Raw genomic sequence first — 108213 nt, 5'->3', positions numbered from 1 at the left:
TCAGAGTAGAGCAGAGATTTGGCCACGGCTTCTTTGACGATATTGGCAGCATTGGCGCTAATCACAGTGGCAGCCCGCACCCGCAGTTCGCCAGTTGCGAAGTAAGCTTTCAGCTTCTCCATGGCGGCGGTGTCGAGGTATTTGCCTTGTACGTCAGAGGCGTTGATGACAGCGGTAATCGCGTCTTGCATAGTTCTTTTTCCTCAAAAACTGATTTGGATGATGGATCAATGAAGGATGCTAAGGCGACCTACTGCATGGCGCCAATCACGTAGTCAAAGTAAGAACCGGCTTCAGCGGCATCTTCCGCAGACAGCAGCGAGGAAGCAACGTTCTTCATAGCACGAATCCCTTCGGCCACGGCTGGAATGGGGGTGCCAAGGGAGTTGTACATTTCACGCACACCCACCAAACCAATTTCTTCGATGGGGGTGACATCACCGGCAACAATACCGTAGGTCACAAGCCGCAGGTAGTAGTCGAGGTCACGCAGACAGGTGGCGGTCATTTCTTCGCCGTAGGCATTGCCACCGGGGGAGACCACATCAGGCCGTTTTTGGAAGAGTTGATCGCCCGCTTGCTTGACAATCCGCTCGCGGTTTTCAGTCAGGGTTTGGGCAATGCGCAGACGACGCTCGCCGGTGCTGACAAAGCTTTTAATGCGATCCAGTTCACCGGGGCTGAGGTAACGGGCCTCGGCATCTGCATTCACGATCGATTTCGTGACGACGCTCATTGAGTTCCTCCAAAGTTGGAATTGTAAAACAAGGGTCTTGATAATGTGGCATCTGCCATTGGAACGTTACGACTTACCGACCTTCTGAAGGGAGGATAGGTACGGCGATTCACCCAAGGGGCTGACGTAACCTTCCGCAAACATTCTCAGGCATCGGGGGGACATCTCTCACATCATCGCAATCCTTTTTAACATTCTTAACATTTTTTCAGAAATCTGCTAAGGGGCTATTCCAGCCATTCGATAATGCGGGTGCCAAGGTCGAGGGGAATATTCACGGCCTTGCCGAGGCGGGGTTTCTCACGGGTCGTCTCAATAAAGGTGCAGACTTGCTGGGCACAGCCCCAGTCATTCAGGTGCTGGGCGATCGCCCCGAGGTGGGCGGCATAGTCTTCGGGCGTATCGGGATAGGAGGCCTGCTCGAGGTAGCGCCACATCACCTGTAAAAACACGCGATCGCCCACTCGGCGAAACTGCAGGTCAAAGGAGCGCCCCCATTTGCGCAGGAGCAAAGCATGGAGTTCATCACCAGTGAGGGGCGTCAGCATTGGCAAGAATTTCAGCCCTTGCGGTTGGGACGGCTCGGACAGTGTGATAATAGTTAACAAACGTAATTATTTTACGGCTGTCCGTTTCGATTCCTTAGTAAATAAGCGTAAACCATGGCTCAAGTTTCTGGAATGTCTGATGTGCCCGATATGGGGCGGCGACAGTTTATGAACCTACTGACGTTTGGTACCATCACGGGTACAGCGTTGGGTGCTCTTTATCCTGTCGTCAAGTACTTCATTCCGCCCTCAAGTGGCGGCACAGGTGGTGGCGTGGTTGCCAAGGATGCCTTGGGCAACGATATTAAAGTTTCTGAGTACCTAACGAAGCACCTGCCGGGCGATCGCTCCCTTGCCCAAGGAATTAAAGGGGATCCCACCTACGTGATTGTTACTGAGGATCACCAAATTGCCAATTACGGCTTGAATGCCGTCTGCACCCACCTCGGCTGTGTGGTGCCTTGGAACGTCAGTGAAAACAAGTTCATTTGCCCCTGCCATGGCTCTCAGTACGACAGCACGGGTAAGGTGGTGCGTGGTCCTGCCCCCCTCTCCTTGGCACTGGTGAAGGCCACAGTGACTGAAGATGACAAACTGGTATTTACCCCTTGGACGGAAACCGATTTCCGCACAGGCAAAGAACCTTGGTGGACGTAAAAAGAAATTAGGGAGTGGTATGAAACGCTTTTTCAAACCTTTAACGCTGGCGATCGCCCTTGCCGCCAGCATGTTTCTCTGGGCACCACAAGCGCAGGCCTATCCCTTTTATGCGCAGCAGGGCTATGACAGTCCCCGTGAGGCCACTGGGCGGATTGTTTGTGCCAACTGTCACCTCGCCGCCAAGCCCACCCAAGTCGAAGTGCCCCAAGCCGTTACCCCCGATTCCGTTTTTGAAGCCGTGGTGAAAATTCCCTACGACACCAGTGTGCAACAGGTGCTGGGGGATGGCTCTAAAGGGGGTCTGAATGTCGGTGCAGTACTGATGCTGCCCGAGGGCTTCAAAATTGCTCCCCCGGATCGCATTCCTGAGGAGCTAAAAGCCAAAACCAGCGGCATTTACTACCAACCCTACAGTGAGGATAAGCAAAACATTATTCTAGTGGGTCCTCTACCGGGCGAGCAGTACCAAGAAATTGTTTTCCCCGTTCTAGCCCCCAACCCTGCCACGGATAAATCGATCCACTTTGGTAAATACGCCGTTCACGCCGGGGGCAACCGCGGTCGCGGTCAAGTCTATCCCAACGGTGAAAAGAGTAACAACAACGTCTTTACTGCACCGATCGCGGGCACGATTACCAGTATTACCGCTAACCCCGATGGCAGTACTGCGGTGGTGATTACCCCCGAAAGTGGCGAAGCTGTCACGGAAACCATTCCCGCTGGCCCTGATCTCATCGTCAGTGAAGGCCAAACAGTGGCGGCGGGTGAAGCCCTCACCAACAATCCCAATGTGGGCGGTTTTGGTCAAAAGGATACGGAAATTGTCCTGCAGGATCCCAACCGCATTAAATGGCTGTTGGTCTTTTTTGCCGCCATTACCCTGTCGCAGATTCTGCTTGTGCTGAAGAAGAAACAAGTGGAGAAAGTGCAAGCCGCTGAGATGAGTTTCTAAGGGAGGAATATCCTGAGCGCTCGTGCAACACCTCCATGACACGATTGTGGCGATCGCCACGGCGATTGTGCCCCAGCAAGGGAGTATCGGCATTGTCCGCCTCTCTGGAGCCAAGGCTGTTGCGATCGCCCAGTCTTTATTTGAAGCCCCCGGCAAGCAGCGCTGGGAGTCCCACCGCATTCTCTACGGCTATGTGCGTGATCCCCAAAGTGGAGAACGGGTAGATGAGGCGCTTCTCCTTTTAATGCTCGCTCCCCGCTCCTACACCCGTGAAGATGTGGTGGAATTTCACTGTCATGGCGGTCTCATCCCTGTCCAGCGGGTGCTGCAGCTCTGTGTCGCCGCAGGGGCACGCCTCGCAGATCCGGGGGAATTTACCCTGCGCGCCTTTCTCAATGGTCGCCTTGATCTCACCCAAGCCGAAAGTGTGGCTGAACTAGTGGCTGCTCAATCCACAGCTGCGGCCCAAATGGCCCTCGCGGGTCTGACGGGGAAACTTGCCCGCCCCCTCAAGCACATTCGTCAGACCTGTTTATCTCTCTTGGCGGAAATTGAAGCGCGACTCGATTTTACCGACGAGCTACCCCCCCTTGACCCCGCAGCCATTGCTGAGGAAATTCGGCAGTTGCAACACCAAGTAGAGGCGTTTTTGGCCACGGCAGAACGGGGGGCACTGATTCGCACGGGGTTAAAGGTGGCCATTGTGGGTCGCCCGAATGTGGGTAAGTCGAGTCTGCTCAATGCTTGGAGCCGCAGCGATCGCGCCATTGTTACGGATTTACCCGGCACCACCCGCGATATTGTGGAGTCTCAATTAGTTGTTGGTGGCATTCCCATTCAGGTGCTGGATACCGCAGGCATTCGCGAAACCCATGATCTAGTGGAACGCATGGGCGTGGAGCGATCGCGCCAAGCTGCCGCCAGTGCCGATCTGATTCTCCTTGTCATTGATGCGAGCCAAGGCTGGACAGCCGCTGATCAGGACATCTACAACCAACTCGATCTCCAACAACGGCGGCAACAAGCGCCTCAGTCAGTCCTTGTCGTCTTGAATAAGGCTGATCTCCTCAACGAAACCGCAGATGTTAATGAGATTCCCTTGCCCATTGCCCCCATTCCCACCGTGCTGCTCTCGGCCCTCAGCCAAAGGGGAATTGAGCATCTGGAGAACGCTATTCTCAACCTTGTTCAAGGCAAAGGGGTGACTGCCGCCAACCTAGACTTTGCCATCAACCAACGCCAAGCCGCCCTCCTAGAGCAGGTTCACCAATCCCTGAATCATGTCCTTGCTGCCATTGATGCCCAACTGCCCCTTGATTTTTGGACGATTGACCTGCATGCGGCTGCCCGCGTCCTTGGCACCCTCACGGGGGAGGAGGTCACCGAATCCATGCTAGAACAAATCTTTAGCCGCTTTTGCATTGGAAAATAGCCCATGCTTTGGAGTGCCAGTTACCGGCCGTTATTTGCTTATATCCTTCCCTATCGGCGACGGTTGCTGGTCGCTTTCCTGTGTACCCTTGGCTACGTCTCCACCATGCCGGCGATCGCCTACCTGATTGGCCAAGCAGCAAAGCTCATTGGGGCAGGGGATTTGCTAGGTCTAATTCAATGGTGTGCCGCCTCCTCGCTGCTGTTTGTCGGTCGTAGTTTTTGCCAATTTGGTCAAGATGTCCTAATGTCCGATATTTCCCTACGGATTGTCTATGACATTCGGGTGCGGCTTTACCGTCATCTCCATCGTTTGGGGGTGGACTATTTTGAAAAAGCAGCGACCGGCGATCTCACCTACCGCCTCACTGAGGATGTGGATCGCATTGGTGTCATGGTCAACAATAGTTTTCATCGCCTCATCCCCTCAACTTTAACAACGGTTGCCGTCATTGGCTATATGTTCTACCTCAACTGGCAACTGACATTGGGGACGATGATCATTGCGCCGCTAATGACGTTTCTGATCGCTTGGTTTGGCAACTGTTTGTTGCGACAGTCGCGCCTGAGTCAAGCTCGCACTGCCGATTTGGCCTCCCACCTCACGGAAGTGTTTGCAGGGATTCGCTTGATCAAAGCCTTTGCTGCCGAGGACTATGCCGTAAAGCAGTTTGAACAGCAGGCCGATATTAATCGCCGCGATCGCTACCGTGCAGAACGCATTAAGTCAATGCAATACCCTGTGGTGGGGTTTCTCGAAGCCCTCAGCATTATGCTGCTGTTTATCCTAGGGGCGTGGCAAATCAATGCCGGTCATCTCACGGGGCCGCAGTTCCTCAGCTTTGTCGCCGCAGTGGCGCTACTGATAGACCCAATTAATATGATTTCCGCTGATTACAACGAACTGAAAATGGCGCAGGCCTCGGTGGAGCGTAGCTTTGGCCTGTTGGCTCTCGAACCCACAATCAAAGAAATAAGCCATGCACAGCCCTTACCCCCCATTTCTGGCAAAGTGCAATACGTAAATGTGTGCTTTGGCTATGATCCAGAGCGTCCGGTGCTCAGGGACTTTAATCTCTTGGCAGAGCCGGGCGAAGTGATTGCCCTTGTGGGATATTCAGGAGCAGGTAAATCAACCATTGTTAACCTCTTGCCCCGTTTTTATGACCCCCAAGCGGGAAAGGTCTTGATTGACGGCATTGATATTAAAACCGTGACCCTCAAAAGCTTGCGGCGGCAAATTGGCGTTGTTCCTCAAGAAACGATTCTTTTTTCAGGCACCATTGCCCAAAATATTGCCTTTGGTTATGCTGAACCTGACTGGGAGCGTCTAATTGCGGCAGCCAAGATTGCCAATGCCCACGACTTTATTACGCAGTTTCCCGATGGCTATCGGACATGGGTGGGGGAAAGGGGAATCAATCTCTCCGGCGGGCAACGGCAACGGCTGGCGATCGCCCGTGCAGTTTATGCTGATCCGCGTATCTTGATCTTGGATGAAGCCACCTCTGCTTTGGACTCTGAATCGGAAGCCCTTGTGCAAAGCGCTCTGGAGAAGGCAATGAAAGGGCGAACTGTCTTTATCATTGCCCACCGTTTGGCCACGGTTCGTCGCGCCGATCGCATTCTGGTTCTAGAACAGGGCCGCATCATTGAAAGTGGCACTCACCAGGAATTACTTGCCCAGTCCGCCCGCTATGCCCAGTTCTATGCACAACAGTATTGCCAAGAGACCGATCCCTAGACTCGCCCGCCCAGCAGCAGTCTGGGATGTCGGCGCCGTTCTTCAATGGGATCGGTAGCCCGTATGGTACGCTTAATTACGCTAAGTTTCGCAGAGGAAAGTCAGGACGAGTGCGCCCAAAGGTTCTTGCTGGTAACTGGAAAATGCACAAAACCCAACAGGAGGCAGTGGCCTTCCTACAGGACTTTCTAGGACAGTTGGTGGATACCCCCAGCGATCGCGAGATCGCGCTCTGTGTTCCCTACACCTGCTTAAGTGTATTGTCCAAGAGTCTGCACGGCACGCGGGTGAAACTGGGAGCGCAAAACGTTCACTGGGCAGATCAAGGGGCGTTTACGGGCGAAATTTCGCCGCCGATGTTGGTGGAGCTAGGGGTGCGCTATGTGATTATTGGCCACAGTGAGCGACGGCAGTATTTTGGGGAAACCGATGCCACGGTTAACCAGCGCCTTAAGGCCGCTCAACGCCACGGCCTGACACCGATTCTCTGTGTCGGTGAAACCAAAGCCCAACGGGATGCGGGCGAAACGGAAAATCACATCTTTCAGCAGTTGGCGCTGGACTTGGTGGATGTGGATCAAAGCAATTTGGTGATTGCCTACGAACCCATTTGGGCAATTGGGACTGGCGACACCTGTGAGGAAACAGAGGCTAACCGCATTATTGGTCTCATTCGCAGCCAGCTGCAAAACCCCAATGTCCCCATCCAGTACGGTGGCTCGGTCAATGCCAATAATATTGATGCAATTATGGCGCAACCAGAAATTGATGGGGTCTTAGTCGGGGGCGCTAGTTTGCAGCCGCAGAGTTTTGGGCGCATTGTCAATTACAAGCCCCTTTGAGTGCCCCACTGCCTGTCAGTCAGTGCCCTAAATCACACCTAATCCCAGCGCTAGAGCACTGCCCAGCGGCTAGTAAAACTGAAAGATGTCACTGTGCAGCCCTGTTCCCCAAGAGGCCATGGGCAAAAGGTCCCTGAACCAGGGCGGGTTGTTCAGCAAAGAGGCAGGGCTTTGGATTTATTACAACTGTTATCGTTTGCTGGGCGATTTCTGCATTTTCTTTCTAGGATCGAAGTGAGGCAGAGGAATGCCAAAAGGAGGCCGACGATGCGCCAACCACTCTTCAGTGCTTTGACAGTTTTAGCTGCTTTTGTTGGTCTCAGCAGTGCTGCTGTGGCACAGCCCATGGCGATCGCCACCCTCACACCCCCTGAACTTCAAGAACTGCAACGCCTTGTGCCCCGCAGTGCCGAGGACTACTACAACGTGGGGTTAATGCACCAAGGTACGGGTGATCTGGCTGCTGCCATTAATGCCTTTAGCCAAGCAATCAGACTCAACCCCAGTGCTGACTACTACTTTGCTCGCGGCCTAGCCTACTATGACCAAGGGGATCTGCAGCGGGCGATCGCGGACTTTACCACTGCAGTGCGCAACGACCCCCAGTTCATTGCTGCCTACTACAACCGGGGCATGGCCTATCTTGCTCTGCAAAACTACACAGCGGCGATTGCAGACTTTGATGCTGCCCTAGCGCGGGATCCGCAATTTGTTGCTGCCTACTATAGCCGCGGCATGGCGCACTTTGACAGCGGCAATGTGGAATTGGCGCAACGGGACTATGAGCGTGCTCGCGCTCTCAACCCAGCGATGACCGCCCAGTACTACGATCGCGCCCCCCGTCCCCTCACGGGTGGTCCCTAGTACCTGAAGCCACCGATTACGGCGATAATAGGAGGATAATGTGCATGATAAGGATGAGCGATCGCGCCTATGCCCAGAACCCCGTCTGAATTTGCGGTTCATTTATTTCTAGAGGGCGGTCACCGTGAGGAGGTGCGCTTCCCCACCATTCAAGACTTCCAGAAGTGGTACAGCAACGAGTTAGTGGCCAAAGTCAATTCCAATGACTTTATCTCCGTTCCCATTAAGAACATTCAAGGGGAATACATGGTGGTGCGCCCCTCAAAGGTGCTGGCCATTCGGGTTGAACCCGTCTTTACTTCGAGTGTGGATCGGTTCTAACCTCTATGGCGGGTATATTCAGCGGTTGGATGCAGGGGATTGTGACCCTTGCAACCAGCGCGATCGTCACGACTTCAACGGCAACTCCCCTCATCCGCCAAAGCCATCTCCCCCCCAGCATTGCCTTGGATACGGCTCTCTGGCAATTCCCCAGTGAACGCGCGCGACTGCTGCAAGCCATTGATTACAGTTTGCGTTACCTGCGCAGCGATCAAGCCCGCCGCGACTATGCTGCCTACACCGCTCCCGGCCAACCTGGTGCCGCCCTTGGCCCCAATCTCCAGCAGCGGGTAATCCGCTCCCTCGAACGCTTTCGCCATTTAGTGCAAACCCGTCGCTCTGCGGCAGAACTGCAAGCAGCGGTGAAGCGGGAATTTGTGTTTTACCAATCTATTGGCAGCGATGGCCAAGGGCGAGTGGATTTCACGGGCTATTATGTACCCACCTACCGCGCTAGCTTAGTGCCCACCGCAGAATACCGCTATCCCCTGTTTCGTCGCCCCCCCAATTTTGAGCAGTGGCCACAACCCCACCCAACCCGCTTGGAACTGGAGGGGGCGGATGGTTTGCAGTGGCGCAATGGCCCTTTGCGGGGGCTGGAGCTGGTCTATCTGCGCGATCGCCTAGAGGCCTTTCTTGTTCATGTCCAAGGGTCTGCGGAACTGCAACTGCCCGATGGTCGCCGCTTTACCGTCGGCTATGCCGGTAAAACCAATCACCCCTACACCAGTATTGGTCAAGAACTGATTCGTGATGGCAAGATTGCCCGTGAGGAACTGACGCTACCACGCCTCATGAACTACTTTAAGGCCAACCCTGCTGAGCTAGATCGCTATTTGCCCCGCAACACCAGCTTTGTCTTTTTTGAACACACCCAAGGGCGTCCCCCCACGGGCAGCCTCTCGACCCCAGTGATTCCAGAGCGTTCGATCGCCACCGATAAGTCCTTGATGCCGCCGGGTGCCTTAGCGGTGATCAACACGAAAATTCCCCTTAAAGCCCAAGGTCAATGGCAACAAACCCCCGTCAGCCGTTTTGTCTTGGATCAGGATACCGGCAGTGCCATTCGTGGGCCGGGTCGTGTTGATATTTTCATGGGCACGGGAGATGTAGCCAAGGCGCGAGCCGGTCTCATCAATACGCCGGGGCAGTTGTACTATTTGCTCCTGCGGGAATAGCTAGGGGTGCAGCGCTACTTTAATCACTTGGCGCGCCTTCATTGCTTGGAGGACGTTTTCAATCTCCCTTAGGGGAGCTTGGCCACTAATCAGTTTCTCGAAGGGGAGCGTGCCACTGGCAATTAACTCTAGGGCTTGGCGGACAAAGGTGGGCGTGTTGTGAAACACCCCCTTGAGAGTCAATTCTTCGTAGTGCAGGCGTTCCGTATCCACCCGAATCGAGGTTTCCCGAGGGCAGCCACCAAAAAGGTTAATCGTGGCACCGGGGCGACCACAGGCAATCGCCGTTTCCCAGACTTCGGGAACCCCAGTGGCTTCAATGACAATATCGGCACCACGTCCTTCCGTCCAGTCTTTGACGACGGCGGGAATATCGCTGCACTGGTGATGATTGATGGTCTGCTCTGCCCCAAAGGTACGGGCGATCGCCAGCCGCTGATCGGAACCGCCAAAGGCGAGAACCCGTGCTCCCTGCTGTGCCAGAACCCCCATAAACATTAGGCCAATGGCACCATCTCCTAAAACCACAATTTGCGGTGGACTGGGCCACATCTCAGCCATTGCGGGGTCAAAGCCAGAGCGGGCAACACCGTGGAGAACACAGGCAAGGGGTTCAGTCAGTGCTGCCAAGGCAAAGGAGAGGGACTCTGGAATGCGCAGTAGATTCTGGCGGACAATGCTGGCGGGAATTTTTAGGTACTCGGCAAACGTGCCATTGTTGAATTCCAGATGGGGACACAGAGAAAAAGCCTGCCGCTGACAGTAAAAACACTGGCCACAGGGGGCAGAATTATTGGCTACCACGCGATCGCCCACCCGCCATCCGGTCACGCCTGCTCCTAGGGCAACAATTTCCCCGGCTGCTTCATGACCAAAGAGAATCGGTGGCGTTAGCATCCGCGCATGACCGCCGCGCCGCCATACCTTCAAATCCGTACCACAGGTGGTTGCGGCCTGAACACGAATCACCACTTCTCCGGGACCCGGCGTGGGATCGGCCACGGTTTCAATGCGCACATCTTCTTTGCCGTAGAGCACTGCTGCTTTCATTGCACGTCCCCCATCGGATTAGGCCAACCCTTGCAGGAGGCCACAGAGCAGTCCCAAGAGGGCAACCACCCCATAGAAGCTAGCGACGATTCGCAGTTCTGACCAGCCGCCCAACTCAAAGTGATGGTGCAGAGGCGCCATCCGCAGCAGCCGTTTGCCCACACCGTCGGGGCCTTTGGTTGCCTTGTAGTAGAGCACTTGGACAATCACTGAGAGGGACTCCACAAAGAAAAGACCACTGACAATCAACAGTTCCCAGAGGTGGTGACTGGCCAAGCCAATGCCCCCTAGGAGTGCCCCAAGGGCCAGTGAACCCGTATCCCCCATAAACACCCGCGCCGGATGGTGATTGTGCCAGAGGAAACCAAGACAGGCACCACTCATGACCACTGCTAGAATTTGCAAATCCGGCTGGGCAGTCAGAATCATTCCTAAAGCAAGAAGGGCGATCGCCGCCGTGCCAGCGGCAAGACCATCGAGACCATCGGTGAGATTGAGGGCATTTCCTTCTGCCATCGGCACAAAAATAGCCAAGGGAATAAAGGCAATCCCCAAAGGCCAAACCCACCCCCAAGGAGCCGTCACTACCGTTGCCGTTGGATCACTCCCCACCAGCCAAGCACAAAAAAGAGCTGCCCCAATGCCCTCAAGGAAGAGCCGCAGCCGAGCCGATAACCCTTTGTTGGATTTGCGCCGCAGAACTTGCCAGTCATCCCACCAGCCAATGACGGCATACCCCAGCACAAGAAGGGCGATCGCCCCCACCCCTGCTGATAGCTTCCCCTGCGCTACCGCCGTCCACAGGAGTGCCAGCCCTAACCCCGTCGGCACAAAAAAGATTCCCCCCATTGTCGGTGTGCCCGATTTTTGCAGATGGGATTGCGGGCCATCTTCGCGAATAATTTGCCCTGTCTTTAGTCGCCGCAGCAAAGGTACCACGGCCATGCCTAGAACCGCAACGATGGCCAAACTCACCAACCAAGGCAGTGTCAGGGTTTGCAACGGCTGTTGCCAGTGGTTTGCCGCGGTATCGTAGGCAATACTCGCAATGAGTAGGCCAATAGTGAGAAGGCCAAAAAGTCGCTGTCCTGTCAGCCAGCGGGGTTCAACGGCAGCCGTGGTTTTGGTGGAGGGCATGGGGATAGCTCTAGCACATCACTCCGATAATAGGCGGATTTGTGCCCTACTCCTCAAGCTCTAGGTCATCTTCTTCGTCGTAATCGCCCAAGGAGTCACCCACAAATTCCTCAATTTCACCCATATCATCGAGGGCGCTATCTAGGAGAGGGTCTGCCTCATTGCCATCGCGGGGAATCAAGCGGCCGCTTTGCCTTAGCCATTCCAGAATAGAGCGATCGGAACGACCGGCAGTCGTCAAGTTCTTGTGGGAAATGGGTTCTTCGTACAAGGATGGGTTATGGAGGGTCATAGGGCTAGGGTGAACAGTGTTGTGGTAGTGCAATCCCTTAGTCTAACGTTTGGCCTTAGGAATGTAAATCTTCACATTGTGGCGATCACCGAAAGTGGCACATTCTCTGGAACTTGCCTAGACTGGAGAAGTCGCTAAAGAATAGGCCTGAAACTTTGATACACGAGGGATAGCAAGAATGTCTTTACTCAAAAAATCATCCATCACTTTGACGGTTTTAAGTGCGGTGTCCCTCGGTGGGGGGGCGATCGCCGCTCCCTATCCCCCAGAAGTGGTTTCCCGATTTACCAGTGAATGTACGACTGCTCTGCAACAAGAGGTGCCGCAAATGGCGCAATACGCCAATGCCTACTGTACCTGTGTGATCAATGAACTGCAATCCTCATTGACCTTGGCAGAATTTCAGGCGATCGGGGAAAATGTGCAGACGAATGTCACTCCTGAAGTGCGTCAGATGCTCACCAACACCGCACAAACCTGCCTGCAACGAGTCACCCAGTAGCTAGAGGGGGGAGAAATCCCCCCAAATATGTTCCTAGACTGCACTTAGAAACTGAGCGGCAGCGGCTTGCAAGTCTGCCACTTTATCGAGTTTTTCCCAAGGTAGGTCGAGATCATCACGCCCAAAGTGACCGTAGGCAGCCACATCTTGGTAGAAGCGACCACCGCGCTCCTGAGGCAAGTGGCGCAGGCCAAAGGTTTGGATAATGGCAGCGGGGCGCAGATCAAAGTGGGCTTTAATCAACTCCAGCAATTGCTCTGGAGCGAGTTTACCCGTGCCAAAGGTATCCACAAAGAGGCTCATGGGGCGAGCAACACCAATGGCATAGCTAATCTGTAACTCGCATTTATCGGCTAGCCCTGCGGCAACGATGTTTTTGGCAATGTAACGCGCCATGTAGGCGGCACTGCGATCCACCTTGGTGGGGTCTTTCCCGGAAAAGGCACCGCCGCCGTGACGGGCATAGCCACCGTAGGTATCCACGACGAGTTTGCGTCCCGTGAGTCCCGAATCTCCTTGGGGGCCACCAATGACAAATTTGCCCGTGGGATTGACGAGAAAGCGGGTCTTGTCATCGGGTTTGATCGCTAGATCCGCAAAGACAGGGTTGACCACTGCTTCCCATAGATCGGCTTTGATCTTTTCTTGAACGGCGGCTTCGTCGCTAATGTCACCAATGGTGGCCGTGTGTTGGGTGGAAATCAAGATCGTGTCAATGCCCACCGGCTGGCCATCTTCATAGATGACGGTGACTTGGGTTTTGCCATCGGGACGCAGGTAAGGGAGTTGACCCGTTTTGCGGACAGCCGCCAAGCGACGCGCCATGCGGTGAGCCAAGCTAATGGGCAGGGGCATATACTCAGGGGTTTCGTTGCAGGCATAGCCAAACATAATGCCCTGATCGCCCGCTCCAACACGATCTAATTCGGCATCACTCAGGTGTTCCCGTGCTTCTTGGGCAGTGTCCACCCCGCGGGCAATATCGGGGGATTGCTCATCCAGGGCAACGATAACAGCACAGCTATTGGCAGCAAAGCCGTTGTCAGCGTCGGTGTAGCCAATTTCACGGATTTTCTGCCGTGCGAGGTTGACGTAGTTGACCTGTGCTTTGGTGGTAATTTCCCCCGTAATCAGCACCAGACCCGTATTTACGACAACTTCAGCGGCAACGCGACTCTGGGGGTCTTGGGTAAGCAGTGCATCCAGAATGGCATCGGCGATTTGGTCACAAATTTTATCGGGGTGGCCTTCAGTGACGGATTCCGAACTAAATAAGTAACGCAAGGTAGCACTCCTATGGCATGGGTTGTTGAAAGAACGGCAAGAAATTGGCTTATGCTAACACGGCCTTTTGACAAAAAAACAAGGACTGGTTCCTAAATTCTAGGATTATACCTGAGGGGCGGGACACACGAGTGAACCTGAGGATTGGCTAGACTAGGAGCAGATTTCAGGCTTTTCGAGTTGTATGTCTGCTTTACGCTATGCCTACTATCCCGGTTGTGTGGCTCAGGGTGCTTGTCGGGAATTAGACCTCTCAACGCGGGCGATCGCCCCCCTGTTGAATATCGAGCTAGTGGAATTGAAGGAGGCCAGTTGTTGTGGCTCAGGCACATTTAAGGAAAATTCGTGGCTTCTAGAGGATACCGTCAATGCTCGCAACATTGCCCTAGCTGAAGAGTTGGCCTTGCCCCTGTTGACCCATTGCAGCACCTGTCAGGGGGTGATTGGCCATGTGGATGAACGCCTCAAAACCTTTCAGCGCGATCGCCCAGAGTACGTGGCAGAAATTAACCAAGTGTTGACGCAACAGGGCTGCGCTCCTTACCAAGGCACCACCGAAGTCAAGCATTTGCTCTGGGCCATTGTTGGGGATGTGGGCATTGACGAGTTGCGCAATCGCGTCCGTCGTCCCCTCAGCGGACTTCGCTGCGCCGCCTTTTATGGTTGCTATCTCCTGCGCGCCCAAGAGAGGCTTCCCTTTGATCACCCGATTCACCCCACCTCAATGGAACAGGTGTTTGAGGCATTAGGCGCCACCCCTGTAGCGTATGAGGGACGCACCCAGTGCTGTGGTTGGCCCATTTCCAGCTATGCCACAACGGCCAGTTTTGCCATGGCGGCCCAACGACTCCAAAGCGCGATCGCCAGTGGTGCCGATTGCATTGTGACGCCCTGTCCTCTGTGTCACCTGAATCTCGATGCCCGTCAACCAGAGATTGCCCAGCAGGTGGGAGTTGCCCTCAATCTGCCGATTCTCCACTTGCCGCAACTGGTGGGACTAGCCCTTGGCCTCAGTCCTGAGGAACTGGGTTTAAGAAAACATGTGGTTTCAACGCAGCCAGTGTTAGCAAAACTAGGGCTTTAGCTAATCGGCGGGAAGCCCCGCGCTCTTCCGAAGGGGAGTGTCGGGATGAGAGCCAAAGGCGCTGAGGGGGTTCGCTGCCCCCGAAGTGCCCAAGCGAGGGGAGTCTTGCTGTGCAATAAGTGTGTGCTATAATCCTTGCCCAACGGTCAGGCGGCTAAATCCAGCCTAAATAAAAGTTTTGCCGATGCGGGGAGAGCAGGGTTCCTAAACAACGTCGCGAGACATCAACTCGGCGATACTCATCAAAACAGTGAGCCTAGGGCATCGGCTCACTATAAAACGCGAAGGTCGAAAGACTGGAGAAGCCCGCCCTCTACGCGAAGCGTGAGGGTCGGGAGTATGTCACCTGATTTCCAAGATGCCTGATTCGGTGCAGATCGCTTGCAGTGGCTGATCCCACGGATCACGGGGCAATTCCTCTAAAACCGCTGCCTCAAAGACAATTCCCCAGCGACACACGTGCTGCCAATCGGGGTGGGCAAAGAGGCGATCAAAAAAACCGGCTCCATAGCCGAGACGGTACCCTTGGCGATCGCAGGCAACGGCAGGCACCAAACACAGATCAACACGGGACGGCTCAACCAGCGGAGCATCGGCAGCAGGTTGCCAAATCCCATAGCGCCCTTGCTGCAGGGTATCTGCCTTGCCATCAAAACAGTGCCACTGTAAATCCTGACCCACGACACGGGGCAACCCCCACTGTTTTGGGAGGGACCAGAGGGAGCGTAAATCGGGTTCTCGCCGATGGGGCACGTAGGTCAAGACCGTAGTTGCCTGTTGAAACTGGGGATGATTAAGCAAGTGTTGACAAATGCGCTGACTGCGGTCTTGCCACTGGCGATCGCTCAAGTGCTGCCGCCATTTAATATAGTGTTGTCGCAGTCTGGCTTTATCCATCATTGATTTTCTGGGCACCAAAGCCACAGGTTAATATAGAGGCCAAAGTGAGTGTTTAGCCTGAGGAACAATGCAACTGTCCCCCCAAGAAAAAGACAAGCTGCTGATTTTTACTGCCGCTCTTGTGGCTGAACGTCGTAAAGCACGGGGCCTCAAGCTCAATTATCCCGAAGCAGTGGCCTATATTTCTGCTGCCATTTTGGAAGGGGCGCGGGAGGGACGCACGGTTGCTGATTTAATGAGCTATGGCACAACGCTGCTCAGCCGTGACGATGTCATGGAGGGGGTGCCAGAAATGCTCACAGAGGTACAAGTCGAAGCCACATTTCCCGATGGCACCAAGCTGGTGACAGTCCACACCCCCATTCGCTGAAGGCTGAAATAGCCGCGACATGACCCCAAGGCAATGGGAAAATTTTGCGCGCCATTCAAATCCCGATAAAAATAGTCGGATATATTTGACAGGGCGATCGCCCCTTGCTAGGATGGTCATCATCTTGTCTGAGGCAGGCTGAAGACCCATGACCGCAACGTTGACCTCCGCCACTGAAACCGCCTACTTTACCCACCTCAAATGCAAAGAGTGTGGCGCAGAGTACGAACCCCAAGCCATTCACGTCTGTGAATACTGTTTTGGGCCACTTGAAGTCAAGTACGACCTGAACCGATTGGCCGCAGCGGTCAGTCGCAGCACCATTGAAGCAGGGCCAAAGTCCATTTGGCGCTACCGTCCCTTTTTGCCCGTGACCTCGGCCAATCCAATTGATGTGGGCACAGGGATGACTCCCCTTATCAAAGCCCAGCGGTTGGCACGGCGCCTCGGACTCAAGCACCTGTACATCAAAAACGATGCGGTGAATATGCCCACCCTTAGCTTCAAGGATCGGGTGGTGTCGGTGGCGTTGACGCGGGCGCGGGAATTGGGGTTTACGACAGTCTCCTGTGCCAGTACTGGCAATTTGGCAAACTCCACGGCGGCGATCGCCGCCCACGCCGGCCTAGACTGCTGCGTCTTTATTCCCGCGGATCTGGAAGCAGGAAAGATCTTGGGGACGCTCATCTATGCACCAACGGTGATGGCCGTGGAGGGCAACTACGACCAAGTGAATCGCCTGTGCTCAGAAGTGGCGAATACCCACGGGTGGGGGTTTGTCAATATCAATTTGCGCCCCTACTACTCGGAAGGGTCAAAGACACTCGGTTATGAGGTCATTGAACAGTTGGGCTGGCAGCTTCCTGACCACATTGTGGCTCCCTTAGCCTCTGGCTCCTTGTTCACGAAAATTTACAAAGGCTTCCGCGAATTTGTGGAAGTGGGTCTGGTGGCTGATAAACCCGTGCGCTGTAGCGGTGCCCAAGCAGCGGGCTGCTCTCCCATTGCCCAAGCCTATGCTGAAGGGCGCGACTTTGTGGCACCGGTGAAGCCCAACACCATTGCCAAGTCCATTGCCATTGGTAACCCCGCCGATGGTGTTTATGCCCTAGACATTGCCCGCAAGACCAATGGGGCGATCGCGGCAGCCACCGATGAAGAAATTGTCGCAGGCATTAAACTCCTAGCGGAAACGGAAGGTATTTTCACTGAAACCGCTGGCGGCACCACAATTGCCGTGCTCAAAAAGCTGGTGGAAGCAGGCACCATTGATCCGGAGGAAGTGACCGTGGTCTATATCACCGGCAATGGCCTGAAAACCCAAGAGGCGGTGCAAAACGACATTGGTCAACCCCTGACAATTGAACCCAAGTTAGCCAGCTTTGAGCGTGCCTTGGAGCGATCGCGCACCCTCGAACGGTTGGATTGGCAACCGGTATTGGTCTAGTTGGTTTTCCCGACCCTGTGTTGAAATTTACTGATAGTTTGTAGAGGTCTATGGCTGTTACAGTTTTGATTCCCACTCCCTTGCAAAAACTCACCCGCGATCAGGCGACGGTGGAGTGCCAAGCCCAATCGATTGCTGAGCTTCTGGATAAGCTAGAACAGGACTGCCCCGGCATCAAAGGGCGGCTCTGTGATGAAAATGGCCAACTGCGGCGATTTGTGAACTTCTACGTCAACAATGAGGACATTCGCTTCCTGAATGGTCTTGAAACCCCCCTCAAAGATGGGGATGAGGTGAGCATTATTCCGGCGATCGCTGGCGGCTGAGCCGGCATCCCCTCCTAGCCAAGCAAAGGGTGTTGAGGGGCTTCTACACCTCCTCTTGCAGCTAGAGAAAAGGGGGTGAGTCCTGCGGGATTTGCAGCAGCAAGGGCGGGGTGATAGCCTAGGCTGCAAGCTGGACGCCCCCAAAGGCCCTCGCACTTCTAGAGGGGAGATTTGTTAGGATCAGGGCACTGTTTGCTGCTGCTGTCCGATGTTTCAGTCTTGGTTGCAACCCATTGCTAATTCCCCAATGCTCGCTCCCGCCAAAGAGGTGGAGGATTCCCTGCTCCTGCGCCTAGGGGTCTTGGGCATGGTGATTGTTGGCTTGGTGGCAACTGATGTGGCGGCGGATACTGCCAATAGTCTTTGGGCGGTTCCCCTCTCTATTGTGGGCTTTAGTTGGAGTTGGTGGGCACGGCGGCAAAGAAATGTTGTGGCAAAGCTGGCGATCGCCATTGGGATGTTGACGGCATTGGCGATTTTTTTGGGGCGATTGGCCACCCTCAATCAAGATTCCCGCATTCTGCTGACGGAACTCTTGATTCAACTGCAAGTGCTCCATAGCTTTGACTTGCCCCGCCGTAAGGATTTGGGTTACTCGATGGTGATTGCCCTAATTTTAATTAGTGTGGCGGCCACCCTCAGTCAAACCATGACCTTTGGCCTGTTTCTCGTGCTCTTTCTGGCGATCGCCCTGCCAGTTCTTGTACTTGACTACCGTTCGCGCCTTGGTTTACTTTCTACCACCTCGCCATCCCTACGCTTGCCTTGGCGGCAATGGGTCGGCCTCTTTGCCCTGATTCTCGGCTTGGGGATGGTGGTCTTTGTACTGCTGCCGCGTTTCCCCGGCTATCAGATTCGTGCCTTGCCGGTCAGTGCAGACATTCAGGTGGAAGGGAAATTTGACCAAGCGCGGGTGATCAATCCGGGATTTGTCAGTGGCCGTGGCAGGGGAGGGGCAGGGGAGGCACTGGTCAATCAGACGTTTGCTGACACCTTTGATAGCAATTTTTACTACGGGTTTAACAGTGAAATTGATCAGACCTTTGGCCTGCCCATGGTGCCAAGGGAACTCATGCGGGTGCGATCGCAAGCCCCCGGCTTTTGGCGAGTCCTTGCCTTTGACGAATACACGGGGCGCGGTTGGCGCATTAGTCGCAACGATGAGGCAGAAGTGCTGCGGCGTTCCCCTTGGAGTTTTCGCTATCTGCTGCCGCAGCAACTTTCCCAAATGCCAACGCGGGAAGTGATTCAGACCTACACCATTGTTTCTGAGTTTAGTAACCTGATTCCGCACCTCTATGAGCCGCGCGAACTCTATTTTCCCACCCGCGAAATTGCCCGCGATCCCGATGGTGGCCTGCGGGCGCCGCTGCCTTTGCCCGAGGGGCTGACCTATTCGGTGATTTCTCAAGTGCCCGTGCGCGATCGCTCCCTGTTGCGCAGAGCGCCAAAATTAAATCACACCTTGGGCTATCAGTCCTACCTTGAAGTGCCCCCTGACCTCAAACCACGGCTGCAAAAGCTGGCCCAAGACCTCCTTGCCAAGGCCGATCGCTCGATTCCCGAACCCTACGAGCAAGCCCTCTACCTCACCCAAGCCCTGAAGCAATCCTATACCTTGAAAACCGATATTCCTGAACTAGGAAAAGATCAAGACCTAGTGGAGGCCTTTCTCTTTGAGTGGCGGGGCGGCTATCCCGATCACTTTTCCACGGCGTTGACACTGCTGTTGCGCAGTATTGGCATTCCCAGCCGTTTGGTCACCGGTTTAGGCACAGGGGAATTTAACCCCTTTACGGGCTTGTACGTGGTTCGCAACACTGACGCCTATGCCCTGACGGAAGCCTACTTTCCCAACTTGGGCTGGTTTCTCTTTGATCCCATCCCTGGCCATGATCTCTATCCTCAAACCCTAGAGGTGGATCAGACCTTTAGCGTCCTGCAGCAGTTTTGGCAGTGGGTCACCAGCTGGTTGCCGACACCCGTTACAGGATTCCTTGGTACGCTCTTTGCCACGCTCGAAACCGCTTTGCAAAAATTCTTTGATCTGTTTAGCCAAGGGTTGGGGGGCATAGTGCAAGGGATTCTGATTCTCTTTGGGGGTGTCATTGTTGTTTGGGGCTTGTGGTATGCTCTCCAGACGTGGCGATATCGTCAACGCCTACAAAAACTGCCGCCGATCGCCCGCCTCTATGTACAAATGCTCGATGGTCTTGCCCAGCAGGGATTAGCGAAGCGACCCAATCAAACCCCTTGGGAATATGCGCGATCGCTGCAAACCTGTGGCCGTCTGGATGCCATTAGTCAGCGTGCCATTGAAACCCTGACCCAAGCCTATGTGGCTTGGCGCTATGGTGGTGATCATCCCCCCTTGCCACCCCTGAAGCGCGCCCTGAGCCAACTGCGACAACAACGCTGGCGATCGCTGCAACGCACGGTAGCCGATTTGCGCCGTCGTTAATCCTTGTCCTTGGGGCCGTCATCGGCAAGGACATCATCGCTCACTAGTTCAGTCACCAGCACCTTATCCACACGGTTGCCATCCATATCCACCACCTCAAAGCGCAGGCCATCGGTTTCAATGTAATCTCCCGACTGGGGAATGCGCCCAAACAGGGTAATGATTAGCCCGCCAAGGGTGTGGTAGTTGGCTGTGTCCTCCTCAGGCAAACTTTCCCGCCGCAGCAATTCCTTGAGTTCATAGGTAGAAAGCAGCCCATCCAACAGCCAAGAGCCATCCTCCCGCTGAATGACTTGTGGTTCCTCCCCCTCATCGTGGCGCAGGGTGCCGATAATTGCTTCCGTGAGATCATTGAGGGTGACTAGCCCTTCAATGCCACCGTATTCATCTGTAATCAGGGCAATATGCTGACTCGATTGGCGAAAAAGTTCAAGGACATCAAGGGCAGGTAGGCCTTCGGGAACAAAGAGTGCTGGTTGCAAAAGCTGACGCAGGTCAATAGTTTGCTGAGTTAAGCGGGCGGCCAAAAAGTCCTTGGCGGAAATAATGCCCAAGCAGTGATCAATGGTTTCTTCGGCCACGGGAAACCGCGAGTGAGAACTGGCTAGAATATCAGCTTCGATTTCTTCAAGGGGAGATTCAATATCCAGCCAAACAATATCGGTGCGGGGGGTCATGATGGACTCGATCGGGCGATCGCCCAAATTGAAAATCCGTGCCACCATGTCCTGCTCTGCCACCTCAAAGAGACCCGCCTGTGCTCCCTGCTCAATGAGAACTTTGATTTCATCCTCAGTAACCGTTTGTTCGGCAGTGGTGGCAATACCCAATACTTGCAGGATGGCATCCGTTGAGACACTTAATAGATGCACAATCGGGGCGGCTAATTTCGTCAGCCATGTCATGGGTTTAGCAATATTGCAGGCGATCGCCTCGGGGTACGTCATGGCAATGCGCTTGGGCACCAGTTCGCCAATCACAAGGGAAAGATAAGTGATACCCGTCACCACAATCGCAATACTCAGAGGCTGGCTGTATTGACCCAACCAAGGCAAGGGGCTGAGGGCAACCTGTAACCGCTGAGCAAGGGTGGCCCCCCCCACGGCACCACTGAGAATACCAATCAGGGTAATCCCAATTTGTACAGCCGAAAGAAAATTATTCGGAGAGTTGGCTAATTTGAGGGCAGCTCTAGCCTTGCGTTTACCCCGTTTTGCTAGTTGCTCGAGGCGGACTTTGCGGGCAGAGACCACTGCGATTTCAGCACCAGCAAAAATGCCGTTGGCGATGATGAGCAGCAGCACAAGTAAGATTTCTAAGGCAGCGGCAGACATTGCAGCTATTCTTCTAGGGGGAACCCCAGATATACAGTCTGAGTCGGCATCGTCGGTCGTCAGGCTTATTCAAGAGACTGCTCCTTTACTGCCGATATTGTTTCCATGATGCTGAATAAATTGCTCCTCTGCCAGTGGTATTAACCTGTGGGGGGAATGTAATTCCGTCATTAAGCAGTTGTGGCTGTTTTGAGGCTGTGCCAACCTATTCCGAAGGGTTGTATAGCAGTCAGGATACTGGAATCTGGGAGACTCTACAAGGGGGAGGAATCTTAGAATAGACGTGATGTTTCCCCCGCTAGCCAATGCACGAGCGGCTTCAACCCTTCCTTACCCTAGGGGCGATCGCCCTTGGGCAAGTCCTACAACTGCTGCTGCTGCTCTTTGGCACCTTTGCCTTTGGCGCCCTGATTGGCAAGTTTTCTTCCCACTTTGTCACCCAAGCCCTTGCTCAAACGCTACCGATGAAATCCTTTAGCAACCCCATTAATTGCCTGCAATTGGAATGCCAAAGCTCCCCTTGTACTGCGGCAACTCATTGAGGCCAACCGCCACCATCCCCGCGATCTTGTCCTGTTGTGTGCGGAACCGATTAAACTCGACCCCGAATTCCAAGAGCGCGCCGATGTCTTTGTCGTGCAGGGGGATCCCACCCATCACGGTACCCTCGAACGGCTGAATGCTCCCAAGGCCAAGGCGATTATTCTGCTTGCCGATGCCGATATGGAGGCTGCCGATGAAAAAAATGCCCTCATTGCCCTTGCGGTGAAGCACCTAGAGAAAATCCCCGGCCAAGAGCAGGATATTCATGGGGTGGCGGAATTGGTGAATAGCGATCGCCAGCGTCACCTCAAGGAAGCTGGGGTTGATGAAGTCATCTCCAGTCAGGACTATAGTTCTGGCATCCTTGCCCAAAGTGCCCTCTTTCGCCAAATGTCGGAAGTCTATCGCCAATTGTTGACCTACTCCGACCACACCAATGAGTTTTACTTTTACTTTATTGAGCCAGTTTATTGAGCTGGGGCACAACCCTCGTCCCACAGACTTTCAGGGCCTTGACCCCAGTGATACCCTGATTGTCATGGCTTATCGCCCCATCGATGACTTGCGCGGATAAACCCGTCCTTTCCAAGCACCGCCCCGACCTTGCCAGTGGCGACGGGCAGAATCCAGTGTCATTAGCGTATAGAGGCAGGCAATCACCGGCAGTGTCAGCGCCCAAGTACCATTGAGGCCATAGAAACGCACCGTTGGCCCGTAGGCGATCGCCATCAAGCCCCAAGTGAGTCCCCCCATTACGATCAAAGGCAGCGATTGACTGATGAGACCGATACCAAGGGCAAGGGGCGCCCACAAATACACTAGGGTCATGCCAATCACGGTTCCGACGAGCAACAGGGGGGAATAAGACAACTGCGTATAGGCAGTGCGAGCCACCATTTGCCAAATACTGTTGAGACTGTTGTAGGCGCGCAAACTCACCGTTGTGGGGGTTAGCCCCAACCAGATGCGGTACCCCGCTCGCTTTACAGCGGCAGCCAAAGAACAATCATCAATTAGGGCATCACGAATACAGGCAATGCCACCAATCTTGTCCAGTGCCAGAGGATCAATCAAAATACAACCGCCGGCCGCGGCTGCCGTTGCCCGCTGCGGATCGTTAACCCAACGAAAAGGGTAGAGCTTGGCAAAGAAAAAGACAAAGGCGGGAATGAGCAGTTTTTCCCAGACACTTTGGCAGCGCAGTTTCACCATCAGGGAGACAAGGGCGCACTGTTGCTGACGGGCGTGGGCGACCAGTTGCCGCAAATTTTGGCGATCGTGGGCAATATCGGCATCCGTGAGCAGCAAGTAATCGGGATGAAATGCACGGGCAGCCTCGATGCCTTGGGACAGTGCCCAGAGCTTACCTGACCAGCCGGGGGGGAGTGGTGTACCCTCGATAACTGTCAGGCGATCGCCCTTGCCCAGTTCCAGAGCCGTTTGGCGCGCAATGTCCCCTGTGCCATCGTCACTTTGATCGTCCACCAAAATTAGGTGTAAGGTTCCAGCGTAGTCCTGTTCTAGGAGCGATCGCACACTGATACCTATCACCGCCGCCTCATTGCGGGCTGGAATGACAACCACCACCGTTGGCCAAGCCCTGAGGTCTCCCCCCTGTAGCCGCTGATCCGTGCGCCAAAACTGTCCCCAAAAGAGCAGCAAAACCAGCCAGATCACAAGGGAAAGAGCCGTTACACTTAACAGGACGAGGGTGAACACAGGGGGCATAGTTATCACAGTTCGCTATCAAGGACTTCGTCAGCCATAGGGTTGAGCTGCTGATGTTGCTGCCGTCGCGATCGGCGGCGATATTTTTTCGAATCCAAGAGGGGTTCAAGGCGCTGCTGCCCTTGGCGGTCACTTTTCGCTTTCACGCGCGGCACATCGTTAACGGAGGGTGCTGCCCTCGCCATAGCTTCTAGCTCATGCAAATACTCAAGGTAGAGGGGGTAGCGCTCCCAATCACCGCGTACACAGCAGCCCGGTTCTTGATCGTGGCGACAGTTATCAAAAAGGCACTGACCCTTGCTGAGGCGTTGGCGAATCTCTGGAAAGGCCGCCGCCAATTGCAGAGGGTCTGGGGGCAGTTCAGGCTGGTTAAAGCCCGGCGTATCGGCAATCCAGCCCCCCGCTGGCAGGGGAAACAGTTCCACATGGCGAGTGGTGTGCCGCCCTCGATGCCAGTGATCGGAGACCGCGCCCACCCGAATTGCCTCCCAAGGGAGAAGCTGGCGGATCAGGCTACTTTTGCCTACGCCCGACGGGCCACAGACGACAGTGATTTTGTGGGCCAGACGCGGTTGCAGGCACTGCCAACTGTTCCCCACAGTGAGGCAAATGACATCACAACTGTAGCCCCATTGATGCAGGCGATCGCGCCACTGCTGTTGCTCTTGCGCAGAAACTAAATCCGCTTTGGTGAAGACCACGTGAATCTCGACATTCAAGCCCTCTGCGGTCAAGAGGAAGCGGGTAATTTGATGGACATCGGCAGGGGGGTCGGCCAGAGCAAAAAGGAGCAAAACCTGATCCACATTGGCGATCGCCGGGCGTGGCAATTGATTGCGGCGGGGTAAAATCTCAGCGATCGCTCCTCGGTGTCCTTGCCAGTCGACATGGCTAATGACAACCCAATCCCCCACACACACCTGCTGCCCCATCTTCTTGAGGCGGGCACGGCGCACACACAGTAACTCCTCAATGCCATTGATGGATTCCCGCAGGCGCACGCGGTAGTAATTGGCCTGAACTGCCCGCACCAAGCCCACCAGATCACTCATGCGGGACGCTGCACCTGAAGGGCAAAATAGTCCTGCCGTGGCTCAATCGCCAAAACATCGTAGCCCGCCATCCGCAGACTATCGGGCACCTGCTCAATCGGTTCCCCCGCATCCAACCACACCTCAAGGGGCTGCTGGGGGGGTAGCTGTTGCAATCGCAGTTTGGTGCGCACAAAGTTCAAAGGACAGGGCGTTCCCCGTAGATCCAATGTTTCCATGGCAGGGCAAGTAACCAACTGCAACTATCTTCCCAAAAAGGCGACCACCTTGGCGAAGACCTGCTCTCGCTCCCCATCAAGGGGGAGCAAATGATCCGAATCCTTGAGCCAGTGCAATTCTTTGTGGGAGCTGCCCAGTTGTTCATAGATGATTTGTGCCCCTTGGGGGTCAACGACGGTGTCACCATGGCTTTGGAGAATGAGTGTCGGGGTGGTGATCCTCGGCAATTCCTCTTCCACTTGGGCAATGAGGTCGAGGGCACTGCGCACGGCTTGGAGGTTAAAAGTTTTGAAAAAACAGGCCGCTTCTGCTGCTTGACGCAGGGGGCGATCGCGAATCGGCAGGTGCCGCCGCGGCAGCCAAGGCATCCACTGGCCAAGGGACTGCACCAACCGCTCTGGGGCCACGGGCGAAAACCAAGGCCGGTAAATCCGCAAAAAGGGAGCAAGGAGCACTAACGCATCAACAGGATAGTGATAGGCAAGATGAAGGGCAAGCGTCCCCCCCGTAGAAAAGCCGATCACCGCAACCGTTGGATAGCTCTCTCGCAAAGCCTGAAAGGCACTGACGACGGCCTCATACCACTGCGACCATGTCGAGGCGGGCATTTGGGCACTGGGGCGATCGTGCCCCGGATAGAGGATGCCCTGAGCGGTCCACCCCGCTTCGTAAAGCACTTCTGCCAAGAGCTGCAGTTCATAAGCCCCGCCCCCCAAGCCATGGAGCAACAAGCAGGCGCGATCGCTGCCAAGATGACCATAGAAAAAGGGACTATTGACGAGATGAATCAATGCAGTTGCATACCAGACGTTACCAACATAGAAAAAATCTACCCCGATCGCCAGAGCAACCGAGGTAGAGGGTGCGACGTTCATCTAGGCGGCAGTTCGCCCAGAGAGCCTAAAGATGAGCCTAAAAGCGCTCATGGAACGTACGCTTAATCACATCCAACTGTTGTTCACGGGTAAGTTTGATGAAGTTCACCGCATAGCCGGACACCCGGATGGTGAGTTGTGGGTACCGTTCTGGGTGATCCATTGCATCCAACAACATTTCGCGGTTAAGTACGTTGACATTGATGTGGAAGCCCTGATCATGGATGTACCCGTCCAGCAGATTCACCAAGTTGTTGATTTGATCTTCCCGTGTCTTGCCAAGGGCACTGGGCACGATGGAGAACGTGTTGGAGATGCCATCTTGGGCATGGACATAGGGCAACTTGGCTACGGACGCTAGTGAGGCGATCGCCCCTTTGGTGTCACGACCGTGCATGGGGTTGGCCCCCGGCGCAAAAGGTTCACCGGCTTTGCGGCCATCGGGAGTATTGCCCGTTTTCTTGCCGTAGACGACATTGGAGGTAATCGTCAGAATTGACTGCGTGGGCACCGCATTGCGGTAGGTTTTGTGTTTGCGGATTTCATTCATGAAGGTTTCCACCAGCCACACTGCAAGGCTATCCACGCGATCGTCGTTGTTGCCGTACTTCGGAAAGTCCCCCTTGATCTCGTAGTCCACCGCCAACCCATCGGCATTGCGAATCACTTTCACCTCGGCGTACTTAATGGCCGAGAGGGCATCTGCCACCACCGAGAGACCCGCCACCCCACAGGCCATCGTGCGGAAGACATCGCGATCGTGGAGCGCCATCTCCAGCCGCTCGTAGCAGTACTTATCGTGCATGTAGTGGATGACGTTGAGGGTATTGACATACACCTTCGCCAACCATGCCATCACCTGCTGAAAGCGCGGCAGCACTTCTTCCCACTTCAGCGTGTCGCCCGTAATTGGCGCAAACATGGGTGCTACTTGCTGACCAGAGACTTCATCCCGCCCGCCGTTGATGGCGTAGAGCAGGGCTTTAGCTAAGTTCACCCGTGCCCCGAAGAATTGCATTTGTTTGCCGACCCGCATGGCCGAGACACAGCAGGCGATCGCGTAGTCATCGCCCCAGTAGGGACGCATCAAGTCGTCGTTTTCGTATTGGATTGAACTGGTGTCAATGGAAACTTGGGCGCAGAAGCGTTTGAAGGCCTCTGGCAAGTTTTCCGACCACAGCACTGTCAAGTTGGGTTCCGGGGCAGGCCCAAGGGTATAGAGGGTATTCAGAATGCGGAAGCTGGTTTTCGTCACCAATGGGCGGCCATCGAGACCCATACCACCAATGGATTCCGTCACCCATGTGGGATCGCCAGAAAAGAGTTCATTGTATTCCGGCGTCCGCAGGAAGCGCACCATCCGCAGTTTCATCACAAAGTGGTCAATCCACTCTTGGATGTCGGCTTCTGTGACAGTGCCACGGCGCAAGTCCCGTTCAAAGTAAATGTCAAGGAAGGTTGAGACCCGCCCCAGGGACATGGCGGCACCGTTTTGTTCTTTAACTGCCGCTAGGTAGCCAAAGTAGAGCCACTGTACTGCCTCTTTGCCATTGGCCGCAGGCCGCGAAATATCAAAGCCATAGCTGGCGGCCATTTCCTTGAGTTCCTTGAGGGCTTTGATTTGCTCAGAAAGTTCTTCCCGCAGGCGGATGGTTTCTTCGTCCATCACATCCACTTCTAGGGAGGCCTGCTGTGCCTGTTTGTCGGCAATCAAGCGATCCACGCCATAGAGAGCGACGCGGCGATAGTCACCAATAATCCGCCCCCGACCATAGGCATCCGGCAGGCCTGTAATGATCCCCGATTTACGGCAGCGGCGCATTTCCGGTGTATAGGCATCAAAGACGCCATCGTTGTGGGTTTTGCGATACTTGGTGAAGATTTCCTTGGTGCGCGGATCTAACTCATAGCCATAGGCCTTGAGGGCGGTTTCCACCACGCGAATGCCACCAAAGGGCATGATGGCTCGTTTCAGGGGCCTATCGGTTTGCAGGCCAACAATTTGCTCCAGCTCCCGATCAATGTAGCCCGGTGCGTGAGCTGTAATCGAAGAGGGAACACTGGTATCGGCATCAAGGACGCCTTTTTCTCGCTCTAGAGCCATGAGATCGCGTACTTTTGCCCAGAGTTGCTGGGTGCGATCGCTCGCCCCCACAAGGAAAGAGCCATCCCCCGTGTAGGGAGTATAGTTGCGCTGAATAAAGTCGCGGACATCAATGCGATTCACCCAATCGCCGCCTATAAATCCTTCCCATGCCACTTCGGGCAGTTCTGTGTAACGTGTGCAGTTCATAAGCGTATTCCTCAATTAAGCACGCAGCAATGCTTAGCGATCGCCTTGTCCTTCTCGCGATCGCAATTTTTACTCGCAAGAACCTACTCACTGCCAACCTGTAAAAGGATGAAAAATTTACACCTCGAAAGCTTGGATCACAAGCTAGACTCAACTATGCCTCTTGTAGGTTCAGCCGCCTCAGGCTTTTTGCGGTGCTTACACCTACACCTTCATTATACCTCCTGAGTTCTGGAGGCTGATTTCTAGAAAGTTTTTATGAAGTCTTTACAAAAATCAAAATTTTTTCTCACGAGTTTAGGTTAGTTTAGGCGGCGATCGCCTCCCTTTCTGCAGATCTCTGCAAACGCTCAATTGCTGCATCAAGTAAGGCTAAACCCGCTTCTAGAGTTTCAACCCGACACAATTCACTGCGCAGTTCGGCAGCATCGGCAAAGCCCTTGGCGTACCACGTCAAATGTTTACGGGCTTGGCGAATCCCCCGCTCCCCCTTGTATTCCCAGAGGGCAATGAGATGATCCCGCGCACACTGCAAACGTTCAACCACCGTTGGCGCAGGCCGCCGTTCCCCAGTTTTCAAAAAGTGATCAATTTCCCCTACCAAGAAGGGATAGCCCATCGTTCCCCGCGAGCACATCACCCCATCTGCGCCGGTTTGCTCCAAACAACGCACTGCCGCTTCCACTGAGAAAATATCGCCATTGGCAATCACCGGAATACTGACACGCTCCTTCACCCGCGCAATCCACTCCCAGCGGGCTGGGCCGTTAAAGCCTTGGGCACGGGTACGCCCGTGAACCGTAATCATTGCCGCGCCAGCATCTTCCATTGCCTTGGCAAAGTCAAGGATATTGATCTCCTGATCGCTCCAGCCAATCCGCGTTTTCACAGTAACCGGTACTGGTACAGCTTCTGAGACGGTGCGCACAATTGTGGCTGCCGTTTGCACATCCCGCAACAGTGAAGAACCGCCGCCGTTCTTGGTAATTTTATTCACCGGGCAGCCCATGTTGATATCTACCGTATCGGCACCTTCTGCTACCGCTTTGATTGCTGCTTCCGCGAGAAAATCAGGGCGACAGTCAAAGAGCTGAATACTAATGGGGTGCTCATTGGCATCCACTTCCATAATCCGAGGTAGCGTTTTTAAGTAATGCAGCCCGGAAGCACTCACCATCTCCGTGTACATCATTGAGTGCGGGGCATAGCGGCGCACCAATCGCCGAAACACCAAATCAGTAACGCCGGCCAAAGGGGACTGCAGGACCCGACTATTGACCGTCACAGAGCCAATCTGCAATGGCGTTGCTAAACGGGCTTTTAGCTCTGGGGACAGGGTTAACATCTCTGCACACAGGTTCAGTGGTGCCCAAGGACTTGCTCTCGATAGGCTGAATAAACTGCCTGCACATTATACCAATTCAAAAAGATGCGAGCCACTTCAAGGGCAGCTCGGGGGCGATTATTGCGGATAAGCCATTGAAGAAGAGGAGCCATTGTTTTTTCATTGAGGATTCCCCATAGGGATAAAACTGCCCAGAGGAAATAGTGAAAGGGGGTCATTTGAATCATGAGCCTGACTTCCCAAGTGGGATATTTTTTGTAGAATAAAACAGCCATTTTTCCCCTTTCGATTTCTTTTTCAATTAGCGCCGGAACCTGATCGAGAGTAAAGGGGGGATGCCAGTGGTAGCCAACGGCTTCAGGGCACTTCAGCAATCTCAAACCTAATTTCTTGAGGCGCACCCCGAGTTCTAAATCTTCCCAGCCGTAAAGCTGGAACTGAGTATCAAATAGGCCTGCTTTATCTAACCAGTGGCGGGCGATCGCTACATTCCCTGTTGCAAAATAAGCCGCTGAAAAATCAGTGACCTTATATGGCTCTGAAGTTGGTTCTTCAAAATTACAGGTATTGATCACACGACCATAGGAAAAAGCAGGAACTTCAACAGGATCAGAAATCCCTAACCGCTCTTTCTCCTTCCATAGCCGCCGCAGATGTGCTTCAATAAAGCGTTCTTTTACCACCAAATCACTGTCAATAAAGATGATCCATTCTCCTTTAGCAAATTGCAAACCTAAGTTGCGTGCCGCTGCCGGACCGCAGTGCTCCTGCTGAAAAAGTTTTAAATGTGGTAAGGAGATAGAGGTTTCCCTGAGCCATTCTGCTGTGCAGTCAGTCGAGCCATCATCCACAACAATTACCTCATATCCCTTTAGGTCAAGGTCATCTGTCCAGACCTGACTTGCGATCGCCTTAACACACTTTTGGAGAATGGGGAGCCGATTGTAGGTTGGGACAATAACACTCACAAACACTGTTAACCACCTTTTTCTACGGATTTTGCAGATTGCGCCAGAGAAAAGTTCACCTCATGGGCGTACCAGCGGAAAAAACCTGTTGCCCCTAGACGTGTTTTTGCTTCCGGATGTTCATAGGTCTTCTCCAGTTGTTGAAAAACGCTCCACACCGTCCAAGGTTGAGCCATTGATGCTCTAGCTTGCTCTGCTGACCACCCTAACTGCCGCTGTAATAATGCCTGCCAGTGGCGATGTCGAATAAAACCAGCTTGGTAAGCAATAATCGCGCGATAAACTTGGGAGCGCTGTTTAGGATGTGTGCGGTAGCGAAGAAGAGGCTCTGGAACATTACCCATCCTGCCACCTGCTGCCCATACCCGCTGCCAGAGGTCATAGTCTTCACATTCATACTGAGCAGAATACTTGAGGGAAGTCAGCATGTCTTTCCTAGCAACCACAGAAGGATGAGCAAAAGGAACACCAAACAACAACTCTACCTCGCAACCTGTGTGGGATAGTGGATAACGCCACAGACCTCGCTTCCACCCAAAAAGGGTAACAAATGTACCACAGATGTCTAGTTGATGTTGATGAATCCACTTGAATTGTTTTTCTAAGCGTTCAGGGTGAGCAATATCATCCCCATTCATGCAGGCCACATAATCTCCTTTTGCTTGGGCAAGAAGCTCATTAAGTGTCGGCACTAGCCCTTGGTGGTCACGACTCAGAAACGTCACCTTCGGGTTGCCTTGAATATGAGCGGCAATCACCTCGACAGAGCCATCCGTTGAGCCATCGTCCAAAATCAAGAGTTCAAAATCTTGATAGGTTTGCTGAAGAATTGAGTTAATAGCCGCCTCTACATATTTAGCTTGATTGCGAACTGGCATAATTACCGAGATTGCAGGTTTCATTAGACTATATCCTTAGCCAAGAGTCAGGAATAAGATCGACAGTATTGTATCTCTTAATGCTGAACCACTGCTGCGGAGCGATAACAATTTTTCCCCGGAATGGATTCAGCCAAGCCCCCCACCAACTAAAGGTACTATTAGCAATAATATGGTGACGACATAGACTCATTAGTCGCATATCATTATAGCTTTCTTGGGCAGTGTTATTTTCTATATAATAAATAGGATAAGCAACTCTTAAGTTTAATTTTGCCCATTCAATTTCGTCTGAAAAGACAAAGAATACAGGATCATCTATCAGTGAAGTCATATATTCAATAGCTCGATAGTAATAGTCAAGATCGCAAACACCATGAACTTTGTATGTCTCGGGATTTAAAACATAGTCTCCACGGCGAATGTGAAGACTAATTGAATTGCAATGGGTGATCTTCTCTGCCCATTGGGCGTTTGTTTCCGACAGGGGCTGCCTAAACTTGAAATCTTCCCGTAAAATATCAGCAATTTCGCTAAAGTATTTTTCTGATTGCCAGTAGCCAACAAGATAGGCTTTGTCGGGAATCTCCCAAATTTTGGGCCAGTAATGAAAATGGGGTTCAAAAATCAGTTGCGGACATAGAAAACGGCGGATGGCAGACTGCTGTTTGGCAAGTCCTTGCATCCCTGGCAGGGCACACCACCCCAACACTGATCGAATGTGGGCAGCAGTAGCAATTTCGCCAGCACAGTTGAAAATGCGCTTCAGCTCAAATTCCCGATGCTTTTTATAGGTTCTGTAGGCGGAAATATCCAGATACAGAGGGACTTTCTTGCGGATTGCCAGCGACCTTGCCAAAGCATACTGAAACATTTGGTTGCCTAGACCCCCGACGATTTGGGCAATGATCATATCATTATTTTCATTATTTCGACTGTTGACTATTTATGAATAGCGCTGACTTGAGCCAAAATGCTGAAAATGATGGTCTTGACAAAGTAAGCAATGGAAAACCGTTCTGCTTGAGGAGAGTGTAAAAAATCCGAAATCCGCTGCTGGTAGCCTCTATAGGTTTCCTCTGACATTGTTTTAAGAAAGTCATATAAGGATTCGTAGGAGGAAAAATCTCTGCGGTCAATAAAACAGGCCTTAGGAATGTACTCGGTAATGTCTGGTGCCCCCCAATAGATCGGCACGTTGCCGGCACAAAAGGCATCAAAGATTTTCTCTGTGACATAACCGCGAAAAATGGCATTTTCGTAAACAATGGAGAAGCGGGACCGCCTCAACACTTCAGCTTTTGTAGGTACAATCCCCTGCCAAGATGGAAACGGAGGGAATGGTCGGCGGAACCCCCGTTTTTCTAGGGCGTGAATGATCCCCCCAACCAGCGGCTGTCGGGCTGATCGATCCCAACCATAACCATACAGGGCAAAGTCCTGTGGTGCATAGCGCTCAAACCAGCGAATGGCTCTAACTCGCTCGCGGTAGAGATTTCGATGGGGTGCCCACCAAGCTAGAGCCTTGTTACTGTTAATTAAGACCACTAGCTGCGGACGCTGCCCATAACCATCTACGCCAGCGGTTATCTTTAGCGGGTGAGGCAATTGAATTCGCTGAGCCTGCTTGATAGCTAAGTCGGGATTCCAAGTAAAGACAGTTTGATAGCGACGCAATAAAAATTGCCGCCCATTGGCTGGATGGATCAACGGGTGTTCAGCAAGAATGACAAATTTTGGAGACTTGGAGCGCGCAGCTTGCACATTGAGATGGAGTTCAAAATCTGGATTGTCACGCCATTCATCGAGGCCAACAAGTTCAACGCCCTGAGCACGAAATCCGTCCCGTAGGGCAACCCAAGGCTGTGTCAATCCATCTGGGGACCCATTAGGATCAAAAAATACGGTTGTGGGAATATCAGGATAGATAAAAAGACCAGTTAATCCTTGCTTTGCCATTGAACGATTTTCTAGGTTGAAACTCAAATGCTCTTTAAGCGCCAGCTTTCCCAAACAAATTCATAATTCCACATTATCATATGGGTTTTTGTTAACTGAGAGCGCAAATTTTCACGCTTTTCTTTTGAGTTTTCGACAAAATTATGAAACTGAATCTGAAGATACTTTATCTTTTCTATCAAGCCAGAATTGATGAGCTTTCCTACTAAATTATACTCTCCTCCTTCAATGTTAATTTTCATCAAATCGACTTTTTCGATACCAAGCTCCTTGAAAACAGTTTCACAGTTCCGTAGTTGAGCCACTTCCTCTGATGTTTTTGAGTTTCTTTTATAAAAACTTGATGAGTCCTCAGCTATGTAAATTTGACAAACTTCATCGACGTCGGACAATCCATAATTCAAAATGGTAATCTTTGCATTATTAGCAAACCGTTTCTGACAAATACGATAGAAGACCGAAACTGGTTCAAAAATAAACACTCGACAATTAAATTTCTCATGAATGAGAGCGGTAAAGTCTCCTTTGTATCCCCCCACATCCAGGACAATGCTCTCTGCATCAAGTGGATAATCAAGCCGTAGAGTACTATCGCCTTTATCTCGAAACCAGCGACGAACTTCTCGCTGAAAGGAGTCACGAATTAGCCATGCATCAAGCCAATCTAGAATTTTGCTCATATTTGCCAAAATTTGATAAGCGTAGAGAAATAGGTTAAATCACAAAAGTGAGAGTTAAACTCCCAAGTGTCAGTAATCTGCTTACGAACCTACAAAAACGACTCCCATCGCTATCAACGCCCCCACTGTTGTATTGATGCCGTTAACAATCTCATTACTCAGCCAAGGATACTTTCTCTGTAGGGTTGCCCCCACTAAACTCTCCACAAGATTGGCCAAGAAAGCAGCAAAGATACAGATGGGGATGGCGATCGCCCCCATCAAGCCCACACTCCAGCCTAGCACAGCAATAACCGCTGCACCGCCAATCCCCGCCAAGGTTCCCTCAAGACTAACGGCGCCCTCTGTCCCTCGCGGCACGGGCTTTAGGGTAGTGATGAGAAAGGTGCGCTGGCCATAGGCTTTGCCCACTTCGCTGGCACAGGTGTCTGAGAGCTTGGTGCTAAAGCTAGCCACAAACCCCACTAAGAATAACTCCCGCCATTGGGGCAAAACGAGAGCAAGGAGTGCACAGACAGTGCCTGTAAAAGCGGATCCCCAGACGTTCTCTGGTCCACGGGCACCGGCGCGTTTTTCAGCAATGCCTGCGGCCTCTTTTTCGGCCATGCCGAGGCGGGTGACAGCTGATCCCACCAAGAAATAGACCATGACAATCAGATAGCCCTGCCAGCCTAAGGTGCCCCAAATCAGAACTCCCAGAAGCCATGCATGGAAAAGTCCTGCGGCCGTGAGTAATTTTTGCCGCACCAAGAGGGCGATCGCCCCAAGGAAGGTATTGAGTAAAACACCTATCCACCAAGGGTTCAGTAAAAGGATGCCATCCACAAGAACCGCACTCCGACTGTACTGGCAGCACCTTATCATACTTTTCAGGCATCATACTTTTCAGGCAGAGAGGACAAAGAATGATCACTTGGCTACTGGAGCCGCTGCAACACGCCTTTATGGTCAAGGCGCTAGGAGTCAGTACCTTGGTGGGCTGTGTGTGTGCGGTATTGTCTTGTTTCTTAACCCTGAAGAGTTGGGCACTGATGGGGGATGCTGTGTCCCATGCAGTCTTGCCTGGTGTGGTCTTGGCCTATTGGCTGGGGCTGCCCTTTGCCTTGGGGGCTTTTGTCTTTGGTCTGATGGCCGTGACCCTGATTGGTTTTATTCAGCAGCAGACACACGTGAAGGAGGATACAGTTATTGGCTTGGTGTTTACGGGCTTTTTTGCCTTGGGGTTGGTGTTGCTCTCGAAAACCGCCAGTAGTGTTGACCTGATGCATATTCTCTTTGGGAATGTCTTGGGGATTAGCGATCGCGACCTCTGGCAAACCGTGATTGTGAGCCTCATAACACTCATGGCGATCGCCTTACTGCATCGCGACTTTATCCTCCTTTGCTTTGACCCCACCCATGCTCGCACGATTGGCTTGAGTACTACCCTGCTATCCTATCTTCTTTTGGGGCTGCTCTCCCTAACCACCGTGGCCGCTCTCCAAACCGTGGGTATTATTCTGGTGGTGGCGATGCTAGTTACCCCAGGGGCAACGGCCTATTTACTGAGCGATCGCTTTGGCTGGATGGTGCTGATTGCTCTTGCAGCGGGTGGCCTCGGCAGTTTATTGGGAACCTACATCAGTTACTATCTCGATGCTTCGACCGGTGGTTGTATTGTTGTCCTGCAAACACTGATTTTTCTGTTGGCGATGATTTTTGCCCCCAAGTACGGTCTGTTGGCCAAAGCCCGCTCTCCCCTCAGTTAGGCTTAAGGATTATTTTGTGGGGTGTTGCCGATGCCTTTGCTAGAGTTCATGATATAGTTGCCCCATGTTTATCATGGGTAGAAACCGCTGCGTTATGGAGTCAGATCAACAGTGGCCTACAGAACCTGTTCCCCCTAAAGTTCCCTCCTCCATTGTTGCGGGAGAGGTAGGCATTGCATCTGGCGACAATGGCCATGGCGCACCAACTGATGTGTTAAGGAGTTATGAGAGCTTGGTAGAAACGTCGGCAGCGCGCATCAAAGTGATTGGTGTCGGTGGTGGCGGTGGCAATGCAGTCAACCGCATGATTGCCAGTAACGTGGCTGGTGTTGAGTTCTGGTGTGTGAATACCGATGCCCAAGCGCTTGCCCAATCCCAAGCCCACCGCTGCCTACAAATTGGCCAAAAACTCACCCGTGGTCTCGGCGCCGGTGGCAACCCTGCCATTGGTCAAAAAGCAGCTGAAGAATCCCGCGAAGACCTTGCTGCAGCGCTCAAGGATGCCGATTTGATCTTCATTACCTGTGGCATGGGAGGGGGTACCGGCACTGGCGCTGCCCCCATTGTGGCAGAAGTGGCTAAAGAACAGGGCGCCCTAACCGTTGCCGTTGTAACCCGTCCCTTTACCTTCGAGGGGCGGCGTCGCGCTAGTCAAGCAGATGAAGGGATTGAAGCCCTGCAAAGTCGTGTTGATACCCTAATTGTGATTCCCAATGACCGCATCCTTTCAGTGATTTCGGAGCAAACCTCGGTTCAGGATGCATTTCGAGTGGCTGATGATGTGCTGCGCCAAGGGGTGCAGGGGATTTCTGACATTATTAATCTGCCAGGGCTGATTAATGTGGATTTTGCTGACATTCGCTCCGTGATGGCCGATGCTGGCTCTGCCATGATGGGCATTGGTATTGCCTCGGGCAAGTCACGTGCCACTGAAGCTGCCCTCAGTGCAATTTCTTCGCCCCTACTGGAGGGATCGATTGAGGGTGCCAAGGGTGTCGTTTTCAATATCACGGGAGGCACAGATCTCACCCTCCATGAAGTCAATGCCGCTGCCGAGGTCATCTACAATGTGGCCGATGCCAATGCCAACATCATCTTCGGTGCTGTCATTGATCCCCAAATGCAAGGGGAAGTTCAAGTTACGGTGATTGCTACCGGATTTAGTGGGGAACCCATTAGCCGCACCCGTGCCACAGCCAAAACAACGCCCCTAGCGAATCGTCCTCTAACGACGGCATCCCCTCCGCCTGAAACTCCTGCTCCAGAACCAGTGGGGGAAACCAAGCCCAAATTGGACATTCCGGAGTTTCTCCAGCGACGGCGACCGAATCCCTAGGTGTTATAAGGTCACCATCTCTCAGAGGAGAGAGCCGGCCGTCTCAAAAACCTAATTCACGGGCGATCGCCAACAACCCCTCGCGGTAGGAAGGATAGTGCAGCTTAACCCCTAAAACTTTCTTGATTTTCTCATTGCGCACGCGCCGGGATTCGCGCCAGAAGGACTGAGCCATGGGACTTAGGTTGGCTGCCTCTAGAGGGATAGCCGGCGGGGCGGGGCGACTCAAAAGACGATAGGCCTCAAGGAAAACAGGAAGCGACTCTGAGGGTTGATCATCACTGAGGTTGTAAATTTCGCCGGGCGTCGGTTGTGCCAGCGATCGCTGGAGGGTTTGGACAATATCCGCCACATGAATCCGACAAAAGTAGTGCCCCGGTTTGTCAATGAGTTGGACATCGCCCTTGAGAATACGAGCGAGGGGATTGCGCCCCTCGCCGGGGCCATAGATGCCGGGGAGTCGAAAAATATGGGTGGGCAGACTGGAGTTGAGAAAGGCTTGCTCAATTCTAACGCGGTGTTGTGAACGCAAATTTTGGGGATTGACGGGTGTGGTTTCATCTACCCAGCCCCCTTGGCGATCGCCATAGACGCCGGTTGTTGAAAGATAGCCAAACCAGTGCAAATTCAGGTTCTCTAACTGCGGCAACAGTGCCAGCGCAACCGCATCCTCCCCTTGGCGATCGGGGGGAATACTATTGAGAACGTGGGTGACTCCCTCAAGTGCTTTTGGCTCCAAGGGGATTTGCTCCCCCTGCTGTTCCCACGCAAAGGGAAAACAGGGAACAGTGCTGAGTTCTGGCGGTGGCTCCCCCCGACGGTTGGTAATGACAACATCAATGCCTTGCGCTTGGAGCGATCGCGCCAACCACGTTCCCGTATAACCGCAACCGAGAATGAGAACCCGCATTGGCACTCTAGTCTTGGGAAGAGGCTGCCGGTGCCTCCACCAAACGCACCTTCGTGGCCAAACCCAGCAATTGCAAGAAGCGAATCGTGAGCCACGTCAGATCGAGTTCCCACCACTGCAAGCCATGGCGTGCCGAGTACTGATGGGCATGGTGGTTATTGTGCCAACCCTCACCAAAGGTTAACAGGGCAACCCACCAGCAATTCGTTGAGTGATCCGTGGTCTCAAACGTGCGATAGCCAAAGGCATGGGTGGCACTATTGACCAGCCAAGTAGTGTGATAGACCGTTACAAGGCGGACAAAAATTCCCCAAACCACAAATGGCCAGCCCCCCCAGAGGTAAAGGACAATGGCCAAGACCACCTGAATCGGCAGAAAGTACTTGTCAAGAAACTGATACACCGGATCGTCAGCAATATCTTTGGTGAAACGGGGAATCTCTGCTTCTGCTGGCACCTCCCGAAACATCCATTCAATATGGCTCCACCAAAAGCCCTTACGGGAATCGTGGTGATCATTGGGTTGATCGGAGTAGAGATGATGGTGGCGGTGCAGCCCAACCCACCAAATCGGCCCCCCTTGCATTGAAAGTGTGCCGCAAAAGACCAAGAAATACTCTAACCATTTAGGCACTTGGAAGCTGCGATGGGTAACGAGGCGGTGCCAACCAAGGGTAATACCAATGCCAGCAGTCAACCAGTGAAGCACAAGCGCCAGCAGGACTGCCTTCCAGCTAAACATGCCGGGTAAAAAAGCAAGAAGAGCACCGAGGTGAACAAAAATAATAAAGGTCGCCGTAGGCCAGGCAATGGGGGGTTTGGCAACGGTGGCTTGGGTCATGAACACATCCGTAAAACAACTGAGTCGGCTGCTGTTCTCTCTAGGCTGAGCTTGAACAACACCCGTCAGACTTTAGTATAACGAGCTGCGGTTGAGTATCTTTACTTAGAGTGTTTTTCCCAAAACCAATGATTGGGTAGCCCCCCTATAAATTCCCTCTGGTGGGGGAAGTCTCTGGGGAGAGTGTCCCCGAAAATAGCAGGCATCCTACCAAAGAGCAGGCTGATTATTTCATTTTCTGGGGTTTTGTAACGAAATGTTGCATTTTCTCAGATTAATCTCTAGGATAGAGGGTAAGGTGTGGTAGCTATAGGAATCATGAAAACGCCACGTTGGACACGACTCATTGACTTCCTACAGCGGGAGATGGCGCTGCCCACCGCTGCCATTGACTTCGGCCTCAAGCACTGCGATGAGCAGGTCAATTTGTTGCCCGTTGTTCTCTGGCAGTATGGCTTGGTGAGCCTTGAGCAGCTTGACCGCATCTTCGATTGGCTAGAAACCAGTCAATCCTAGGGGCGTTCTCAGAATTCCTTTATTTAGGCTTAATGAATCACCGTTTCCTTAGCAACAAAGTCATAGCTCTGGGAAATACCCAACTGCTGAGGCAGAGAAATGGGACTTTGCCAGCCTACGGGTTGAATGGACAACAGGGGCGAAGGACTCTTGAACGTTCCCCAGAGATGAACCTTCTTACCGAGTAGCTCAGGCGGAACGGTAATTTTGTAACTGCAACCATTGCTACCAGCGGGGGACAAAGTAGCAGTGGCACCCCCCACTGGAAAGCCGCCGGGAGGATGCAGTGTGGCATTAATCACAATCTCATTGCAGGAGATGGAAGGAGATTTATTGATCTTGCCGATAATCGTAGGGCGTACCTGTACGTTACTTGGGGGTTGCAATTGGACGGTCCGGGTGGAAGCTAGAGGTACAGCATGGCTCACAGCGGGGCTGAGGGCAACGGCGAGGCAGGTGAGAAGTAAACCTTTTTGATTCAGCATCTAGGTGTCCTTTGTGGGAGTGGAGAGAACAGTTTTGTCTAGCCCCTATGGGGTGAATACTCTTATCCTAGGTGGGCTGACTAAGAACAGCCGTGGCATTTCTCACCCGCAACCAATGATGCTCATCACCAAAGGCAAGGAGAAAAAAAGTTGAAGTTTTAGGCGGGTAGCTGCGTTCAGTAGCGATGATAGGTCTAAAATGGATGGTTGGGAACAGCGATGTACACTGAACAAATTAACCACATCAAATCCTATACGGCAAAGCTAACGGCGGCGATGCCGGATGCCATGAAAGCCTTTTATAGTCTCAGTCGTGCCTCTTCGGCACCGGGGGCGCTGGATACCAAGACCAAAGAGTTGATTGCCCTAGCCATTGGGGTCGCCAAACACTGTGACGGCTGCATTGCCTTCCATACCCGTGCTGCTTTGCATGCGGGCGCAACCCCTGAGGAGATTATGGAGACGCTAATGGTGACTGTGGCCATGGATGGCGGCCCTGCCTTGATGTATGCCACCCATGTCATGGAAGCCCTAGAGGAATTTAGTCAAGAGCAGGCTGCGTAGGAGACCTTCAAACTGCGGTCGTTTCAAGGGGCAGTGGCTCCTCAGGTTCACCGACTTCAAGGAAAATTTCCTTGGCTGGTTCATCATAGCTAAAGAGTTCGGCATAGCGTCCCCAGTCAATGGCGGTATTGAGCTGGCGATCGGCCTCTTGGGGCGTGAAGTGTCGTTCTAGAATATCGAGAACCAAACTTTCGGGAATGCGGTGGTTCTGCTTGGCCATGAGGAAAGTATGGATTTGCTGCACAAGGCGGATATGCTTGAGGAGTTGTTGACGAATAATCAGCTTGCGCTGGTCAATGTCCCCCTGAATAAAGGCATTGCCAATGGGGGTTACGCTGATGTCGCCTTCCTTGAGTTCCACCAGTTCCATCATCTGGGCGGCTTCGACAATGGGCAGAATATCGTCTAGCTCCAGTTGCAGCTCTTGGGCAATGCGGTAGAGGTCTTCTTTGCGGTGTTCGAGGAGTTCTAATAGACCGGCAATGGAGCCAATACGCACATGGGGTAGCAGCGGATAACGCGGTTCTTGACTCTTGGGCAGGGTAGCTGGCTTGGGTTCCAGTTGCTCCAATTCATCCACATGGGGATTGGTGAGGATTTTATAGATGCGATCCACGGTGGCTTGAAACTCCGGATTCTTGCGATCGCGATAGTGGGGCAACGTCACTGGAAAATCAGCCCGCACCCGGCCGGGATTGCTGCCTAACACAATAATGCGATCGGCGAGAATCACTGCCTCCTCAATGTGGTGGGTGACAATCAAAATGCTCTGGGTGGGAATCTTGTGCTCTAGCCACAGGTCGAGAAGTTCAAAACGCAGGTTCTCCGCCGTCAGCACATCCAAGGCCGAGAACGGTTCATCCATGCACAGAAGTTCGGGTTCAACCGCTAAAGCACGCGCAAAGCCCACCCGCTGCCGCATCCCTCCCGACAGTTCCTTGGGATAGGCGTTTTCAAAGCCATCCAAGCCAATAATGTCAATCATCCGCAGTGCCTTGCGGCGGCGCGATCGCGGGCCTTCCCCCAAGGCTTTTAGCCCCAACTCCACATTTTCCAAAACCGTTAGCCACGGATAGAGGGCCGAACTTTGGAAGACAATCGCTGCCCCCGGATTCAAGCCCTGCATTGGCTGCTCACGGTACAAAACCTGCCCAGAAGTAGGCGCAACCAAACCCGCAATAATGCGCATTAGGGTTGACTTACCGGATCCCGATGGCCCTAGGAGCGCAACAATTTCCCCCGTGCGCAACTCAAGATTAATATTTTCCATAATGCTAATAACCTGACCGTTGGGCTGACGGTAGGCCTTACCCACATCCAGTAAGCGGACGAGCGATTCTCCTTTGGTTTTGGCGTGCATAGTCCTGCACCCTGTGGCATTTCCACCGTTAACCTATCATGAGGATTCAAGTCTTGGGGAGCTTAGGGGACAAAAATTGTCCCCAGCGCCTGTGCTGCACCTTTGCCTATCCCCTCAACACATCATGGGTTGATTGACAGAGCTTTTCTGAAAACATCTAGATAATTGGAACGGTTTTTGCCACGAAGCTCGGCGATCGCCACGCAATTTGTAAAATTTCTCATGGCTTCGCCTATGGATTTTACTGTACACTGATCAGCGGTTTCGTTACAAAAGGTCACAATTCCGCTATGGGACTCTTTGATCGCCTTTTCCGTCGGGGCAAGCAAGCTGACGCCCAACCCGGCAAAGACTTCTTTCTCGATCCCGATGAAGCCAAGACCTACGGCAACATTGAGTACATGCGTACTGCCAAGGTGGTGAAAAAAACGTTCCCTGCAACTGGCGGTGCCAAAGAAGAAGTCGAAGTGGTGGAGTTAGTCTCCTCCATTGAAAAAGTGAATCCTGAAGAACAAAACAAGGGTAAACCCGAACCCAGCGTCAGTGATGTGGTGACGCCTCCCGTAGAAGAACAGGAACGCCGCCGCAATGATCCCAATTTAGATCTCTTTCGCGCCATGGCTAAAGATCTGCGCCGTGGCTAACGCCTAAAAACCTCTGGGGCTTGGCACTTGCACATGCCAAGGCTGCCCCCTAGGATAAGTACAGCTCTTTTTGCAACGTCTCTCACTCGCCAAGGAAACCTTCATGAACACCCTTTGGAGTAGTGCCGCGATCGCCTATCTGCACTACCTTAGCTTTATGGTGGCTTTTGCTGCCCTTGTGGTGGAGCACCTCACCCTGCGCAAGGACTTAGACCTTAAACAGGCTTGGCGATTGGTGATTACCGATGCCCTTTATGGCATTGCTGCGGTAACTGTTCTTGTCACGGGCATTTTGCGGGTTCTCTATTTTGGCAAAGGCACGGCGTATTATTTGGCCAACCCTGTCTTTCACCTCAAGGTGGGTCTATTTATCTTGGTGGGGCTATTGTCCCTGTATCCGACGATCTCCTTCTTACTGTGGATTAAACCCTTGCGAGAAGAGAGGGCACCTACCCTAGAATTGTCGACTGTGCAGCGCTTAACGTGGGTGATTCGGGCTGAATTGGCTTTTCTCAGTGCCATTCCCTTTTTCGCCGCGATGATGGCGCGAGGGATTGGATTGGATTGGATTCAACGGTAAGACCCTTCAGCAGGGGAGCGATCGCCCCTATGATAGATCTTGCTGCCACGGATAAGACGGATGAGTCATCCCACCATTGAATCCATTCTTCAGGAAAACCGGCTTTTTTATCCCCCCACTGATTTTGTGGCCAAGGCACGGATCAATTCCCCTGAGGCCTACAATGCGCTTTATGAAAAGGCCAAAGCTGATCCTGCTGCCTTTTGGGGGGAATTGGCTCAACAGGAATTAGAGTGGTTTCAACCTTGGGAGCAGGTGCTGGACTGGCAGCCTCCCAATGCCAAGTGGTTTGTTAACGGCAAAATTAACATTACCCACAACTGCTTAGATCGCCACCTCAAGACTTGGCGCAAGAATAAAGCGGCCTTGATCTGGGAAGGAGAACCCGGTGATAGCCGCATGCTAACCTATGCCCAACTGCACCGCGAAGTGTGCCAATTTGCCAACGTCCTCAAGCAACTGGGAGTGAAAAAGGGCGATCGCGTCGGTATCTATATGCCAATGATTCCCGAGGCAGCCATTGCCATGTTGGCCTGTGCGCGGATTGGCGCCCCCCACTCAGTGGTCTTTGGGGGATTCAGTGCCGAAGCTTTGCGCGATCGCCTCCTTGATGCTCAAGCCAAACTCGTTGTCACCGCCGACGGTGGCTGGCGCAAAGATGCCATTGTGCCCCTCAAAGATCAGGTGGATAGGGCCTTGGCCAATGGGGCAGTGCCCAGCGTTGAACACGTCTTGGTGGTGCAGCGCACCCAACAGCCGGTGACGATGGTGCCCGGTCGCGATCACTGGTGGCACGATCTGCAAAAGGGCGCGAGTGCTGACTGTCCTGCCGAACCCATGGACAGCGAGGATTTACTCTTTATTCTCTACACCTCTGGCTCCACTGGCAAACCCAAGGGCGTTGTCCACACCACGGCAGGTTACAACCTCTACACCCACATCACTACTCAATGGGTCTTTGACCTCCAAGATAGCGATGTCTATTGGTGTACCGCCGATGTGGGCTGGATTACCGGCCACAGCTACATTGTCTATGGGCCGCTGTCCAATGGGGCAACCACCCTCATGTATGAAGGGGCACCCCGCGCCTCCAATCCCGGTTGCTTCTGGGATGTGATTGAAAAGTATGGCGTCACGATTTTCTACACCGCTCCCACCGCTATTCGGGCTTTTATCAAAATGGGGGAACACTTGCCGCGCGCCCGCAATCTCTCTTCCCTGCGCCTGTTGGGAACGGTGGGTGAACCCATCAACCCCGAAGCATGGATGTGGTACTACCGCGTCATTGGTGGTGAGCGCTGTCCCATTGTGGATACGTGGTGGCAAACGGAAACGGGGGGGCACATGATCACCTCACTGCCGGGGGTGATTCCGATGAAGCCCGGTTCTGCCACCAAACCCTTTCCAGGCATTTTGGCCGATGTTGTGGATAGAGAAGGAAATCCCGTTGGCGTCAATGAGGGGGGCTATTTGGTGATTCGTCACCCTTGGCCGGGGATGATGCGCACGCTCTATGGCGATCCGGAGCGCTTCCGCCGCACCTATTGGGAGCATATCCCGCCTCGCGATGGCCAATACGTGTACTTTGCCGGTGATGGTGCCCGCAGGGACGAGGATGGCTACTTCTGGGTGATGGGACGGGTTGACGATGTGATCAATGTGTCTGGTCACCGCTTGGGCACAATGGAAATTGAATCGGCTCTGGTCTCCCACCCAGCAGTGGCGGAAGCGGCAGTGGTGGGCAGGCCCGATGAAGTGAAAGGTGAAGAAATCGTGGCCTTTGTCATTCTCAATGAGTCAGCTCCCCCTAGCGAAGCACTCCAGCAGGAATTAAAGCAACATGTTGTCAATGAAATTGGGGCCTTGGCGCGGCCAGCGGAGATTCGCTTTACCGATGCATTGCCCAAAACGCGGTCAGGCAAAATCATGCGGCGGCTCCTGCGTTCCCTGGCTGCTGGCCAAGAGGTAGCGGGGGACACTTCAACCCTAGAAGATCGCTCAGTGCTAGAAAAGTTGCGTCAAGGGGCTTGAGAAATCCGTTTATCCTGTTCATGTCCACAGGCATCCGCAAAAAAACGCTGATTCTCTTAGCAACGGCGGCTATTTTAGGGGGCGGCCTCTATTTATTTGAGAAACAACTGCCCAGTCCCAATAGCAGTGATACGCAGGCTCCAAAACCACTCTTTAACTTTCAAGAGACGGATGTTGCGGCATTGAAAATTATTGCCCCTGATTACAGTCTGAACCTGAAAAAGTTGACTACAGGTACTTGGGTGATTGATCGGGAAAAGCAAACCCCCGCCGAAGAGGGCACGGTTGTGTTTCTACTCAACTTATTAGCCACCGGTCAGCGCGATCGCTCCCTCGACGTACCGACTGAACGAGCCAAAGATTATGGCCTCGCTCCTCCCATGGCCACCATAGAGATCACCCTCAAAGACGGCCAGCAGCACCGTCTGCGCTTGGGCGACCCTACGTTTGACGGTCTCAAACTCTACGCAGAAATTGACCCACCAACGCAACCGCAGGAAAAAATGACGGTGACCCTCGTTCCCCTTGACCTTAAAAATGCCGTGCAGCGCCCCCTACAGGAATGGGAGCGTCAGCAAGCAGGAAACTAGAAGGCTGTGAATCCTAGCACGAGTCACCAAAAGCTCGTCAGAATATAAAAGCGTAGTGAACTATCGAGTGGACATCAGTCATGGGATTCTTCGGATTCAAAAAGCTGACCATGCCTAGCCCCAGTGAGGCTTTGCCCGGCCGGGCAGAACCCATGCCCGTACCAGAGGCGCATCTGGTGAATGGTCATCCCCTCACCCCTCCCTATCCCGAAGGCATGGAATTAGCGATGTTTGGTATGGGCTGTTTTTGGGGGGCTGAGCGCAAGTTTTGGCAGGTGCCGGGTGTCTATGTCACGGCGGTAGGCTATGCGGGCGGCTATACCCCTAACCCTACCTATCAAGAGGTGTGCACGGGCATGACAGGTCACAACGAGGTGGTGCGGGTGGTCTTTGATCCCAAACAAGTCAGCTATGAGGAATTGCTCAAGGTCTTTTGGGAAAACCATGACCCCACCCAAGGCATGCGCCAAGGCAATGATGTGGGGACGCAGTATCGTTCTGGTATTTACTACTACTCTCCTGAGCAAAAGGCTCTTGCCGAGGCCAGTCGCGATCGCTACCAAGCAGCCCTCAAAGCCGCAGGTTACGGCACCATCACCACTGAAATTCTGCCCGCGCCTGAGTTTTACTTTGCTGAACCCTACCACCAGCAATACCTCCACCGCCATGTGAACGGCTACTGTGGCCTAGGGGGCACCAAGGTTCCCTACGAACTGATGAGCACACCTTCCGCCGTCAGTAGAGATTGAGGCGATAGGGCATACGGGGGCGGTAAGCGTCGCTAAAGTTGGTTTGGCTCAGCGTGGCATTCTTTAACCGTACCCATTGCATATTCGCTTGCTCAAAGGTGGCACCGCTGAGATTGGCGCGGCGCAAATCTCCATAGCGGATATCGGCTCCCGTTAAATTGCTGTTGCTGAAATTGGCACCTTGGGCGCGACTGTGGCGTAAAACGGCACGGCTAAGGTCAGCTCCGCTCAAATCGGCCTGCTCTAAGTTGGCTCGCTCTAGATAAGCGGCGGTGAGGTTGGCATTCCTCAGATTGGCTCCCCCTAGATTGGTCAGCAGGAGGTTGGTGTTCTGTAGGTTAGCGCCCTCAAGATTGGCACTGTGCAAATTGGCTCCCGCCAAGTTATAACCGCGCAAATCCACATCCCGCAGATCACAGCCGGGACAGGCATGGGTTTGCAGGAGTTGCTGCAGGGGGGAAGGGAGGGCAAAGACCGCACCGCTAGTGAGGGCGGCACTAATTATTGCTGTTGCAATGAATGCCTGCTGGTTCACGGCCACATCCTCCTACCACGCTAGAGCGACTTTAACATAAGTACTAGGAACTTCGCTGCCGAGTGCGCCGATGGCGTTGCTGCCAATCCTTAGCACTGCGCACCGCCAACCACAAAAGGAGGAGAGCAATCAAGCCACCCTGCTTGGGTGCCTTAAGGGCAAATAAAATTAGCAGCATACAGAGAATATCCTGCCCGACAATGACCCAACGGGGCAGCTTCCCTAGGCGATAAAACCAACCCACCTGCACCAATTGCAACACAAAGGCAAACAGACCACTGAGGGTACCGATGAGCCACTGGGGTGTATCTGTTGCTGTTGCCACGGTCATGCCCAAAAGTGCACCCACCAAGGGGCTAAAGCACAGTTGCACAAGGATAATCAGGCGGTAGCCCCAGACATTACCTGCCAAGAAAATCTCAAGAAATGACCAAGCGGTTAAAACCCCCACCACCCAATAGGGAGAAAAGTGGCGTAACACAGGCACCTGTGACCAGAGTTGGTCTCCCTGCAATAAGCCAATCAACAGAAGAGGGAATGCCAGTCGTAGGCCGCCGGCCGCTGCCGCTGAAAGAATCGCTAGCACTTCTAGCATGACGGTTCTATGGGTTTCAAGATATGAGGAAGGGTTTCCCAGAGGCGATCGCACACCGTCTCAGGGGTATCGTTGGCCGTGATATTTAGCTCCAAATCCGCTTGGGCATAGAGGTGTTGCCGCGTTTCCAGCAATTCACCCAAGCGCTCCTCTAGGGTCTGCTCCTGTAAAAGGGGACGTTCCTGGTCATGGCGTAGGCGTTGACAGAGAACCGCAAGGGGCACAGAGAGCCAAACTACAATCCCATGCCGCAGATAACTCCAGTTCATCGGGTTTAGCACAATGCCACCCCCCGTGGCCACCACCAAATGATGGTAACTAGAGACCTGTGCTAAGACCTGTTGTTCCAACTCCCGAAAGGTGGATTCTCCCTCTTGGGCAAAGATCTCGCGAATGGGGCGTTGACGCAGCTCGGTAATCACTGCATCCGTATCCACAAAACCATAGCCTAGGCGCTGTGCTAAGAGCCGACCAACGGTGGTTTTACCGGCACCCATCATGCCCACAAGATAGATATTGACTCCCCCAAGGCGTTCTTGCAGTTCCATAGATAACCCTTTATCGACACCGCCAAGTCAGCACTTTAACCTAAATATGGCAGTCTTCTCACCATTCCCATGTCCCAGTCCAATCCCTACGCGACGCTACAGGTGGCCGTAACGGCGACCCAAGCCGAGATTAAAGCAGCCTATCGGCGGTTAGTAAAGCAGTATCACCCCGACTACCACCCCAGCGATCGCTCCAGTCACGAGCAAATGGCGGCCATTAACGCCGCCTATGAAATCTTGGGGGATGAGGAATGTCGGCGGGCCTATGATGCCCAGCACCGCATTCATCAAACTAGCGCCAAACCCAATATTCAACGTTCCCAAGCCGCCGATCGCGAGCTAGAGCAATGGTTGACCTTTACCTATTACCCTGTCCGTCGGATTATTGAAGCAGTCTTGCGATCGCTCCCCCACCAAATTGATGCCCTTGCTGCCGATCCCTTTGATGATGACCTGATGGATCACTTTCTTACCTACTTGCAGGACTGTCGCCGTGCCCTCACCCGCGCCCGTTATACATTCCAAGCCCAACCTAACCCCGCTGCTGTGGCCAAGGTAGCAGCCCACCTCTATTACTGTTTGAATCAACTGGTGGATGGTCTCGATGAGCTAGAGCAGTTTAGCCACAGTTACGACGATCGCTATTTGCACACTGGCCAAGAACTCTTTCGCATTGCCCGTCGCCTCTTCGCAGAGTGTCGGCTTGTCCGCTAGACTAGAGAAAATCAGCATCCCATGGCAGCAAAATTTAGTCTGCGCTATGAAACATACCCTATCGGTCTTGGTGGAAGATGAGGCGGGCGTGCTCACTCGCATTGCCGGTTTATTTGCGCGGCGTGGCTTTAATATCGAAAGCTTGGCGGTAGGCCCGGCGGAGCAAATTGGCATCTCCCGCATTACGATGGTGGTGCTCGGCGATGATGCCATCATTGAGCAACTAACCAAGCAACTCTACAAGCTGATCAATGTGCTCAAGGTGCAGGATATTACGACGATTCCCTGTGTGGAGCGGGAACTCATGCTCGTGAAGGTGAATGCCACGGCTAGTACCCGCTCTGAAATCTTGGAACTGGTGCAAATTTTCCGCGCCAAGGTGGTGGATGTTTCCGAGGATTCCTTGATCATTGAAGTGTCGGGGGATCCCGGTAAGATGGTGGCCATTGTCCAAATGCTTAATAAATTCGGGATTCGCGAAATTGCCCGCACGGGTAAAATTGCCCTTGTGCGCGAATCTGGGGTCAATACCGAATATCTGAAGTCCTTGGAGGCGCGAGTCTAGTTGGCGGGGAAGTGTCACTGGTTCTTGCTCGCGTTGGGGGCGATCGCCCTCAGTAGCTGTACGGCAATCGAGTCTTCTTCAGTAAACAACAATTCGTTGCCTTTGGGGGTGGCCCTCGCTCAAACGGGGAATGCGGCTCTCTACGGTCAAGAGGCACTGCAAGGGGTGCAAGTCGCTGGGGAGTTTTTCAACCAAACAGGCCAGATCAAGGGGCAGACCCTACAGCTGGTGATTCAGGATACGGGCAGTGATGAAGCGGGAGCAGTCAATGTCTTTCAAACCTTGATCAATCGCGATCGCGTGATTGGCATTGTCGGACCGACCCTCTCGCAACAAGCCTTTAGTGCGGATCCCATTGCTGAGCAAGCCGGTGTCCCAGTAGTGGCACCTTCCAACACCGCCCGTGGTATTCCAGAAATCGGTGCTTTCATTAGTCGTGTCTCCGCAGGGGTAGATGTGGTGGCTCCCACGGCGATTCAAGCCGCCCTTGAGATAAATCCCAACATTCGCCGCGTCGCCGTCTTCTTTGCCCAAGATGATGCCTTTAGTCGCTCAGAAACAGAGATTTTTCAAAAAGCGATTCGCGAGAATCCCAAGCTTGAGCTGGTTACTGTTCAGCAAACCCAAACCACCGATACCAATTTTCAAGCGCAGATTAATGCCACCCTCAATCTCAAACCTGATTTAATTGTCATCTCTGGTTTAGCAGCAGACGGTGGTAATCTCATCCGTCAACTGCGGGAATTGGGCTACCAGGGGCTAATTTTGGGGGGCAATGGTGTCAATACCGTCAACATTTTCCCCGTTTGTCGTCGCCTTTGTGATGGTGTTCTAGTGGCTCAAGCCTATAATCCCGAAAACCCCGATCCCATGAATGTCAAGTTTCGCAACGCCTTTGAAACAAGATATCGCCAAGCCCCTTCTCAGTTTAGTGCCCAAGCCTTTACGGCGGTTCAAGTTTTTGCCGAGGCCTTAGCGCGACTCTCCCAAGAAAAGAACCTGTCGGAGGTGCCCCTTGGAAAGATGCGTCAAGCCTTAAATGAAGAGATCCTCAAGGGCGTCTATGAAACACCCCTTGGGGAAATTCGCTTTACACCGGAGGGAGAGGTGCTGCAACGCTTCTTTTATGTCGGGCAGATTGAAATGAGTGAGGATGGCCAAAGCGGCAGGTTTAGCTTAGTGAAAAAAGTTGAACGGCCACAGGAGTAAAACCAAAGAGGAAAACTAGGGACTCACTAACTGAGCCGCTTCACGGGGTTTTTTACTCCGCCACAGGAGGCGAATCGGTGTGCCGCGAAATCCCAGTTGCTGACGAATTTGACCTTCAAGGTAGCGTCGGTAGTTGTCCTTAAAGAGCTTGGCGTCGTTGACAAATATGGCAAACGTGGGGGGCTGAGTAGCCACTTGGGTGGCGTAGTAGATTTTGCCTTGGCGGCCTTGGCGGGTTGCGGGAGGCGTATGCCAGCGCAGAGCCTCTTGAATGACCTCATTGACCACGGCTGTACTAACACGGCGCCGATGTTGCTCAACTGCCGCATCCACCGCTGCAAAAATTTTATCCAGCCGCTGGCCGGTCAGAGCGCTGACAAAAAGGGCATCAGCCCACTCAAGAAAATTTAGCCGCTGATACAGGCGATCGCGATAGGTGTTTATCGTATAGGCATCTTTTTCGGGAACCGCATCCCACTTGTTCATGATTAACACACAGGCACGTCCCTGATCAGCAATGTGCCCCGCCAAGCGTTGATCCTGTTCGGTAATCTCCTCAAGGGCATCTAGAACCAACAGCACGACATCGGAGCGGTGAATGGCCTTAAAGGCACGATGAACGCTAAACATCTCAGGCCCATAGGCCACATGGCCTCGCTTGCGAATACCGGCGGTATCAATGAAGCGGTACTGGGTGCCATTGCGTTCAATCACGGTATCTATGGCATCGCGGGTTGTCCCTGAAATGGGGCTAACAATGGCGCGATCGCTCCCAATCAAGGCATTGAGCAAACTGGACTTACCCACATTGGGGCGGCCGGCAATGGCCACCTGAATTTGTGGTGTTGCGGGTAAGGTTTCCTCCACAGGAGGCAAGTAGGTAATTAGTTGATCCAGTAACTCCCCTGTGCCACTGCCATGGATACTGGAAATTGGGTAGGGTTCCCCCAGCCCCAGTGACCAAAACTCCGCCGCCTGTGCCTGCCCCATTTGGCGCGACTCGCATTTATTTACCGCCACTAAGATTGGCAAAGGGCGCTGTCGCAACCAAGCGGCAATCTCGTAATCCAGAGCTGTTGGCCCTGCCTGGCCGTCTACGACTAGAATAGCGGCTGTGGCCTCTTGAAGGGCAATTTCGGCCTGCTGGCGAATCAGGGGCAAGAACTCACTGTCATCGTCAAAGACAAGTCCCCCTGTGTCCACGACCAGAAACTCCCGATCCTGCCAAAACACTTGGCGATAGGTGCGATCGCGGGTCACACCGGGTTCATCGTGGACAATGGCATCGCGCTCTCCCGCTAGGCGGTTGACAAAGGTGGATTTACCCACATTGGGGCGGCCAACCACAGCAACAACGGGTAGCGTCATAGGCAAGCTAGGGACGTTGTCCGTAGGAGGGTTACAGCTCAAGCGAACTACTGCGACGATACTGCCGGTAAGCAGAAAAGAAGAGTCCCGCCAAGGTCACCGGGATAAGGCCTAACACAATACCACACAACAATGGTTCAATCATGGAACAGACTGAATACAATAGAAGGGCTTTGTTTCCTTAAGATACACTATTTCATAAGCCCTGTTGATCCTGACGTGGTAGCTCTCTGCCCGCACTTTGAAACGTTGTCCTATGCCTCGCCCTTTGCTGCCCCGGTTCCTAAAGTACTTCCTGCCCACCACCGCGCTAGTCGCTGTCTTTTTTTTCCAGCTTTACAAGCTTCAGTGCAGCCACCTTTTAAGTCAAATTGAAGCGGATAAAATTGCTAAGGTTGAGCGCACTGAGCTTCTTCTCAAGCATTTTCTGCAAACAATTACCACCGATATTCAGATTGGTGCCCTCATCCTTGCCAAAAGATTGACCCCTACAGCTACACGGGCTGAGCAACAGGAGCGCAGGCAAGAAATTGCCGCTTGGCTGAAGGCTAAAGAAGTCTATGATTGCGTATTTCTGCTGGACGCCAACGGCAAACTCACGTTGAGCTTTACTTTGACAAAAGGGGGAGTCGCAATTAAAGAAGGGGCAGCAGCAAACTCACAGCCACTACGGCGCTATTGGTCGGCAATTCAACAACTGCAGTCGGGAGAGATGTTTGTCTCTCCCTTTGAATTAGAAAGTGACCCCAACTCAACGATGGTTGAGGCCCAGCCCTTTCTCTACGTGGTTACGCCCCTGACAGGCGGTGGGTTTTTGATGGTGCGCTACAATGCCATAGCTCTCTTTCGAGAATTTCAACTGGTTTGTCGCAATCCTTACTTGGGCTGTCTGTTAACGGATCGAAGGGGGCACTGGCTAGTGGGGCACTTCCCCGGCCAAGAGTGGGTTGCTACTGACTCGCAGCGTCAGGCGTTTACCGTGGCCCAACAGTACCCTCGCCTCTGGACACAGATGCAGGCTTCACCGAGGGGGACTTGGCAAGACGAGCAAGGCATATTCGTTTACAATCAAATTTTTCCCTTTGGTGACAATCAGCGCTCCCTTGATCCAGAGAAGGGCACCTCCATTCTTGGCGGCAATTATCCCCTGTGGATTGTGGCGCACCTGCCTGCGGCTGCCATTGAAAGTAAGCTGGTCGCAGGGGTTTATTTCCCCCTCTTGGCAGAATTTTTGGGGGTATGGCTCACAAGTGGCATTGGGGTGTACCTGGGCGTGCGCTACCAACAGCGGCGACAGGGCTGGCAAGAGCAATTGCAAGCCAGTGAGGGGCGCTTTAGGCAAGTCAGCGAAATGGCACCGGTGGGCATTTTCACCTTGGATCAGGCAGGAAGACCTACGTTCTTAAACCAAACCATGTTGCAGCTTTTGGGAGTCAACAGCGCCCTTGAAGCCGAGCAACACTGGATTGAGCACCTCCACCCCCAGGATCGGGAGCGCGTTGTGACCGCTTGGCAGGAGTGTCAACAAAAGCGGCAGCTTTTTCAAGCCCAGTTTCGTGTCCTGTACGGGGATGGCCAGAGCCGCTGGATCAATAGTCGCGTTGTCCCTCTTCAGGATTTGGAGGGAAAAACCTATTTTTTGGGCACTTGGGAGGATGTGTCCGCCATTGTTACCCAGCAACAACTTTTGGAGGAAGCCCGCAAAGCCGCCGAGGATGCTAGCCGTGCCAAAAGTGAGTTTTTGGCAACCATGAGCCACGAGATTCGCACCCCCATGAATGCCATTATTGGCCTGACGGGATTGCTCTTGGACACCCCTTTAACGGAGCAGCAGCGGGAATTTGTGAATACGATCCGCATCAGCGGTGATGCCCTCTTGACGATTATCAATGACATTCTTGACTTCTCCAAAATTGAGGCAGGCAAGCTGGAGTTGGAGGCTTATCCCTTTAATCTCCACAGTTGCGTGGAGGAGGTTCTAGATCTTTTGTCAGGGCGAGCGCAAGAACAGGGAATTGAGTTAGCTAGCTACATTGACCTGAGTGTGCCGCGACAGGTGATTGGGGATATGGGGCGGCTGCGGCAGGTGCTGGTGAATTTGGTGGGCAATGCCATTAAATTTACGCCCCAAGGGCAGGTGACTCTCCACCTCAAGGCCAAGCCCCTGCAAAAGCAGGATTACTCGGACTTTATACCCACTTACTATGATGTGTTTTTTGCGGTTCAGGATACCGGCATTGGCATTGCTAGCGATCGCGTGGGCCGTCTTTTTCAGCCCTTTAGTCAGGCAGACGCCTCTGTGACTCGCCGCTATGGGGGCACCGGTTTAGGACTGGCGATCTGTCAGCGGCTGGTGGAGCGCATGCAGGGACAAATCTGGCTGGAAACAAAAACGAAGGAAGGCCCACTGACGGTGGGGGGGAACCCTCCTGAGGCGTATGAGTCACTGCCTATCGGCGAAAGTGGGTCGGTGTTTTACTTTCGGGTTCGCCTGCTTTTGAATCCAAACCGCATTAGTGATGCCGCTGTTTCCCTCTTTCAAGGGCGCAGCCTTTTAATTGTGGATGACAATCCCCTGAACCGCCAAATTCTCCAACTGCAAACCCAAAGCTGGCAGCTGCGATCGCTTGTGGCCGCAAGTGGCTCCGAGGCGCTGGCGCTGTTGAGTCGGGAACCCCTGCCGGATGTGGCTATCCTTGACCTCCAAATGCCACAGATGGACGGTGTGACACTGGCAGAGCGCCTACGTCAAGCCTATCCCCAGCTGCCCCTTATCCTGCTCACTTCAGTGGGCAATGATCTGACTCCCCAGCAGCGGCAACTGTTTCACAGTCTAGTCAGTAAGCCCGTCAAACCCTCCATCCTTTTTAATGTTCTCAGTGATGTCTTTGGCCATCAGTCACAAATTATCAAGCCGCAAGCTACTGCCCCCTCGCTAGAAAAAATGAAGGAGAGGTTACCGCCCCTGCGGATTTTAGTTGCTGAGGACAATAAGGTGAATCAAATGGTGGCCCTGCGCCTGCTGGAAAAGTTGGGGTACCGCGGCGATGTAGCTGCCAATGGTCTAGAGGTGTTGGAGGCAGTCCAGCGGCAACCCTACGATGTGATTCTGATGGATATGCAAATGCCGGAGATGGATGGAGTCACGGCCACGCGAGAGGTGATTGCCCTATTTCAAGGGCTAAAGCAACCCCGCCCGCGCATTATTGCCATGACGGCCAATGCCATGGAGAGCGATCGCCAGCTTTGCTTCGAGGCTGGCATGGATGATTATGTGAGCAAGCCCGTCCGCCTTGAGGAGTTGGTGCGCGCCTTACAACGCTGCCGCCCCTTAAGTCCCTCTGTATAGCCTCTGGAGGGGAGTCAGCAGGGAGAGAGAAGCCCCTGGCGAGACATTTAGCGATACACTAGAGACAATAGACTATTGTGTTGTTTATTCCAGTCAAAACTATACATTTATCTATTTATCTATGGTCACTCCTGAGCAACTGACGAAGCGAATTCAATCCAGCTTGCCTGATGCCTTTGTGCAGGTGCAAGATTTAACCGGCGGTGGCGATCACTATGAAGCCGTAGTGGTGTCTGCTGCCTTTGAGGGGAAGCGACTGGTACAACAGCACCAATTGGTCTATGACAGTCTGAAGGATTTGATGGCGACCAATGAACTCCATGCCCTTGCCCTCAAGACCTACACACCGCAGCAATGGGCACAACGCCAGTGATCTAATGCTGCAAGCATTGACTGAGCACTTACGAGAATTCATCCAGTCTTCTCGCGCTGCCAAAACACAGTTGTAAACGCAACGGCATTGCGCCAACCAATCAAGTATTTGAGCTTGTTGGTCAAGTCCTAGATAGATTCGATAGCTGTAGGCCAAGGTCAATATATGCACACCATAGCAGATTGATATCCCTGTATCCTGAGGCTGACCTTTTAGGTACAGCGCGGGACTTATAGACCCCCGAACCCCCAATAGTTAAAATTCAATATTAATCTGTTCCTTTCTTAGCTGTGAACTGCAGAGGTAGCACCAACCATGACACCCGAACTCCACGCCAAAATTGATAACCTTGTCAAAAGCAACAAAATCATCGTCTTTATGAAGGGCAGCAAACTCATGCCCCAATGCGGCTTTTCTAACAATGCAGTGCAGATTTTGAATGCCCTCGGCGTCCCCTATGAAACGGTGGATGTGCTTGAGGATTTTGAGATTCGCCAAGGGATTAAGGAGTATTCTAACTGGCCAACGATTCCCCAAGTGTTTATCAATGGCGAGTTCATTGGTGGCTCCGATATTCTGATTGAGCTGTATCAAAGCGGCGAATTGCAACAACTGGTTGAGGTGGCCTTAGCTTCATAGCTATTTTCTCGTATTCAGTAACGCTCAAAAATAAATCCCCCAGTGCTGGGGGATTTGCATCAGTTCAACCACCTTGACCGCTTGGCCTAGAGCGTGGCGGATTAGCCAAGGTTCACTTTGACGACGCGGTTTTTCTCTTCTTCTGCTTTCGGGAGGGTCAGGTGCAGGATACCGTCCTTGTATTCGGCTTTGACATCGGTATTTTGAATCCGCACTGGCAGAGGAATGACCCGTTGGAATTTACCGTAGCGGAATTCAGTGCGTTTGATGCCGTTGCTCTCGCTTTGGCTTTCGGATTTACGTTCGCCACTGACACAGACGGCGTCCGCCGTTACTTGAATATCTAAGTCTTTAGCATCTATGCCGGGCAGTTCAATTTTTAGAAGCAAGGCATCAGGGGTTTCTTCTAGTTCGGCTGCCGGCAGAAAGCTGATATTGTTGCGGCGTTCGGTCAAGGGAATCAATTCATCAAATAGACGGTTCATTTGGCGTTGTAGCTCATCGATTTCGCGGAACGGTTCCCAACGAACGAGTGCCATACGCTTATCCTCCTCATTTTATTTTCTCTAGGTTTCAGATTGCCCACGGGATGGTTTACAGAGAGAACAGCTCCAACAACTAACTTTGTTTTTGTTTGTTTTTGTCGTCCTTGGTATTGCTTGGGCTTATTCCCTCTGCCTACCTTCACTATAGAAGATGCAAGTCTTGATACAAGTGGGGTTTAACGATCTTTCCAAGTTCTTTTTTCCGAACCTGTATTATCTTAATGGGGAAATTAAGGAAACATTAAAAATTGTTGACCAAAGGGTTATCAACCTGCACTGCTTGCAGCACCGCTTGGGCATTGGCGATCGCCAAGGTCCCCCGCAGAAACCCAATATTTGCCCCCGCACACAGATAGCTCAAGGACTTCTGCCGACAGAAGTCTTTTAAGGCCTCAACGCTACGCAGTTGCCGCGGCCAGTGGAAGGTGGTGGCGCTTTTAATCGGAGCCAGTTCTCCCCGCGGTGTAGGCAGCAGATGGCGGCCGGTAAAGAGAACACCCCCTTGGCCATACCAATAGACACAGGCGCTGCCGGGGGAGTGGCCGGGAGTCCAGAGGATTTCAAGAGTTTCACCAAGGGCAAGATGGTGGTTAAAGGAGGTGACCCGCACTTGGGGCAGAAGATAGGCCTCCTGTGCCTGAATGATTACTTCGCAGTCAAAGGTGCGCTGTATCTCCCGCACGTGGGCGATCGCCCCCCGATGGGTAAGGATAAGGCGCTGAACACCCCCCTGTTCCCTGAGCCAATTTTGGCTGCTCTCTGTCCAAGGGGGGGAATCAATAAGGGTATTCCCCTCGTTTTCTACAATGAGATAAGCAGTGCCTCCTAGCGTCTCGCGGTTTGGTGGAAACCCATAAACCATGGGCAAGACAAGGCGGGGCGGTTTCTGTTGTTGAGCCACAGGGATTGCAGTCATGACATGGATTTCCCTTATTGTATTGGGTTTGATCTTGGTCTTTATTGTCCGCCAGAGTGCTGCCCGTGTCAGTCAAACCCCTTGGTGGCTCCTGTGGCTGGTGCTGATGTTGCCAGCGTTTTTTATTGGGGGTTGGCTGCTGCTTTTAGGAAATACTCCTGTGCCGTCGGGATGGTTGGTTCTTGTTTTTGTCACCAGTTCGGTGCTCTATCTTGTGCTTTTGCGCCGAGGCCAGCGCTCCTTACCGGCGGCACCACCCACACCCCCAGCGCCAACACTGACGGAAAATGGCAAGCTCCTCAATCAGGATGAAGAAACGCAGTTGCAGAGCTGTTTCCCTTGGGGCATGTATTACCTGCAACAAATTGAGTATCGTCCGCAGGCAGTGATCTGCCGAGGGCAAATGCGGGGGGATGCCAACCAAGTCTATGAAACGGTGGAGCGTAATATCGCCCAACACTTTGGCGATCGCTTTCTGGTCATGTTTCAAATGGGTTTGAGTAATAAGCCCTTTTTTGCCTTGATTCCCCGCGATCGCCTGCCCCAGCCCCAACAGCTTTTTCGTCCCGCTCTCAGCCTTGGCCTTCTCGCCCTAACATTTCTCACCACGACGGTTGCTGGACTGGCACTTGTGGCCCCTGATTTGACAGCAGCAGAACTGCGGCTCAATCCTAGTTTGCTTTGGCAAGGGTTGCCCTACAGCGTCAGTCTGCTCTTGATTTTGGGCATCCATGAACTGGGACACTTTGCCACTGCGTGGTATTACCGCGTCAAAGCAACGCTGCCCTACTTTATTCCCCTGCCCTTTGCCATGGGTACCCTAGGCGCCTTTATCCAGATGCGATCGCCCGTTCCTCATCGCCGTGCCCTTTTTGACATTGGGATAGCAGGCCCCTTGGCGGGGTTGCTGGTGACGCTGCCAATTCTAATTTGGGGGTTACAGCAGTCGGAGGTGGTGCAATTGCCCGCCAATCTTTCGCAGCAGCCCCTCAATCCTCAGGTGTTTAGTCCGCGCATTTCTCTGCTCTTTGCCCTCATTGCCAAAGCCATTTTTGGCGCTGCCCTCAAGGCAGACAGTGCGTTGCACCTCCATCCCATGGCCGTGGCCGGAGTGCTGGGCTTGGTGGTGACGGCCTTGAACTTGATGCCAGTGGGTCAACTGGATGGGGGTCACATTGTCCATGCCATGTATGGCCATCGGGCGGGGGCAATCATTGGCCAAGTCAGCCGTTTACTGGTGCTGATGCTTTCGTTTATTCAACCGTGGCTCTTTGTCTGGGCGTTGATCCTGTTCTTTATGCCCGCCTTTGATGAACCTGCCCTCAATGATGTCAGCGAGTTGGATAACTGGCGCGATGCCCTTGGCTTGATGGCCCTAGTGTTGCTGCTGCTGATTATTTTTCCAGTACCAACCCCCCTTGGGGATCTGCTACTACCGACACACCCAATGCCATAGGGGATGACGTTGCCCCTGCTGCCGAATGCGCAGGACTTGTTTTTCGAGGCGGTGCTGCCACTTGGGTGATCTGCCCCAGAAAATGTTGCGGGTCTGCCAGTAGAGAACACTCAGGGTCAGGCCAATGCACAGCGCCAAACCGATCGCTGGCAGCCGGTTGAAGAGAATGCCATAGCGCAACGCTGCCCACGTAAAATGCTCCCGCATCAGGCCAATTTCATAGCGGAAGCCCCAGAGACTCAAGGTACCCACAGTGAGCCAAAGAAAGAGCACCACCATCCAGCGCATGAGCACAGTCAGGCGATGCAGGCGCTCCACCTGCTGCCGAAATTCTGACTCAAGGCCTTGGGGTATTCGCGATCGCTCGTTCGCAGACATCTCTCTTCTCTATCGTATCTTTTTGCAGCTTTTTCACCATCCAATGTTAGTTTGCAAGGGGGTACCTTCTCAGGACACCACTGAACAAGAGAACTCAATTTTATTTTTGTGGCACACTGTTGGGAAACAATGCCAGTGAAGAGGAGCCTCCGATGCCAAGCGTGAGTCTGCTGCGGGCAACATCCTATGACCTTGACCGTCTCAGTGCCTCCCTTGAGGAACTGCTAGCGCCCTTGGGGGGAATGGCGGCGATGGTTAAACCGGGCGATCGCGTGCTGCTGAAGCCGAATTTACTCACCGGCGCACGGCCCAAACACGAATGCGTCACTCGCCCAGAAGTGGTTTATTGCGTTGCCAAAATGGTGCAGGCGGTGGGGGGACAACCCTTCTTAGGGGATGGACCTGCCTTTGGTTCGGCACTGGGGGTGGCCCGCAACAATGGCTATTTGCCCTTTATTCAGGAATTGAATCTGCCTGTCATTGAATTCCATGGCGATCGCTATGCCACCGACAATCCGGAATTTGCCCACCTGCGCCTGAGCAAAGAGGCGATGGCCGCCGATGTGGTCATTAACCTTCCCAAGGTCAAATCCCATGTGCAACTCACCCTCACCCTTGGCGTGAAGAATCTCTTTGGCTGTGTCCCCGGCAAAATGAAGGCATGGTGGCACATGGAAGCCGGCAAGGATGGCGATCGCTTTGGCCGCATGCTGGTGGAAACCGCGCGGGCGATCGCCCCCGATTTAACCATTGCGGATGGCATTATCGGCCATGAAGGCAACGGCCCCAGTGGCGGAACGCCGCGACCCCTGAATGTTTTGGGTGCCAGTCGTGATGTCTTTGCTCTCGATCGCGCCCTTGTGGCTATCCTGAATGTGGATCCTGAACGTATTCCCACCCAACGCGCGGCCACTGCCCTCGGCTACAACTACGAGCTGAGTGAGATTGAGTTTCCCCTCGCCCGCCCTGAAGACTTGGCTGTTTCTGATTGGCAACTGCCGCCGCAGATGATGCCCATTGACTTCGGTGCGCCGCGCGTCCTCAAATCCACCTTCAAACATCTCTATATTCGCTGGATCAAGGAACCCCTAACTGCCTATAGCCAAAAGGCTTAAGTTCCCACACGGAACAGCCTTTGATAAGCTAGGGGAATACCGTTGGAGAGAAGCGTCCTTGAGCTTTGACTACGATCTCGTAATTATCGGTGCCGGTGTGGGGGGACATGGGGCTGCTCTCCATGCCGTCAGTGTCGGTCTAAAAACAGCCATTGTCGAAGCCGCCGAAATGGGGGGCACCTGCGTCAATCGCGGCTGTATTCCCTCCAAGGCACTGCTAGCGGCAGCCGGGCGCGTCCGCGAATTGCGTCAAGCCAATCATTGGCAAGCCCTTGGCATTCAACTGGGGCAAGTCAGTATAGATCGCGCTGGGGTTGCTGCCCATGCCGCCAATTTGGTGCAAAAAATCCGCAGTGATCTCACCAATAGTCTCAAGCGGCTTGGTGTGGATACGCTCATTGGTCGAGGGAAAGTGGCGGGTTCCCAAAAAGTGAGCATCACCACCCCCAGCGGAGAAAAAATTGTTACCGCCAAGGACATTATCATTGCCACGGGGTCAGTGCCTTGGGTGCCCCCCGGTATTGAAGTGGATGGCAAAACTGTCTATACCAGTGACGACGCCATTAAGCTGGATTGGTTACCCCAGTGGGTGGCCATTATTGGCAGTGGCTACATTGGCCTAGAATTTGCCGATATTTACACTGCCCTTGGCAGCGAAGTGACCATGATTGAAGCGCTGGATCAACTCATGCCCACCTTTGATCCAGATATCGCCAAACAGGCACAGCGCGTCTTGATTGCCCCTCGCGACATTGAAACCTACAGCGGTACACTTGCCCAGCGGGTAATTCCCGGTAGCCCAGTCGTCATTGAATTAGCGGATGCCAAAACCAAAGAAGTGGTGGATGTCCTAGAGGTGGATGCCTGCCTTGTGGCCACGGGGCGTATTCCCGCCACGCAAGATATTGGCCTAGAGAGTGTGGGCGTGACAACTGATAAGCGCGGCTTTATTCCCGTGGATGACTATCTGGCGGTTACCAAAGACGGTGAACCCATTCCCCATCTGTGGGCGATCGGTGACGCCACAGGGAAAATGATGCTGGCCCATGCCGCCTCGGCGCAGGGCATTGCAGTGGTGGAAACCATTGTCGGGCGGCCTCGCCAAGTGGATTATCGCAGTATTCCTGCAGCGGCCTTTACCCATCCGGAAATCAGCTTTGTCGGCTTGACGGAACCCCAAGCCCGTGAGCTAGGGGAAAAGGAAGGCTTTGAGGTGCAGGTGGTGCGCACCTACTTCAAGGGTAACTCGAAGGCATTGGCGGAAACGGAAACCGATGGCCTAGCCAAGGTGATCTTCCGTGCGGATACAGGCGAGCTACTGGGGGCGCATATCTTTGGTCTCCATGCTTCGGATTTAATTCAAGAGGCGGCCAATGCCATTCGCGATCGCCAGACGGTGAGCCACTTGGCCTTTAATGTCCATACCCATCCCACCCTCTCTGAGGTGCTTGACGAGGCCTTCAAGCGTGCCCATGAGATGGTGACCCACCGCTGAACTTGCTACGATAAAGTTTGGAGTCTTTCAGGAGTGGGTGATGACACAGGCCACACAACCTGCCAAGGGAATCGTGATGACCGAAGCTGCCCTCAAGCACGTGCTCGAACTGCGTGACAAGCACGGCAAAGACCTATGTTTGCGGGTAGGTGTGAAAGGGGGTGGCTGCTCGGGAATGTCCTACACGATGGACTTTGAAGACCCCGCCAATATCCGTCCCGATGATGAAGTTTATGACTACGATGGCTTCAAGGTGGTCTCCGATCCCAAGAGTATGCTCTATATCTATGGCTTGGTGCTTGACTACAGCGACGCTCTGATCGGTGGCGGCTTCAAGTTCATCAATCCCAATGCCACCCAAACCTGTGGTTGTGGTGCTTCGTTTTCTGCCTAAGGAGTCCTGCCCTTGACAACATCTCAGCCGGTAAGCGACGTTGAACGCCAATTTAAGGCGGCGATCGCCCGCTACAAAGAAGGGGCAACTGCCTCAGAACTCATCCCCACCTTCAAAGAGATTTGCCAGCGTGCGCAAAAAAGTAGCGCCGCTTGGACCTGCTTGGCGTGGCTCTATCTTCTCGATGACAAGCCCCAGTCCGCCCTAAAGGCGGCTCAAAAAGCGGTCAAACTGAATCCTGAAGACCCCCAAGCCCGCATTAACCTTGCAGTGGCGATGCTCGAAACAGGCCAAAAAGGGGTTCGTCCCCACATTGAACTGGCGCAAACCGTTGTTGCCGCTGTGGCGGAGCTGCGCCAAGAGGTGATGGAAAACTTTGCCGACGGTCTGAAGCGCAAGCCCGATTGGGAGAGCCTTGCCCGCGTCAAACAGTGGGTACTGGGGAGTTAACTATGGCACGGTTGCGGGAAGCGATCAATTGGCTCCTAGTGGCGGATACCTTCTTTGTCCTTGCGAGTTTTGGCTGGTTTGTGGTTGCCCTTGTGGGGCGCTCCTTGGAGATACCCCTTGGCTTTGATCTCTGGATCAGCCTCTGGGAACCCCTCTTCATGCCAGCCATTGGTGTATTGATGGCAGCCGCACTGATTAATGGTGCCCTCAGCTATGTGCAAAACCGCTGGCTGCTGCGCTCTGTGGGCAGTGACTTGCGATCGCGAGACTAATTCCTAAACTTGCTCTGCTTCCACATCTACGGTCGTAGTGAGGTTGGGCGATCGCCGGCTTTTCACCCGCTCCACCAGCAATTGTGTTAGCTCACTGGCAAGGATCACCATGACCGTGACATCATCCAACTGACCAAGGATCGGCACCAGATCCGGTGAAATATCCAAAGGACTGAGCAGATAAATCAAGCTCGCGGCAATAATCAACCAGCGATACTTGGGATGCCGCAACAGATTCCGATACCAGTTGTAGAAGCTGCTCATGGAGTATCAACCTTAAACCCTGCTCCCATTCTGGCATGGGGACTCAATCGCCCTAGGTGGGGAAAACCGTCCGCGGCTAATCTGTGACTAATCAAAGTAAAAGAGCGTCACCACCTTATGCTGTTCTTCCGCCAGTTCACAGGTTTGCAGCAGTGTGTGGCTGTCGTGGAAAGCAAAGCAAATCAGTTGCTGGCAGCGGGAAACAATTTCCTGATTGCACAGGGAGCTGGCCTCTGCGAGGGGGAGGTGATCGTTTTCGGGTTTTTCCACCAAGTGCATCACCTTATCCAGTTGTTGGCGGGACTCGCGGGGCTGACGCTCGAGACTCTGGGGCAAGATTACCGTCAGCAAATTGGGATCTGCTCGCATGGCTCCCCGAATCGCCGCCGCATTGGTTCCAACGGCACCTGAGGTCATCAAGCGGTTACCGGCCAGCACAAGGGCATAGCTCATCATTTCAATGAGATGCTGATGGGTAATCGGGACATGACGCGAGCCAAGAAGCGCAATCCGCTTGGGACCAGAGTCCTGGATTGTTGCTAATTCTTGCAAAAACTCATCAATTTGGGGAGAGTCAATACCCGGAAGATTAGTCGCCTGCGTCAAGAGAGTGTCTCATGTGCTACGGAACGACGCCATTTTAGCATTTTGCCCTTGAATTTATGTAGATCAGGTTACCAACTACCTAAGTTACCTCCCCAAGGAAGGTCCACCCCCATCATTACTGCGGCTCACGTAACCCTCATCAGGCACAGCCCAAGTGACATCCTCGCGACGCTCACCCTAGCAGGTAGAGCGCGGGCTTCCCTTCCCTGCGGTGGGGCTTTCCTGCTTCATTGGGGCTTCCAAGCAACCTTCCTCTCCAGGCAGTACCACCGATCTTCTAACAGATTTATATCTTCTGTTAAAACCGATAGATAGCATGTGACCCCCTTGATCGACGCAGGGAGTCCATGTATCGCTCCCCAAACCCCTCAAAAGTTAAAGATTATTCTTTCTGACAGATGATTAAGGCAGAAACTTATCTTAGAGCACTAGAAAAATTGACAGGGTTGGCAGATCGCCTGTGCCAATAGTTGCCGATACTCGCGATCGCTGACAACATATGCCCCAAAGCGCTCAAGATGGGGATTTTGCAGTTGGGCATCAAAGAGCAGAAAGCCGCGACGCCGCAGATGCTCCACCAGTTTCACCATCGCCACCTTCGAGCCATCGGGGATGCGATAGAACATGGACTCACCAATAAATGCGCCACCAATAACAATACCGAGAATCCCCCCTGCGAGTTCATCGCCCTGCCACGTTTCAAAACTCACCGCCCAACCCGTGGCGTAAAGCAGATGGTACACCTCCTTGAGACGGGGCGTTATCCACGTACTGGGGCGATCGGCACACCCCTCAACCAGGGCAGCAAAGTCGCGGTTAATCGCCACTTGAAAGCGATTTTGATTGAGTACCCGCCGCAAAGATTTCGGGTAGCGAAACCGCTCATCAAGGGGAATCAATGCCCGCTGGCGGCTGGTGTACCAGCTCAGGCGATCGCCCTCCCCCATGAGAAAGTAGCCTTTGGCGTAGCCGCTATTAATAAAGGTATCCCGTACCCACTCAACCTCAGAAATCTCCATGCTGATAATCTGAACAATAGACACTTCGCATTGACTCTAGTGTTGCCTATGCTACTGTCATCCTCGGCTGTCATGACAACCATTTGCCGTTACTGGCGCTGGTGTGTAGCACTGCTATTGGCACTCCTGTGGATTCTGCTGACCCCCATGGGAGCGATCGCCGAAGATTACACAAAAGAAGCCCTGATCAATATGGATTTTTCCGGGCGGGATCTGCGGGGGTCGGAATTCACAAAAGCCAACCTTTTCCACAGTAACCTCAGCCACACCAATCTGCAGGGGGTGAGCTTCTTTGGCGCCAATATGGAAACGGCTAACCTTGAAGGTGCCGATTTACGCTACGCCACATTGGACACGGCACGGCTGACCAAGGCCAATCTCACCAATGCCATCCTTGAAGGTGCCTTTGCCTTTAATACCAACTTTGACGACGCCATTATCACCGGCGCCGACTTTACGGATGTCGAACTGCGGGAAGACGCCCAACGCAAGCTCTGCAAGGTTGCCAGTGGCACCAATCCTGTGACGGGACGCAAGACGTGGGAGACGCTCCACTGTGAAGACTTTGCGTCCTAATCTGTCTTCATTGGCTCAGGGGAAGGATGATCCCCAAAGGGTACGCTTTGCGATCGCCCATGGCGGGAATTCTGATAAAGTATTACAAAAGTTAAGATTTATGACTAGAGTTTTTCATGAACGTTTTTATTGTTGGCGGTACAGGTACCTTAGGGCGGCAAATTGTGCGCCGTGCGCTCGATGAAGGGTATCATGTCTACTGTTTTGTCCGCAGTCCAGCCAAGGCAAGTTTTTTGCGGGAATGGGGCGCCACCATTCTTCAGGGAAACCTCTGTGCTGCCGACAGTATTCTTGAGGCATTGCAGTACGCCAAAGCCTCGGTGGTCATTGATGCCTCCGCCACTCGCCCCACCGATACCCTAACCATCGAAGCAGTGGATTGGCAAGGCAAAGTCAACTTGATTCAGGCTGCCCAAGCTGCTGATATTGAACACCTGATCTTTTTCTCGATTATGGGAGCACAGGACTATCCCCATGTGCCCCTGATGCAAATTAAACACTGTACTGAAGACTTCTTGCGTGAATCAGGACTAAACTACACGATCCTGCGTCCCTGTGGCTTCTTTCAGGGCTTAATTGGCCAATATGCGATCCCGATTCTCGAAAATCAATCCATTTGGGTTTTGGGAGAGTCCACCGCCATTGCCTACATGGATACCCAGGATGTGGCTAAATTTGCCGTGCGTGCCATTGACCGACCCGCCACCTACGGCAAAACCTTTGACCTCGCGGGCACCCGTGCTTGGACAGCGGATGAAATTATTAAGCTATGTGAAAATCTCTCAGGACAGGAGGCGAAAATTACCCGCCTGCCCATTGGGGTTTTACGAGCGGCACGGCAAGTCACCCAGTGGTTTCAGTGGACATGGAACATTAGCGATCGCCTAGCCTTTACGGAAGTGATTGCCAGTGGTCGTGTCTTTGATGCCCCGATGGAAGAGGTCTATCGCACCTTTGACCTTGATCCTAGCGAAACTCTCACCCTTGAAGCCTACTTGCAGGACTATTTCACCCGAATTCTGCGTAAACTCAAAGAATTGGACTACGAAAAAGCCAAACAAAAAAAATCTGGACGCAAAAAACGCAGTCCCTTTAAGTCCACCCCCTAGGAGTTGCTGTGAAGGCGGGGATCATCTACAACGAAGGCAAACCCCTCGCGGTCGAATTGGCCCATCATGTCCGCCAAATGTTAGAACTTCAGGGCTGGGAAGTACACATGGCCACGGGGATGGGTGGCATTCTTGGCTATTCTCGTCCCGATAGTCCCGTCTGCCATACCCCCATTGATCAACTGGTGCCCCCCGGCTTTGATGCTTCAATGGCCTTTGCGGTTGTGCTCGGCGGCGATGGTACCGTGCTTTCTGCCTTTCGCCAGTTGGCTCCCTGTGAGATTCCCCTGCTCACCATCAACACCGGGCACTTGGGTTTTCTTACCGAGGGCTATGTGGCTGATCTGGAACCTGCCCTTGATCAAGTCCTGCGCGGGGACTACACGATTGAAGATCGCACGATGCTCACGGTGCAAGTCCTGCGAGATCAAACCGTCATTTGGGAAGCCCTCTCCCTCAATGAAATGGTGATCCATAAAGAACCCCTCACGGGAATGTGTCATTTTGAAGTGGATGTGGGTGCCCATGCCCGTGTTGATATTGCTGCTGATGGTCTCATTCTTTCCACCCCCACCGGTTCGACCGCCTATGCCCTCTCTGCGGGCGGTCCAGTCATTACCCCTGGTGTGGCGGCTTTGCAATTGGTGCCCATTTGTCCCCACTCCTTGGCTTCCCGTGCTCTGGTCTTTGCCAACAGTGAACCCGTGTGGATCTATCCAGCGAACCCCTTCAAGCATCTGATTCTGGTAGTAGATGGCAATGCGGGCTGCTACATTCAGCCAGAGGATCAAGTCTTTGTGCAGAAAGCTCCCTACCGTGCCCGCTTCATTCGCCTGCGTGCTCCAGAATTCTTCCATGTATTGCAACAAAAATTGGGCTGGGGACTCCCCCATGTCGCCAAGCCCCGCCCTAAGAACCCTCCCAATTCCTAGGACAATACGACCTCAACCCAACAGCCAATGACCTCAGCAGCGGAACGAATTCAGCAACTGCGACATCTACTTCAGCGGGCAAGCTACGCCTACTATGTCCTTGATCAGCCCATCATGGAAGATGAGGTCTATGACCAACTCTATCGCGAACTCCAGGCACTAGAAGCCGCTCATCCTGAGTACATCACCCCCGACAGTCCCACGCAGCGGGTGGGGGAAGCTCCCGCCAGCCAGTTTGAGAGTGTCCGCCATCGCATTCCCCTCTACAGCCTTGAAAATGCCTTCACCTTTGCCGATATGGTGGCATGGCAGGAACGCTGGCAGCGCTATTGGCGTAACCTACAGCAAGGGGAACCCCTCCCCCCCACGGAATACCTCTGTGAACTGAAAATGGACGGCGTGGCCCTAGCTCTCACCTACGAGAACGGTTTACTGGTGCGGGGGGCGACGCGCGGCGATGGCCAACGCGGTGAGGACATTACTAACAATGTGCGTACAATTCGCACGATTCCCCTGCGGCTAGCTGTAGAGCATCCTCCCCCTGTGGTTGAAGTGCGGGGCGAAGCCTTTTTGCCCTTGGCGCGATTTCATCAACTCAACCAAGAACGTCAAGCCCAAGGGGAGACGCCCTTTGCCAATCCCCGCAATGCCGCAGCGGGTACCCTGCGTCAATTGGATCCCCGCATTGTTGCTCAACGCCAACTGGACTTCTTTGCCTATGCGCTGCACTTACCAGAAGGGGGCATTGTTCCCCTCGGTGAGGGTCAGGCGGCTGAACCTCAATCGCAGCGGCAAGTCCTCAATGCCCTGCAACGCCTTGGCTTTCGCGTCAATCCCCACAATGCCGACTGCCCTGATCTCGAAGCGGTGAAAGCCTACTACGACCACTGGCAAACGGCGCGTCACCAGCTTCCCTATCTCACCGATGGCATTGTGGTCAAGATCAACGATTTAACGCTGCAACAGACCCTTGGGTTTACGCAAAAATTTCCCCGCGGTTGTATTGCCTGGAAGTATGAGCCGGAGCAGGCGATTACGCAAGTGGTGGCAATTACGGTGCAGGTGGGACGCACTGGAGTGCTCACCCCCGTGGCGGAACTGGTGCCGGTGCAATTAGCGGGTACGACAGTGTCGCGGGCAACGCTACACAATGCAGACTATATTGCCCAACTGGATTTGCACATGGGCGATAAGGTGGTGATCCACAAGGCCGGCGAAATCATTCCAGAGATTGTGCGCGTCTTTCGCGAATTGCGCCCAGCCACGGCTCGCCCCTTTACCATGCCGACCACTTGCCCAGAATGTCATCAGCCGGTGGTGCGTGCCGCTAACGAAGCGGTGAGTCGCTGTGTCAATCCCCACTGTCCGGCGATCGTGCGTGGCCAGATTCTCCACTGGGCAAGTCGGGATGCTCTGGATATTCAAGGTTTAGGAGAAAAGCTGGTTCAGCAATTGGTGGCCAAGGAATTGGTGCGCACGCCAGCGGATCTCTATCGCCTTAAAGCAGACCACCTCTTGAGTCTTGAACGCATGGGTCAAAAGTCAGCAGATAAGCTGTTGCAAGCCATTGCGGACTCGAAAAACCAACCCTGGCCACAGGTGCTCTATGGTCTTGGCATCCGCCATGTGGGGGGTGTCAATGCCCAAGCACTTGCCCGTCACTTCAAGTCGGTGGAAGAACTCACCGCTGCCAGCGTTGCCGATCTGTGCGCTGTCCCAGGGATTGGGGAGGAAATTGCCCAAGCCGTTCACGAGTGGTTCCAAGACCCAGCGCACCAAGCCCTCATTGCGGATCTCAAAGCTTTGGGGCTACACCTTGCAGCAGAACTTCCCCCTGCGTCAGCGGTCAGACAATCCCTTGCGGGCAAACGCTTTGTGATTACAGGCACCCTGCCCAGTCTCAGCCGCGAAGCGGCCAAAACGCTGATCCAACAGCATGGCGGTCAAGTGAGTGAGAGTGTCAGTCGGCAAACGGATTATCTGGTGGCGGGTGAGAAACCAGGGAGTAAATTGCGGCGTGCTCAGGAATTGGGCATTCCTTGCATTAATGAAACGGAGCTTATAGAAATGTGTCGTTAAACTAAGGAGTGGCGGCAGGGTAGCGGCACAACTCTTAGAAATCCTTTACCTTAAAGGTATAGTGTAGTCGTTGCCGCTCAGGGTAAAAGCGCCAGAAAAGGAGAGTTGCCAGCCTATGGTTTCTGCTGCACAAGCTCAGTCAAAGGGGAGTCCCGATGCCACGGCTTTGGCTCAAAGCTACCGACACCGGCTACACCAAGTCCATCCAAGGCGCACGAATCACTATAGCCTGCGGGACTATCTCCAATTTGATAACCAACGCGGAGACATTACAGACTGGTACAATCAGCGGGTAACCCTCGTAACAGAAGACTTTGTCATCGGTTTAGTAGAAGGGCTGGAAGAAGAAGTGGGTCCAGCTTCTGCTCTCGTCATGTACAGAATTGGTGAAGAGTGGGGCAAGCGGGATGCAGTGGTCTTCAAGCAACACTTTGAGCAGGAGTACCAGCGCGAGCTACGCAAGAGTGCTTTGACATTTCTCCTTGAGGCGTGGTGGTGGCCCTTTACAACCTTAGGCTGGGGCAACTGGGAAGTGGATCTCACAGAGCAAAAGAATGGTTTTATGTTCATCAATATCTTTGACTCCGTGGTGGCACGCACCTTGGGGGATGTGGGTAAGCCAGTCTGCTACATCTACGCGGGTCTTTTTGCGGGTTTCTTTACGGGTTTAATTCAAAAACCCTTGGCTTGTATTGAGTTACAGTGCTATGCCATGGGGGAAACCTACTGCAAGTTTCTCGTCGGTAAACAGGATCGCATTGATGCGGCTGCCTTCTGGCAAAACGAGGGTGCCACAGCGCGGGATATTGAAAAACGCCTGCGCCAAGGGGAGTTGGTGAAACGATAAGCCACAGGTGAGTGTGTTCATTTACTTTCTAGGGAGGGTTGCCCTATGTTCCGTCAGTTGAATCACTTAACCGTTGTTGCCGATGGTCGCTATGCTCGTCCTGAGGAATTAAACTTTTTGCGGGACTATCTGGCCTCGGTAGAGACGCGCATTAGTGCTTATGAGAAAATCCGCGCTGAAGCGGAAATGATGGCGGATAACATTCAAGCCCTGCAAAAGGCAGAAAATCCCCGCTGTTTTCATTTCATCAATGGCGATCGCTCGGAAATCTGCCGTCGTGACTTGGTGGATACCATTCGCCTATGTGCCTCGGCAATGCTCTTTTCTGAGCTAGATTTGCTGCGGGATAACTTCCTGCTGTGGTATCGCACCATTGTCAAATCCTTTAACTATGAGGCATCCTCCTCCTCCACCTATGGCAAGTACCTGCCGAACATGATGCAGCAACTGCTCACCCTCGAAGAACAGCAGGTGATGCAGCCGGTTCTTGCCCTCGGCAACTCGATTTTGTCAGAATAGAGTTGTGGTAGGGTAGGACTTATGCTGCGTCAGCTAGAAAAACTCAGTCTTGAAGCCGATGGTCGCTATGCCAGCGCCAAGGAACTAGAATTTTTCAAAAATTATCTAGCGGCAGCGGAGCAGCGCATTAGTGCCTACGAAAAAATCCGCGATGCTGAAGAGAAAATCCTTGATCAGGTGGAGCAGCAACTGCGCGCCAAAAGTCCCCACATTTTCCGCAAGGGCAATCAGGATTATTCGGCGGTGTGTCGGCGCGATCGCAAGCATGTGCTACGCCTAGCGGCAGCCGCGATGTTATTTGCGGATTTGGATGCCCTGCGGGAGGGCTTCTTGCTGTGGTACCGCACGATCATTAAGGCCTTCAGGGACGAGAAGGTGGCGCAAGTGACGTACCAAGTCCTACCCCAAGCAGTCAATCAAGTGCTATCAGGCGAGGAAGCACCGTTAATGCAGCCTGTGATGGCACTGACGCAGTCCATCCTAGGGGAATAGACTAGTTCAACTGAGCAGTGTGGCAAAAATGCGCTAGCCTAGAAGCACCGATTGCATGGGGAAATTGAATTTATCCCTCCTGCGATCGCCTTTGGCGTACCACTGGTATTCGCCGCTATAGTATTACTAAGATTCATTGGGATACACAAAGGCATGACCATATCGGCGCAATTGCTGCAACGGGCAGATTTGATCGGTACACAGGTAATTACCCGTGATACTGGTCGGAAGTTAGGCGTCATTAATCAGGTTTGGGTCGATATTGACCAGCGGCAAGTGGTGGCCTTGGGGGTACGCAATACCCTCTTTACCGGCGAGCAACGCTACATTCTTCTCGACAGTATTCGCCAAATTGGCGATGTCATTCTCGTTGAGCATGATGATGATGTCACTGAGGCTCTCAATACCTACAACTACAGCACGCTGATTGATAGTGAAATAGTCACCGAAACCGGCGAAGTGCTGGGTAGGGTACGGGGCTTCAAGTTTGATCCCGAAACGGGCGACATTACAGATTTGATTTTGGCTTCCATTGGCTTGCCTTGGATTCCGGCTCAACTGATTAGCACCTACGAGTTGCCCATTGAGGAAATTGTCAGCACGGGGCCTGATCGCATTATTGTCTTTGAAGGGGCAGAAACCCGCCTGCGGCAATTAACAGTGGGTCTCTTAGAACGGGTCGGCTTGGGGGCACCCCCTTGGGAAAGCGACGAGGACGAGTACTATCAACCCATTACACCGAGCAGTAATCAATTGCCCTCTGGGACGCGATCGCCCGTCTATCCCCCCCAACGCAGCCGCAGTGATTACGAAGCCGATTGGGAAACCGCTCCCCGTCGTCGTCGCCAACCCGAGTATGTGGAGTATGAGGAGGAGGAGTATGAGTACGAAGAGCGTCCCCGCTCGCGTCAAGTCAAACCCCCTGCTCAAGCCATGCCCATAGAACTGCCGGAATCGGAACCTACGGCCGATCCTTGGGAAGAACCACAACCCATTCGCCTTGAGCAGCGGCAAAAGCAAGAGGAATACGATCACGAATAGTCTGGAATAGTTTACGATGGCCTATACCCCACTGGCCACGGTACTTCAGCAATGGCAGCAGGCTCCGGAGTGGCAGCAGCCGCAGCAGTTCTTGCGTCTCTTGGAGCATTGGCCAAAGCTGGTGGGGGCAATTGTAGCAGAGCACACTGTGCCGTTGGAACTGACAGGTCAAGGGGTTTTGCTAGTGGCCGTTGCCAGTAGTAGTTGGGCACATCATCTGATGTTCTCGCGATCGCCCCTGATGGCTAAAATTCAGCAGACCCTAGGCATTCCTCTCAGTGATATTCGCTTTTCCCATCGGGATTGGCGCTCCCAACGCTCGGCGATCGCGCCCCATGACCCTTTGCCGAAAGTGGGTGATCTGCCCAAAGTCCCTCCTGCAGCCACTCCCCAAGAGGCCTTTCAAAGATGGCAAGCCCAAGTGCGCCAGCGATCGCGGGACTATCCCCTCTGCCCCCGCTGTCAGTGCCCTACGCCAATCAAGGAGTTGGAGCGCTGGGGAGTCTGTGGGCTGTGTTCTACGCGAGCCGTCTAGATACCAGAGCCGTTGAGAAACTCTTCAATGGGGCGATCGCTGAGGCGGCAGGCTTCGCCTTGGGAGAGTTGAGGATCTCCTTGAACAAGAACAGGTACTTTTTCCTGCTGTTGCAGCGCTTGCACTTGTTTTTCTAGAAGTTCAATGCGATCCAAGAGATAGCGAATTGCTTCGGCCTCAGAGTCAGGGAGTTGACCATGTTCCAAGGGAGCAATTTTGGCGCCAGCACGATAGACAATCCGCCCGGGAATCCCCACCACCGTGCAATCTGAGGGCACATCTCGTAAGACCACAGACCCTGCGCCAATGCGGACATTGTCACCAATCGTCAGATTGCCTAACACTTTTGCGCCAGCGCCCACAACCACATTTTCACCGAGGGTGGGGTGGCGCTTTCCTGTTTCCTTGCCCGTACCGCCGAGGGTCACCCCCTGATAGATCAAGCAGTAATCCCCAACAATGGCCGTCTCACCAATGACGACTCCCATGCCGTGATCAATGAAAACGCCCTTGCCAATCGTGGCACCGGGGTGAATTTCAATTCCCGTCAGCAGGCGGGCAATGTGGGAAATAAAGCGGGGAATAAAGGGAACGCGCCGCCGCCAAAGCCAGTGGCTCAAGCGATGCAGAAGGAGGGCTTGAAAGCCGGGATAGCAAAAAATGACCTCTAACCAGTTGCGGGCAGCGGGATCCCGCTCAAAGATAATTTGGAAATCTGCTTTGAGGGTGCTGAGCACACGCGGCTCCTTGGCAGTGATGCAACCTAAACTGCAGTTTTGATCTTAGCGGATGAGACCTCAGGAAGCCACTAGGGGTGGGAGCTGGGCGCGGCGACGGCGCTGGAGGCCATATTCAAGGGCTTCGGCAACCGCTTGGTAAGAGGCTTCAATGATGTTGGCCGAGACCCCCACTGTGGTCCAGCGATCGCGCCCATTACTGGATTCCACCAGTACCCGTGTTTTCGCCGCCGTGCCGGCATGGCCATCTAAAATCCGCACCTTGTAGTCCGTCAGGTGAAACTCGGCAATCTCTGGATAGAAAGACATTAAGGCCTTACGCAGCGCCTGATCCAAGGCAGAGACGGGGCCATTGCCCTCCGCCGCCGTGAGCATCTCCTCACCATTCACTTCCACTTTGACCGTGGCCAGAGACTGGCTGCGAATCGTGGCCTCCAGTTGGCGTGAATCCGTGCGGCAAAAAACATCAAAGCCCTTGAGGGTAAAGGGTCGCTGGCGTTGTCCTAGGATCTCCTGAATCAGCAGTTCAAAGCTGGCCTCTGCCGCTTCAAATTGATAGCCTTCGCTTTCGAGATGCTTAATCCGCTCCAAAATTGTTCGACTCAGGGGATGCTGTCGATCCAACGCAAAGCCAAGTTCACTGGTTTTCGCCAAAATATTGCTGATGCCCGCCTGCTCAGAAATAATAATCCGCCGTTGATTGCCCACCAAATGCGGCTCAATATGCTCATAGGTACGAGGGTTGCGCTGCACAGCACTGACATGGATGCCCCCCTTATGGGCAAAGGCGGATAGACCCACATAGGGCGCGTGATCATCGGGGGCAAGGTTGACAATTTCACTCACATGGCGGCTGACTTCCGTTAGTGTCGCTAACTGCTCTGGGGTGACACAGTCATAGCCGAGTTTCAATTGCAGATTGGGAATCAGCGTACACAGATTGGCATTGCCGCAGCGCTCGCCATAGCCATTGATGGTTCCCTGCACCATCCGCACACCGCTTTGCACCGCTGCCAGAGCATTGGCCACTGCCGTCCCCGCATCATTGTGGGTGTGGATCCCTAGGCAATCAAGGCCGCCAAAGTGCGCCATCACCTCTTTCACTACCGCCTGAATTTGATGGGGTAAGCAACCGCCATTGGTATCGCACAAAACCAGCCATTCTGCTCCAGCCGCCAACGCCGTTTCAAGGGTTTGGAGGGCATACTCTGGATTGGCAAGGTAGCCATCAAACCAATGCTCAGCATCGTAAATCACCCGCCGTCCTTGAGATTTGAGGAACTCAATGGAGTCGGCAATCATGGCGCAGTTTTCCGCCAATGTGGTCTTCAGACCCTCTATGACATGGAGATCCCAAGATTTACCGAAGAGGGTCACCCAGCGAGTACCGGCGGCTAGGATCGGCTCAAACATTGGCTCTTCTGCGGCCTTACGGCCAGGGCGGCGCGTGGCACAAAAGGCAACAATTTCTGCCTGTTGGAGGGGTGTCTCCTGCAACTGCCAAAAAAACTGTACATCCTTGGGATTGGCCCCTGGCCACCCTCCCTCAATAAAGGGAATCCCTAGGCGATCCAGTTGGCGGGCAATCCGCAGTTTATCTTCAAGGGAGAGGGAGAGACCTTCCCGCTGGGCGCCATCGCGGAGGGTGGTATCGTATAGCCAAATTTTCACCGTGCTGACTCTCCCTTGGGACACTCGTAGTCATTGGCGTAGGCTTGCAGTAGAGAGCTGACTTGGGTAAAGACCTCTTTGCCGGAGGTTTTGCCAATGGCCGATCGCTCTGGATGAAATTGTGGCCGCGCCATGCTGTGGTTAATGGCCTCTTGCACTTGGGCACGGATTAAATCCATGAGTTCCTCTTCAGCCCGCTGGCGTTGGTACTGCGCCCCCTCTTCGGTTGTGGCATAGAGTGGGGGGAGGCGGTTGAGGGCATAAGCAGCAATATCTCCCAAATCAAGTGCGCACTCTTGCTCCGCTTCAATGGCAGCGATACGGGTAATTGCCTCGGTAAGCACCAGTTCTTCCATGACGTTAATAAATTGTTTGCGGGGGACAGCCACCACTTGCCCCGTCAACAGGGCACCCATGAGACGATCCAACGCCATGTAGTCTTCCACGGAGAGTTCTGTGGCTTTGTCGCAAATGCGTCCTACTTCTGCTTCTTGTGTTGGCGTTAGATAGCCATTGCGCAGGGCTTGTTCAACAATCTCTTGAATCCCCATAGATGTTTCCGCTGTAATTGGTGTAGGGGCACTCCCCCACTCAAACTTTAGTATATGAGAATATATGAGTTTAGTATATGCTGAGGAACTGCCAAGGATAGGGACGGTCTTGGATTGGATGTAGCCCGTATTTTAGAAAAAGGTGGCAACGATAAGATAACGACAAGAACTTTTGCAAAGAACTGCCAAATCCTATGTAGCCTTCATACCTGTATAGCCAAGTTGTAAAATTGTCGTAGGAAATAATTAAAGGTTAGCATTCGCCTACATCTTTCTCATTTCTTCTCCTTTTGCAGCCTATGGTTGTTTGGTTGTTATCTTTTTTACATACGGTAGAGCCATTACTAGTACCAATTTGTTTCTGTTTTGCTTGGCTGCTGCTGGTAATCATGGCGTGGAATGTGTGGCAATTCACAGAGGAGGGGTTGGCGATCGCCCGCCGCTTACATCAAATTCCTTGTTCGCGCTGTCGTTTCTTTTCCGGAGACTATCGCCTCAAGTGTTCACTACATCCCGACTGGGCAGCGACTGAAGCCGCCATTCAATGTCCCGACTATCATTTTGAATGAAGTACCGAGAGACCGAATTTATTCCTACAGGGAGTTGCAAGAGGGATCACCTTGCTATCACAGTATCCACAATTGGTCATCTCCACAGAGGCCAGCACCTATATTGTCCCTCTTCCCGAAAGCAGTTCATGGGTGATTGGTCGGGGCAAAGACTGCACAATTGTTTTGGCGGATCGCTGGGCATCCCGTCGCCATGCTATGATCCAGCGTCTGAATAATGATGATTATTATCTCATTGATTTGGGGAGTCGCAATGGCTGTGTGCTGAATGGTCAAATGATTCAGGTGCCAACGCTTCTCAAAACCGGCGATCGCTTTATTATCGGCAAAACAACCCTTGAATTTCGCAGCGATAAGGCGGTTTCCACGACACCGTCGGCGACGCCTAGGACCCTGCAGCCCACTGTTCTCCTCATTCAACCCCCCGGCATTCAGGTACAAATTTGGCAAGAACTGCTGCGCAGTCAAGGGCTAGAAGTTATTGTAGAGTCAGGGCAAATCAATAGCCGCCGCATTATTAGTGATGTGGTTACCGTGATGCAGCGCAAGCCTGATCTCGTCCTCCTTGACTCCCAACTGGAAACCCCGGATATTGGCAACCTCTTGAATTGGATCAAGGCCACCTATCCCCAGCTGCGCAGTTTCATCATTGACCGCTACGACAATCATATTTCGCCAATGCAGCGACAATGGGCAGTACACCATGGCGCAATGGATTGGCTCCCTGCCCTGCCGGATGAAAATCTCACCATGTTGGGGGCAGAAATTGCGGCTCAACTGCGGCGCATTCTCAAGGCCTTGGGGCGCAGCAAACTAGAGCAAGAGAAGCTCGCAGTCGCCCTTTTGAATCTGCAATTGGCGACCAATGATGATTTGCCCTCCCAGTTGCTCAGTGAGTACGTGAATCGTCCGCCATCTCCTCCCCAATAGTTGGCAGTTGATCCACCTGAAAATACTGGTGAAAGCGCTCTGTGACTTCAAGGATATAGGAGCGACGCTGGCTATCCCGCCGTCGCTGAATCAGCCCAAGGGTGAGCAGTTCCTGAATGTGTTGATAGGCACTGGAACCCCGCAGTTCAATTACCTCTGATTGGCGAATTGGCCCCCGAAAAGCAATCAGGGCCAATGTCCGCTGTGCCGCGACCCCCAATTCAACGGGAACAAGGGACTGCACCAGTTCTTGAAAGGCGGGCTTGAGTTGCAGGCTGTATTTATCATCAATTTGGACAATTTCAAGGGCGGTTTGGCGATGGGCGTAGTCGTTGAGTAGCTCAATCAGGGCCAGTTCAATACTCTCAGGGGTAGTGCCGGCGAGGGTTGCTAGTTCAGCCAAGGTCAAAGGCTGGGCCTTGAGATATAAAATGGCCTCCACCCGCATTGTTAATTCACGTAGGTCATTGCTCCCTTGCATAGGCTATTGCCAGCGGAATAGAGCAGCTCCCCACGTTAGACCAGCACCAAAGCCCGCAGTGGCAATTAAGTCTCCGGGTTGAATATGCCCCTGTTGAATCGGTTCACTTAGGGCAAGGGGAATCGAGGCGGCGGAGGTATTGCCACACTGACCCACATTGCTAATCACTTTCTCCTGAGGAATCCCCAAACGCTCAGCCACAGCATCAAGGATGCGTTGATTTGCTTGATGCAACACTAGCCAGTCAATGTCTTCAACCGTACACCCCGCGCGGTGCAGGGCTTTCTCAATGACCTCGGGAACTTGGGTGACGGCAAAGCGATAAACTTCCCGCCCATTCATGGCAATGGGGGCAAACCCCCCTTGGGCGATCGCGAGATTGTCCCCTAAAGTGTGGGGCGTTCCCGTAAACGCAAGGGTGAGGTGCTCATTGAGGCGACCATCACTGCGCAATTCAAAGCTCAGGAGCTGATCGACGTCAGTGGCTTGCAAAACCATTGCACCGGCGCCATCACCAAAGAGAATGCAGGTGCGGCGATCGCCCCAATCTACCCAGCGGGAGAGAATATCCCCCCCGATAACTAAGGCATTGCGGTAGGCACCCGTGCGCAAATACTGGGCCGCCGTCACCAAGGCAAAGAGAAAGCCAGAACAGGCCGCCGTGAGGTCAAAGGCCACGGCATTAAGCGCGCCAATGCGAGTTTGCACCAAGCAGGCGGTGCCAAAGAGATCATCGGGCGTCGAGGTGGCCAAGATAATTAAATCTAGGGCTGTGGGGTCTAGCTCAGCCATCTGTAGGGCAGCCTGCGCCGCTTCGCTGGCCAAATCCACAAGGCGCTGCTCTGGAGCTGCCAGGTGCCGTTGTTGAATCCCCGTACGGGATTGAATCCACTCATCAGAAGTATCCACAAGGGCGCTGAGGTGGGCATTGGTTAGGCATTGACAGGGGGTTACCGCACCCACGCCGCTAAATTTAACGCCCTGCACAGTCACTCAGCCTGATCCTCAACGGCAACGGCCTGCTGGTAACAGGCCTGAATCCGCTCGGAAACGCGATGATCCACGGCTTCCTTGGCTAAACGAATGGCATTAAAAATCGAAGGCGCTTGGGAACTGCCGTGGCTAATGATACAGATGCCATCCACCCCCAAAAGCAGACCACCCCCATGTTCCGCATGATCAATGCGCTGCTTAATTTTGCGCAGATTGGGACGCAGCAGCGCCGTACCCAGTTGCCCCCGCCAACCCCGCGGTAGCTCTTCGCGGAGAATTTGGACGAGGACACTCCCCAAGGATTCGGCAAATTTGAGCAGAACGTTGCCGACAAAACCATCGCACACGATAACATCAAATTGCCCGGAGAGGACATCGCGGCCTTCGGCATTGCCCAAAAAGGAGATTTGGCGATTTTGCCGCAGGAGTTGATGCGCTTTTAGAGCCAGGTCATTCCCTTTGCAGTCCTCTTCCCCAATGTTGAGCAAGCCCACCTTGGGATTTTCAACCTCCAAAACGTACTGGCTGTAAATCGAACCCATGACCGCAAATTGCTCAAGGTATTTGGGGCGGCAGTCCACATTGGCACCGACATCGAGCACCAGAACGGATTTGCCGGGGATGAGGGTCGGCAGGACGGCACCAATGGCGGGGCGATCGATCCCCGGCAGGCGCCCTAAACGCAGTAGTGCCGCGGCCATGGCTGCCCCGGAGTGACCCGCAGAAACCACTGCATCGGCTGCCCCTGCTTTGACCAGATCCATGGCCACATTAATCGAGGCCTTGGGTTTCTTTTTTAAGGCGGTCAGGGGTTCTTCCCCCATTGCCACCACATCAGGGGCTGCCACAATTTGTGGTTTGGCTGTGGGGGCATGTTCATTGAGGTAGCGCTGAATAGGAATGGGATCTCCCACAAGAAAAATATCGGCATCTAGTTCTTCACTGGCTCTGAGGGCACCGGCAACAATCTCATCGGGAGCATAGTCCCCCCCCATGGCATCCACTGCGATCCGTGCGCGCGTCATCGGCTGAACTCTTACGCGAAAATCCTAGAAAATTTTACCAGATGACAGTCCTTTTCCTATGAATGGCGGGCATTGAACCCTCTGGCGGTCCGTTGAGACCCCACTGACTTTCTAGGGATGGAACCCCAGATCGGTGCCTGTGCCATTGTGGACATGGGCAAGTTGTTCGTACTTGCGGGCATGCTGGCGCAAATCGGCGGCTTCAGCGTCACTCACTGTCCGTACTACTTTGGCGGGAATGCCCACTACTAGGGAGCGCGGCGGAACCTCCTTGCTGACCACTGCCCCCGCACCGACAATGCTGCCCGCCCCCACCCGAACGCCATTGAGAATCACAGCACCAATGCCAATTAAGCAGCCGTCTTCAACGGTTGCCCCATGGATAACCGCGCGATGCCCGACGGTGACCTCCTCACCAAGGATCGTGGGTTGCCCCGGATCGCCATGGAGGATGGCACCATCTTGAACATTGGTGTGGGCACCAATCTCAATGTATTCGACATCACCGCGCAAAACGGCACCATACCAAATGCTACAGCCCTCACCGAGACGCACATCCCCAACAAGGGTGGCATTGGGAGCAATAAAGGCAGCGCGATCGCTGGCAACGGGGGGCCAAAAGGCGCTAGGGGCAGTGATTACCATGGTTTATTCCAAGGAGCAAATCTCTAAACGACAGGTTCCAAACACAGCCTATGGATTGGGAGTCTGCGGGGTTGTCGGTACCGCTGAGGGCGTGACCGCTTCCGGCGTGGGGGGCAGAGCTTCTTCTCTGGGGGGACGCCGTTCGGGCACAGGTAGGTGGAAAAAGACTGCCGCCATGACGGCTAAGCTGACAGCACCAATGCCCAAGGGCATGAGTTGTTTGCGCAAAGGCACCGCAGGGGCGATCGCCCGCCGCGGTAGGGAATGGAATGTGGGGATGAGCGTAGGCAGCGTTTGGCTATCACTACAGAGTTGATCCAGTGCCTCGATTAGGTCTGCCAGTTGCAACCAGGTGAGCTGGACTTCTAGCGTTTCCTCTGCTGCATTGTTGGCGGCTGAATTCTCCTCTGGGGACGCCTGCAGCAGCTTGCGGGGAATGCGCAGGCAGACTTGATTGGTGGCCTCGATCTCAACCTGAATTGGGTACTGGGGCGATCGCCGCAGCTTGACACCACTCAACCACGTTTGCGCTGCCGCTGGCACACTATTGAGCAAAGCGACAAGAAATTCTTTACCCCCTTTGATCCGTTGATTCTGACCAGTAATTTCCCACTCGCAAAGGGTAACAATATCCAATTGCTCTGCGCCGGCTTGACCAGTGAGTCCTTCAATGCGCAGTGTGCAATTGGGCAATGAGTACTGGCGTTGCAGCAGCATTAACTCACTTCCCCATCAAATAAACTAAACCAAAGGCGTTCCATGCCCTTTGTGCCAGCACAGAGCAGCAGTTGTGCCAACAGCTTCAGACCCAACTCGTTGAGGGCTTGGTGATTTTTGTAGAGAAAAAGGCTCGATCGCTGCAGGTTCATCCGTTTACGAAAATGGCGGCGAAAGCGATCCAAATAGTCCGCCAATGGCGCATAGGTTTCCGGGGGCAAATTTTGCGCCTGCAATTGATCAAGCACCAAGAGTAAATGCCGTAGGATGGCCGTCTGCCGCCGCGCCACTTGCACCACCACTGCGGTGAGTGCTTTGGTTTCCGCCAAGGGCAAGGGGGTGCGCTGCGTAATTTGGCGAAAAGGATTGGTACAGCGAATTTGCCAAAATACGACCCGATTGGGGATCATCACTTGCAGTTGCAGATCCCGCAGCACTTGCAACATCAACTCAGAGGCATGCAGATCAACGCACTCTAGGGCAAGCAACAATAAGTCTAATTGCCAACGTGCCCGCCGCGGGCACACACTCACCCCTTGGGGATTGGGGAGCGCTGCCAACATCGGGGGTAATAGCTCAACTTCAGGGGATTCGATTGTTGCTGGCATTGAGTTTGCCGCTTCCATAGGCTCTAGAATGCTCACTATACAGCAATGATGACTGGACTCATGTTGAAATAGGCCTAGATAATCTTAGCCGTTTCTCCGATGACGACTCTCCCTTATTCTTATGTTGCCCACTGGGCTAATTTTTTTGAAAAGCAGGCTAGACTTGAGGGAAACCAGATGATTGTGAGGTTGCAATGAGTCAAGAGATTCCCCCCCCAGAGGCCTATGTGGTGCTTGGACTGGCTCATTGTTTCGTGCAGGTGGAGGGAAAACTTCAGCCCGTAGAGGTGATTGAGCCGATTCCCTCAGCAGCTTTGGAAGCCTTGTTCCACGGTTTACCCACTTCTTACAGTGAAGCCCGTGCCCTTCCCTATGGGACTGCCCAAGATCCGCAGCAGGTGCAGCAGCACTTTCCCCCAACTGCCCATCTGTGTGATGACTATGGCGATCGCCTAGCAGCAGCGGCACGCACCTACATTGCCCGTCCCCAAAGTACTCGTCATATTCCCCTCGGCGAAACCTATCGCAACTTTAACACCTCCACAGAACGCAAGCGGGTACTCAACTCCACGCGCATTGTTACTGCTGCCGACAATGTCAAACAACACGCCTATACCCACCAAGTTCTTTAACGAGTTGTCCTGATTCACTAGAGGAATGATCATGGTCAGTGAAGTGCAGCCTGCTCCCGCCGCATCCCTTGATGCGCCGCCAGAAAATCTAGTTGAGATTATTGAAACGGTAATTGCTAGTCTCCACCAAGGGGACACTCCCCTCGTTGGCCAAACGGACAGTGGCAAAATTTGGATGTTTCGCTATGGCAGTGCCGAGGTCTTTGTGCAGTTGGGCGGCCAGACAGAGGAGGACTTTCTTACCATTTGGTCGCCGGTACTGCCTTTGCCTGTAAGGGATGAACTGGGACTCTATCATAAGCTCCTGACATTAAACTGGCTCAACACCCTCGAGGCACACTTTGCCATTGCTGAAGACCAAGTCCAAGTCGTTGCCACTCGCACCCTAGGGGGGATTACTGCGGGTGAAATTTCCCGCTTAATTACGATCGTGGCGACACTAGCCGATGAATACGATGACGCCTTCAGGGCGGAGTTTAAGGGCTAATCAGGGCTTTCATATCCCGTACGGCTTGCACCATACCCACAAGCACAGCGCGGCTAATAATCGTGTGGCCAATATTGAGTTCTTCAATGCCTTCTAGGCGGGCGATCGCGCCAACATTGGTGTAGGTCAACCCATGACCCGCATTCACCCGCAATCCTAGAGCTTTCGCCTGCTGTACCCCCTGAGCTAAAATCGCCAATTCCTGCTGTTGCGCCGCTTCCCCCTTGGCTTCGGCATAGCGACCGGTATGCAGTTCAATAAATTGAGCCGTGGTTTTGGCGGCAGCCGCCACTTGAGCAGGATCTGCATCAATGAATAAGCTCACGGGAATTCCTGCTCCTTGCAGCGTTTGCACGACTTGAGTCAAGGATTCCTGCTGGCCGACCACATCTAGCCCCCCTTCGGTGGTGACTTCTTCACGCCGCTCAGGCACTAGTGTCACGTAATCTGGACGAATATCAAGGGCGATCGCCACCATTTCAGAGGTGGCAGCCATCTCTAGGTTCAAGTGGGTGCGTACCGTTTGCCGCAGCAGGCGCACATCCCGCTCTTGAATATGGCGGCGATCTTCGCGCAGATGCACCGTAATGCCATCGGCGCCCCCCAATTCTGCCAAAACGGCAGCGGCTACAGGATCCGGTTCAACCGTGCGCCGCGCTTGCCGAATCGTTGCCACATGATCAATGTTGACCCCCAAGGTGGGCATGACTATTCCCCCAGTACAGTCATCAATTCAGGTTATGCATCATACAACAGAGCGTCATAGAAAGGCACAGAACAGAAAAAATACCCCCTTGCCTTGGAGAGCCTAGGCAAAACCTTGCGTAACTACGATTAGAACTCGGTTTTCTGTACGACCACCTCCTTCAAGGGACGTTCTAGCTGGATTCAGCGTCCGAGCTTATTAGGAATCCCCTCACAGCCACCGGGAATCGTTTCACGGGAACGGCTGCCACTCCAAGCACAGCAATAGTAGCGCTGTTCTTCCGAGAGGTTCTTGACATTGGTAAAGTTGACATCCTCGAGCACTGCCCCCGTTTGTGCCCCCGTGCGAAAGTTGGGAGGGTTTAGGCGATCGCGGGGACTGGCCTGCTCGACTGTGCCGTAAAAGAAGCGAACACGACTAAGATCCGCATTGGTGAAATCTGCCCCCTGCAAAATTGCCCCCGCTAGATTGGCTCGTGTCAAATTACAGTTGCGAAAGAGCGTTCCCGTGAGATTGGCATCACTCAATTCTGTCCAGCGCAGATCCGTACCACTGAGATCAGCACCCGCCAGCATACTGCCAAGGTTGATCACCCGAACGCCGTATTCAATGTCTTCTTCGTATCCCCCTAAGCCATCAAAAATGGGGCGACCCAGCCGGCGATCGCGCTTTAGAGGTGAAAGTAACTTTGCCCCTGATAAAAAGCGGATGATTTTAGCCTTGCCCTCGGCATCCAGTCCCCCCAAGATGGCGGCGGTGCGTCCCTCAGCGATCGCCCGCTCCGGCGGCCAGTCCTCCAGTAATCCCTCATCGTCAAGAATGAGATCGGCAATGCCTTGGAAATAACTGTCAATCGTTTGCTGTTGGGTAATGCGGTTTTGCTGCGTCGTCAAATCCCGCGAGATCACGTACTGTCGCCAAGCCACATAGGCCGCCAAGAGTGCCACCAAAATTTGCCCCAAGGCACCGAAGCCCTCAGCCAGTGCCCCCACCGCCTCCCAATTCGTGCCTTGCAACCGTGCCCAAATCCAGTCCATCGCGCCAGTCATGGCAACAAGCGCTACCCCTGCGAGGCTCAGCCCTAGGAAGGCCAAAATGAATTGCCGTTGCTGTGTCGTCAGATCCTCTGTAAACCAGTGGTAGGTGAAAGTCCACACCGAGGGAAAACTCAGTGCCCCCAACGCTAGGGCAGCCACCACACCCACCCCATCCCAATCGAGTGCCCAAGCTACCAAAACTGTGACCATGGCGATCGGCATCAACACCGAACGCAAGGACTGCCAACCCGTGCGCCAACGATTACGAGCTGCTAACACTTTACTGAGACGCAGAGCAGCCGCCGTTTGGTTTTCACGGAGGGTCGTTTTGTCTTCGCCCATCAGATTTGGCCTTAAAGGAGTTAAACCTGATCATACAGACCTTTTCCCAAGGGGAGGACAGAGCCAAAATGGCAAAAGGAAGGAATAGCCTTCAATGATTTGGAACAGGTCTGCCCTCAGAGTTACGTCGCGTCTCCCCTTTCTCTCCTGAAAGAAGGCTGTACAATAATTTATAAAGTTTTCAGGAAACCTTTTAGGAGGTTTTGGCAATGGATTGGCGCGTTTTAATTGTCCTGTTACCGGTCTTGCTGGCTGCCGCTTGGGCGGTGCGCAACATTCTGCCCTATGCCATCAAGCAGTTTCAAAAACTCATGCAGAAAGCAAAAGCGGCCTAGATGGTTGATAGCTTTTTCTCCTAGCGGCTGAGCCTCCCCAAGGAACTCTGTATTTAGTGTTTCACTTTGGGGAGAGCTTTTTATAATGGAGGGAGATATTGTTAAGTTTTGTAAATTAGCTTTTAGGTGACTACTATGCCCTCCCTCGAACAGCTTGCCCAGCAACTGGAGAGTCCCAACTCCCGCGATCGCCTGCTAGCGCTAGCCGCGCTACGGGATGTCCCCTCTGCGGATGCCGTACCCCTGATTAAAAAAGCTCTTTGGGATGAAAATCTCCAGATTCGCTCAATGGCGGTGTTTGCCCTTGGGGTTAAATCCACACCCGAGTGCTTTGACATCTTAGTGCGTTTGCTCGAAACCGAACCGGACTACGGCATTCGTGCCGATGCCGCCGGAGCCTTGGGCTATCTTGAAGATGAACGTGCCTTTGAACCTCTAGTGCGCGCTTTTTATGAAGACACCGATTGGTTAGTGCGCTTTAGTGCTGCTGTGGCGCTGGGCAATCTCAAGGATCCCCGCGCGGTGCAGGTGTTGCGCTCAGCCCTGAAAAGTGAGGAAGCCGTAATGCTGCAAGGGGCGATCGCGGCCCTAGGGGAAATTGGCGATCCCAGTGTCGTTGAAGATATTTTGCCCTTTGTGACCGCAGAGGATTGGCTAGTACGGCAACGGCTTGCTGAAGCTCTGGGCAACCTACCGAGTCCGAAAACCCAAGCCGCCCTAGAATACTTGGCCAAAGACGATCATCCCCATGTGGCGACAGCAGCCCAGATTTCTTTGCAACGCTTGCAAGAACGACTTTCCTCTGAAGTTCAGAGCACTGACAATTGAGATCAAACTTTTTTGCCCACTGCGGTTTCTGCCACAACTCTCTAAACTGGAAAGAAAGGCGCGGCATCCGCAGTAACCTGTTTCTATGGCTATCCGAATTAAGTTTCTTCCTTACCTCGTGGCAGTGCTGATCGGGGTGATAGGTGCGGTTATTCTTTCGCAGCTACATTTTACGCTTTGGTGGGAGCCAGACCTGCTGAATCAACCGCCGCCGATTGTCGAAGCAGAACCTGAAACCACGACTGTTCAGCCCTTGCCCCCTCCCTCGGCTCCCGCCAACCCGCAACCGAATGGGCTGCGCATTAGTAATCAAACGGCCTTTCCTGTGCGCGTGGTGTTGCTTGCCGCCCGCGATCGCGCCCATCCTAATAAAAGTGCTGTTCACTGGGATTTTGCCCCCATGGAGGGCAGTATTAAGGGATTACTGTTAACCCTACCAGAAGGTAAGCTCACCCTCCAATCGGGGGATATTCTTCTTGCGTTTACCCTCGATGGCTCCAAGCGCTACTGGGGACCCTATGTCATTGGTGAAAATGAGGAACTGCAGCGCGATCGCCAAACACAGGAATGGCAATTAACGCTGCGTCCTTAAAAGAGGGATACAGCCCTCAGGGTATATCCAGCCCCGAAAACCCTTGGGCTGCTCCCTCAACTTTATTGAGATTTATTGAGAATTGAGATTGATTGAGAGGCTAGACACTGCCTCTGTGGAGCAGCCTAGTGGTGAGCTTTCGCCACTACCTTAGTGCCGTGGTGATTTTCCTCTTGGGAAGTGGGGCGGGGTTGAATGACGCCATAGCCCCCATGATTCCGCTCATAGACGACGTTGATTTCTCCCGTATCGCGATTGCGGAAGACATAGAAGTCGTGATCCACCATTTCGAGGTGCTCAAGGGCTTCTTGGATGGTCATGGGGGGCATGGCAAAGTATTTCATGCGCACCACTTGTTCGGGCAGGTGCGGCGTGCGATCGCCCACTAAGTCCGTTACCACTGCCGGTTTCACCACACTGTTGGTATCTTTAGCGCGGGACTTATCTTGGCGTTTTTCTTTGAGTTTACGGAGTTTACGTGCAATTTTGTCAGCCACAAGATCAATACTGGCATAGAGATTTTCACTGCTTTCCTCGGCACGAATCACTGAGCCATTCACAAATAGGGTCACTTCAGCAGTTTGTTGCGGGGCTGTACTGCGATTGCGAGCCACGGAAAGATGCACGTCAACTTCGTTAATCAGATTCTGGAAATGATTGGTGGCTCGCTCCATTTTTTGGTTTACATAGCTGCGAATACCATCCGTAATCTCAATGTTTTTACCGTGAATCACTAGCCTCATAGGGTTGCCTCCCCTGAGCAAAACAGATACATCTAAGGCTGATCTACTTCCACCCTAGCATCTCCGTATCGGGGATTACAGGGCATCCTGAGGCTCTTCACCTTTATTCGTGTTCTGTGATAATTCTTATCCTCTAGCTCTTGACAATCTGGCACTCCTATGAAAGCTGCCCTTGGCTGGCATTGTGCCTTGGGGATCATTCCCTACCGCGATGCTTGGCGCTGGCAACAGCAACTGGTGGCTGAGCGCTGCCACGATCCCACTGCTCGAGATGTCCTACTCACCTTGGAGCATCCCCCCATCTATACCCTTGGTCAAGGGGCAACCAACGCCCACATTCACTTTGATCCCGTCGCTATGGGCATTGAGGTATTGCGCATTGAGCGCGGAGGCGATGTCACCTACCACTGCCCCGGCCAATTGGTGGCCTACCCGATTTTGAATTTACGCCGTCATCGCTGCGATCTGCATTGGTATCTCCACCAGTTGGAGGAAGTCATCATTCAAACCCTAGGGCACTATGGCCTTAAAGGGGAGCGCGTTGCTGGCCTTACCGGTGTTTGGGTGGAGGGGTACAAGGTGGCCGCCATTGGGATCAAGGTGACCCGTTGGATTACCTTCCACGGTCTTGCCCTCAATGTGGTGAACGATTTGAAGGGCTTTCGTCACATTGTCCCCTGTGGCATTGGCGATCGCCCTGTCGGGAACCTACGGCAGTTTTGTGCCGACATCGATTTAGAGGACGTGCGTCAGCAGTTTGTTGCTGCCTTTGGCCGTGTTTTTGCCCTCGAATTTGCCCCCAAAGCCCTTGCCGATCTGCTGATCCCCGTCTCTAGTTGACAAAGTTTAATCTTTATTTCAGGAATCGGCTGTTATGAATTGGCAACTTTCGGGGCAAAATTTAAGTCTAAGTAGATTAGGATACAGGCCAATTCCCTCTCACCTGCTAGGCTAACCCTATACAAACCTCAGCTTTATCAGTGCGAGTCGTCATCTTCATCGCGATAAATCTTTTATCTAAATTCTTCCTTGCCAAATACTGTTTAGAATCTGTGCTGCTATGATGAACGACCCTTCCAAAACCCCATCCCCTACACCCACTGTTAGCACCGACATGGTGCGCACATACCTACAGGAAATTGGGCGCGTGCCACTGCTGACCCATGAACAGGAAATTATTCTGGGTAAACAGGTACAGCAAATGATGGCACTGCGGGAAAAACGCGAGGCTCTCACGAAAGAACTGGGACGTGAACCAACCTTTGAAGAATGGGCGGCAGCCTGTAATCTCACGCCGACGGAACTGCGCAATCTCCTCAAGCGTGGCGAGCGCGCCAAGCAAAAAATGATTGAAGCCAACCTGCGGCTTGTGGTTTCAGTGGCCAAGAAGTATCAAAAACGGAACCTAGAATTGCTGGATCTGGTACAAGAGGGTACCCTTGGCCTCGAACGCGGTGTGGAAAAGTTTGATCCGACGCGGGGCTACAAGTTCTCGACCTATGCCTACTGGTGGATTCGTCAGGCCATTACACGGGCGATCGCCCAACAGGCGCGCACAATTCGGCTGCCCATCCACATCACCGAGAAGCTGAACAAGATCAAACGTACCCAGCGCGAACTGGCGCAAAAACTGGGACGGAGTGCCACGCCAGCAGAAGTTGCCGCAGCGCTAGAACTGGAGCCGGAGCAAATTCGTGAGTATCTGACCTTAGCGCGGCAGCCGGTTTCCCTCGACCTGCGGGTGGGGGACAATCAGGACACTGAACTCGGTGAACTGCTCGAGGATGACAGTGTTTCGCCAGAGCAATTTACCACGGTGGAGTCCCTGCGGGAGGATGTCAACCTGTGGCTAGCGGAACTCACCCCACAGCAACGGCAGGTGTTGACTTTGCGCTATGGGTTGCGGGACGGTCAAGAGCTGTCCCTTGCCAAGGTGGGTGAGCAACTCAATCTCAGCCGTGAGCGGGTGCGGCAACTGGAGCGACAAGCCCTCGATCACCTGCGGCGGCGGCGCCAGCAACTCTATGAATACTTGGCCAGCTAAGGCGTGGATTGAGGCCCTAAATCTACAACCCCATCCAGAGGGGGGCTATTTCCGCGAGGTCTATCGCTCCGCAGGGAGCATTCCGCAGGCAGTGTTGCCCTCAGGATTTCAGGGGGGCGATCGCCCCTACTGTACAAGTATTTACTTCTTGCTCCCCGCCACGGCCTGTTCGCGACTGCACCGCATTGCCAGTGATGAACTGTGGCACTTTTACGCAGGGAGTAGCCTAACTATTCATGTGATTCTACCGACGGGCGAGTATCAACCCCTGCGCTTGGGGATGAATATCGATCAGGGGGAGCAATTGCAACAGGTGGTACCGGCGGGGGCATGGTTTGGAGCAACGGTGGATACCCCAGACAGTTTTAGTCTAGTGGGCTGTACAGTAGCACCGGGCTTTGATTTTCGGGATTTTGAATTGGGCGATCGCCAGCGGCTCCAAGCCCAGTTTCCCCAACACGCAAGATTGATTGAACGCTTGACCCCCTAGACATTAAAGAGCGTTTGCAACCGACGACGAATCCACTGTAGGGGAGAGAGGCTTTTGATATCTTGGGAGTCCACTAGACCCAGTTCTTGGAGAACCTGCTGCCGCGCCGCTAGCTCATGGGCAATCTCTTCTGCCAATTGGGGTTGGGCTTGTAGGAGTCGCTGTACTGCTGAGCGGTGAACCACAAATAGAACTGTTTCTTCCAAGGCTCGCACAGTAGCTGATCGTGGCATCCCCGTCAGAACTGCAATTTCCCCAAAAAACTCTCCTTCATAGAGGGTTGCTAAAATCTGATTCAGATGTTCCGAGCGAACTTCCACAGAGCCATCAAGGATAATGTAAAAGGCATCCCCCGGATCCCCCTCATAGCAGATAATTTCTCCCACACCGTAAAATTGGCGATTGCCCAGCTCAATGAGCATTTGCAATTCCGCATTGGAGCAGCGGGAAAAACAACTGATATTGCGCAATAAATCAGCAAGGGAGGGTTCGGTTTTGGCCATTTCGGGAACCGCTGGCTCAGTCACTGCTGAGGTTTCAGGGGCATTAGCCACAGAACGGCGGTAATGATGGGCCAAAGAACGCAGTTCTCCCAAGTCGCGCAACCGTAAATCCACTTGGGGAAAGGGAATCTCAATTTGTCGCCGCCGCAGCTCTTGCTCAATTAAAAAATTGAGGGCGCTTTTAATGGGTTCAGAATCTTGGGGGCGATTAATCCAGACCAGCAGCTCAAAGAGGTAGGCATGCTCGCCAAAGCCGCGAAACCAAACACTGGGGGGTGGCGTGAGCAAAACGCGCGGATCCTGACGGGCAGCACTGAGGAGCGCTTCGGTGACGAGAACCGTATCACTGCCGTAGGCGACACTCACGGGGATATGAATGCGGGTATCGGGGCTACCATAGCTCCAGTTGACGACATTTTTTTCAATAAAGCGGTTGTTGGGAACAATCACGTACTGGCTATCGTTAGTGCGGATAATCGTGGCGCGAATTGAGATTTTCTCCACCGTGCCCAGCAGGCCATCCACTTCAATAAAATCCCCGACTTTGATTGGATGTTCTAGCAAAATCGCTAGGCCACTAATAAAGTTACTGGCGAGGGTTTGCAAACCAAAACCAAAACCGATCCCCAAGACCCCTGCCAATACCGTGAGGGAACTGAGGTCAATGCCGGCAGTTTGCAAAACGATAACAAAACCAATAAAACTCAGGCTATAGCTAACTACACGGGTGATGGTTTCTTGGCTACCCCGATCTACCCGTAACTGCATGAGAATCCGATTCTTTAGCCACTCACTCACCCAGCGGGAGATAAAAATCACCGCAAGGGACAAAAAGAGGATGAGAAAGAGAAAGTTCAGGGTAACTTTGGTACGCCCCAATTCCATAAAGGGGGTGTTGAACACCACTGCCACCCGCTGGAGGAGAAACTGAATTGTGCTGCCAATGCGCTCATGCCAAGGGGAAAGACTTTGAACGGATTGCAGAATCCAAGATAAAACGAGTGACCAGAGTAAAATTCGCAGTGTCAGGCGCAGTAGACTAACGCTGAGGGAGAGCCATGGCTGGGATTGGTGGCTAGCTTTTGGGTTAAGCCGTCGTTGCAGTTGAGAAATCCCCAGTTTCAGGAGCAGCCAATCGATGAGGATGGCAATGCCAACAATCCCCACAATTTGAGCGGCTTCAATGAACGCGACCCGCAGCCGTTGAGTTCGCGCCAGTTGAGCAATGAGAAAACTTGTAGGGGCTGCCGCTAAAAATAGACTCAGGTACTTAATCATGATCCCAAAGATTGTGCGCGAGCGGCTTTAATGACTGCCACCACGTCGGCATGTTTCCCGTCCAGCGCCCACACCAAAGCGGTCCAAGAATTCTGATCCTTAGCGTTGAGATCGGCACCTGCGGCAATCAGTTGTTTGACCGTAGCTGTTTGTCCTTTGGCTGCTGCGGCCATTAAAGGCGTCAGCCCGAAAGTAGTTTGGGCGTTGACATTTGCGCCAGCGGCCAGCAGTTTTTCCACAATGGCGGTGTGTCCCCCACCTGCGGCAGCCATCAATGGCGTCCAGCCGTCACTGTCCCCCTGGTTGACATCAGCGCCTGCAGCGATGAGAGCTTCAACGATTGCAGTGTGTCCCAGTTCTGCAGCTAGAGCTAAAGCTTCGGGTTTAATCTCGATACCGTGGGCGATCGCCGCTTGGACAGCGGTCAGGTCTCCTTGCTGAATTGCGGTTTCAATAGCCGTCAAATCCTGCGTCATTGCCTGTAGCCTGCCTCTAATAAAGAAAAGATAATCTATCTGGGTTTAAGCTATCTGCGTTAAAATGAGGTCTGCATTGAGTTCAGGATGGCATGCCATGGATATTATCACGCTCGGTTGGGTGGGTGTTCTCAGTGTCTTTACGCTCTCCATTGCCTTTGTGGTCTGGGGTCGCCACGGCATGTAGCCACCTAGGGCTGGAGCAATGACGGTTTCATTGGCGGATCTGCTGGTTCTGGTAGCCTTGTTGCTGCTGATCGTCGTGACCGGTGGCATTGGCTATCTGACTTTTGCGGAGTGGCGCGATCGGCGGCGTCTGCAAGCGGAGCAAAAAGAACAACGACGGGGGCGTAAACGGTAATGGTGTCTCCTCTCCGGCTTTTGGGCGATCGCCTCCTCAGTGCCCTCCAAACCGCCCTTCCCCTAGACACCCATCCCCAGCCCTTACTCCTGCCGGCCAGTCAAGCCAAGTTTGGTGACTATCAATCCAATGTTTGCCTCAGCCTCGCCAAACAGGTGGGCAGGGCGCCGCGGGAACTGGCTCAAGAGATTATTGCCCATCTCAATGTTGACGATATCTGTCAACCCGTCGAAATTGCCGGCCCCGGCTTCCTCAATTTTCGTCTCAAGCCAGACTTTTTAGCCCGCAGCCTACAGGCGGCGCTGGGGAGCGATCGCTTGGGGATTCCCCTGACCCCTCAGCCGCGACGGGTAGTGGTGGATTTTTCCAGCCCCAACATTGCCAAGGAAATGCACGTCGGTCACCTGCGCTCCACTATTATTGGGGACTGCATTGCCCGCATTCTTGAATTTCAAGGCCACGATGTCCTGCGGCTCAACCATGTGGGGGACTGGGGAACCCAGTTTGGCATGCTCATTGCCTACCTTGATGAGGTGTATCCCGACGCCCTCACCACCGCCAATGCCCTTGATTTGGGAGACTTGGTGACATTCTACAAAAAGGCTAAGCAACGCTTTGACAGTGATCCTGACTTTCAGCAAAAGGCACGGCAGCAGGTGGTGGCGCTTCAGCAGGGGGAAGAACACAGTCGCCGCGCTTGGCAACTTCTGTGTGAGCAGTCTCGCCGCGAGTTTCAAAAGATTTACGATTTGCTCGATATTCAACTCACAGAGCGGGGGGAGTCCTTCTATAATCCCTTTTTGCCGGCAGTGATTGAGGACTTGGCGGCTCTCGGCCTCTTGGTGGAAGATCAGGGGGCAAAGGTGGTCTTCTTAGAAGGTTTCACAAATAAAGAGGGACAACCCCAACCCTTGATTATTCAAAAGTCCGATGGTGGCTACAACTACGCAACCACGGATTTAGCCGCCCTGCGCTATCGGATTGAACAGGATCGGGCGGACTGGATTATTTACGTCACCGATGTTGGGCAGTCCACCCACTTTGCCCAAGTCTTTCAAGTGGCGCAGCGCGCAGGCTGGGTGCCTCCCTATGTAACGCTGACCCATGTCCCCTTTGGTTTGGTACTCGGGGAAGATGGCAAACGCTTGAAAACCCGTTCTGGGGAAACAATTCGCCTGATGGATTTGTTGACGGAAGCGATCGCCTGCAGTCGAGCGGATTTAGAACAGCGTCTTGCCACTGAAGGCCGTAGCGAATCTCCTGAATTCATTGACACTGTGGCACGGGCGATCGGTATTGGTGCGGTCAAGTACGCAGATCTCAGCCAAAACCGCAACAGCAACTACGTCTTTAGCTACGACAAAATGCTCTCCTTGCAGGGGAACACCGCTCCCTATTTGCTCTATGCCTATGTGCGGGTTCAAGGCCTCACTCGGCGTGGTGACATTGACTGGCGTACCCTTTCACCAGATACCCCCTTATTCCTAGAGGATGAGACTGAGCAAAACCTTGCCAAGCACCTTGTGCAACTGGAGGAAACCCTCGACTTTGTGAGTGCTGAGCTATTGCCCAACCGCCTCTGTCAATACCTCTTTGAGCTGAGCCAGCTTTTCAACCAGTTCTACGATCGCTGTCCCATCCTCTCTGCTCCTGAACCGACGAAACAATCCCGTCTCACCCTCGCCTATCTCACCGCCCAAACCCTCAAGCTAGGGCTATCCCTACTGGGGATTCAAGTTTTGGATCGGATTTAGCGCCTCCTCACTACACTGGGGCCTGAGGCGCAGCACCACTGTTTTTTCTCAGAGTTTCTAGAGCATGGGCAGCTTATTCTCCAATCTCTTATTGGCGGTCATGTTCCTATTGATGTGGCCCCATCTCTACCTCGTACAGTTTTACTTTTGGCTATTTCGCCGCAAGGTGCCCGACGAAATAGAACTGGGGGGGCTGTTTATCCTGTTGGTCATGGCAGTGGGGACAGGCCTCGGTTTCTTTGGGAGCCTTGCCGTTGCGGGTCTTCTGTTGCCGTGGCTTTGGCCTGCGGTGAGGCAGGAATGGCGATGGTTCAGCGTTGCTGCAATTTACTTTGGGAATTCCCTGATTTGGTTTGAGCTGGGCTATCGCTGGGCGCAGCGGGAAGCAACCCGTTTACGGCGCTGAGTGCGTTCTATTCCTCGGAAAAGAGCTGTAAGATACACTGGTTGTTTGTGGGTTGTTTGTGCAGTTGCAGCAGCACAATGATTAAAAATGATTAAAAATGACGTTTGGATTCGGGCGATGGCGGCTCAAGGCATGATTCAGCCCTTTGAACCGACCCTGGTGCGGCGGGTCTCAGAGCAGCCGGTGATTAGCTTTGGTCTGTCTTCCTACGGGTATGATATTCGCCTCAGCCCCAAGGAATTTCGCATCTTTCGCCATGTGCCGGGGACGGTGGTGGATCCCAAAAACTTTAACCCCGCGAATCTGGAATCTGCACCCCTGCATGAAGATGCCAATGGTGCTTTTTTTATTTTGCCCGCCCATTCCTACGGCCTTGGGGTGGCGCTAGAACGGCTACAGGTTCCCGAAAATGTCACGGTGCTGTGTATTGGCAAAAGCTCCTATGCCCGCGCCGGGATTATTGCCAACCTGACACCGGCAGAAGCGGGCTGGCGAGGCCATCTGACTTTGGAATTCTCGAATTCCTCTAGTGCCGACTGTCGCATCTATGCCAATGAGGGGGTCGTGCAGTTGCTCTTTTTTGAGGGGGAACCTTGTGATGTGAGTTATGAAACCCGGCGGGGCAAATATCAAGATCAACCAGAGGCTGTCACCCTAGCACGGGTTTGACTCAGTTGCTGCAACAGCCGTTGGGGTCCATACTGTCCCCATTGATAGCCCTGCTGAAGATAAGGGGCTAGGCGGCGGCGAATCTGTTGGTAGCCCCAGAAGATCACTCCCCCCTCCAAGAAAACATTGGTATTTATCCCCCAAAGTTCACTGCCGAAGGTCAAGCCTTGCCAACTAGAAAGATAAATTGCCGCATACCACAGTAAGACAAACTGACTTAGACCCCCAAAGGCCGGCAGAGGAAAGGGCACGGCGTAGGCTTGGCAGGCCTTGCGGATATAGGCAAGGGTACTGATTATCGCCAGCACCACGTCGAAAAATCCTCCTGGCAGCAGCAGGCTACCCATCATCTGTGCGGTTAACCAAGGCCATGCCGATGTGTCTTGCGTGCCCAGCGCTGCCCCGAGGTTCTGTTCGACTTGACTGGCTTGGTGGAGAATGCGCAGGGCACGAGCTTGGGGAGCCTCCTGTTGCAGCCACTGTTGAAGAAGCTGGCGCAGTTCTGGAATGCCTTGACCCGTTGTGCTGCTTACAGCAATGCCTTTGGCCATGGGTGGGTAGAGATCTGCTTTGGTGCAAATGAGCTTGTGGGGAATCCTAAGGGTATCTAGGCGATCGCGGGCTTCGTCTTCGACGCGGGTGAGACTGTCTTGGGTAACAAAAAGGACAAGATCAGCCGTTTCAACAGCGCGCCATGTCATGCTTTCCCGCTCATTACCCGCCACTTCATCTAGGCCGGGGGTATCGGTGAGATCCACGAGTTGCTCCTGCCAGTAGCAGCGAACCGTTCGTGGCCATTGAGTCGTGCCATGAATGGCACCCACGGGAAAAATCGCTTCGCCATAGAGGGCATTCAAAAGGGCTGACTTGCCGCGGCTGACTTGACCAAGGACAACAATGTGCCATGCCCGCTGCTGGAGGCGATCGCGCAACTCATAGAGGGGCTGCCATTGGGCACTCCATTGCGGATGGTGCACCTGATGCCACGCGAGGAGTTCCTCTAGACATTTAGCCGTTATGTCTAGGACGGGGAGGCTACTCACGGCGAAAAAGGGACCAATTGGAGGCCACGACTAAGGCAACCGCAGCAATTAGGACAGCAGGTAAGGGAATCACCCACTGCCGTAGGTGCAATACGGCTTCGCTGAGCAGGAACAAAATGATAAAGCTGGCGATCGCAATCCCCATAGGCTAGCGGCGGCGAGGCGGTTCTTCTAAAAACAACGCTTTTTGACCATTGGGCAAGGTAGCATCGCGCAATGTCCGCACCCGTGCTAGGCGATCGCGCCCCCCGAGAATGGCATCCACCAACTGCGCCCCCACGAGAATGGCTCGATCCAAACGGGTGATGAGTAGGCTTGCCCCGCTGAGGTTGGCATTGGTGAGATTGGCCTTGGTTAAATCAGCGTTATTGAGGATGGCGCCCCTAAGATTGGCACCGCTGAGGTTAGCACCGCGTAAATTGGCGGCATTGAGGTTAGCGCCCCGCAGATCAGCACCCTGCAGATTTCGTCCCCGCAAGTGGGCATAGCTGAGATCGCAGTTAGGACAGTTACCCGTGCGCCGCAGTTGTTCTAGATGGTCAGGATTGGCGGCCCAAGCAGGCGCACTGACTAGGAGCAGGAAAAGGGCAGGCGCAACCTTAGCAAGCATCGCACTCTCTCAACGGTTCTATACTGGACATCCTAACCTACGCAGGTTGTACCAGATTTTCAAGGCCATCCACCACCTTAGCCGAGAGAATCTTATCCCCTTGGCGCAGTTGCCGCAGGGTTTCTTGCCCCTCTACGACATAGCCAAAGACAGCATAGCGACCATCCAAAAGGTTGAGTCCTGCGGGCGTCAGTTCCGGTTCAAAGAGCAAAAAGAAAAATTGTGATGAGCCACCATTGGGATCATCGTTGGGACGTGCTAAGGCGACGGTGCCATAGGCGGAAAAGGGGAGCACGGGATGTTCTAGATAACGCCCCGCATCCTCAAGGGTAATGCCATAGAGGGGATACTTGTCGCCCTCCACCAGAATTTCAAGGGGAATAGCACGGTACTGGTTTGTTTTCGGATCAACAAAGCCCACTTCCGGCCCCGGCGGATCCCCTGCTTGCAGCACATAGGATTCCTCAGCACGGGTAAAGGGCAAGCCATCGTAGAAGTGGCGCTGCACCAAGTCCACAAAGTTGCCAGCGGTCAGGGGGGCACTGTAACCATCGACAACAATTGTCAGATTGCCCTTGGTGGTTTCCATTTCCACGGTGGCACGACCCAGTAATCGCGGCAAGTTCTCATAGCCCTTGGGAGGCGTGTAGCTAAAGTTTTGTACCATCATGGCCTCCAAGTCTCCCACTTTGTCGAGGGCAGCCGCTTTAGCGGGGAGAAGTTGGTTGCGATCTTTGGCTTTGGCGGCTTCTTGAAGCGTATCGAGGGAGGTCTCTAACTCCGCCAAGAGCGTTTTGGCGGCCGCCTGTTTCTCGGCAGGGATACTGTTGAGCAGTTCATCGGCGCGATCGCGCACAATGGCTTTCGCCCTGCTGACGTTGTTGGCAATTTTTGACCACTGTTTGCCACGCACCCAGAAAGAGATTTGTTCTAAGTCCTTTTGCAGTTCTCGTACCGTTGGATTGTCAATCGGTAAAGCCCAACGGAGCAGGGCTTTGGGATCAGTAATGGCATTCCCTTGGGGTAAGGCCGCCATTAACGGCTGGTCAAGGGGCAGCGCGATCGCCAGCGGCGGCAGCAGGAATGTACCCAACCAGAGGAGCAGGATGACCAGAGGCGCTAGCCAGCTTTTGCGTCGTTTCACCGTTTCTTCCCATGACCTCGTCTCCCCTCAGTGTATCGGACAGGGCGATCGCCCTCCAAGGGGGCACTTTTCATTTTTCTTTCATTTTCTTAGCGTCCCGTGTTAGGATAGAAATTATGAAACGATTATGAAAACTGCTAATAGTGCGTGGTTTGAGTTGGGTACTGGTGGGAGTTCTCTTGGTAGGCGGCTGTGCAGCTCTTGCTCCGGAGAATCGGCAAGAGACCCGCCAAACCCAAACCGATAGGAATGAACGCCCTTTAGTGCTGACCACGTTTACAGTCCTTGCCGATATGGCGCAACAGGTGGCGGGCGATCGCCTGCGGGTGGAGTCACTGATTAAATCGGGAGCAGAAGTCCACGGCTATGAATTTACCCCCAGTGACCTTGTGCGGGGACAGGAAGCCGCCCTCATTTTAGAAAATGGCCTTGGCCTCGAACGCTGGGGCGATCGCTTCTACAACAGCCTACCGAATGTGCCCCGCGTCACGCTCACAGAGGGGATTATCCCCATTCCTATTCAGGAGGACGCCTACCGAGGTCAACCCAACCCCCATGCCTGGATGTCACCCCAGAATGCCCTGATTTACGTCGAGAACATTCGCAAAGCACTCACAGAACTGGATCCTGCTGGTGCTGAGATTTATGCCGCCAACGCCGCAGCCTATAAAGCCCAAATTCGCGCCCTTGATCAAGAGCTACGTCAAGCCCTAGCCGCCCTCCCTGCCAATAAACGCTACATTGTCACCTGTGAAGGAGCCTTCTCCTACCTTGCGCGGGACTACGACCTTGAAGAAGTTTACATCTGGCCAGTCAATGCCGATCAGGAGGGGACGCCCCGCCAAATTACGCGGGTAATTGACATTGTGCAGCAGCAACGGATTCCCGCTGTCTTCTGTGAAAGTACCGTCAATTCAGGGCCTCAACAACAAGTAGCACGAGAGTCTGGCGCTACATTTGCTGGCATTTTCTATGTGGATTCCCTATCGCCCCCTGAGGGCAATGCCCCCACCTACCTTGACTTGCTCAGGTACAACATCAACACCCTTGTTCGTGGTCTCAGCGGGAGGACAGCCTCATGATTTCTAGCCCTACCATTGATTTACAAGATGTGACAGTGACCTATCATCGCCATCTCGCCCTCCATGGCGCAACGCTGCAACTGCCCGCCGGCACGATCTGTGGCGTGGTGGGCAGAAATGGTGCTGGCAAATCCACCCTTTTCAAGGCCATCCTAGGGTTTGTCAAGCCGATCCGAGGCCAAGTGCGCATTCATGGCTTACCCCGACAGCAGGTACAACGGCAGTCCCTTGTGGCCTATGTGCCCCAAAGTGAAGATGTGGATTGGCAGTTTCCCCTACGAGTCTGGGATGTCGTGATGATGGGGCGCTATGGCAAGATGAACTGGCTGCGCCAACCAACGGGGCGCGATCGCCAGCGGGTACGGGAAAGTCTAGAGCAAGTGGAACTGTGGCCCCTGCGGTACCGCCCAATTGGCGAACTCTCGGGGGGACAAAAGAAGCGGATGTTCCTTGCCCGCGCCTTTGCCCAAGAAGCCCAAGTGTTGCTCCTAGATGAACCCTTTGCAGGTGTGGATGTGAAAACGGAGAAGCTGATTATTGATCTCCTCATGGCGGAGCGGCAGAAGGGGCACACAATTCTCATCTCCACCCACGATCTCTCCTCGATTACCACCTTTTGTGACCAAGTGGTGCTGGTAAACCGCAGCATCCTAGCCTATGGCCGCACCAGTGAGGTCTTTACCCCTGAAAATCTCTCGCGAGCCTTCGAGGGATCCCTGCGGATCCCCCGCCGCTGTGACTAGCCCCGACGAATCGGCGTACCACAGGGATAGGTGGCGACAGGTGCTTCGGTGGGCAGGTCTTTTACCTTGTGCTGAAGTTGGGCTTGCAGGTAGAGCTGCTGCAGGCGTTCGACCATTTCGCCGCGGCGATCGTAGAGCCGTTTCAGGGGACGGGGTCGGCAGCGATTGAGGCAGTAGGCGGTGAGGATGGGAAGAGCGATCGTGCTATCGGTGTAGCAGACCACGGTATCCCGCAACCCTTGGGGATCCACCTTGCCCCAACTGACGGCTTCGCTGGGCACAGCCCCTGAGAGGCCACCCGTATCCGGCCGCGCATCGGTAATCTGAATAAAGTAATCGTGCCCCCGTTCCTCTAATCCCAAAACTTCGTGAATCTGTGGCTGGGTTTGCAGCAGGAAGTTTTTCGGACTGCCACCACCAATAATGAGAGCGGCACTCTTACCATTGCCCTCAGCGGCTTCGCGGGCAAAGTAGGCAATGGCAGCGGTTTCATTGACATCAATGGCGGGGTCAATGATGAGTTTCGACCCTTCGAGGGCGATCGCCGCCACATTCATGCCAATGGAACTATCCCCCGGAGAGGAGGTGTAAATGGGCACACCACACTCATAGGCCGTAGCCAAGAGACAGGAATGGGGTTGTCCCCGCTGTACTTCCAGTTCCCGCACATAGCGCCCTAGGTGGTAGTGAAACTCGGCAGTGCCCATACGGCGTTGGAAGGTTTCGCTGCGCAGCACCTGCCGCAAAAAGGCATCGGTTTCAAGGAGCACATCGTAGCCAAAAATAATGTCATAGATGCGGATTTTGCTTTCTTTGCGCAGTTGCACATCATCCACAAAGGGATGCGCCGCATAGAGATCCATGCCGAGGGCATAGTGAATATCGTGGTAGAGGTTTGCCCCAGTGCTAATGATGTAATCAACAAATCCTGCACGCACTAAAGGCGCTAAGGCAGAGATACCCAACCCCGTGGGAGTCATCGCCCCCGAGAGGCTGAGGCCAACCGTCACCTCTGGCTGAAAGACCCGTTGGCTCAGGAGTTGGCAAATTTCCCGCAAGCGTGCCGAGTTGTAGGCTGTGAAGTATTTATCAATAAGTTCTGTTAAACTGATGTTGTCGGGAATGGGTGCCGGGATAATGGGGGTAGCAAATGCAGACATCGGTCGTTCCTCGCAAGCTAAGTCCACAGCAGGCATAGCCGCTGAGTCAGAAATGTTCCTAACCACAGCACTACTGAACCCGCTGAGGGGTGTCTAGTGATTTTTAGTTATGAAAAACTTGAAGTGCAGTTACCGTGTTTAACACACTCCACACTTCTGATCGACCCAGTTCACACAGGGGTGAACACTTGCAGGCCGATCAGCTCATACTCGGTCCTTCGCAATTATCCACAACCGACAGTGCAGGGATGGCTGCTCGCCGTTGGCGCAACCCCATTTCGAGATACCAAGTGGTGGTGTTGGGATAACCCATCAACGTCAATTGTTTCACTGTTGACAAGTCCCATGCCCTTACATTACGAGATCACTATAGCACTTCATTACCCAATTTGCCGTGCGCGTCGCCTACATTGCCTATTACGCTTTTGCTCTTTGTTTCAGCGTCTTTCTCATTCTCTATGTTTTGCGGGGCATCGGTTGGCTGACAATGCTGCCGGGGGGAATTTTCTTGAGCCTCGCCATTATCAGTTGGTTTACGGCGCTTTGGTCAGTTCTCACCTTTTTGAAACAGCGTTACTAATACCAATTCTAATGTGAAGATAGCGCTAATAGAGGCTGAGTAATGAACGACCAACCCGTCAGAGACTGAACAACCGTTGCCGTTATCTATGACAATACATCCTGTAGCTTCTGCCGCAACGCCTCCAGTGTCTCAAGGGGCTGCCACGCCAGGATCGTTCGCAACTGCTGCCACAACCGCTCAATAGGATTCACCTCAGGGGTGTAGGGCGGCTGGAATACCGGAATGACATTGGGAGGCCAATTCAGGCTGTTGTCACGCTGCGCTGCCGCTTGATCCCTCTGCACTACGAGCACTGCCTCTAGATAGGGAGCTGCAAATGCCTCCATAAACTCCCGAAAAGCACGGCTATTCAGCTGCTCATAGACCTGAAAAAAGTGTTCTCCCGTCAGAGGCTCAACAACCCCGTAGAGCTAGAACATCTCTCTTCGCCATTGATAGAGACCTTGGGGCTTGCGTCAGGGCAACTTGAGTCCCCTTGGCGATAGGCGTTGAGCCAGCGGGTGATGGTGGATTGTTGCGATGGAGCAACTGGGCGATTTGTGAGCGGCGGTGAAATCATTGAAATTGGTGAGGTCAAGGGAAGTGTAGTACAAAAAACGCTCTCTATGACCCGCCTTTGCGCCTTCAACAATCAAGTACCGAAATAGTCTTGGATGCTTGCTAGGCTGAGTCTAGGTAACCTCTGGAGGAGCAGAACGTGAGTCTTCTCGGCAATATCATTTGGCTAGTTTTTGGCGGCTTCCTCACGGGCATTGGCTATATGCTAGGCGGTGTAACGCTGTGCCTGACAATCATTGGCATCCCCTTTGGGATTAAAGCGATTCAACTGGGCTGGAGTGCTCTATTGCCTTTTGGTAAGCAAATCGTGGAAGCACCCAATGCCAACAGCCCCCTAACAATGATTTTTAATATTCTGTGGCTTCTAGTCATGGGTTGGGGCATTGCCCTCAATCACCTATTTTGGGGGCTGCTCTTGGCGGTAACAATTGTTGGCTTGCCTTTTGCGCAGCAGCACTTTAAGCTGATGATCTTGGGATTACTACCCTTTGGCCGCGAGTTGAGGTAATTGCCAGAGACGGGGGCTAAGATGCCCCCTAGGTACTTGACTCTACAAGTCTTACTTGAGGATGCCAAAGTAGTAGGCGGCAACCAAGAAGTTAATGGCCAACAGCAGCACAGCCCAGAAGGTACGGAAAGCGTAGGTGGGTTTTGCAGATTTTGTTGCCATAGTTGACATCCTCTTGATGGGAAACGGCAACCTTATTATACGCCGATAGCCTCCTGTATGCCGAGGGCAACGTGATATACTTCCTGCAAATCAAATCTGGCTGCGAGCTAGACGGCCTAGGGTCTGGAAAATCAAAAATAATCCAAAGACCAAGGTGGGTACAAAGGTTGCTAGAGTATATTTTTAAGGCTGCTGATTCGTTATAAGGGTTTTGTTTATGTCCAGTGCATTGTCTGTTACCGATGCCACCTTTGAACAGGAAGTATTAAAAAGTGATATTCCCGTACTAGTGGATTTTTGGGCACCGTGGTGTGGACCCTGCCGCATGGTGGCGCCCGTTGTGGATGAAATTGCCAATGAGTATCAAGGCAGGGTGAAAGTTGTGAAAGTCAATACGGATGAGAATTCCAAGGTGGCAACCGACTTTGGCATTCGCAGCATTCCAACGCTCATGATTTTTAAGGATGGCCAAAAGGTAGATATTCTGGTGGGTGCAGTGCCTAAGACGAAAATTCAGGCTACTCTTGAACAGTTTCTTTAAGTTCACGATGAGCCTGCGGCCATGAGTTCTGTGGAGTCAGAAATTGTTGTCCATATCAACGGCACTCCTCACACCTTGAGGCACTCGCTCTCAATTCCAGAACTCTGTAACCTGCTCAACATTCACCCCCGCCTTGTTGCCATTGAATACAATGGTGAAATTTTGCATCGGCAGTTTTGGGAAACCACCTATGTGCAGGCAGGCGATCGCCTTGAAATTGTCACGATTGTCGGTGGCGGCTGATGCGCGGGTGGCGATGGCCTCTGATTGCGCTGCTGGTTTGTCTGTGCACCCTCAGCCTCGGAAGCTGTGCAGGTCTGATTACGCCGCGGGGCAACCAGTTAGTGACCGCTGTCACCTCAGACCCTAAAACCTTTAACTACGCCCTAAGCCAAGAATCCCCCAATGTCTTTGGCTACCTCTACACCGGCTTAATTCAAGAAAATGGTCTTACGGGTGAATTGGAGCCTGCCCTTGCGGAGTCTTGGGAAATTAAGCCCGAAACCCTCGAAATTGTCTTTCAACTCAAGCCGAATCTGAAATGGTCGGATGGGGTGCCCCTCACCAGTGAGGATGTGGTGTTCACCTACAACGAGATCTATTTCAATCCTGAGATTCCCACGAGTAGTCGCGATATTCTGCGCATTGGCCAGAAGGGGCTGCTGCCTGAAGTGACTGCCCAAGGCGATCGCCAAGTCACGTTTAAGCTCCCTGAACCCTTTGCCCCGTTTTTACGCAATACCGGCTTGCCGATTTTGCCTGCGCATCTGCTGCGGGACGCGGTACGGGAACGGGATAGCCAAGGGCGCCTGAAGTTTCTCTCGATGTGGGGCACTGACACCGACCCCCGCGAAATTGTTGGCAATGGCCCTTTTGTCATGGAGCGCTATGTGAATAGCCAGCGGTTGATTTTTCGGCGCAACCCCTTCTACTGGCGATCGCCCCTACCCCATTTGGAACGTTTTATTTGGCAAATTGTGGAATCCACCGACACTGCCATGCTGCAATTTCGCTCCGGCGGTTTGGACTTATTTGCCGTCACGCCGGAGATGTTCTCCCTTCTCAAGCGGGAAGAAAAGCGCGGCCAGTTTCGCATCTACAACAGCGGCCCTAGTCCCAACACCCTGTTCCTTTGCTTTAATCTCAATCGCGGTCGCCGCAATGGTAAACCCCTTGTGGATCCCGTCAAGTCTGAGTGGTTTAACGATGTACGCTTTCGGCAAGCTGTGGCCTATGGGATCGATCGCCAGCGGATGATTAACAATATCTACCAAGGCCTAGGGGCACCCCAACACTCCACCATTCCCGTCCAAAGCCCCTTTTACTTCTCCCCGGAGCAGGGACTCCCCACCTATCGTTACGATGTGGCCAAAGCCAAGGCATTACTGCAGGAGGCCGGTTTTCGCTACGACAATCAAGGTCGCCTCTTTGACGCCAAGGGGAATCGTGTCCGCTTCTCACTGATTACGAATGCAGGCAACAAAATCCGCGAGGCGATTGCCACGCAAATTCAGCAGGACTTGGGGGCGATCGGCATGCAGGTAGATCTGCAATTTTTGGCCTTTGGTACCCTCGTGGATCGCCTGTCCAATTCCCTAGAGTGGGAAGCCCATATCCTTGGCTTTACGGGCGGGGGCAATGAACCCAATAGCGGTGCCAATATCTGGCGGGTAGATGGCCTTTTGCATACATTCAATCAGCAACCCGCCCCCAATCAACCGCCAATTACGGGTCGAGTTGTTGCTGACTGGGAGCAGCGCATTAGTGATCTCTATGTCCAAGGGGCACAGGAGTTGGACTTAGAACGCCGCAAGCAAATCTACGCCGAAGCGCAGCGACTGGCTCAGGAGTATCTCCCCTTTATCTACCTTGTGAATCCCCTCTCCCTTACGGCTTTTCGCAATCATGTGGTTGGGGCAAATCCCACAGCGTTGGGGGGCGCCCTGTGGAACCTCGATGAACTCAAAGTGGAGATGGCCGCAGCGGATTAGGCTTCCTCTGGGGGAGGTTGGCTAGGATAACTCTGGTTATTTTCTGAGGCTAACTGGGCTTTGGCCTGTTGCCAGAGGGCTTCCAGTTCTTCTAGGGTGTAGGTCTCAAGGGGGCGATCGATGGCCGCCTCAATGCACTCTAGGCGTTGGATAAAGCGTTGGTAGGTTTGTTGCAGGGCATTGATGGGGTCAAGTTGGCACCAGCGGGCGAGGTTAATCACACTAAAAAGCAAATCCCCAAGTTCAGCAGTTTGTTGGGCGGCATTCCCTTGCAGAAGTGCCTCCTGAAATTCTGCCAGCTCTTCATAAAATTTTTGCCATGCGCCGCTAATGGTTGGCCAATCTAGGCCAGCACGACTGGCACGCTCACCAATTTTCATCCCCGCCATCAGGGGGGGCAGGGTACGGGCATAGCGTCGCAGCTTTTGACTGAGGGGGACGGCTTCCTCACTGCCCTTTTCAGAGGCCTTGATTTGCTCCCATTGGTCGCGCACCTCTTGCGCAGTGGTGAGTGCCACTTCACCAAAAACATGGGGATGGCGACGGATCAGTTTATCGGTAATTCGTTGAATGACTTGGGCAAGGGTAAATTGGTCAGCTTCTTGAGCGAGTTGGCTCTGGAGCACCACTTGCAGCAACAGGTCTCCCAATTCTTCGGCGATCGCTCCAGTGTCTCCCTCCTGAAGAGCATGGACGACTTCATAGGCCTCCTCAAGGACGTAGGGAATGAGGGTGGTGGGTGTTTGCTGCAAATCCCAAGGGCAGCCCCGTTCAGGATGGCGCAGTTCGCGTACCACGTCAATCAGGCGTTGAAATTGAATCAGTGCCTCTGGTAGAGGGGGTGGCACATAGAGTTGTAGCGGGCAGGTGGCCTCCGTTAGCTCTGCCAATTCACCAAGGGTGAGGGGTGTACTTTGGTGTTGGGCGTCAATGAGTGTCAAGGGTGTCTCTAAAGGCCAGTGGTGGCGAAGGTGGTGTGCCAAGCGGTGGGCGATCGCCAGCGTCGGAATCTCCGTAATCAGGCCACCTTGAGGCAATTCTGTTGCCTCTGCCAAGACAGTTGCTGCCGACAAAACAGTTAGGGGCATGGCCATAGGAGCAATCACTGGACGCTGCATTACCGTTGTTTGCTTATCATCGCCAATTTCCTGATGTTCTTGCTAGAGGTCTCCCCAATTTTGGCCGTCAGGTAGCTGCCTTTGGGATCAAATGAAAGGAGATAAACTAAGTGTAACGAAACATTTCTTTGGGTTAATCATGGCAGACTTTCTGTTGCGAGCAACGGCTGCGGCTGAAGGCATCCGTGCAGTAGGGGTGATTACCACTCAACTCACCGATGAGGCCCGCAAACGCCACCAACTCTCCTACGTTGCCACGGCTGCGTTGGGACGAACGATGGCCGCTGGCCTAATTCTGGCCTCTAGTTTCAAACAGCCCCAAGCGCGGGTGAATGTGCGCATTCAAGGCAATGGCCCCCTAGGAACGGTTTTTGCCGATGCGGGTGCCGATGGCACGGTTCGCGGCTATGTGCAGTATCCCCACGTTGAACTGCCCCCTAATGCCAAGGGCAAACTAGATGTAGGTGCAGCGGTGGGGCATCAGGGGTATCTCTACGTCATCCATGATCTTGGCTACGGCTATCCCTATTCCAGCACGGTGGAACTTGTCTCGGGGGAAATTGCTGAAGATGTCACCTACTACCTTGCCACCTCAGAGCAAACCCCCTCAGCCCTGATGTTGGGTGTTTTTGTTGAAGAAGCTGGGGTGACTGCCGCTGGTGGGTTGATGCTACAGGTGCTACCCAAAGCTGCCAATGATGAACAGCTCATCGCCACGCTTGAACAACGGGTGGCCAATCTCAAGGGCTTTACGCCCCTACTCCAAGCAGGGCGGACACTGCCGGATATTTTTCAGGAACTCCTAGGGGATATGGATCTGCAAATTTTGCCCCAGCGGCAAATGGTGCGCTTCCACTGTGGCTGTTCCCATGAACGGATGCTAGCGGCACTCAAACTCCTCGGCGAGGCAGAATTAAGGGATATCCTAGCCACAGAGGCGAAGGCAGAAGCCACCTGTCAGTTCTGTAATGCTGTCTATTGGGCGGATCAGCCAATGTTGGAGCAGTTGATTGCGGAGTTGGCCACTGCCTCAGTCTAAGCTCTTGTTTCTGAGGAGTTTACGTCATG

At 53.4% G+C, this 108213-nt stretch carries 129 protein-coding genes and 3 pseudogenes (2 of these 132 cut by a window edge); 72 read left to right on the top strand and 60 right to left on the bottom strand.

Annotated features, from left to right (window positions below; translation table 11 throughout):
* From apcB to ACK4HN_RS00940, 3 genes are all read right to left on the bottom strand, one after another.
* A protein-coding gene (apcB, locus tag ACK4HN_RS00950) for an allophycocyanin subunit beta (RefSeq protein WP_149817471.1) crosses the window boundary here: on the bottom strand, nucleotides 1-191 show its 5' portion. Its footprint begins 295 nt before the window's first position; 191 of the gene's 486 nt are visible here — the first part of the coding sequence; the start codon lies at nucleotides 189-191; its stop codon lies beyond the left edge, outside the window.
* 59 nt (nucleotides 192-250) lie between these two features.
* Nucleotides 251-736: an allophycocyanin subunit alpha gene (gene apcA, locus ACK4HN_RS00945; RefSeq protein WP_409868205.1), complete on the bottom strand. Its 486-nt coding sequence runs from the start codon at nucleotides 734-736 to the stop codon at nucleotides 251-253.
* A gap of 227 nt (nucleotides 737-963) precedes the next feature.
* On the bottom strand, nucleotides 964-1284 hold the full coding sequence (locus ACK4HN_RS00940) for a DUF3067 family protein (RefSeq protein WP_409868204.1): 321 nt from the start codon (nucleotides 1282-1284) through the stop codon (nucleotides 964-966).
* A gap of 114 nt (nucleotides 1285-1398) precedes the next feature.
* Between ACK4HN_RS00940 and petC the strand changes: the two genes are divergently transcribed.
* The 8 genes from petC to ACK4HN_RS00900 all read left to right on the top strand — a co-directional run bounded on the left by petC (nucleotide 1399) and on the right by ACK4HN_RS00900 (nucleotide 9276).
* Nucleotides 1399-1941, top strand: coding sequence for a cytochrome b6-f complex iron-sulfur subunit (petC, locus tag ACK4HN_RS00935; RefSeq protein WP_409852185.1), 543 nt, complete (start codon nucleotides 1399-1401; stop codon nucleotides 1939-1941).
* A gap of 19 nt (nucleotides 1942-1960) precedes the next feature.
* Nucleotides 1961-2896, top strand: coding sequence for a cytochrome f (gene petA / locus ACK4HN_RS00930; protein WP_409868203.1), 936 nt, complete (start codon nucleotides 1961-1963; stop codon nucleotides 2894-2896).
* A gap of 22 nt (nucleotides 2897-2918) precedes the next feature.
* Nucleotides 2919-4328 carry a tRNA uridine-5-carboxymethylaminomethyl(34) synthesis GTPase MnmE gene (gene mnmE / locus ACK4HN_RS00925; RefSeq protein ID WP_409868202.1) on the top strand — a complete coding sequence of 470 codons (1410 nt, stop codon included), beginning with the start codon at nucleotides 2919-2921 and terminating at the stop codon, nucleotides 4326-4328.
* Nucleotides 4329-4331: 3 nt separating this feature from the next.
* Complete coding sequence (locus tag ACK4HN_RS00920; RefSeq protein ID WP_409868201.1) at nucleotides 4332-6071, top strand: ABC transporter ATP-binding protein; 1740 nt, start codon at nucleotides 4332-4334, stop codon at nucleotides 6069-6071.
* A 110-nt stretch (nucleotides 6072-6181) separates the two neighbouring features.
* Complete coding sequence (tpiA, locus tag ACK4HN_RS00915) at nucleotides 6182-6913, top strand: triose-phosphate isomerase (protein ID WP_409868200.1); 732 nt, start codon at nucleotides 6182-6184, stop codon at nucleotides 6911-6913.
* 267 nt (nucleotides 6914-7180) lie between these two features.
* Nucleotides 7181-7777 (top strand): tetratricopeptide repeat protein, encoded by a 597-nt coding sequence (locus tag ACK4HN_RS00910; RefSeq protein WP_409868199.1) that lies wholly within the window; start codon nucleotides 7181-7183, stop codon nucleotides 7775-7777.
* A 69-nt stretch (nucleotides 7778-7846) separates the two neighbouring features.
* The gene (locus tag ACK4HN_RS00905; RefSeq protein ID WP_409850899.1) at nucleotides 7847-8098 is read left to right on the top strand and encodes a hypothetical protein; all 252 of its coding nucleotides are present in this window, start codon (nucleotides 7847-7849) and stop codon (nucleotides 8096-8098) included.
* A 5-nt stretch (nucleotides 8099-8103) separates the two neighbouring features.
* Entirely contained in the window at nucleotides 8104-9276 is a 1173-nt protein-coding gene (locus ACK4HN_RS00900; RefSeq protein ID WP_409868198.1) for a murein transglycosylase A, read from the top strand.
* Here the strand turns inward: ACK4HN_RS00900 and ACK4HN_RS00895 are convergent, their stop codons facing one another.
* From ACK4HN_RS00895 to ACK4HN_RS00885, 3 genes are read right to left on the bottom strand one after another with little or no spacing between them, the layout of a single operon-like run.
* Nucleotides 9277-10326: a zinc-dependent alcohol dehydrogenase gene (locus ACK4HN_RS00895; RefSeq protein WP_409868197.1), complete on the bottom strand. Its 1050-nt coding sequence runs from the start codon at nucleotides 10324-10326 to the stop codon at nucleotides 9277-9279.
* 18 nt (nucleotides 10327-10344) lie between these two features.
* Entirely contained in the window at nucleotides 10345-11463 is a 1119-nt protein-coding gene (gene mraY / locus ACK4HN_RS00890; protein WP_409868196.1) for a phospho-N-acetylmuramoyl-pentapeptide-transferase, read from the bottom strand.
* A 46-nt stretch (nucleotides 11464-11509) separates the two neighbouring features.
* On the bottom strand, nucleotides 11510-11755 hold the full coding sequence (locus ACK4HN_RS00885) for a DUF3134 family protein (protein WP_409868195.1): 246 nt from the start codon (nucleotides 11753-11755) through the stop codon (nucleotides 11510-11512).
* Nucleotides 11756-11933: 178 nt separating this feature from the next.
* Between ACK4HN_RS00885 and ACK4HN_RS00880 the strand changes: the two genes are divergently transcribed.
* Nucleotides 11934-12257, top strand: a complete 324-nt coding sequence (locus tag ACK4HN_RS00880; RefSeq protein ID WP_409868194.1) for a hypothetical protein — start codon at nucleotides 11934-11936, stop codon at nucleotides 12255-12257.
* 33 nt (nucleotides 12258-12290) lie between these two features.
* Here the strand turns inward: ACK4HN_RS00880 and metK are convergent, their stop codons facing one another.
* Complete coding sequence (gene metK, locus ACK4HN_RS00875) at nucleotides 12291-13541, bottom strand: methionine adenosyltransferase (RefSeq protein ID WP_409868193.1); 1251 nt, start codon at nucleotides 13539-13541, stop codon at nucleotides 12291-12293.
* A 184-nt stretch (nucleotides 13542-13725) separates the two neighbouring features.
* Between metK and ACK4HN_RS00870 the strand changes: the two genes are divergently transcribed.
* A complete protein-coding gene (locus ACK4HN_RS00870) occupies nucleotides 13726-14625 on the top strand; it encodes a CoB--CoM heterodisulfide reductase iron-sulfur subunit B family protein (protein ID WP_409868192.1) in 900 nt (299 codons plus the stop codon).
* Nucleotides 14626-14760: 135 nt separating this feature from the next.
* Nucleotides 14761-14953, top strand: a pseudogene (locus ACK4HN_RS00865) (hypothetical protein); the annotation flags it as partial.
* A gap of 14 nt (nucleotides 14954-14967) precedes the next feature.
* On the opposite strand, the gene ACK4HN_RS00860 reads toward ACK4HN_RS00865, so the two are convergent.
* Nucleotides 14968-15525, bottom strand: a complete 558-nt coding sequence (locus ACK4HN_RS00860; RefSeq protein WP_409868191.1) for a 5-formyltetrahydrofolate cyclo-ligase — start codon at nucleotides 15523-15525, stop codon at nucleotides 14968-14970.
* Between the two features lie 67 nt (nucleotides 15526-15592).
* Here ACK4HN_RS00860 and ureA point away from each other — a divergent pair, with 67 nt between their 5' ends.
* From ureA to ACK4HN_RS00840, 4 genes are all read left to right on the top strand, one after another.
* The gene (ureA, locus tag ACK4HN_RS00855; protein WP_409868190.1) at nucleotides 15593-15895 is read left to right on the top strand and encodes an urease subunit gamma; all 303 of its coding nucleotides are present in this window, start codon (nucleotides 15593-15595) and stop codon (nucleotides 15893-15895) included.
* Nucleotides 15896-16043: 148 nt separating this feature from the next.
* Nucleotides 16044-17342: a threonine synthase gene (thrC, locus tag ACK4HN_RS00850; protein WP_409868189.1), complete on the top strand. Its 1299-nt coding sequence runs from the start codon at nucleotides 16044-16046 to the stop codon at nucleotides 17340-17342.
* Between the two features lie 50 nt (nucleotides 17343-17392).
* On the top strand, nucleotides 17393-17668 hold the full coding sequence (locus ACK4HN_RS00845) for a MoaD/ThiS family protein (RefSeq protein ID WP_409850875.1): 276 nt from the start codon (nucleotides 17393-17395) through the stop codon (nucleotides 17666-17668).
* A 208-nt stretch (nucleotides 17669-17876) separates the two neighbouring features.
* Nucleotides 17877-20129 carry a DUF3488 and DUF4129 domain-containing transglutaminase family protein gene (locus tag ACK4HN_RS00840; RefSeq protein ID WP_409877099.1) on the top strand — a complete coding sequence of 751 codons (2253 nt, stop codon included), beginning with the start codon at nucleotides 17877-17879 and terminating at the stop codon, nucleotides 20127-20129.
* On the opposite strand, the gene ACK4HN_RS00835 is transcribed toward ACK4HN_RS00840, so the two are convergent.
* Nucleotides 20126-21463 (bottom strand): hemolysin family protein, encoded by a 1338-nt coding sequence (locus ACK4HN_RS00835; RefSeq protein ID WP_409868187.1) that lies wholly within the window; start codon nucleotides 21461-21463, stop codon nucleotides 20126-20128. The two genes, ACK4HN_RS00840 and ACK4HN_RS00835, sit on opposite strands and share 4 nt — an antisense overlap.
* A 305-nt stretch (nucleotides 21464-21768) precedes the next feature.
* Here ACK4HN_RS00835 and ACK4HN_RS00830 point away from each other — a divergent pair, with 305 nt between their 5' ends.
* Nucleotides 21769-22005: a hypothetical protein gene (locus tag ACK4HN_RS00830; RefSeq protein WP_409868186.1), complete on the top strand. Its 237-nt coding sequence runs from the start codon at nucleotides 21769-21771 to the stop codon at nucleotides 22003-22005.
* Between the two features lie 34 nt (nucleotides 22006-22039).
* On the top strand, nucleotides 22040-22480 hold the full coding sequence (locus ACK4HN_RS00825; RefSeq protein WP_409868185.1) for an NAD-binding protein: 441 nt from the start codon (nucleotides 22040-22042) through the stop codon (nucleotides 22478-22480).
* Between the two features lie 69 nt (nucleotides 22481-22549).
* Here ACK4HN_RS00825 and ACK4HN_RS00820 read toward each other — a convergent pair whose 3' ends face one another.
* The 12 genes from ACK4HN_RS00820 to ACK4HN_RS00765 form a co-directional block, all read right to left on the bottom strand.
* Nucleotides 22550-23734, bottom strand: a complete 1185-nt coding sequence (locus tag ACK4HN_RS00820) for a glycosyltransferase (RefSeq protein WP_409868184.1) — start codon at nucleotides 23732-23734, stop codon at nucleotides 22550-22552.
* 5 nt (nucleotides 23735-23739) lie between these two features.
* Entirely contained in the window at nucleotides 23740-24786 is a 1047-nt protein-coding gene (gene rsgA, locus ACK4HN_RS00815) for a small ribosomal subunit biogenesis GTPase RsgA (RefSeq protein WP_409868183.1), read from the bottom strand.
* On the bottom strand, nucleotides 24783-25004 hold the full coding sequence (locus tag ACK4HN_RS00810) for a sulfurtransferase TusA family protein (protein WP_181496396.1): 222 nt from the start codon (nucleotides 25002-25004) through the stop codon (nucleotides 24783-24785). The genes rsgA and ACK4HN_RS00810 overlap by 4 nt, the downstream gene beginning before the upstream one ends.
* Before the next feature lie 24 nt (nucleotides 25005-25028).
* Nucleotides 25029-25880 (bottom strand): alpha/beta hydrolase, encoded by an 852-nt coding sequence (locus ACK4HN_RS00805; RefSeq protein WP_409868182.1) that lies wholly within the window; start codon nucleotides 25878-25880, stop codon nucleotides 25029-25031.
* A 37-nt stretch (nucleotides 25881-25917) separates the two neighbouring features.
* Nucleotides 25918-28173, bottom strand: coding sequence for a formate C-acetyltransferase (gene pflB, locus ACK4HN_RS00800; RefSeq protein WP_409877098.1), 2256 nt, complete (start codon nucleotides 28171-28173; stop codon nucleotides 25918-25920).
* A 307-nt stretch (nucleotides 28174-28480) separates the two neighbouring features.
* Complete coding sequence (dusB, locus tag ACK4HN_RS00795) at nucleotides 28481-29518, bottom strand: tRNA dihydrouridine synthase DusB (protein ID WP_409877097.1); 1038 nt, start codon at nucleotides 29516-29518, stop codon at nucleotides 28481-28483.
* Nucleotides 29519-29532: 14 nt separating this feature from the next.
* The gene (locus ACK4HN_RS00790; RefSeq protein WP_409877096.1) at nucleotides 29533-30492 is read right to left on the bottom strand and encodes a glycosyltransferase family 2 protein; all 960 of its coding nucleotides are present in this window, start codon (nucleotides 30490-30492) and stop codon (nucleotides 29533-29535) included.
* A 2-nt stretch (nucleotides 30493-30494) separates the two neighbouring features.
* Nucleotides 30495-31388, bottom strand: coding sequence for a glycosyltransferase family 2 protein (locus ACK4HN_RS00785; RefSeq protein ID WP_409877095.1), 894 nt, complete (start codon nucleotides 31386-31388; stop codon nucleotides 30495-30497).
* A 4-nt stretch (nucleotides 31389-31392) separates the two neighbouring features.
* The gene (locus ACK4HN_RS00780; protein WP_409877094.1) at nucleotides 31393-32277 is read right to left on the bottom strand and encodes an alpha-1,2-fucosyltransferase; all 885 of its coding nucleotides are present in this window, start codon (nucleotides 32275-32277) and stop codon (nucleotides 31393-31395) included.
* Nucleotides 32278-32306: 29 nt separating this feature from the next.
* On the bottom strand, nucleotides 32307-33377 hold the full coding sequence (locus ACK4HN_RS00775) for a glycosyltransferase family 10 domain-containing protein (protein ID WP_409877093.1): 1071 nt from the start codon (nucleotides 33375-33377) through the stop codon (nucleotides 32307-32309).
* Complete coding sequence (locus tag ACK4HN_RS00770; RefSeq protein ID WP_409877091.1) at nucleotides 33347-34003, bottom strand: FkbM family methyltransferase; 657 nt, start codon at nucleotides 34001-34003, stop codon at nucleotides 33347-33349. The genes ACK4HN_RS00775 and ACK4HN_RS00770 overlap by 31 nt, the downstream gene beginning before the upstream one ends.
* 81 nt (nucleotides 34004-34084) lie before the next feature.
* Nucleotides 34085-34867: a TIGR00297 family protein gene (locus ACK4HN_RS00765; protein ID WP_409869237.1), complete on the bottom strand. Its 783-nt coding sequence runs from the start codon at nucleotides 34865-34867 to the stop codon at nucleotides 34085-34087.
* Between the two features lie 41 nt (nucleotides 34868-34908).
* Between ACK4HN_RS00765 and ACK4HN_RS00760 the strand changes: the two genes are divergently transcribed.
* Together ACK4HN_RS00760 and ftsZ are read left to right on the top strand one after the other, a co-directional pair.
* On the top strand, nucleotides 34909-35751 hold the full coding sequence (locus tag ACK4HN_RS00760) for a metal ABC transporter permease (protein ID WP_409869238.1): 843 nt from the start codon (nucleotides 34909-34911) through the stop codon (nucleotides 35749-35751).
* A 73-nt stretch (nucleotides 35752-35824) separates the two neighbouring features.
* On the top strand, nucleotides 35825-37087 hold the full coding sequence (ftsZ, locus tag ACK4HN_RS00755; RefSeq protein ID WP_409869239.1) for a cell division protein FtsZ: 1263 nt from the start codon (nucleotides 35825-35827) through the stop codon (nucleotides 37085-37087).
* Between the two features lie 43 nt (nucleotides 37088-37130).
* On the opposite strand, the gene ACK4HN_RS00750 is transcribed toward ftsZ, so the two are convergent.
* Both ACK4HN_RS00750 and ACK4HN_RS00745 read right to left on the bottom strand, forming a co-directional pair.
* Nucleotides 37131-37997: an SDR family oxidoreductase gene (locus tag ACK4HN_RS00750; protein ID WP_409869240.1), complete on the bottom strand. Its 867-nt coding sequence runs from the start codon at nucleotides 37995-37997 to the stop codon at nucleotides 37131-37133.
* A gap of 7 nt (nucleotides 37998-38004) precedes the next feature.
* Complete coding sequence (locus tag ACK4HN_RS00745) at nucleotides 38005-38838, bottom strand: acyl-CoA desaturase (RefSeq protein WP_409869241.1); 834 nt, start codon at nucleotides 38836-38838, stop codon at nucleotides 38005-38007.
* Nucleotides 38839-39156: 318 nt separating this feature from the next.
* Here ACK4HN_RS00745 and ACK4HN_RS00740 point away from each other — a divergent pair, with 318 nt between their 5' ends.
* A complete protein-coding gene (locus tag ACK4HN_RS00740; RefSeq protein WP_181496383.1) occupies nucleotides 39157-39354 on the top strand; it encodes a DUF2949 domain-containing protein in 198 nt (65 codons plus the stop codon).
* A gap of 29 nt (nucleotides 39355-39383) precedes the next feature.
* Here the strand turns inward: ACK4HN_RS00740 and ACK4HN_RS00735 are convergent, their stop codons facing one another.
* Nucleotides 39384-39839: a hypothetical protein gene (locus tag ACK4HN_RS00735; protein WP_409869242.1), complete on the bottom strand. Its 456-nt coding sequence runs from the start codon at nucleotides 39837-39839 to the stop codon at nucleotides 39384-39386.
* Nucleotides 39840-40058: 219 nt separating this feature from the next.
* Between ACK4HN_RS00735 and ACK4HN_RS00730 the strand changes: the two genes are divergently transcribed.
* Nucleotides 40059-40403, top strand: coding sequence for a carboxymuconolactone decarboxylase family protein (locus ACK4HN_RS00730; protein ID WP_409869243.1), 345 nt, complete (start codon nucleotides 40059-40061; stop codon nucleotides 40401-40403).
* Nucleotides 40404-40410: 7 nt separating this feature from the next.
* Here ACK4HN_RS00730 and ACK4HN_RS00725 read toward each other — a convergent pair whose 3' ends face one another.
* On the bottom strand, nucleotides 40411-41763 hold the full coding sequence (locus ACK4HN_RS00725) for an AAA-associated domain-containing protein (protein ID WP_409869244.1): 1353 nt from the start codon (nucleotides 41761-41763) through the stop codon (nucleotides 40411-40413).
* 290 nt (nucleotides 41764-42053) lie between these two features.
* Here ACK4HN_RS00725 and ACK4HN_RS00720 point away from each other — a divergent pair, with 290 nt between their 5' ends.
* From ACK4HN_RS00720 to msrA, 5 genes are all read left to right on the top strand, one after another.
* Nucleotides 42054-42407 carry a hypothetical protein gene (locus tag ACK4HN_RS00720; RefSeq protein WP_409869245.1) on the top strand — a complete coding sequence of 118 codons (354 nt, stop codon included), beginning with the start codon at nucleotides 42054-42056 and terminating at the stop codon, nucleotides 42405-42407.
* A 103-nt stretch (nucleotides 42408-42510) separates the two neighbouring features.
* Nucleotides 42511-42987: a DUF2214 family protein gene (locus tag ACK4HN_RS00715; protein WP_409869246.1), complete on the top strand. Its 477-nt coding sequence runs from the start codon at nucleotides 42511-42513 to the stop codon at nucleotides 42985-42987.
* 60 nt (nucleotides 42988-43047) lie between these two features.
* On the top strand, nucleotides 43048-45018 hold the full coding sequence (gene acs, locus ACK4HN_RS00710; protein ID WP_409877090.1) for an acetate--CoA ligase: 1971 nt from the start codon (nucleotides 43048-43050) through the stop codon (nucleotides 45016-45018).
* A 20-nt stretch (nucleotides 45019-45038) separates the two neighbouring features.
* Nucleotides 45039-45608, top strand: coding sequence for a DUF4340 domain-containing protein (locus tag ACK4HN_RS00705; RefSeq protein WP_409869248.1), 570 nt, complete (start codon nucleotides 45039-45041; stop codon nucleotides 45606-45608).
* Nucleotides 45609-45688: 80 nt separating this feature from the next.
* Complete coding sequence (msrA, locus tag ACK4HN_RS00700) at nucleotides 45689-46357, top strand: peptide-methionine (S)-S-oxide reductase MsrA (protein ID WP_409853379.1); 669 nt, start codon at nucleotides 45689-45691, stop codon at nucleotides 46355-46357.
* Here msrA and ACK4HN_RS00695 read toward each other — a convergent pair.
* Genes ACK4HN_RS00695 through ACK4HN_RS00685 form a run of 3 tightly spaced genes read right to left on the bottom strand, consistent with a single transcriptional unit; the run spans nucleotide 46344 to nucleotide 48035 of the window.
* Entirely contained in the window at nucleotides 46344-46892 is a 549-nt protein-coding gene (locus ACK4HN_RS00695) for a pentapeptide repeat-containing protein (protein ID WP_409869249.1), read from the bottom strand. The two genes, msrA and ACK4HN_RS00695, sit on opposite strands and share 14 nt — an antisense overlap.
* 43 nt (nucleotides 46893-46935) lie before the next feature.
* Nucleotides 46936-47487, bottom strand: a complete 552-nt coding sequence (locus tag ACK4HN_RS00690; RefSeq protein ID WP_409877089.1) for a DUF4126 domain-containing protein — start codon at nucleotides 47485-47487, stop codon at nucleotides 46936-46938.
* Nucleotides 47481-48035 (bottom strand): shikimate kinase, encoded by a 555-nt coding sequence (locus ACK4HN_RS00685; protein ID WP_409869251.1) that lies wholly within the window; start codon nucleotides 48033-48035, stop codon nucleotides 47481-47483. The genes ACK4HN_RS00690 and ACK4HN_RS00685 overlap by 7 nt, the downstream gene beginning before the upstream one ends.
* Before the next feature lie 69 nt (nucleotides 48036-48104).
* Here ACK4HN_RS00685 and ACK4HN_RS00680 point away from each other — a divergent pair, with 69 nt between their 5' ends.
* Genes ACK4HN_RS00680 through ACK4HN_RS00670 form a run of 3 tightly spaced genes read left to right on the top strand, consistent with a single transcriptional unit; the run spans nucleotide 48105 to nucleotide 50523 of the window.
* Nucleotides 48105-48749: a J domain-containing protein gene (locus ACK4HN_RS00680; protein WP_409877088.1), complete on the top strand. Its 645-nt coding sequence runs from the start codon at nucleotides 48105-48107 to the stop codon at nucleotides 48747-48749.
* A gap of 46 nt (nucleotides 48750-48795) precedes the next feature.
* Nucleotides 48796-49314, top strand: a complete 519-nt coding sequence (gene ilvN, locus ACK4HN_RS00675; RefSeq protein WP_409877087.1) for an acetolactate synthase small subunit — start codon at nucleotides 48796-48798, stop codon at nucleotides 49312-49314.
* Nucleotides 49315-50523 carry an ABC transporter substrate-binding protein gene (locus ACK4HN_RS00670; RefSeq protein ID WP_409877086.1) on the top strand — a complete coding sequence of 403 codons (1209 nt, stop codon included), beginning with the start codon at nucleotides 49315-49317 and terminating at the stop codon, nucleotides 50521-50523.
* Between the two features lie 15 nt (nucleotides 50524-50538).
* On the opposite strand, the gene der is transcribed toward ACK4HN_RS00670, so the two are convergent.
* Nucleotides 50539-51891, bottom strand: a complete 1353-nt coding sequence (gene der, locus ACK4HN_RS00665) for a ribosome biogenesis GTPase Der (RefSeq protein ID WP_409869255.1) — start codon at nucleotides 51889-51891, stop codon at nucleotides 50539-50541.
* A gap of 31 nt (nucleotides 51892-51922) precedes the next feature.
* A complete protein-coding gene (petG, locus tag ACK4HN_RS00660) occupies nucleotides 51923-52036 on the bottom strand; it encodes a cytochrome b6-f complex subunit V (protein WP_298612828.1) in 114 nt (37 codons plus the stop codon).
* A gap of 111 nt (nucleotides 52037-52147) precedes the next feature.
* On the opposite strand from petG, the gene ACK4HN_RS00655 reads away from it, so the two are divergent.
* Nucleotides 52148-55240: a response regulator gene (locus ACK4HN_RS00655; RefSeq protein ID WP_409877084.1), complete on the top strand. Its 3093-nt coding sequence runs from the start codon at nucleotides 52148-52150 to the stop codon at nucleotides 55238-55240.
* 121 nt (nucleotides 55241-55361) lie between these two features.
* Nucleotides 55362-55613 carry a BolA family protein gene (locus ACK4HN_RS00650; protein ID WP_409853009.1) on the top strand — a complete coding sequence of 84 codons (252 nt, stop codon included), beginning with the start codon at nucleotides 55362-55364 and terminating at the stop codon, nucleotides 55611-55613.
* A gap of 39 nt (nucleotides 55614-55652) precedes the next feature.
* Here ACK4HN_RS00650 and ACK4HN_RS00645 read toward each other — a convergent pair.
* Nucleotides 55653-55784, bottom strand: a pseudogene (locus tag ACK4HN_RS00645) (helix-turn-helix domain-containing protein); the annotation flags it as partial.
* Between the two features lie 144 nt (nucleotides 55785-55928).
* Here ACK4HN_RS00645 and grxD point away from each other — a divergent pair.
* Entirely contained in the window at nucleotides 55929-56252 is a 324-nt protein-coding gene (gene grxD, locus ACK4HN_RS00640) for a Grx4 family monothiol glutaredoxin (protein ID WP_024125804.1), read from the top strand.
* Between the two features lie 101 nt (nucleotides 56253-56353).
* Here the strand turns inward: grxD and ACK4HN_RS00635 are convergent, their stop codons facing one another.
* Together ACK4HN_RS00635 and ACK4HN_RS00630 are read right to left on the bottom strand one after the other, a co-directional pair.
* Nucleotides 56354-56791: an Hsp20/alpha crystallin family protein gene (locus ACK4HN_RS00635; protein WP_409869257.1), complete on the bottom strand. Its 438-nt coding sequence runs from the start codon at nucleotides 56789-56791 to the stop codon at nucleotides 56354-56356.
* Between the two features lie 247 nt (nucleotides 56792-57038).
* Nucleotides 57039-57713: an MBL fold metallo-hydrolase gene (locus ACK4HN_RS00630; protein ID WP_409869258.1), complete on the bottom strand. Its 675-nt coding sequence runs from the start codon at nucleotides 57711-57713 to the stop codon at nucleotides 57039-57041.
* On the opposite strand from ACK4HN_RS00630, the gene ACK4HN_RS00625 reads away from it, so the two are divergent.
* Nucleotides 57712-59169 (top strand): site-2 protease family protein, encoded by a 1458-nt coding sequence (locus tag ACK4HN_RS00625; RefSeq protein WP_409869259.1) that lies wholly within the window; start codon nucleotides 57712-57714, stop codon nucleotides 59167-59169. The genes ACK4HN_RS00630 and ACK4HN_RS00625 overlap by 2 nt on opposite strands.
* Here ACK4HN_RS00625 and ACK4HN_RS00620 read toward each other — a convergent pair.
* The gene (locus ACK4HN_RS00620) at nucleotides 59146-59547 is read right to left on the bottom strand and encodes a hypothetical protein (protein ID WP_409869260.1); all 402 of its coding nucleotides are present in this window, start codon (nucleotides 59545-59547) and stop codon (nucleotides 59146-59148) included. The two genes, ACK4HN_RS00625 and ACK4HN_RS00620, sit on opposite strands and share 24 nt — an antisense overlap.
* A gap of 152 nt (nucleotides 59548-59699) precedes the next feature.
* Between ACK4HN_RS00620 and ACK4HN_RS00615 the strand changes: the two genes are divergently transcribed.
* The 5 genes from ACK4HN_RS00615 to ACK4HN_RS00595 are packed head-to-tail and all read left to right on the top strand — an operon-like array spanning nucleotide 59700 to nucleotide 63273.
* A complete protein-coding gene (locus ACK4HN_RS00615) occupies nucleotides 59700-60662 on the top strand; it encodes a DUF362 domain-containing protein (protein ID WP_409869261.1) in 963 nt (320 codons plus the stop codon).
* Nucleotides 60663-60720: 58 nt separating this feature from the next.
* On the top strand, nucleotides 60721-62157 hold the full coding sequence (gene lpdA, locus ACK4HN_RS00610; protein WP_409869262.1) for a dihydrolipoyl dehydrogenase: 1437 nt from the start codon (nucleotides 60721-60723) through the stop codon (nucleotides 62155-62157).
* 40 nt (nucleotides 62158-62197) lie between these two features.
* Nucleotides 62198-62551 (top strand): HesB/IscA family protein, encoded by a 354-nt coding sequence (locus ACK4HN_RS00605; protein ID WP_409869263.1) that lies wholly within the window; start codon nucleotides 62198-62200, stop codon nucleotides 62549-62551.
* Nucleotides 62552-62563: 12 nt separating this feature from the next.
* Nucleotides 62564-63001 carry a tetratricopeptide repeat protein gene (locus ACK4HN_RS00600; RefSeq protein WP_409869264.1) on the top strand — a complete coding sequence of 146 codons (438 nt, stop codon included), beginning with the start codon at nucleotides 62564-62566 and terminating at the stop codon, nucleotides 62999-63001.
* Nucleotides 63002-63003: 2 nt separating this feature from the next.
* Nucleotides 63004-63273 carry a hypothetical protein gene (locus ACK4HN_RS00595; RefSeq protein ID WP_409869265.1) on the top strand — a complete coding sequence of 90 codons (270 nt, stop codon included), beginning with the start codon at nucleotides 63004-63006 and terminating at the stop codon, nucleotides 63271-63273.
* 3 nt (nucleotides 63274-63276) lie between these two features.
* On the opposite strand, the gene ACK4HN_RS00590 is transcribed toward ACK4HN_RS00595, so the two are convergent.
* From ACK4HN_RS00590 to aat, 3 genes are all read right to left on the bottom strand, one after another.
* Nucleotides 63277-63537, bottom strand: coding sequence for a YkvA family protein (locus ACK4HN_RS00590; RefSeq protein WP_409877083.1), 261 nt, complete (start codon nucleotides 63535-63537; stop codon nucleotides 63277-63279).
* A gap of 87 nt (nucleotides 63538-63624) precedes the next feature.
* Complete coding sequence (locus tag ACK4HN_RS00585; RefSeq protein WP_298612787.1) at nucleotides 63625-64143, bottom strand: DNA recombination-mediator protein A; 519 nt, start codon at nucleotides 64141-64143, stop codon at nucleotides 63625-63627.
* 428 nt (nucleotides 64144-64571) lie between these two features.
* Entirely contained in the window at nucleotides 64572-65162 is a 591-nt protein-coding gene (aat, locus tag ACK4HN_RS00580; RefSeq protein ID WP_409869267.1) for a leucyl/phenylalanyl-tRNA--protein transferase, read from the bottom strand.
* 48 nt (nucleotides 65163-65210) lie between these two features.
* Here aat and ACK4HN_RS00575 point away from each other — a divergent pair, with 48 nt between their 5' ends.
* The 9 genes from ACK4HN_RS00575 (at nucleotide 65211) to ACK4HN_RS00535 (ending at nucleotide 73292) form a co-directional block, all read left to right on the top strand.
* Complete coding sequence (locus ACK4HN_RS00575) at nucleotides 65211-65738, top strand: pentapeptide repeat-containing protein (protein WP_409877082.1); 528 nt, start codon at nucleotides 65211-65213, stop codon at nucleotides 65736-65738.
* A 116-nt stretch (nucleotides 65739-65854) separates the two neighbouring features.
* Complete coding sequence (locus ACK4HN_RS00570) at nucleotides 65855-66847, top strand: NAD(P)H-binding protein (RefSeq protein ID WP_409869269.1); 993 nt, start codon at nucleotides 65855-65857, stop codon at nucleotides 66845-66847.
* A gap of 8 nt (nucleotides 66848-66855) precedes the next feature.
* Nucleotides 66856-67779 carry an NAD(+) kinase gene (locus ACK4HN_RS00565; RefSeq protein ID WP_409869270.1) on the top strand — a complete coding sequence of 308 codons (924 nt, stop codon included), beginning with the start codon at nucleotides 66856-66858 and terminating at the stop codon, nucleotides 67777-67779.
* A gap of 27 nt (nucleotides 67780-67806) precedes the next feature.
* Complete coding sequence (ligA, locus tag ACK4HN_RS00560; RefSeq protein WP_409877081.1) at nucleotides 67807-69858, top strand: NAD-dependent DNA ligase LigA; 2052 nt, start codon at nucleotides 67807-67809, stop codon at nucleotides 69856-69858.
* 115 nt (nucleotides 69859-69973) lie between these two features.
* Complete coding sequence (locus ACK4HN_RS00555; protein WP_409877080.1) at nucleotides 69974-70705, top strand: V4R domain-containing protein; 732 nt, start codon at nucleotides 69974-69976, stop codon at nucleotides 70703-70705.
* Nucleotides 70706-70750: 45 nt separating this feature from the next.
* Nucleotides 70751-71224, top strand: a complete 474-nt coding sequence (locus ACK4HN_RS00550) for an allophycocyanin (RefSeq protein ID WP_409877079.1) — start codon at nucleotides 70751-70753, stop codon at nucleotides 71222-71224.
* 21 nt (nucleotides 71225-71245) lie between these two features.
* Entirely contained in the window at nucleotides 71246-71716 is a 471-nt protein-coding gene (locus tag ACK4HN_RS00545; protein ID WP_409877078.1) for an allophycocyanin, read from the top strand.
* Nucleotides 71717-71869: 153 nt separating this feature from the next.
* Nucleotides 71870-72757: a PRC-barrel domain-containing protein gene (locus ACK4HN_RS00540; protein ID WP_409877076.1), complete on the top strand. Its 888-nt coding sequence runs from the start codon at nucleotides 71870-71872 to the stop codon at nucleotides 72755-72757.
* A gap of 16 nt (nucleotides 72758-72773) precedes the next feature.
* A complete protein-coding gene (locus ACK4HN_RS00535) occupies nucleotides 72774-73292 on the top strand; it encodes a DUF721 domain-containing protein (RefSeq protein WP_409870362.1) in 519 nt (172 codons plus the stop codon).
* Here ACK4HN_RS00535 and cysE read toward each other — a convergent pair.
* The 3 genes from cysE to ACK4HN_RS00520 are packed head-to-tail and all read right to left on the bottom strand — an operon-like array spanning nucleotide 73289 to nucleotide 76251.
* Nucleotides 73289-74050 carry a serine O-acetyltransferase gene (cysE, locus tag ACK4HN_RS00530; protein WP_409870370.1) on the bottom strand — a complete coding sequence of 254 codons (762 nt, stop codon included), beginning with the start codon at nucleotides 74048-74050 and terminating at the stop codon, nucleotides 73289-73291. The genes ACK4HN_RS00535 and cysE overlap by 4 nt on opposite strands.
* A 39-nt stretch (nucleotides 74051-74089) precedes the next feature.
* The gene (gene cimA / locus ACK4HN_RS00525) at nucleotides 74090-75700 is read right to left on the bottom strand and encodes a citramalate synthase (protein ID WP_409851435.1); all 1611 of its coding nucleotides are present in this window, start codon (nucleotides 75698-75700) and stop codon (nucleotides 74090-74092) included.
* Entirely contained in the window at nucleotides 75697-76251 is a 555-nt protein-coding gene (locus ACK4HN_RS00520; RefSeq protein ID WP_409870364.1) for a late competence development ComFB family protein, read from the bottom strand. The genes cimA and ACK4HN_RS00520 overlap by 4 nt, the downstream gene beginning before the upstream one ends.
* Nucleotides 76252-76640: 389 nt before the next feature.
* Here ACK4HN_RS00520 and ACK4HN_RS00515 point away from each other — a divergent pair, with 389 nt between their 5' ends.
* Nucleotides 76641-76820 (top strand): hypothetical protein, encoded by a 180-nt coding sequence (locus tag ACK4HN_RS00515; RefSeq protein ID WP_409877075.1) that lies wholly within the window; start codon nucleotides 76641-76643, stop codon nucleotides 76818-76820.
* A gap of 51 nt (nucleotides 76821-76871) precedes the next feature.
* Nucleotides 76872-77750 (top strand): FHA domain-containing protein, encoded by an 879-nt coding sequence (locus tag ACK4HN_RS00510; RefSeq protein WP_409877074.1) that lies wholly within the window; start codon nucleotides 76872-76874, stop codon nucleotides 77748-77750.
* On the opposite strand, the gene scpB is transcribed toward ACK4HN_RS00510, so the two are convergent.
* The 6 genes from scpB to ACK4HN_RS00480 form a co-directional block, all read right to left on the bottom strand.
* On the bottom strand, nucleotides 77710-78231 hold the full coding sequence (gene scpB, locus ACK4HN_RS00505; RefSeq protein WP_409877073.1) for an SMC-Scp complex subunit ScpB: 522 nt from the start codon (nucleotides 78229-78231) through the stop codon (nucleotides 77710-77712). The two genes, ACK4HN_RS00510 and scpB, sit on opposite strands and share 41 nt — an antisense overlap.
* A gap of 3 nt (nucleotides 78232-78234) precedes the next feature.
* Nucleotides 78235-79224: a beta-ketoacyl-ACP synthase III gene (locus tag ACK4HN_RS00500; protein ID WP_409870281.1), complete on the bottom strand. Its 990-nt coding sequence runs from the start codon at nucleotides 79222-79224 to the stop codon at nucleotides 78235-78237.
* Complete coding sequence (gene plsX, locus ACK4HN_RS00495; protein WP_409870279.1) at nucleotides 79221-80249, bottom strand: phosphate acyltransferase PlsX; 1029 nt, start codon at nucleotides 80247-80249, stop codon at nucleotides 79221-79223. Before plsX ends, ACK4HN_RS00500 begins: the two co-directional genes overlap by 4 nt.
* A 111-nt stretch (nucleotides 80250-80360) precedes the next feature.
* Entirely contained in the window at nucleotides 80361-80894 is a 534-nt protein-coding gene (locus ACK4HN_RS00490; RefSeq protein ID WP_409870277.1) for a gamma carbonic anhydrase family protein, read from the bottom strand.
* A gap of 48 nt (nucleotides 80895-80942) precedes the next feature.
* Nucleotides 80943-81611 (bottom strand): DUF4335 domain-containing protein, encoded by a 669-nt coding sequence (locus ACK4HN_RS00485; protein ID WP_409870275.1) that lies wholly within the window; start codon nucleotides 81609-81611, stop codon nucleotides 80943-80945.
* A complete protein-coding gene (locus ACK4HN_RS00480) occupies nucleotides 81611-82219 on the bottom strand; it encodes a DUF3038 domain-containing protein (protein ID WP_409851411.1) in 609 nt (202 codons plus the stop codon). Before ACK4HN_RS00480 ends, ACK4HN_RS00485 begins: the two co-directional genes overlap by 1 nt.
* Nucleotides 82220-82413: 194 nt before the next feature.
* Between ACK4HN_RS00480 and ACK4HN_RS00475 the strand changes: the two genes are divergently transcribed.
* Together ACK4HN_RS00475 and ACK4HN_RS00470 are read left to right on the top strand one after the other, a co-directional pair.
* Nucleotides 82414-82851: a hypothetical protein gene (locus ACK4HN_RS00475; protein WP_409870273.1), complete on the top strand. Its 438-nt coding sequence runs from the start codon at nucleotides 82414-82416 to the stop codon at nucleotides 82849-82851.
* A 31-nt stretch (nucleotides 82852-82882) separates the two neighbouring features.
* On the top strand, nucleotides 82883-83338 hold the full coding sequence (locus ACK4HN_RS00470) for a YbjN domain-containing protein (RefSeq protein ID WP_409870272.1): 456 nt from the start codon (nucleotides 82883-82885) through the stop codon (nucleotides 83336-83338).
* Here ACK4HN_RS00470 and ACK4HN_RS00465 read toward each other — a convergent pair.
* Together ACK4HN_RS00465 and ACK4HN_RS00460 are read right to left on the bottom strand one after the other, a co-directional pair.
* On the bottom strand, nucleotides 83328-84044 hold the full coding sequence (locus ACK4HN_RS00465) for a pyridoxine 5'-phosphate synthase (RefSeq protein WP_409870270.1): 717 nt from the start codon (nucleotides 84042-84044) through the stop codon (nucleotides 83328-83330). The genes ACK4HN_RS00470 and ACK4HN_RS00465 overlap by 11 nt on opposite strands.
* 182 nt (nucleotides 84045-84226) lie before the next feature.
* A complete protein-coding gene (locus ACK4HN_RS00460) occupies nucleotides 84227-85423 on the bottom strand; it encodes a pentapeptide repeat-containing protein (protein WP_409877071.1) in 1197 nt (398 codons plus the stop codon).
* Nucleotides 85424-85632: 209 nt separating this feature from the next.
* On the opposite strand from ACK4HN_RS00460, the gene ACK4HN_RS00455 reads away from it, so the two are divergent.
* The 3 genes from ACK4HN_RS00455 (at nucleotide 85633) to ACK4HN_RS00445 (ending at nucleotide 87178) form a co-directional block, all read left to right on the top strand.
* Nucleotides 85633-85758, top strand: coding sequence for a photosystem II protein Y (locus ACK4HN_RS00455; protein WP_409853488.1), 126 nt, complete (start codon nucleotides 85633-85635; stop codon nucleotides 85756-85758).
* A 135-nt stretch (nucleotides 85759-85893) separates the two neighbouring features.
* Nucleotides 85894-86586 (top strand): HEAT repeat domain-containing protein, encoded by a 693-nt coding sequence (locus tag ACK4HN_RS00450; protein WP_409869301.1) that lies wholly within the window; start codon nucleotides 85894-85896, stop codon nucleotides 86584-86586.
* Between the two features lie 118 nt (nucleotides 86587-86704).
* Nucleotides 86705-87178 (top strand): hypothetical protein, encoded by a 474-nt coding sequence (locus ACK4HN_RS00445; RefSeq protein WP_409869302.1) that lies wholly within the window; start codon nucleotides 86705-86707, stop codon nucleotides 87176-87178.
* Nucleotides 87179-87303: 125 nt separating this feature from the next.
* Here ACK4HN_RS00445 and hpf read toward each other — a convergent pair whose 3' ends face one another.
* Nucleotides 87304-87921: a ribosome hibernation-promoting factor, HPF/YfiA family gene (hpf, locus tag ACK4HN_RS00440; RefSeq protein ID WP_409869303.1), complete on the bottom strand. Its 618-nt coding sequence runs from the start codon at nucleotides 87919-87921 to the stop codon at nucleotides 87304-87306.
* 159 nt (nucleotides 87922-88080) lie between these two features.
* Between hpf and lipB the strand changes: the two genes are divergently transcribed.
* The 3 genes from lipB (at nucleotide 88081) to ACK4HN_RS00425 (ending at nucleotide 90455) form a co-directional block, all read left to right on the top strand.
* Complete coding sequence (gene lipB / locus ACK4HN_RS00435; RefSeq protein ID WP_409869304.1) at nucleotides 88081-88761, top strand: lipoyl(octanoyl) transferase LipB; 681 nt, start codon at nucleotides 88081-88083, stop codon at nucleotides 88759-88761.
* Nucleotides 88762-88981: 220 nt separating this feature from the next.
* Entirely contained in the window at nucleotides 88982-89965 is a 984-nt protein-coding gene (locus ACK4HN_RS00430; protein WP_409869305.1) for an RNA polymerase sigma factor, RpoD/SigA family, read from the top strand.
* Complete coding sequence (locus ACK4HN_RS00425; protein WP_409869306.1) at nucleotides 89946-90455, top strand: cupin domain-containing protein; 510 nt, start codon at nucleotides 89946-89948, stop codon at nucleotides 90453-90455. Before ACK4HN_RS00430 ends, ACK4HN_RS00425 begins: the two co-directional genes overlap by 20 nt.
* On the opposite strand, the gene ACK4HN_RS00420 is transcribed toward ACK4HN_RS00425, so the two are convergent.
* Both ACK4HN_RS00420 and ACK4HN_RS00415 read right to left on the bottom strand, forming a co-directional pair.
* Entirely contained in the window at nucleotides 90452-92236 is a 1785-nt protein-coding gene (locus ACK4HN_RS00420; protein WP_409869307.1) for a mechanosensitive ion channel domain-containing protein, read from the bottom strand. The two genes, ACK4HN_RS00425 and ACK4HN_RS00420, sit on opposite strands and share 4 nt — an antisense overlap.
* A complete protein-coding gene (locus ACK4HN_RS00415) occupies nucleotides 92233-92712 on the bottom strand; it encodes an ankyrin repeat domain-containing protein (RefSeq protein WP_409852511.1) in 480 nt (159 codons plus the stop codon). The genes ACK4HN_RS00420 and ACK4HN_RS00415 overlap by 4 nt, the downstream gene beginning before the upstream one ends.
* 97 nt (nucleotides 92713-92809) lie before the next feature.
* On the opposite strand from ACK4HN_RS00415, the gene petN reads away from it, so the two are divergent.
* From petN to dcd, 5 genes are all read left to right on the top strand, one after another.
* Nucleotides 92810-92899: a cytochrome b6-f complex subunit PetN gene (petN, locus tag ACK4HN_RS00410; RefSeq protein ID WP_011056671.1), complete on the top strand. Its 90-nt coding sequence runs from the start codon at nucleotides 92810-92812 to the stop codon at nucleotides 92897-92899.
* An 18-nt stretch (nucleotides 92900-92917) separates the two neighbouring features.
* The gene (locus ACK4HN_RS00405; protein WP_149817663.1) at nucleotides 92918-93073 is read left to right on the top strand and encodes a hypothetical protein; all 156 of its coding nucleotides are present in this window, start codon (nucleotides 92918-92920) and stop codon (nucleotides 93071-93073) included.
* Complete coding sequence (argS, locus tag ACK4HN_RS00400) at nucleotides 93073-94827, top strand: arginine--tRNA ligase (protein ID WP_409869308.1); 1755 nt, start codon at nucleotides 93073-93075, stop codon at nucleotides 94825-94827. Before ACK4HN_RS00405 ends, argS begins: the two co-directional genes overlap by 1 nt.
* Before the next feature lie 64 nt (nucleotides 94828-94891).
* Complete coding sequence (locus ACK4HN_RS00395) at nucleotides 94892-95233, top strand: hypothetical protein (protein ID WP_409869309.1); 342 nt, start codon at nucleotides 94892-94894, stop codon at nucleotides 95231-95233.
* Nucleotides 95234-95320: 87 nt separating this feature from the next.
* Entirely contained in the window at nucleotides 95321-95902 is a 582-nt protein-coding gene (gene dcd / locus ACK4HN_RS00390) for a dCTP deaminase (protein ID WP_409869310.1), read from the top strand.
* Here the strand turns inward: dcd and ACK4HN_RS00385 are convergent.
* From ACK4HN_RS00385 to ACK4HN_RS00370, 4 genes are read right to left on the bottom strand one after another with little or no spacing between them, the layout of a single operon-like run.
* Nucleotides 95869-96945 carry an Era-like GTP-binding protein gene (locus ACK4HN_RS00385; protein ID WP_409869311.1) on the bottom strand — a complete coding sequence of 359 codons (1077 nt, stop codon included), beginning with the start codon at nucleotides 96943-96945 and terminating at the stop codon, nucleotides 95869-95871. The genes dcd and ACK4HN_RS00385 overlap by 34 nt on opposite strands.
* Nucleotides 96938-97090 (bottom strand): hypothetical protein, encoded by a 153-nt coding sequence (locus tag ACK4HN_RS00380; RefSeq protein ID WP_409869312.1) that lies wholly within the window; start codon nucleotides 97088-97090, stop codon nucleotides 96938-96940. Before ACK4HN_RS00380 ends, ACK4HN_RS00385 begins: the two co-directional genes overlap by 8 nt.
* A 3-nt stretch (nucleotides 97091-97093) precedes the next feature.
* A complete protein-coding gene (locus tag ACK4HN_RS00375) occupies nucleotides 97094-97555 on the bottom strand; it encodes a pentapeptide repeat-containing protein (RefSeq protein WP_409869313.1) in 462 nt (153 codons plus the stop codon).
* 37 nt (nucleotides 97556-97592) lie between these two features.
* Nucleotides 97593-98636: a peptidylprolyl isomerase gene (locus ACK4HN_RS00370; RefSeq protein ID WP_409852538.1), complete on the bottom strand. Its 1044-nt coding sequence runs from the start codon at nucleotides 98634-98636 to the stop codon at nucleotides 97593-97595.
* A gap of 206 nt (nucleotides 98637-98842) precedes the next feature.
* On the opposite strand from ACK4HN_RS00370, the gene ACK4HN_RS00365 reads away from it, so the two are divergent.
* Both ACK4HN_RS00365 and ACK4HN_RS00360 read left to right on the top strand, forming a co-directional pair.
* Complete coding sequence (locus tag ACK4HN_RS00365; protein WP_409869314.1) at nucleotides 98843-99781, top strand: metal ABC transporter substrate-binding protein; 939 nt, start codon at nucleotides 98843-98845, stop codon at nucleotides 99779-99781.
* The gene (locus ACK4HN_RS00360; RefSeq protein WP_409869315.1) at nucleotides 99778-100524 is read left to right on the top strand and encodes a metal ABC transporter ATP-binding protein; all 747 of its coding nucleotides are present in this window, start codon (nucleotides 99778-99780) and stop codon (nucleotides 100522-100524) included. The genes ACK4HN_RS00365 and ACK4HN_RS00360 overlap by 4 nt, the downstream gene beginning before the upstream one ends.
* Here ACK4HN_RS00360 and ACK4HN_RS00355 read toward each other — a convergent pair.
* Together ACK4HN_RS00355 and ACK4HN_RS00350 are read right to left on the bottom strand one after the other, a co-directional pair.
* The gene (locus tag ACK4HN_RS00355; RefSeq protein WP_409877070.1) at nucleotides 100521-101684 is read right to left on the bottom strand and encodes a homospermidine biosynthesis protein; all 1164 of its coding nucleotides are present in this window, start codon (nucleotides 101682-101684) and stop codon (nucleotides 100521-100523) included. The two genes, ACK4HN_RS00360 and ACK4HN_RS00355, sit on opposite strands and share 4 nt — an antisense overlap.
* A 199-nt stretch (nucleotides 101685-101883) precedes the next feature.
* Entirely contained in the window at nucleotides 101884-102024 is a 141-nt protein-coding gene (locus tag ACK4HN_RS00350; protein WP_409852533.1) for a hypothetical protein, read from the bottom strand.
* A 54-nt stretch (nucleotides 102025-102078) separates the two neighbouring features.
* Between ACK4HN_RS00350 and ACK4HN_RS00345 the strand changes: the two genes are divergently transcribed.
* Nucleotides 102079-102264 (top strand): hypothetical protein, encoded by a 186-nt coding sequence (locus ACK4HN_RS00345; RefSeq protein ID WP_409869317.1) that lies wholly within the window; start codon nucleotides 102079-102081, stop codon nucleotides 102262-102264.
* An 86-nt stretch (nucleotides 102265-102350) separates the two neighbouring features.
* Here ACK4HN_RS00345 and ACK4HN_RS00340 read toward each other — a convergent pair.
* Nucleotides 102351-102662: pseudogene (locus tag ACK4HN_RS00340) on the bottom strand (transposase); the annotation flags it as partial.
* Between the two features lie 108 nt (nucleotides 102663-102770).
* Between ACK4HN_RS00340 and ACK4HN_RS00335 the strand changes: the two are divergent.
* The gene (locus ACK4HN_RS00335) at nucleotides 102771-102914 is read left to right on the top strand and encodes a mechanosensitive ion channel domain-containing protein (protein ID WP_409869330.1); all 144 of its coding nucleotides are present in this window, start codon (nucleotides 102771-102773) and stop codon (nucleotides 102912-102914) included.
* A gap of 50 nt (nucleotides 102915-102964) precedes the next feature.
* Nucleotides 102965-103333 carry a YccF domain-containing protein gene (locus ACK4HN_RS00330; protein WP_409869318.1) on the top strand — a complete coding sequence of 123 codons (369 nt, stop codon included), beginning with the start codon at nucleotides 102965-102967 and terminating at the stop codon, nucleotides 103331-103333.
* Between the two features lie 51 nt (nucleotides 103334-103384).
* Here the strand turns inward: ACK4HN_RS00330 and psaX are convergent, their stop codons facing one another.
* Nucleotides 103385-103495 carry a photosystem I protein PsaX gene (psaX, locus tag ACK4HN_RS00325; protein WP_081711791.1) on the bottom strand — a complete coding sequence of 37 codons (111 nt, stop codon included), beginning with the start codon at nucleotides 103493-103495 and terminating at the stop codon, nucleotides 103385-103387.
* A gap of 217 nt (nucleotides 103496-103712) precedes the next feature.
* On the opposite strand from psaX, the gene trxA reads away from it, so the two are divergent.
* The 3 genes from trxA to ACK4HN_RS00310 are packed head-to-tail and all read left to right on the top strand — an operon-like array spanning nucleotide 103713 to nucleotide 106027.
* Nucleotides 103713-104036: a thioredoxin gene (trxA, locus tag ACK4HN_RS00320; RefSeq protein WP_409852802.1), complete on the top strand. Its 324-nt coding sequence runs from the start codon at nucleotides 103713-103715 to the stop codon at nucleotides 104034-104036.
* Between the two features lie 21 nt (nucleotides 104037-104057).
* The gene (thiS, locus tag ACK4HN_RS00315) at nucleotides 104058-104279 is read left to right on the top strand and encodes a sulfur carrier protein ThiS (protein ID WP_409869319.1); all 222 of its coding nucleotides are present in this window, start codon (nucleotides 104058-104060) and stop codon (nucleotides 104277-104279) included.
* On the top strand, nucleotides 104279-106027 hold the full coding sequence (locus ACK4HN_RS00310) for an ABC transporter substrate-binding protein (protein ID WP_409869320.1): 1749 nt from the start codon (nucleotides 104279-104281) through the stop codon (nucleotides 106025-106027). The genes thiS and ACK4HN_RS00310 overlap by 1 nt, the downstream gene beginning before the upstream one ends.
* Here ACK4HN_RS00310 and mazG read toward each other — a convergent pair.
* Entirely contained in the window at nucleotides 106024-107145 is a 1122-nt protein-coding gene (gene mazG / locus ACK4HN_RS00305; protein ID WP_409869321.1) for a nucleoside triphosphate pyrophosphohydrolase, read from the bottom strand. The two genes, ACK4HN_RS00310 and mazG, sit on opposite strands and share 4 nt — an antisense overlap.
* A 139-nt stretch (nucleotides 107146-107284) precedes the next feature.
* On the opposite strand from mazG, the gene hslO reads away from it, so the two are divergent.
* On the top strand, nucleotides 107285-108184 hold the full coding sequence (gene hslO / locus ACK4HN_RS00300) for an Hsp33 family molecular chaperone HslO (protein WP_409869322.1): 900 nt from the start codon (nucleotides 107285-107287) through the stop codon (nucleotides 108182-108184).
* A 26-nt stretch (nucleotides 108185-108210) separates the two neighbouring features.
* On the top strand, nucleotides 108211-108213 hold the 5' end (the start) of the coding sequence (locus ACK4HN_RS00295; RefSeq protein WP_409869323.1) for a 1-acyl-sn-glycerol-3-phosphate acyltransferase. 1371 nt of this gene lie beyond the right edge of the window; 3 of the gene's 1374 nt are visible here — the first part of the coding sequence; it begins with the start codon at nucleotides 108211-108213; the stop codon falls past the right edge of the window.

Source organism: Thermosynechococcus sp. (assembly GCF_046299655.1).
Classification (GTDB): Bacteria; Cyanobacteriota; Cyanobacteriia; order Thermosynechococcales; family Thermosynechococcaceae; genus Thermosynechococcus.
This window is presented reverse-complemented; position numbering and strand designations above follow the sequence as displayed.

Coding starts and splice junctions, on each gene's coding strand:
- apcA (WP_409868205.1), bottom strand. CDS start 736: ATGAGCGTCGTCACGAAATCGATCGTGAATGCAGATGCCGAGGCCCGT.
- ACK4HN_RS00940 (WP_409868204.1), bottom strand. CDS start 1,284: ATGCTGACGCCCCTCACTGGTGATGAACTCCATGCTTTGCTCCTGCGC.
- petC (WP_409852185.1), top strand. CDS start 1,399: ATGGCTCAAGTTTCTGGAATGTCTGATGTGCCCGATATGGGGCGGCGA.
- petA (WP_409868203.1), top strand. CDS start 1,961: ATGAAACGCTTTTTCAAACCTTTAACGCTGGCGATCGCCCTTGCCGCC.
- ACK4HN_RS00920 (WP_409868201.1), top strand. CDS start 4,332: ATGCTTTGGAGTGCCAGTTACCGGCCGTTATTTGCTTATATCCTTCCC.
- ACK4HN_RS00910 (WP_409868199.1), top strand. CDS start 7,181: ATGCGCCAACCACTCTTCAGTGCTTTGACAGTTTTAGCTGCTTTTGTT.
- ACK4HN_RS00905 (WP_409850899.1), top strand. CDS start 7,847: ATGCCCAGAACCCCGTCTGAATTTGCGGTTCATTTATTTCTAGAGGGC.
- ACK4HN_RS00900 (WP_409868198.1), top strand. CDS start 8,104: ATGGCGGGTATATTCAGCGGTTGGATGCAGGGGATTGTGACCCTTGCA.
- ACK4HN_RS00895 (WP_409868197.1), bottom strand. CDS start 10,326: ATGAAAGCAGCAGTGCTCTACGGCAAAGAAGATGTGCGCATTGAAACC.
- mraY (WP_409868196.1), bottom strand. CDS start 11,463: ATGCCCTCCACCAAAACCACGGCTGCCGTTGAACCCCGCTGGCTGACA.
- ACK4HN_RS00885 (WP_409868195.1), bottom strand. CDS start 11,755: ATGACCCTCCATAACCCATCCTTGTACGAAGAACCCATTTCCCACAAG.
- ACK4HN_RS00880 (WP_409868194.1), top strand. CDS start 11,934: ATGTCTTTACTCAAAAAATCATCCATCACTTTGACGGTTTTAAGTGCG.
- ACK4HN_RS00870 (WP_409868192.1), top strand. CDS start 13,726: ATGTCTGCTTTACGCTATGCCTACTATCCCGGTTGTGTGGCTCAGGGT.
- ACK4HN_RS00860 (WP_409868191.1), bottom strand. CDS start 15,525: ATGATGGATAAAGCCAGACTGCGACAACACTATATTAAATGGCGGCAG.
- ureA (WP_409868190.1), top strand. CDS start 15,593: ATGCAACTGTCCCCCCAAGAAAAAGACAAGCTGCTGATTTTTACTGCC.
- thrC (WP_409868189.1), top strand. CDS start 16,044: ATGACCGCAACGTTGACCTCCGCCACTGAAACCGCCTACTTTACCCAC.
- ACK4HN_RS00845 (WP_409850875.1), top strand. CDS start 17,393: ATGGCTGTTACAGTTTTGATTCCCACTCCCTTGCAAAAACTCACCCGC.
- ACK4HN_RS00840 (WP_409877099.1), top strand. CDS start 17,877: ATGTTTCAGTCTTGGTTGCAACCCATTGCTAATTCCCCAATGCTCGCT.
- ACK4HN_RS00835 (WP_409868187.1), bottom strand. CDS start 21,463: ATGTCTGCCGCTGCCTTAGAAATCTTACTTGTGCTGCTGCTCATCATC.
- ACK4HN_RS00830 (WP_409868186.1), top strand. CDS start 21,769: ATGCACGAGCGGCTTCAACCCTTCCTTACCCTAGGGGCGATCGCCCTT.
- ACK4HN_RS00820 (WP_409868184.1), bottom strand. CDS start 23,734: ATGCCCCCTGTGTTCACCCTCGTCCTGTTAAGTGTAACGGCTCTTTCC.
- rsgA (WP_409868183.1), bottom strand. CDS start 24,786: ATGAGTGATCTGGTGGGCTTGGTGCGGGCAGTTCAGGCCAATTACTAC.
- ACK4HN_RS00810 (WP_181496396.1), bottom strand. CDS start 25,004: ATGGAAACATTGGATCTACGGGGAACGCCCTGTCCTTTGAACTTTGTG.
- ACK4HN_RS00805 (WP_409868182.1), bottom strand. CDS start 25,880: ATGAACGTCGCACCCTCTACCTCGGTTGCTCTGGCGATCGGGGTAGAT.
- pflB (WP_409877098.1), bottom strand. CDS start 28,173: ATGAACTGCACACGTTACACAGAACTGCCCGAAGTGGCATGGGAAGGA.
- dusB (WP_409877097.1), bottom strand. CDS start 29,518: ATGTTAACCCTGTCCCCAGAGCTAAAAGCCCGTTTAGCAACGCCATTG.
- ACK4HN_RS00785 (WP_409877095.1), bottom strand. CDS start 31,388: ATGAAACCTGCAATCTCGGTAATTATGCCAGTTCGCAATCAAGCTAAA.
- ACK4HN_RS00780 (WP_409877094.1), bottom strand. CDS start 32,277: ATGATCATTGCCCAAATCGTCGGGGGTCTAGGCAACCAAATGTTTCAG.
- ACK4HN_RS00770 (WP_409877091.1), bottom strand. CDS start 34,003: ATGAGCAAAATTCTAGATTGGCTTGATGCATGGCTAATTCGTGACTCC.
- ACK4HN_RS00765 (WP_409869237.1), bottom strand. CDS start 34,867: ATGATAAGGTGCTGCCAGTACAGTCGGAGTGCGGTTCTTGTGGATGGC.
- ACK4HN_RS00760 (WP_409869238.1), top strand. CDS start 34,909: ATGATCACTTGGCTACTGGAGCCGCTGCAACACGCCTTTATGGTCAAG.
- ftsZ (WP_409869239.1), top strand. CDS start 35,825: ATGGGTAGAAACCGCTGCGTTATGGAGTCAGATCAACAGTGGCCTACA.
- ACK4HN_RS00750 (WP_409869240.1), bottom strand. CDS start 37,997: ATGCGGGTTCTCATTCTCGGTTGCGGTTATACGGGAACGTGGTTGGCG.
- ACK4HN_RS00745 (WP_409869241.1), bottom strand. CDS start 38,838: ATGACCCAAGCCACCGTTGCCAAACCCCCCATTGCCTGGCCTACGGCG.
- ACK4HN_RS00740 (WP_181496383.1), top strand. CDS start 39,157: ATGAAAACGCCACGTTGGACACGACTCATTGACTTCCTACAGCGGGAG.
- ACK4HN_RS00735 (WP_409869242.1), bottom strand. CDS start 39,839: ATGCTGAATCAAAAAGGTTTACTTCTCACCTGCCTCGCCGTTGCCCTC.
- ACK4HN_RS00730 (WP_409869243.1), top strand. CDS start 40,059: ATGTACACTGAACAAATTAACCACATCAAATCCTATACGGCAAAGCTA.
- ACK4HN_RS00725 (WP_409869244.1), bottom strand. CDS start 41,763: ATGCACGCCAAAACCAAAGGAGAATCGCTCGTCCGCTTACTGGATGTG.
- ACK4HN_RS00720 (WP_409869245.1), top strand. CDS start 42,054: ATGGGACTCTTTGATCGCCTTTTCCGTCGGGGCAAGCAAGCTGACGCC.
- ACK4HN_RS00715 (WP_409869246.1), top strand. CDS start 42,511: ATGAACACCCTTTGGAGTAGTGCCGCGATCGCCTATCTGCACTACCTT.
- acs (WP_409877090.1), top strand. CDS start 43,048: ATGAGTCATCCCACCATTGAATCCATTCTTCAGGAAAACCGGCTTTTT.
- ACK4HN_RS00705 (WP_409869248.1), top strand. CDS start 45,039: ATGTCCACAGGCATCCGCAAAAAAACGCTGATTCTCTTAGCAACGGCG.
- msrA (WP_409853379.1), top strand. CDS start 45,689: ATGGGATTCTTCGGATTCAAAAAGCTGACCATGCCTAGCCCCAGTGAG.
- ACK4HN_RS00690 (WP_409877089.1), bottom strand. CDS start 47,487: ATGCTAGAAGTGCTAGCGATTCTTTCAGCGGCAGCGGCCGGCGGCCTA.
- ACK4HN_RS00685 (WP_409869251.1), bottom strand. CDS start 48,035: ATGGAACTGCAAGAACGCCTTGGGGGAGTCAATATCTATCTTGTGGGC.
- ACK4HN_RS00680 (WP_409877088.1), top strand. CDS start 48,105: ATGTCCCAGTCCAATCCCTACGCGACGCTACAGGTGGCCGTAACGGCG.
- ilvN (WP_409877087.1), top strand. CDS start 48,796: ATGAAACATACCCTATCGGTCTTGGTGGAAGATGAGGCGGGCGTGCTC.
- der (WP_409869255.1), bottom strand. CDS start 51,891: ATGACGCTACCCGTTGTTGCTGTGGTTGGCCGCCCCAATGTGGGTAAA.
- petG (WP_298612828.1), bottom strand. CDS start 52,036: ATGATTGAACCATTGTTGTGTGGTATTGTGTTAGGCCTTATCCCGGTG.
- ACK4HN_RS00655 (WP_409877084.1), top strand. CDS start 52,148: ATGCCTCGCCCTTTGCTGCCCCGGTTCCTAAAGTACTTCCTGCCCACC.
- ACK4HN_RS00650 (WP_409853009.1), top strand. CDS start 55,362: ATGGTCACTCCTGAGCAACTGACGAAGCGAATTCAATCCAGCTTGCCT.
- grxD (WP_024125804.1), top strand. CDS start 55,929: ATGACACCCGAACTCCACGCCAAAATTGATAACCTTGTCAAAAGCAAC.
- ACK4HN_RS00635 (WP_409869257.1), bottom strand. CDS start 56,791: ATGGCACTCGTTCGTTGGGAACCGTTCCGCGAAATCGATGAGCTACAA.
- ACK4HN_RS00625 (WP_409869259.1), top strand. CDS start 57,712: ATGACATGGATTTCCCTTATTGTATTGGGTTTGATCTTGGTCTTTATT.
- ACK4HN_RS00630 (WP_409869258.1), bottom strand. CDS start 57,713: ATGACTGCAATCCCTGTGGCTCAACAACAGAAACCGCCCCGCCTTGTC.
- ACK4HN_RS00620 (WP_409869260.1), bottom strand. CDS start 59,547: ATGTCTGCGAACGAGCGATCGCGAATACCCCAAGGCCTTGAGTCAGAA.
- ACK4HN_RS00615 (WP_409869261.1), top strand. CDS start 59,700: ATGCCAAGCGTGAGTCTGCTGCGGGCAACATCCTATGACCTTGACCGT.
- ACK4HN_RS00605 (WP_409869263.1), top strand. CDS start 62,198: ATGACACAGGCCACACAACCTGCCAAGGGAATCGTGATGACCGAAGCT.
- ACK4HN_RS00595 (WP_409869265.1), top strand. CDS start 63,004: ATGGCACGGTTGCGGGAAGCGATCAATTGGCTCCTAGTGGCGGATACC.
- ACK4HN_RS00590 (WP_409877083.1), bottom strand. CDS start 63,537: ATGAGCAGCTTCTACAACTGGTATCGGAATCTGTTGCGGCATCCCAAG.
- aat (WP_409869267.1), bottom strand. CDS start 65,162: ATGGAGATTTCTGAGGTTGAGTGGGTACGGGATACCTTTATTAATAGC.
- ACK4HN_RS00575 (WP_409877082.1), top strand. CDS start 65,211: ATGCTACTGTCATCCTCGGCTGTCATGACAACCATTTGCCGTTACTGG.
- ACK4HN_RS00570 (WP_409869269.1), top strand. CDS start 65,855: ATGAACGTTTTTATTGTTGGCGGTACAGGTACCTTAGGGCGGCAAATT.
- ligA (WP_409877081.1), top strand. CDS start 67,807: ATGACCTCAGCAGCGGAACGAATTCAGCAACTGCGACATCTACTTCAG.
- ACK4HN_RS00555 (WP_409877080.1), top strand. CDS start 69,974: ATGGTTTCTGCTGCACAAGCTCAGTCAAAGGGGAGTCCCGATGCCACG.
- ACK4HN_RS00550 (WP_409877079.1), top strand. CDS start 70,751: ATGTTCCGTCAGTTGAATCACTTAACCGTTGTTGCCGATGGTCGCTAT.
- ACK4HN_RS00545 (WP_409877078.1), top strand. CDS start 71,246: ATGCTGCGTCAGCTAGAAAAACTCAGTCTTGAAGCCGATGGTCGCTAT.
- ACK4HN_RS00540 (WP_409877076.1), top strand. CDS start 71,870: ATGACCATATCGGCGCAATTGCTGCAACGGGCAGATTTGATCGGTACA.
- ACK4HN_RS00535 (WP_409870362.1), top strand. CDS start 72,774: ATGGCCTATACCCCACTGGCCACGGTACTTCAGCAATGGCAGCAGGCT.
- ACK4HN_RS00520 (WP_409870364.1), bottom strand. CDS start 76,251: ATGGGGATTCAAGAGATTGTTGAACAAGCCCTGCGCAATGGCTATCTA.
- ACK4HN_RS00515 (WP_409877075.1), top strand. CDS start 76,641: ATGGCGTGGAATGTGTGGCAATTCACAGAGGAGGGGTTGGCGATCGCC.
- scpB (WP_409877073.1), bottom strand. CDS start 78,231: ATGCAAGGGAGCAATGACCTACGTGAATTAACAATGCGGGTGGAGGCC.
- plsX (WP_409870279.1), bottom strand. CDS start 80,249: ATGACGCGCGCACGGATCGCAGTGGATGCCATGGGGGGGGACTATGCT.
- ACK4HN_RS00490 (WP_409870277.1), bottom strand. CDS start 80,894: ATGGTAATCACTGCCCCTAGCGCCTTTTGGCCCCCCGTTGCCAGCGAT.
- ACK4HN_RS00485 (WP_409870275.1), bottom strand. CDS start 81,611: ATGCTGCTGCAACGCCAGTACTCATTGCCCAATTGCACACTGCGCATT.
- ACK4HN_RS00480 (WP_409851411.1), bottom strand. CDS start 82,219: ATGCCAGCAACAATCGAATCCCCTGAAGTTGAGCTATTACCCCCGATG.
- ACK4HN_RS00475 (WP_409870273.1), top strand. CDS start 82,414: ATGAGTCAAGAGATTCCCCCCCCAGAGGCCTATGTGGTGCTTGGACTG.
- ACK4HN_RS00470 (WP_409870272.1), top strand. CDS start 82,883: ATGGTCAGTGAAGTGCAGCCTGCTCCCGCCGCATCCCTTGATGCGCCG.
- ACK4HN_RS00465 (WP_409870270.1), bottom strand. CDS start 84,044: ATGCCCACCTTGGGGGTCAACATTGATCATGTGGCAACGATTCGGCAA.
- ACK4HN_RS00460 (WP_409877071.1), bottom strand. CDS start 85,423: ATGGGCGAAGACAAAACGACCCTCCGTGAAAACCAAACGGCGGCTGCT.
- ACK4HN_RS00455 (WP_409853488.1), top strand. CDS start 85,633: ATGGATTGGCGCGTTTTAATTGTCCTGTTACCGGTCTTGCTGGCTGCC.
- ACK4HN_RS00450 (WP_409869301.1), top strand. CDS start 85,894: ATGCCCTCCCTCGAACAGCTTGCCCAGCAACTGGAGAGTCCCAACTCC.
- hpf (WP_409869303.1), bottom strand. CDS start 87,921: ATGAGGCTAGTGATTCACGGTAAAAACATTGAGATTACGGATGGTATT.
- lipB (WP_409869304.1), top strand. CDS start 88,081: ATGAAAGCTGCCCTTGGCTGGCATTGTGCCTTGGGGATCATTCCCTAC.
- ACK4HN_RS00430 (WP_409869305.1), top strand. CDS start 88,982: ATGATGAACGACCCTTCCAAAACCCCATCCCCTACACCCACTGTTAGC.
- ACK4HN_RS00425 (WP_409869306.1), top strand. CDS start 89,946: ATGAATACTTGGCCAGCTAAGGCGTGGATTGAGGCCCTAAATCTACAA.
- ACK4HN_RS00420 (WP_409869307.1), bottom strand. CDS start 92,236: ATGATTAAGTACCTGAGTCTATTTTTAGCGGCAGCCCCTACAAGTTTT.
- ACK4HN_RS00415 (WP_409852511.1), bottom strand. CDS start 92,712: ATGACGCAGGATTTGACGGCTATTGAAACCGCAATTCAGCAAGGAGAC.
- petN (WP_011056671.1), top strand. CDS start 92,810: ATGGATATTATCACGCTCGGTTGGGTGGGTGTTCTCAGTGTCTTTACG.
- ACK4HN_RS00405 (WP_149817663.1), top strand. CDS start 92,918: ATGACGGTTTCATTGGCGGATCTGCTGGTTCTGGTAGCCTTGTTGCTG.
- argS (WP_409869308.1), top strand. CDS start 93,073: ATGGTGTCTCCTCTCCGGCTTTTGGGCGATCGCCTCCTCAGTGCCCTC.
- ACK4HN_RS00395 (WP_409869309.1), top strand. CDS start 94,892: ATGGGCAGCTTATTCTCCAATCTCTTATTGGCGGTCATGTTCCTATTG.
- dcd (WP_409869310.1), top strand. CDS start 95,321: ATGATTAAAAATGACGTTTGGATTCGGGCGATGGCGGCTCAAGGCATG.
- ACK4HN_RS00380 (WP_409869312.1), bottom strand. CDS start 97,090: ATGGGGATTGCGATCGCCAGCTTTATCATTTTGTTCCTGCTCAGCGAA.
- ACK4HN_RS00375 (WP_409869313.1), bottom strand. CDS start 97,555: ATGCTTGCTAAGGTTGCGCCTGCCCTTTTCCTGCTCCTAGTCAGTGCG.
- ACK4HN_RS00360 (WP_409869315.1), top strand. CDS start 99,778: ATGATTTCTAGCCCTACCATTGATTTACAAGATGTGACAGTGACCTAT.
- ACK4HN_RS00355 (WP_409877070.1), bottom strand. CDS start 101,684: ATGTCTGCATTTGCTACCCCCATTATCCCGGCACCCATTCCCGACAAC.
- ACK4HN_RS00335 (WP_409869330.1), top strand. CDS start 102,771: ATGGTGGATTGTTGCGATGGAGCAACTGGGCGATTTGTGAGCGGCGGT.
- psaX (WP_081711791.1), bottom strand. CDS start 103,495: ATGGCAACAAAATCTGCAAAACCCACCTACGCTTTCCGTACCTTCTGG.
- trxA (WP_409852802.1), top strand. CDS start 103,713: ATGTCCAGTGCATTGTCTGTTACCGATGCCACCTTTGAACAGGAAGTA.
- thiS (WP_409869319.1), top strand. CDS start 104,058: ATGAGTTCTGTGGAGTCAGAAATTGTTGTCCATATCAACGGCACTCCT.
- ACK4HN_RS00310 (WP_409869320.1), top strand. CDS start 104,279: ATGCGCGGGTGGCGATGGCCTCTGATTGCGCTGCTGGTTTGTCTGTGC.
- mazG (WP_409869321.1), bottom strand. CDS start 107,145: ATGCAGCGTCCAGTGATTGCTCCTATGGCCATGCCCCTAACTGTTTTG.
- hslO (WP_409869322.1), top strand. CDS start 107,285: ATGGCAGACTTTCTGTTGCGAGCAACGGCTGCGGCTGAAGGCATCCGT.